At 53.8% G+C, this 115,343-nt stretch carries 89 protein-coding genes (2 of these 89 only partly in view); 61 read left to right on the forward strand and 28 right to left on the reverse strand.

Features of this window, described 5'->3' with window-relative positions:
- The 25 genes from ABD931_RS03730 to ABD931_RS03850 all read left to right on the forward strand — a co-directional run.
- Positions 1-2,059, forward strand: partial view of an amidohydrolase family protein gene (locus tag ABD931_RS03730; RefSeq protein ID WP_345264078.1) — the 3' portion only. 992 nt of this gene lie to the left of the window's left edge; only the last 2,059 of its 3,051 coding nucleotides appear in the window; its start codon lies off the left edge, out of view; it ends in the stop codon at positions 2,057-2,059.
- Positions 2,060-2,151: 92 nt separating this feature from the next.
- The gene (locus tag ABD931_RS03735; RefSeq protein WP_345264080.1) at positions 2,152-3,471 is read left to right on the forward strand and encodes an amidohydrolase family protein; all 1,320 of its coding nucleotides are present in this window, start codon (positions 2,152-2,154) and stop codon (positions 3,469-3,471) included.
- A gap of 216 nt (positions 3,472-3,687) precedes the next feature.
- A complete protein-coding gene (gene corA, locus ABD931_RS03740) occupies positions 3,688-4,638 on the forward strand; it encodes a magnesium/cobalt transporter CorA (RefSeq protein WP_345264083.1) in 951 nt (316 codons plus the stop codon).
- A gap of 269 nt (positions 4,639-4,907) precedes the next feature.
- The gene (locus ABD931_RS03745; RefSeq protein ID WP_345264085.1) at positions 4,908-7,202 is read left to right on the forward strand and encodes an ATP-binding protein; all 2,295 of its coding nucleotides are present in this window, start codon (positions 4,908-4,910) and stop codon (positions 7,200-7,202) included.
- Positions 7,203-7,321: 119 nt separating this feature from the next.
- Positions 7,322-8,032, forward strand: a complete 711-nt coding sequence (locus tag ABD931_RS03750; protein WP_345264087.1) for an NUDIX hydrolase — start codon at positions 7,322-7,324, stop codon at positions 8,030-8,032.
- Between the two features lie 57 nt (positions 8,033-8,089).
- On the forward strand, positions 8,090-9,757 hold the full coding sequence (locus ABD931_RS03755) for a ribulokinase (RefSeq protein ID WP_345264089.1): 1,668 nt from the start codon (positions 8,090-8,092) through the stop codon (positions 9,755-9,757).
- 52 nt (positions 9,758-9,809) lie between these two features.
- Positions 9,810-11,309 carry an L-arabinose isomerase gene (araA, locus tag ABD931_RS03760; RefSeq protein WP_345264091.1) on the forward strand — a complete coding sequence of 500 codons (1,500 nt, stop codon included), beginning with the start codon at positions 9,810-9,812 and terminating at the stop codon, positions 11,307-11,309.
- 122 nt (positions 11,310-11,431) lie between these two features.
- Positions 11,432-12,973, forward strand: a complete 1,542-nt coding sequence (locus ABD931_RS03765; protein ID WP_345264093.1) for an alpha-N-arabinofuranosidase — start codon at positions 11,432-11,434, stop codon at positions 12,971-12,973.
- 95 nt (positions 12,974-13,068) lie between these two features.
- Positions 13,069-13,767, forward strand: coding sequence for an L-ribulose-5-phosphate 4-epimerase (locus ABD931_RS03770; RefSeq protein WP_345264095.1), 699 nt, complete (start codon positions 13,069-13,071; stop codon positions 13,765-13,767).
- A gap of 66 nt (positions 13,768-13,833) precedes the next feature.
- Entirely contained in the window at positions 13,834-16,329 is a 2,496-nt protein-coding gene (locus ABD931_RS03775; RefSeq protein WP_345264097.1) for a glycoside hydrolase family 95 protein, read from the forward strand.
- Positions 16,330-16,359: 30 nt separating this feature from the next.
- Positions 16,360-18,039, forward strand: coding sequence for a glycoside hydrolase family 43 protein (locus tag ABD931_RS03780; protein WP_345264099.1), 1,680 nt, complete (start codon positions 16,360-16,362; stop codon positions 18,037-18,039).
- Positions 18,040-18,091: 52 nt separating this feature from the next.
- Positions 18,092-20,374 (forward strand): glycoside hydrolase family 127 protein, encoded by a 2,283-nt coding sequence (locus ABD931_RS03785; RefSeq protein ID WP_345264101.1) that lies wholly within the window; start codon positions 18,092-18,094, stop codon positions 20,372-20,374.
- Positions 20,375-20,385: 11 nt separating this feature from the next.
- A complete protein-coding gene (locus ABD931_RS03790) occupies positions 20,386-20,919 on the forward strand; it encodes a VOC family protein (RefSeq protein ID WP_345264103.1) in 534 nt (177 codons plus the stop codon).
- A 71-nt stretch (positions 20,920-20,990) separates the two neighbouring features.
- Positions 20,991-22,589: a glycoside hydrolase family 43 protein gene (locus tag ABD931_RS03795; protein WP_345264105.1), complete on the forward strand. Its 1,599-nt coding sequence runs from the start codon at positions 20,991-20,993 to the stop codon at positions 22,587-22,589.
- A 26-nt stretch (positions 22,590-22,615) separates the two neighbouring features.
- Complete coding sequence (locus ABD931_RS03800; protein WP_345264107.1) at positions 22,616-23,482, forward strand: sialate O-acetylesterase; 867 nt, start codon at positions 22,616-22,618, stop codon at positions 23,480-23,482.
- Between the two features lie 17 nt (positions 23,483-23,499).
- The gene (locus ABD931_RS03805) at positions 23,500-24,432 is read left to right on the forward strand and encodes an alpha/beta hydrolase (protein WP_345264110.1); all 933 of its coding nucleotides are present in this window, start codon (positions 23,500-23,502) and stop codon (positions 24,430-24,432) included.
- 21 nt (positions 24,433-24,453) lie between these two features.
- A complete protein-coding gene (locus tag ABD931_RS03810; protein ID WP_345264112.1) occupies positions 24,454-26,127 on the forward strand; it encodes a GH39 family glycosyl hydrolase in 1,674 nt (557 codons plus the stop codon).
- A gap of 19 nt (positions 26,128-26,146) precedes the next feature.
- Positions 26,147-27,274 carry an esterase gene (locus ABD931_RS03815; protein ID WP_345264114.1) on the forward strand — a complete coding sequence of 376 codons (1,128 nt, stop codon included), beginning with the start codon at positions 26,147-26,149 and terminating at the stop codon, positions 27,272-27,274.
- Between the two features lie 57 nt (positions 27,275-27,331).
- Positions 27,332-28,510, forward strand: coding sequence for an alpha/beta hydrolase-fold protein (locus ABD931_RS03820; RefSeq protein WP_345264116.1), 1,179 nt, complete (start codon positions 27,332-27,334; stop codon positions 28,508-28,510).
- Positions 28,507-29,586 carry an alpha/beta hydrolase gene (locus tag ABD931_RS03825; RefSeq protein ID WP_345264118.1) on the forward strand — a complete coding sequence of 360 codons (1,080 nt, stop codon included), beginning with the start codon at positions 28,507-28,509 and terminating at the stop codon, positions 29,584-29,586. The genes ABD931_RS03820 and ABD931_RS03825 overlap by 4 nt, the downstream gene beginning before the upstream one ends.
- Before the next feature lie 26 nt (positions 29,587-29,612).
- On the forward strand, positions 29,613-30,731 hold the full coding sequence (locus ABD931_RS03830; protein ID WP_345264120.1) for an alpha/beta hydrolase-fold protein: 1,119 nt from the start codon (positions 29,613-29,615) through the stop codon (positions 30,729-30,731).
- Between the two features lie 27 nt (positions 30,732-30,758).
- Positions 30,759-31,910, forward strand: coding sequence for an alpha/beta hydrolase-fold protein (locus tag ABD931_RS03835; RefSeq protein ID WP_345264122.1), 1,152 nt, complete (start codon positions 30,759-30,761; stop codon positions 31,908-31,910).
- A gap of 41 nt (positions 31,911-31,951) precedes the next feature.
- Positions 31,952-33,877, forward strand: coding sequence for an alpha/beta hydrolase-fold protein (locus ABD931_RS03840; protein ID WP_345264124.1), 1,926 nt, complete (start codon positions 31,952-31,954; stop codon positions 33,875-33,877).
- Between the two features lie 43 nt (positions 33,878-33,920).
- On the forward strand, positions 33,921-35,024 hold the full coding sequence (locus ABD931_RS03845; protein WP_345264126.1) for an endo-1,4-beta-xylanase: 1,104 nt from the start codon (positions 33,921-33,923) through the stop codon (positions 35,022-35,024).
- A gap of 177 nt (positions 35,025-35,201) precedes the next feature.
- On the forward strand, positions 35,202-36,086 hold the full coding sequence (locus ABD931_RS03850; RefSeq protein WP_345264128.1) for an NmrA/HSCARG family protein: 885 nt from the start codon (positions 35,202-35,204) through the stop codon (positions 36,084-36,086).
- A gap of 96 nt (positions 36,087-36,182) precedes the next feature.
- Here ABD931_RS03850 and ABD931_RS03855 read toward each other — a convergent pair whose 3' ends face one another.
- Entirely contained in the window at positions 36,183-36,704 is a 522-nt protein-coding gene (locus ABD931_RS03855) for an anthrone oxygenase family protein (protein WP_345264130.1), read from the reverse strand.
- A 15-nt stretch (positions 36,705-36,719) separates the two neighbouring features.
- Complete coding sequence (locus ABD931_RS03860; RefSeq protein ID WP_345264132.1) at positions 36,720-37,076, reverse strand: DUF6249 domain-containing protein; 357 nt, start codon at positions 37,074-37,076, stop codon at positions 36,720-36,722.
- A gap of 55 nt (positions 37,077-37,131) precedes the next feature.
- Here ABD931_RS03860 and ABD931_RS03865 point away from each other — a divergent pair, with 55 nt between their 5' ends.
- The 3 genes from ABD931_RS03865 (at position 37,132) to ABD931_RS03875 (ending at position 38,797) form a co-directional block, all read left to right on the forward strand.
- On the forward strand, positions 37,132-37,755 hold the full coding sequence (locus ABD931_RS03865) for an RNA polymerase sigma factor (protein WP_345264134.1): 624 nt from the start codon (positions 37,132-37,134) through the stop codon (positions 37,753-37,755).
- Positions 37,752-38,192 (forward strand): hypothetical protein, encoded by a 441-nt coding sequence (locus ABD931_RS03870; protein WP_345264136.1) that lies wholly within the window; start codon positions 37,752-37,754, stop codon positions 38,190-38,192. The genes ABD931_RS03865 and ABD931_RS03870 overlap by 4 nt, the downstream gene beginning before the upstream one ends.
- Positions 38,193-38,368: 176 nt before the next feature.
- Entirely contained in the window at positions 38,369-38,797 is a 429-nt protein-coding gene (locus ABD931_RS03875; RefSeq protein ID WP_345264138.1) for a hypothetical protein, read from the forward strand.
- Here the strand turns inward: ABD931_RS03875 and ABD931_RS03880 are convergent.
- The gene (locus ABD931_RS03880; protein ID WP_345264140.1) at positions 38,792-40,495 is read right to left on the reverse strand and encodes a GMC oxidoreductase; all 1,704 of its coding nucleotides are present in this window, start codon (positions 40,493-40,495) and stop codon (positions 38,792-38,794) included. The genes ABD931_RS03875 and ABD931_RS03880 overlap by 6 nt on opposite strands.
- A gap of 197 nt (positions 40,496-40,692) precedes the next feature.
- Here ABD931_RS03880 and ABD931_RS03885 point away from each other — a divergent pair, with 197 nt between their 5' ends.
- From ABD931_RS03885 to ABD931_RS03895, 3 genes are all read left to right on the forward strand, one after another.
- The gene (locus ABD931_RS03885; RefSeq protein ID WP_345264141.1) at positions 40,693-43,569 is read left to right on the forward strand and encodes a M14 family zinc carboxypeptidase; all 2,877 of its coding nucleotides are present in this window, start codon (positions 40,693-40,695) and stop codon (positions 43,567-43,569) included.
- Positions 43,570-43,602: 33 nt separating this feature from the next.
- Complete coding sequence (locus tag ABD931_RS03890) at positions 43,603-45,645, forward strand: toll/interleukin-1 receptor domain-containing protein (protein WP_345264142.1); 2,043 nt, start codon at positions 43,603-43,605, stop codon at positions 45,643-45,645.
- Between the two features lie 188 nt (positions 45,646-45,833).
- Positions 45,834-45,992 carry a hypothetical protein gene (locus ABD931_RS03895; protein WP_345264144.1) on the forward strand — a complete coding sequence of 53 codons (159 nt, stop codon included), beginning with the start codon at positions 45,834-45,836 and terminating at the stop codon, positions 45,990-45,992.
- Positions 45,993-46,181: 189 nt separating this feature from the next.
- Here the strand turns inward: ABD931_RS03895 and ABD931_RS03900 are convergent, their stop codons facing one another.
- Positions 46,182-49,307: a leucine-rich repeat protein gene (locus tag ABD931_RS03900; protein ID WP_345264146.1), complete on the reverse strand. Its 3,126-nt coding sequence runs from the start codon at positions 49,305-49,307 to the stop codon at positions 46,182-46,184.
- Positions 49,308-49,502: 195 nt separating this feature from the next.
- Here ABD931_RS03900 and ABD931_RS03905 point away from each other — a divergent pair, with 195 nt between their 5' ends.
- The 3 genes from ABD931_RS03905 to ABD931_RS03915 all read left to right on the forward strand — a co-directional run bounded on the left by ABD931_RS03905 (position 49,503) and on the right by ABD931_RS03915 (position 52,846).
- The gene (locus ABD931_RS03905; protein ID WP_345264148.1) at positions 49,503-50,654 is read left to right on the forward strand and encodes a glycoside hydrolase family 5 protein; all 1,152 of its coding nucleotides are present in this window, start codon (positions 49,503-49,505) and stop codon (positions 50,652-50,654) included.
- 11 nt (positions 50,655-50,665) lie between these two features.
- On the forward strand, positions 50,666-51,571 hold the full coding sequence (locus ABD931_RS03910; RefSeq protein ID WP_345264150.1) for a LysR family transcriptional regulator: 906 nt from the start codon (positions 50,666-50,668) through the stop codon (positions 51,569-51,571).
- 66 nt (positions 51,572-51,637) lie between these two features.
- On the forward strand, positions 51,638-52,846 hold the full coding sequence (locus ABD931_RS03915) for a threonine synthase (RefSeq protein ID WP_345264152.1): 1,209 nt from the start codon (positions 51,638-51,640) through the stop codon (positions 52,844-52,846).
- A gap of 6 nt (positions 52,847-52,852) precedes the next feature.
- Here the strand turns inward: ABD931_RS03915 and ABD931_RS03920 are convergent, their stop codons facing one another.
- Both ABD931_RS03920 and ABD931_RS03925 read right to left on the reverse strand, forming a co-directional pair.
- A complete protein-coding gene (locus ABD931_RS03920; protein WP_345264154.1) occupies positions 52,853-53,962 on the reverse strand; it encodes an acyltransferase family protein in 1,110 nt (369 codons plus the stop codon).
- 712 nt (positions 53,963-54,674) lie between these two features.
- Complete coding sequence (locus tag ABD931_RS03925; protein WP_345264156.1) at positions 54,675-56,231, reverse strand: S10 family peptidase; 1,557 nt, start codon at positions 56,229-56,231, stop codon at positions 54,675-54,677.
- A gap of 80 nt (positions 56,232-56,311) precedes the next feature.
- Here ABD931_RS03925 and ABD931_RS03930 point away from each other — a divergent pair, with 80 nt between their 5' ends.
- Both ABD931_RS03930 and ABD931_RS03935 read left to right on the forward strand, forming a co-directional pair.
- A complete protein-coding gene (locus tag ABD931_RS03930) occupies positions 56,312-57,619 on the forward strand; it encodes a DEAD/DEAH box helicase (protein ID WP_345264158.1) in 1,308 nt (435 codons plus the stop codon).
- Between the two features lie 92 nt (positions 57,620-57,711).
- Entirely contained in the window at positions 57,712-58,191 is a 480-nt protein-coding gene (locus ABD931_RS03935) for an ankyrin repeat domain-containing protein (RefSeq protein WP_345264160.1), read from the forward strand.
- A 60-nt stretch (positions 58,192-58,251) separates the two neighbouring features.
- Here the strand turns inward: ABD931_RS03935 and ABD931_RS03940 are convergent, their stop codons facing one another.
- Positions 58,252-58,980: an SDR family oxidoreductase gene (locus tag ABD931_RS03940; RefSeq protein WP_345264162.1), complete on the reverse strand. Its 729-nt coding sequence runs from the start codon at positions 58,978-58,980 to the stop codon at positions 58,252-58,254.
- A gap of 214 nt (positions 58,981-59,194) precedes the next feature.
- On the opposite strand from ABD931_RS03940, the gene ABD931_RS03945 reads away from it, so the two are divergent.
- Entirely contained in the window at positions 59,195-59,716 is a 522-nt protein-coding gene (locus ABD931_RS03945; protein ID WP_345264164.1) for a GNAT family N-acetyltransferase, read from the forward strand.
- Between the two features lie 46 nt (positions 59,717-59,762).
- Positions 59,763-60,527 carry a cupin domain-containing protein gene (locus ABD931_RS03950; protein ID WP_345264166.1) on the forward strand — a complete coding sequence of 255 codons (765 nt, stop codon included), beginning with the start codon at positions 59,763-59,765 and terminating at the stop codon, positions 60,525-60,527.
- A 7-nt stretch (positions 60,528-60,534) separates the two neighbouring features.
- On the opposite strand, the gene ABD931_RS03955 is transcribed toward ABD931_RS03950, so the two are convergent.
- Complete coding sequence (locus ABD931_RS03955; protein WP_345264168.1) at positions 60,535-61,623, reverse strand: alginate O-acetyltransferase AlgX-related protein; 1,089 nt, start codon at positions 61,621-61,623, stop codon at positions 60,535-60,537.
- A gap of 49 nt (positions 61,624-61,672) precedes the next feature.
- A complete protein-coding gene (locus ABD931_RS03960) occupies positions 61,673-64,447 on the reverse strand; it encodes a PAS domain S-box protein (RefSeq protein WP_345264170.1) in 2,775 nt (924 codons plus the stop codon).
- A 242-nt stretch (positions 64,448-64,689) separates the two neighbouring features.
- Between ABD931_RS03960 and ABD931_RS03965 the strand changes: the two genes are divergently transcribed.
- From ABD931_RS03965 to ABD931_RS03975, 3 genes are read left to right on the forward strand one after another with little or no spacing between them, the layout of a single operon-like run.
- The gene (locus ABD931_RS03965) at positions 64,690-65,697 is read left to right on the forward strand and encodes an FHA domain-containing protein (RefSeq protein WP_345264172.1); all 1,008 of its coding nucleotides are present in this window, start codon (positions 64,690-64,692) and stop codon (positions 65,695-65,697) included.
- A 14-nt stretch (positions 65,698-65,711) separates the two neighbouring features.
- Positions 65,712-66,545, forward strand: coding sequence for a PP2C family protein-serine/threonine phosphatase (locus ABD931_RS03970; RefSeq protein WP_345264174.1), 834 nt, complete (start codon positions 65,712-65,714; stop codon positions 66,543-66,545).
- Between the two features lie 28 nt (positions 66,546-66,573).
- Positions 66,574-68,232, forward strand: a complete 1,659-nt coding sequence (locus tag ABD931_RS03975) for a serine/threonine-protein kinase (protein WP_345264176.1) — start codon at positions 66,574-66,576, stop codon at positions 68,230-68,232.
- Positions 68,233-68,292: 60 nt separating this feature from the next.
- Here the strand turns inward: ABD931_RS03975 and ABD931_RS03980 are convergent, their stop codons facing one another.
- From ABD931_RS03980 to ABD931_RS03995, 4 genes are all read right to left on the reverse strand, one after another.
- Positions 68,293-69,672: a RagB/SusD family nutrient uptake outer membrane protein gene (locus ABD931_RS03980; protein ID WP_345264178.1), complete on the reverse strand. Its 1,380-nt coding sequence runs from the start codon at positions 69,670-69,672 to the stop codon at positions 68,293-68,295.
- An 18-nt stretch (positions 69,673-69,690) separates the two neighbouring features.
- A complete protein-coding gene (locus tag ABD931_RS03985) occupies positions 69,691-72,708 on the reverse strand; it encodes a SusC/RagA family TonB-linked outer membrane protein (RefSeq protein ID WP_345264180.1) in 3,018 nt (1,005 codons plus the stop codon).
- Positions 72,709-72,929: 221 nt separating this feature from the next.
- Positions 72,930-74,825 carry a YgiQ family radical SAM protein gene (locus ABD931_RS03990; RefSeq protein WP_345264182.1) on the reverse strand — a complete coding sequence of 632 codons (1,896 nt, stop codon included), beginning with the start codon at positions 74,823-74,825 and terminating at the stop codon, positions 72,930-72,932.
- A gap of 79 nt (positions 74,826-74,904) precedes the next feature.
- On the reverse strand, positions 74,905-77,061 hold the full coding sequence (locus tag ABD931_RS03995) for a glycoside hydrolase family 20 zincin-like fold domain-containing protein (RefSeq protein ID WP_345264184.1): 2,157 nt from the start codon (positions 77,059-77,061) through the stop codon (positions 74,905-74,907).
- A 97-nt stretch (positions 77,062-77,158) separates the two neighbouring features.
- Here ABD931_RS03995 and ABD931_RS04000 point away from each other — a divergent pair, with 97 nt between their 5' ends.
- Positions 77,159-77,482, forward strand: a complete 324-nt coding sequence (locus ABD931_RS04000) for a nucleotidyltransferase domain-containing protein (protein WP_345264186.1) — start codon at positions 77,159-77,161, stop codon at positions 77,480-77,482.
- 140 nt (positions 77,483-77,622) lie between these two features.
- Here ABD931_RS04000 and ABD931_RS04005 read toward each other — a convergent pair whose 3' ends face one another.
- Positions 77,623-78,507: an alpha/beta hydrolase gene (locus tag ABD931_RS04005; protein ID WP_345264188.1), complete on the reverse strand. Its 885-nt coding sequence runs from the start codon at positions 78,505-78,507 to the stop codon at positions 77,623-77,625.
- A gap of 161 nt (positions 78,508-78,668) precedes the next feature.
- Here ABD931_RS04005 and ABD931_RS04010 point away from each other — a divergent pair, with 161 nt between their 5' ends.
- The 6 genes from ABD931_RS04010 (at position 78,669) to ABD931_RS04035 (ending at position 86,113) form a co-directional block, all read left to right on the forward strand.
- Positions 78,669-79,187 (forward strand): GFO_1088 family ECF-type sigma factor, encoded by a 519-nt coding sequence (locus ABD931_RS04010; protein ID WP_345264190.1) that lies wholly within the window; start codon positions 78,669-78,671, stop codon positions 79,185-79,187.
- The gene (locus ABD931_RS04015; RefSeq protein ID WP_345264192.1) at positions 79,171-79,983 is read left to right on the forward strand and encodes a HEAT repeat domain-containing protein; all 813 of its coding nucleotides are present in this window, start codon (positions 79,171-79,173) and stop codon (positions 79,981-79,983) included. The genes ABD931_RS04010 and ABD931_RS04015 overlap by 17 nt, the downstream gene beginning before the upstream one ends.
- A 63-nt stretch (positions 79,984-80,046) precedes the next feature.
- Positions 80,047-80,826, forward strand: a complete 780-nt coding sequence (locus ABD931_RS04020) for a DUF4097 family beta strand repeat-containing protein (RefSeq protein ID WP_345264194.1) — start codon at positions 80,047-80,049, stop codon at positions 80,824-80,826.
- A gap of 21 nt (positions 80,827-80,847) precedes the next feature.
- On the forward strand, positions 80,848-81,546 hold the full coding sequence (locus ABD931_RS04025) for a DUF4097 family beta strand repeat-containing protein (RefSeq protein WP_345264196.1): 699 nt from the start codon (positions 80,848-80,850) through the stop codon (positions 81,544-81,546).
- 121 nt (positions 81,547-81,667) lie between these two features.
- Entirely contained in the window at positions 81,668-84,100 is a 2,433-nt protein-coding gene (locus tag ABD931_RS04030) for an outer membrane beta-barrel protein (RefSeq protein WP_345264198.1), read from the forward strand.
- Between the two features lie 57 nt (positions 84,101-84,157).
- Positions 84,158-86,113 carry a sensor histidine kinase gene (locus ABD931_RS04035; protein WP_345264200.1) on the forward strand — a complete coding sequence of 652 codons (1,956 nt, stop codon included), beginning with the start codon at positions 84,158-84,160 and terminating at the stop codon, positions 86,111-86,113.
- Here the strand turns inward: ABD931_RS04035 and ABD931_RS04040 are convergent.
- A complete protein-coding gene (locus tag ABD931_RS04040) occupies positions 86,082-86,642 on the reverse strand; it encodes a Uma2 family endonuclease (protein WP_345264202.1) in 561 nt (186 codons plus the stop codon). The two genes, ABD931_RS04035 and ABD931_RS04040, sit on opposite strands and share 32 nt — an antisense overlap.
- Before the next feature lie 159 nt (positions 86,643-86,801).
- Between ABD931_RS04040 and ABD931_RS04045 the strand changes: the two genes are divergently transcribed.
- On the forward strand, positions 86,802-87,863 hold the full coding sequence (locus tag ABD931_RS04045; protein ID WP_345264204.1) for a uroporphyrinogen decarboxylase family protein: 1,062 nt from the start codon (positions 86,802-86,804) through the stop codon (positions 87,861-87,863).
- 32 nt (positions 87,864-87,895) lie between these two features.
- Here ABD931_RS04045 and ABD931_RS04050 read toward each other — a convergent pair whose 3' ends face one another.
- Complete coding sequence (locus ABD931_RS04050; RefSeq protein ID WP_345264205.1) at positions 87,896-89,068, reverse strand: ATP-binding protein; 1,173 nt, start codon at positions 89,066-89,068, stop codon at positions 87,896-87,898.
- Between the two features lie 206 nt (positions 89,069-89,274).
- Between ABD931_RS04050 and ABD931_RS04055 the strand changes: the two genes are divergently transcribed.
- The 5 genes from ABD931_RS04055 to ABD931_RS04075 all read left to right on the forward strand — a co-directional run bounded on the left by ABD931_RS04055 (position 89,275) and on the right by ABD931_RS04075 (position 94,114).
- Complete coding sequence (locus tag ABD931_RS04055) at positions 89,275-89,694, forward strand: nuclear transport factor 2 family protein (RefSeq protein ID WP_345264207.1); 420 nt, start codon at positions 89,275-89,277, stop codon at positions 89,692-89,694.
- Positions 89,695-89,755: 61 nt separating this feature from the next.
- The gene (locus ABD931_RS04060) at positions 89,756-91,663 is read left to right on the forward strand and encodes a sensor histidine kinase (protein ID WP_345264209.1); all 1,908 of its coding nucleotides are present in this window, start codon (positions 89,756-89,758) and stop codon (positions 91,661-91,663) included.
- A complete protein-coding gene (locus ABD931_RS04065; protein ID WP_345264211.1) occupies positions 91,660-92,295 on the forward strand; it encodes a response regulator in 636 nt (211 codons plus the stop codon). The genes ABD931_RS04060 and ABD931_RS04065 overlap by 4 nt, the downstream gene beginning before the upstream one ends.
- Positions 92,296-92,307: 12 nt before the next feature.
- Complete coding sequence (locus ABD931_RS04070; protein WP_345264213.1) at positions 92,308-92,679, forward strand: DUF805 domain-containing protein; 372 nt, start codon at positions 92,308-92,310, stop codon at positions 92,677-92,679.
- 319 nt (positions 92,680-92,998) lie between these two features.
- A complete protein-coding gene (locus ABD931_RS04075) occupies positions 92,999-94,114 on the forward strand; it encodes a glycoside hydrolase family 18 protein (protein WP_345264215.1) in 1,116 nt (371 codons plus the stop codon).
- Between the two features lie 45 nt (positions 94,115-94,159).
- On the opposite strand, the gene ABD931_RS04080 is transcribed toward ABD931_RS04075, so the two are convergent.
- Positions 94,160-94,960: a DUF2490 domain-containing protein gene (locus tag ABD931_RS04080; RefSeq protein ID WP_345264217.1), complete on the reverse strand. Its 801-nt coding sequence runs from the start codon at positions 94,958-94,960 to the stop codon at positions 94,160-94,162.
- 212 nt (positions 94,961-95,172) lie between these two features.
- Here ABD931_RS04080 and ABD931_RS04085 point away from each other — a divergent pair, with 212 nt between their 5' ends.
- Positions 95,173-96,006, forward strand: a complete 834-nt coding sequence (locus ABD931_RS04085; protein ID WP_345264470.1) for an alpha/beta hydrolase — start codon at positions 95,173-95,175, stop codon at positions 96,004-96,006.
- 23 nt (positions 96,007-96,029) lie between these two features.
- Here the strand turns inward: ABD931_RS04085 and mntA are convergent, their stop codons facing one another.
- Positions 96,030-96,299, reverse strand: a complete 270-nt coding sequence (mntA, locus tag ABD931_RS04090) for a type VII toxin-antitoxin system MntA family adenylyltransferase antitoxin (protein WP_345264219.1) — start codon at positions 96,297-96,299, stop codon at positions 96,030-96,032.
- A 78-nt stretch (positions 96,300-96,377) separates the two neighbouring features.
- On the opposite strand from mntA, the gene ABD931_RS04095 reads away from it, so the two are divergent.
- Positions 96,378-97,514, forward strand: coding sequence for an acetamidase/formamidase family protein (locus tag ABD931_RS04095; protein WP_345264220.1), 1,137 nt, complete (start codon positions 96,378-96,380; stop codon positions 97,512-97,514).
- Here ABD931_RS04095 and ABD931_RS04100 read toward each other — a convergent pair.
- Positions 97,498-98,448, reverse strand: a complete 951-nt coding sequence (locus tag ABD931_RS04100) for an SGBP N-terminal domain-containing protein (protein ID WP_345264222.1) — start codon at positions 98,446-98,448, stop codon at positions 97,498-97,500. The genes ABD931_RS04095 and ABD931_RS04100 overlap by 17 nt on opposite strands.
- A 146-nt stretch (positions 98,449-98,594) precedes the next feature.
- On the opposite strand from ABD931_RS04100, the gene ABD931_RS04105 reads away from it, so the two are divergent.
- Positions 98,595-100,517 (forward strand): sensor histidine kinase, encoded by a 1,923-nt coding sequence (locus tag ABD931_RS04105; RefSeq protein ID WP_345264224.1) that lies wholly within the window; start codon positions 98,595-98,597, stop codon positions 100,515-100,517.
- Positions 100,480-101,121, forward strand: a complete 642-nt coding sequence (locus tag ABD931_RS04110; protein ID WP_345264226.1) for a response regulator — start codon at positions 100,480-100,482, stop codon at positions 101,119-101,121. Before ABD931_RS04105 ends, ABD931_RS04110 begins: the two co-directional genes overlap by 38 nt.
- 33 nt (positions 101,122-101,154) lie before the next feature.
- Here the strand turns inward: ABD931_RS04110 and ABD931_RS04115 are convergent, their stop codons facing one another.
- From ABD931_RS04115 to ABD931_RS04135, 5 genes are all read right to left on the reverse strand, one after another.
- Positions 101,155-101,511 carry a helix-turn-helix domain-containing protein gene (locus tag ABD931_RS04115; RefSeq protein ID WP_345264228.1) on the reverse strand — a complete coding sequence of 119 codons (357 nt, stop codon included), beginning with the start codon at positions 101,509-101,511 and terminating at the stop codon, positions 101,155-101,157.
- On the reverse strand, positions 101,508-101,750 hold the full coding sequence (locus ABD931_RS04120; RefSeq protein WP_345264230.1) for a type II toxin-antitoxin system HigB family toxin: 243 nt from the start codon (positions 101,748-101,750) through the stop codon (positions 101,508-101,510). Before ABD931_RS04120 ends, ABD931_RS04115 begins: the two co-directional genes overlap by 4 nt.
- A 106-nt stretch (positions 101,751-101,856) precedes the next feature.
- A complete protein-coding gene (locus tag ABD931_RS04125; RefSeq protein ID WP_345264231.1) occupies positions 101,857-102,648 on the reverse strand; it encodes a 3-keto-disaccharide hydrolase in 792 nt (263 codons plus the stop codon).
- Between the two features lie 42 nt (positions 102,649-102,690).
- On the reverse strand, positions 102,691-104,577 hold the full coding sequence (locus ABD931_RS04130) for a heparinase II/III domain-containing protein (RefSeq protein ID WP_345264233.1): 1,887 nt from the start codon (positions 104,575-104,577) through the stop codon (positions 102,691-102,693).
- A 124-nt stretch (positions 104,578-104,701) separates the two neighbouring features.
- Positions 104,702-105,691 carry a c-type cytochrome gene (locus ABD931_RS04135; RefSeq protein WP_345264235.1) on the reverse strand — a complete coding sequence of 330 codons (990 nt, stop codon included), beginning with the start codon at positions 105,689-105,691 and terminating at the stop codon, positions 104,702-104,704.
- Between the two features lie 213 nt (positions 105,692-105,904).
- Between ABD931_RS04135 and ABD931_RS04140 the strand changes: the two genes are divergently transcribed.
- On the forward strand, positions 105,905-106,444 hold the full coding sequence (locus ABD931_RS04140; RefSeq protein ID WP_345264237.1) for a hypothetical protein: 540 nt from the start codon (positions 105,905-105,907) through the stop codon (positions 106,442-106,444).
- A 33-nt stretch (positions 106,445-106,477) separates the two neighbouring features.
- Here the strand turns inward: ABD931_RS04140 and ABD931_RS04145 are convergent, their stop codons facing one another.
- The 3 genes from ABD931_RS04145 to ABD931_RS04155 all read right to left on the reverse strand — a co-directional run bounded on the left by ABD931_RS04145 (position 106,478) and on the right by ABD931_RS04155 (position 110,852).
- The gene (locus ABD931_RS04145) at positions 106,478-107,401 is read right to left on the reverse strand and encodes a phosphate/phosphite/phosphonate ABC transporter substrate-binding protein (protein WP_345264239.1); all 924 of its coding nucleotides are present in this window, start codon (positions 107,399-107,401) and stop codon (positions 106,478-106,480) included.
- Positions 107,402-107,489: 88 nt separating this feature from the next.
- Complete coding sequence (locus ABD931_RS04150) at positions 107,490-108,908, reverse strand: enolase C-terminal domain-like protein (RefSeq protein ID WP_345264241.1); 1,419 nt, start codon at positions 108,906-108,908, stop codon at positions 107,490-107,492.
- Between the two features lie 954 nt (positions 108,909-109,862).
- Entirely contained in the window at positions 109,863-110,852 is a 990-nt protein-coding gene (locus ABD931_RS04155) for an aldo/keto reductase (RefSeq protein ID WP_345264243.1), read from the reverse strand.
- 532 nt (positions 110,853-111,384) lie between these two features.
- On the opposite strand from ABD931_RS04155, the gene ABD931_RS04160 reads away from it, so the two are divergent.
- Together ABD931_RS04160 and ABD931_RS04165 are read left to right on the forward strand one after the other, a co-directional pair.
- Complete coding sequence (locus ABD931_RS04160; RefSeq protein ID WP_345264245.1) at positions 111,385-113,967, forward strand: YfhO family protein; 2,583 nt, start codon at positions 111,385-111,387, stop codon at positions 113,965-113,967.
- Positions 113,968-114,038: 71 nt separating this feature from the next.
- Positions 114,039-115,163 carry a T9SS type B sorting domain-containing protein gene (locus ABD931_RS04165; protein ID WP_345264247.1) on the forward strand — a complete coding sequence of 375 codons (1,125 nt, stop codon included), beginning with the start codon at positions 114,039-114,041 and terminating at the stop codon, positions 115,161-115,163.
- 4 nt (positions 115,164-115,167) lie between these two features.
- Here the strand turns inward: ABD931_RS04165 and ABD931_RS04170 are convergent, their stop codons facing one another.
- A protein-coding gene (locus ABD931_RS04170; RefSeq protein ID WP_345264249.1) for a tetratricopeptide repeat protein crosses the window boundary here: on the reverse strand, positions 115,168-115,343 show its 3' portion. It continues 1,747 nt past the right edge of the window; the window shows 176 of its 1,923 coding nt (coding positions 1,748-1,923); its start codon lies beyond the right edge, outside the window — the gene reads right to left on this strand; its stop codon occupies positions 115,168-115,170.

The raw sequence follows: 115,343 nt of genomic DNA on the forward strand, positions 1-115,343 counted from the left end.
CAACGCCGGTATGCTGGCTAAGGCTAATGTGCCGTTTGCGCTGACCTCGGCGGGCTTGCGCAACAAGGCGGAGTTCTGGACCAATCTCCGCAAAGCCATCGAGTACGGTTTGCCCGAAACCAAAGCGCTGGAGGCTCTGACCACCGCGCCGGCCCGGCTCATTAAAGCCGATGATCTGCTGGGAACGCTGCAGAAAGGTAAACTGGCCAACTTCATCATTACCTCGGGGAATCTGTTTAGCGCCGATAATATCATCTACGAAAACTGGATTCGTGGCAACCGACACATTGTTAACGACAAAAACGTGGCCGACCTCCGGGGCACCTATGGGCTGACCATCGGCGACCAGAAGAACCTGAAACTGCTGATTACCGGTAAATCTCCCGAGAAGCCGGAGTACCAGATTACGGTAAACGATACGATGAAGCTGACACCGAAAATAGCCGTCAGTAACGACCTGCTATCGATTCAGGTGCAGTTGGACAAAAAGCCTGGCACCGGCACCACCCGCCTGACCGGCTACCGCGAGACCGGTACCCTGCTGAAAGGCGACGGCACCCTGCCCGACGGCACGCCGGTGAAGTGGACCGCCACGCTATCGCAGCCCTACCAGCCCGCAGTTGCCAAAGCCGATACCAGCAAACCAGCGCAGCCCGAGATTGGAAAAATACTGTACCCGTTTGTGGGCATGGGAAATCCCGAAAAGCCAAAGGCCGAAACCCTCCTGATCCGGAACGCAACCGTCTGGACCAACGAAAAAGACGGTATCCTCGGCAGCACCGATGTGCTGGTGCAGAACGGCAAAATTGCGCAGGTGGGCAAGAACCTCACCGCTCCGGCCGGCGCTAAGGTCATCGACGGTACGGGCAAACACCTGACCAACGGCATCATCGACGAACACTCGCACATTGCCCTGTTCTCCGTGAACGAAGGCGGGCAGAGCAGTTCGGCCGAGGTGCGGATGGGCGATGTGGTGAACTCCGACGATATTAACATCTACCGCCAACTGGCGGGTGGCGTCACATCATCACAACTGCTGCACGGCTCAGCCAACTCTATTGGGGGGCAGTCGGCGCTGGTGAAGCTGAAGTGGGGTGAGTCGCCGGAGAACATGCTGATTAAGGGAGCCGACGGCTTTATTAAGTTTGCCCTGGGCGAAAACGTGAAGCAGTCGAACTGGGGTATTGCCAACCCGACCCGTTTTCCGCAGACCCGTATGGGTGTAGAGCAGGTATACTTCGACCATTTTGTGCGGGCGCGTGAGTACGACAACGCCTGGAAGAAATACAATGCCCTGCCGGCCAAAGAAAAGCTGAACGCCGTGCCGCCCCACCGCGACATTGAGCTGGATGCCCTGGCCGAAATCCTGAACAAAAAGCGGTTTATCACCTGCCACAGCTACGTGCAGTCGGAGATTAACATGTTGATGAAAGTGGCCGATTCGCTGGGCTTCAAAGTAAATACCTTTACCCATATTCTGGAAGGCTATAAAGTAGCCGACAAAATGGCTAAACACGGGGCCGGCGGCTCGTCCTTCTCCGACTGGTGGGCCTACAAAATGGAGGTGAAAGACGCCATTCCGTACAATGCCGCCCTCATGCAGCGCGAAGGCGTGACGGTATCCATCAACTCCGACGATGCCGAAATGGCCCGCCGGTTGAACCAGGAGGCCGCCAAAACCGTCGAGTACGGTGGCATTGCCGAAGAAGATGCCTGGAAAATGGTAACCCTGAACCCCGCCAAACTGCTGCACCTGGATAACCGGCTGGGCAGTATCCAGCCCGGTAAAGATGCCGACCTGGTGCTCTGGAACAATAACCCCCTGTCGATTTACGCCCGGCCGGAGAAAACCATCATAGACGGAGCCATTTATTTCGACCTACAGGCCGAAGATCAGAAGCGGGACGTCATGCAGAAAGAACGTGCTCGTCTGATCCAGAAAATGCTGACTGCCAAAGCTGGTGGTGCGCCCACTCAGCGGGCTAACTTCCGCCGGGCCCGCATGTTCCACTGCGAAGACGTAGAAGGCGTAATGGCCGAAGGAGAGACGGAGAAATAGGTTTAACGTTTAAGGTTTGAAGTTTAACGGTTGAGCGAGCCACCTGGTGGTTTGGAACGGAGGTACGCTCTTTCGCTCTTTATAACATTCCCATGAAAAAGATTTTCACAACCATACTGGTTCTGGCCTCGCTGCAGAGTTTTGCCCAGAACCCGGCTCCGGCCCGGCCGCAGATCCGGCCAATTGCCCTGACCGGCGGTACCATTCATGTTGGTAACGGGCAGGTGATTAACAACGGTACTATCGTGTTTGACAAGGGTGTGATCACCGCCGTCGGCGACGCTACTACGCCCTTCGACCGGAACAATACCGATGTGTACACCCTGGCCGGCAAACACCTGTATCCGGGACTTATCTCGCCGGCCTCTACGGTCGGTTTGAAGGAAGTGGCATCGGTAAAGGCAACCGTCGATGATAGCGAAATTGGGGTGCTGAACTCGAACGTACGGGCCTTGATTGCCTACAATACCGACTCGGAAGTTATCCCGACCATTCGGAACAACGGGGTGTTGATTACGCAGGCCATGCCGTCGGGCGGTACCATCTCCGGCAGTTCGTCTATCATGCATACCGACGGCTGGAACTGGGAAGATGCCGTACTGAAGGCCGATGACGGGCTGTGGCTGAACTGGCCCAGCTACCTCTCGCGGGAGTTCAACATGGAGGATTTCTCGGCCGGTCTGAAGAAGAACGATAAGCGCAACGAAGCTATCGCCGTGCTGAAAGCGACCTTCGCCGATGCCAAAGCCTATAGCGAATTCAGCAGCGCAGACCCGATGAACCTGAAGCTGGAAGCCATGCGTGGCCTGTTTACCGGTGCCCGAAACCTGTACATCCGGGCCGGCTACGGCAAAGACATCGTGGAGGCCATCAAGTTTGCCAGAGAAATGGGCGTGAAGAAGCCGGTAATCGTGGGCGGTGATGAAGCCTACCGCGTGGTCGACTTTCTGAAAGAAAACAACATACCCGTTATTCTGAGCGAAGGGCATCGCCTGCCCAGCCGGCAGGATGAAGATGTAGATATGCCCTATAAGCTGCCGGGTATTCTGCAAAAAGCCGGAATCCTGGTTAGCCTGAGCTACCCCGACGAATGGTGGCGGACGCGTAACCTGCCTTTTCTGGCCGGCACAGCCGCCGGCTTCGGCATCGTCGACCGGGAAGAAGCCTTAAAACTAATTACGGCCAACAGTGCCAAAATCATGGGTATCGACAACCTGGTGGGCACGCTGGAGAAAGGCAAACAGGCCACCCTGTTCGTCTCCAAAGGCGACGCCCTCGACATGCGCACCAACGTTGTGGAGATGGCCTTTATTCAGGGTCGCAACGTTAATCTGGACGACAAGCATAAGCGCCTGTACGAGAAGTACCAGGAAAAGTACGGCCACAAGCGGCCTTTGGCGGAGCGTAAGTAGGGTTCAGCCGAAACGTCGGACCGCTCCGGCCGGCTGAGCCGCGCCAGTGGCTAAAAATGCTGGCGCACTCAAGTTAGCCGGGGTCGCCTAGCCACTATCGCGGCTCAGCCGGCCGGGAGGCTGGCTGGTACAATCAAAAGCGAGCCGATGACGTATCGGCTCGCTTTTTTTTAGAACTTTGCGGGATTTTAATCACTTACCAGTAACCGCCAGCGCATGATTCGTATCTTCCAGTTGGACGAAACTGCCGTTCGCAAAGTAAAAGACCTGGATTCTTTTTCCGATACTGAGCATACCCTGTGGGTGGACCTCCAGAATCCGTCGGGCCAGGAAATCAAAAGCGTAGAGGAAAAGTTCGACGTCGATTTTCTCACCCAGCAGGAGCAGTCGGAGATTGAAAGCAGTTCCCGCTACATCGAGGAGGATGAGTACCTCATTGCCAATTCTAACTTCCTGATTCCGAATAAAGAGCACCGGTACATCAACGTACCCGTCAGCTTCATGCTGAAAGACGATGTACTGTTTACGTATCGCAACGCCGACCTGAAATCCTTTGCCGATACCGTCAAGAAAATTAAATCCCGGCGGGCCTCGTTCAGCGATGGTGCCCAGATCCTGATCAACATCTTTGAATCCCGCATCGACTACGACGCCGACCTGGTGGAGATGGTGGCGCAGGAAGTAAAGGCCATTAACAAACAACTGGACCTGGACGCGCAGCTGGACCGCGAGATGCTCTTAAAAATAAACGATTACCAGGAACTGACCATGTCGATCCGGGAGAATATTGTGGATAAGCAGCGGGTAATCTCATCTATGATCCGCAGCGACGGCTGGTTTAACGATGCCGAACAACTCCGGCTGCGAACGCTGATCAAAGACATAAACTCCCTGATCGATCATACCAATTTCATCTTTGAGCGGCTGGAGTTTCTGCAGGATACCTTTTTAGGTTTGGTTAATCTGGAACAGAACCGGATCATCAAAATATTTACCGTCGTTTCCATTGTTTTTTTACCGCCGACTTTAATTGCCAGCATTTATGGCATGAACTTCGATATAATGCCGGAACTCCATATGTCGTTCGGTTACGGTTTTGCGCTGGCGCTTATGTTTTTGTCTTCTCTGGTTACACTATACATTTTTAGAAAAAAGAAATGGTTATAATGTCTAGTGCTACCGAAAATGAAAAAGCAATGTATACTGTAAAATAGACTGGCTGTAAGTACGTTGCCGGTAAAAAACTTGTAGAATCTGGATCGAAAAAAAAGTAAAAGGCTACCGGCTCAGGCCGAACTCGGAGCTGCTTATCTTCAGCGAACAACCCTAAGCCCGGCACCACATACTCAGATTTGGACCAAAGCCGTTGGTCATTGGCGTTCTTTGCCGTATTTTGGGCAATTGCTAAAAGCCGCCGGTCGGCTTCCGAATTGCTTATGGCGTCCTTACCCGAGACGTATCTACCCATCGGTATTGTTGGTTTACTCAATCAGGCTCCCTTCGGAACGCTGATTTTTACCGGATCCGACCCCTCCGGAACCCTGGCTGCGTATAAACTGACTTTTGCCAATCAAACGGCGGCCTGGCTCCTGGGTAAGCCGGTTGATAGCCTGCCTGGCCTGTTGCTGCGTGATATTGTACCCTCTGCCATCGATCTGTCGCGCCATAACCTGCTCCGGTCCCAGTACGTTGGGCAGCCGGTGCATTTTGTGTGGCTGAACCAGGATGAAAGCAGCCTGAAAACCCGCTGGCTGGAAGCTTCTTTTTCGGAGATTGAGCAGGGGATTGCCATGTACCTGCGCGATGTTACCGACCAACACCCGGTCAGGAGCAGCAGCCGTACAGAAGTAGAACTGTTACGGGCGGTTATCAACAACTCGCTGAACGGCCTGATGCATTGTGAAGCTATTCGGAATGAAGCAGGGAGCATCGTTGATTTCCGGATCAACATCCATAACCAGTCGATGACCGGCCTGACCGGTGTGCCGGGCTCTACCGCCCGAGTAAACACCTTTACGGCCCTGGATCCCTACGTAATCTCCTCTGGCCTGCTGGCCGGATACAGCCGCGTAGCCGACACCGGCGAACCGCTGCGGGTATCTTACTATTATGAGCCGATTGACCGCTGGCTTGATGTATCGGCCGCCAAACTGGACGACGGTATTGTGGTGTCGCTGGTAGATATTACAATGGCCCGGCAGGCGGTGCGGGAAAAAAAGCAGAATGCCGAGTGGCTCGCCAAACTCTACAACAGTTCCATCAACGGCATTGTCATTCTGCGGGCGGTGCGCAACGAGCAGGGGCAGATTATTGATCTCGTGTACCAGCAGATAAACCGGGTGGCCGAACGTATTCTGGGTTATACAGCCGATTTTATAATTGGCCGGCAAATTCTGGAAATGTTTCCCGCCGTGAAAACCACGGGTGTTTTCGATCAGTACGTACACACGATCGAAACCGGCGAACACAAGCGCGTTGAACTTCATTACCCGTTCGATGGACTACAGGTGTGGTTCGACCTGTCGTTCCAGAAACTCGAAGACGGTATCGTGATCAGTTTTCTGGATATAACGCCCATCAAGCAGGCCTCTGTCCGGTTAGCACAACAGGCGCAGCTGCTGAACAGCATTCTGGATGGCTCCCTCAGCGCCATTCTGTGGCTGACCGCGATCCGTAACGAAGCCGGTGCGGTGGAAGACTTCCGGATCGAAACGGCCAATCAGGCAGCCAGTCAATTACTGAAAACCCCGCTGGACGGCCTTATTCAGCAACGTGTGCTGCCCTTATTTCCGGGTGTATTTTCGGCCGGTTTGTTTGATCGGTTCCGGCGTGTGCTGGAGATAAACCAGGCCGAACGCTTCGAACAGGCTTATCAGGCCGACGGACTCAATGGCTGGTATGATGCCTCGGTCACCAAACTCGATGATGGCGTGGTGCTCACCATTCAGGAAATTACCGATAAAAAGCTGGCTCAACTTCAGTTGGAGGAATCAGTGCAGCGCCTGAAACGATCGAACGAAAACCTGGAGCAGTTTGCCTACGTGGCATCTCATGACCTGAAGGAGCCGCTGCGCAAAATCTCCGCGTTCGGTGATGTGCTGCAAAATCAGTTTGGTCACGAACTCAGTTCACAGGGGCAGGACCTGATCCGGCGGATGCAGCAGGCCGCCGACCGGATGAATGCCCTCATCCGCGATCTGCTGTCTTACTCCCGGCTGGCGACCCAGCCTAAAAGCTTTGACCTGGTGAATCTGCAGGATGTGGTCCAGGATGTGCTGACAGACCTCGAACAGGTGATCCGGGAAAAAGAAGCCGACATCCACGTAGCCGATTTACCCACGGTAGTAGGCGACCGGTCGCAACTGGGGCAGCTTTTCCAGAACTTACTGAGCAACGCCCTGAAGTTTGTAGCTGCCGGTACCATTCCACGCATTCAGATCACCTGTGAAACGGCTGCTGGAGAGGGGCTTCCGACAGGGGCTGCTTTATCGACCGGTGAGCGGTATTGGAAAATTGCCGTAACCGATAACGGCATTGGCTTTGACCCCAAATATGCCGACCGGATTTTTGAGGTGTTCCAGCGACTGCACGGCCGCGGCCACTACGAAGGCACCGGCGTAGGCCTGGCCATCAGTCGGAAAGCAGCCGAAAACCACCAGGGCACCATTACGGTCGATAGTCGGCCCGGCCACGGAACTACCTTCTACGTGTACCTGCCGCAGGGCCAATAACTGGCCTGCTTCTAAAAATAAGAAATTTTTTTACCGTATTTGTAATATATCTCAAAAATTGTGTAAGTTTAACACATAAATAGTGTGGTTTAGACACAATTGTTCCTTAGCTAACGTTTATGACGGGTTATCAGCACAGCAGCCGGATTCTGGTAGCGCTTGATTGTATCATCTTCGGTTTTGACGGTGAAGCGCTTAAATTGCTGCTAATCAAGCGAAATTTTGAGCCTGAATCGGGTAAATGGTCGCTGATGGGCGGTTTCCTGAATGATGATGAAGACCTGCACGATGCTGCTACCCGCATCCTGTTTACGCTGACCGGTCTGCAGAACAACTACCTGGAGCAACTGCAAACGTTCGGCGCGGTCAACCGCGACCCGGTTGAGCGTACCCTATCAGTCGTGTACTACTCGCTGGTGAATATCAACGATCAGGACCCATTGGCGCTAAAGACTCATAACGCGTCCTGGATTGATCTGGATAGTAAGCCTGCGCTTATTTTCGACCATGACCAGATGGTGGATGCTGCCCTTCGGCAGTTGCGCTACAAAGCCGCCCTGTACCCGATTGGCTTTGAACTGCTGCCCGAGAAGTTTACCGTTCCTCAATTGCAGAAACTGTACGAGGCTATTTATAACGTAAAGCTCGACCGCCGGAATTTTAGCCGCAAGATCATGGCTACCGAACTGCTGTTGGGTACGGGAGAAAAAGACGCCAGCTCAGTTACCAAAAAGGCCCAATTGTTCAAGCTCAATCAGGAGAAATACCAGAACTACCTGAGTGGCTACCAGTCTTTTCTGCCTGAATTTACCGAGTTGTCTTTATCATAAAATGAGCTGATCGTTTATCCTCAGCTTCTCGCATAAGGTTGAAAAATGTACTTAGTCATGCAAAATCAATATGTTATTGGGGTTGACTTTGGCACCGATTCCGTACGGGCGCTGCTGGTCGATACCCAGACGGGGCAGGTGGCCGGCACGCACGTACACGAGTACAGCCGCTGGAAACAGGGTCTGTACTGCAATCCAGCTCAGTCGCAGTTCCGGCAGCACCCGCTCGACTACCTCGAAGGGCTCGAAGCCAGCATCAAAGGAGCGCTGGCCAATGCCCTTACCGACGTTCGGCCGCAGGTTGTCGGTATTTCAATCGACACGACCGGCTCAACGCCCGGCCCGGTCGACGAAACCGGTCTACCCCTGGCCCTGCGCCCTGACTTTGCCGAGAACCCGAACGGGATGTTCATTCTCTGGAAAGACCACACGGCCAATGCCGAAGCCGAAGAAATCAACCACCTGGCGCACCACTGGGATACGGATTACACCAAATATGTCGGTGGCATTTATTCCTCGGAGTGGTTCTGGGCCAAGATCCTGCGGACGTTGCGGGTGGATGAGGCTGTTCGGCAGCACGCTTTTTCGTGGATTGAACACTGCGACTGGATGTCGGCGGTACTGACCGGAAACACCAACCCGCTGACGCTCCGGCGGTCGCGCTGCGCAGCCGGCCACAAAGCGCTCTGGCACAGTGAATTCAACGGCCTGCCCTCCAACGAATTTCTGACCCGGCTCGATCCGCTGCTGGGTGGTCTCCGCGACCGGCTTTACACGGATTCCTACACCTCCGATCAGGCAATGGGCACCCTCTCGGCCGAATGGGCGGAGAAGCTGGGCCTCTCAACCGACGTGGTGATTGGTATTGGGGCCTTCGATGCGCACATGGGAGCCATAGGTGCCGAGATTGAACCGTATGCATTTGTGCGCATTATCGGCACGTCTACCTGCGATATTCTAATGGCCCCTAATGAAGAGATCGGTCACCAGCTCATCCGGGGAATCTGCGGGCAGGTGGATGGCTCCGTTGCACCCGGTATGCTGGGCCTGGAAGCGGGGCAATCGGCGTTTGGCGATGTATACGCCTGGTTTGCCCGGCTAATCACCGGACCTGTACGCGATCTGCTGGGCAATGAAGCGGCTGATACGTTGTCGCGCCAACTGATTCCGTACCTGTCGGAGCAGGCGGCTCAACTGCCCGTTACGGAAAAAGACCCCGTAGCGCTGGACTGGATCAACGGTCGCCGAACCCCCGACGCCAATCATACGCTTAAGGCGGCCATGGCAGGGCTGAATCTCGGCACCGATGCCGCTAAGGTATTTAAGGCGCTTGTGGAAGCCACTGCTTTCGGCTCGCGGAGTATTGTCGAGCGGTTTATCGAGGAAGGCGTTCCGATTAAAAAAGTAATTGCCATTGGTGGGGTGGCTAAAAAGTCGCCGTTTGTGATGCAAACCTTGGCCGATGTGCTCAACAAACCCATTCAGGTAGCGCAGGCAGATCAGGCCTGTGCGCTGGGGGCGGCCATGTGCGCGGCCGTTGCGGCCGGGGTGCATCCGTCGCTGGAAGCCGCTCAGCGGGCTATGGGTTCCGGCTTCGATGCCGAATATACGCCCCGTCCGGAGCAGGTAACCGTCTACGACACACTGTACCGAAAATACCGCCAATTGGGTCGCTTCGTTGAGGAGCAATTCACACATGCGCAGGCGTTAACGGAAGCTGTTTAAGCAACTGAAACACTGTTATCAACCAACCTTTTTATCATTCATTGTACACGGAATGCTCAAGCAATTTGAAATCTGGTTTGTCACGGGTAGTCAGCATTTGTACGGGGAGGAAACGCTCCGGCAGGTGGACGCTCACTCACAGGTTATCGCGGAATTTTTTGACAAAGCGGCTCCCATACCGGCGCGGGTGGTGTTTAAGCCGGTTGTGAAAACGCCGGACGAGATTTACGCCATGTGCCAGGAGGCCAACGTAGCGCCCAACTGCGTCGGTATTGTCACCTGGATGCATACATTCTCGCCCGCTAAAATGTGGATTCGCGGGCTGACGGTCCTGAATAAGCCGCTGCTGCATCTGCACACCCAGTTTAACCGCGACATTCCGTGGGGCAACATCGACATGGATTTTATGAACCTCAACCAGTCGGCGCACGGCGACCGCGAGTTTGGGTTTATGATGTCCCGGATGCGCCAATCCAGGCCGGGCCTGAACCGCAAAATTGTGGTTGGTTTCTGGCAGGAAGATGCCGTGGTGCAAAAGATTGCCGCCTGGGCGCGGGTGGCCGTGGGCGCACATGAACTTAAAACCCTAAAGGTTGCCCGTTTCGGCGACAACATGCGGCAGGTAGCCGTAACGGAAGGGGATAAAGTAGCTGCCGAAATGACCTTTGGGATGTCGGTGAATACGTACGGCATCGGCGACCTGGTGGCCGTCATTAACCAGATTGCCGACGCGGATGTGGATCGGTTGGTTGCCGAATATGCCGACAGCTACACCCTCATGGCCTCGCTGCAGAAAGGCGGAGCGCAGCACAATTCCCTCCGCGACGCGGCCCGGATTGAACTCGGTATGCGGGCGTTTTTGCAGGACGGTGGTTTCGGTGCGTTCAGTGATACCTTCGAGGATTTGCACGGCATGAAGCAGCTGCCCGGTATTGCCGCCCAGCGCCTGATGGCCGACGGTTACGGCTTTGCGGGGGAGGGCGACTGGAAAACGGCGGCTTTAGTGCGGATTGTGAAGGTGATGGCTACCGGTTTGCCGGGTGGCAACTCGTTTATGGAGGATTATACCTATCATTTTGATCCGGCCAACCCCCTCGTATTGGGGTCGCATATGCTCGAAATTTGCCCGAGCATTGCGGCTGGTAAGCCGAGCTGCGAGATTCACCCGCTGGGCATCGGCGGTAAAGAAGATCCCGTTCGGTTAGTCTTTAACGCGACGGCCGGTCCGGCCATCAACGTATCACTGGTCGATATGGGAAATCGCTTCCGGCTGATCGTCAACGAGGTAGAAGCGGTGGACGTCGCCGAAGCCCTGCCGAAACTGCCCGTTGCCCGTGCGCTCTGGAAACCCATGCCCGATTTGGCCACCGGCTGCGCAGCCTGGATACTGGCCGGTGGAGCCCATCACACGGCCTACAGCCAGAACCTGACAACGGAACATATCGAGGACTTCGCCGACATTTTCGGCGTTGAACTCGTCGTCATCGACCGCAATACGAATTTACGTCAACTGAAAAACGAATTGCGCTGGAGCGAAGCAGCCTTTAGATAAAGAGTGAAAGAGCGAAAGAGTGAAATCGGATCGCAGCCGAGGACGGTCGCCGAAGCGGATTGAAAAATTGCTGACACAAACTTTTCGCTCTTTCACTCATTCACTCTTTACCCCTTACCCACATGAAAAAACAACTCACCTCACTTTTCCTCGCCACACTCAGCCTGAGTGCGCTGGCGCAAAACCGGGTGACGGTTAATGCCGATCAGGGGAAGACCGTCATCAGCCGGCATATATACGGTCACTTTGCGGAACACCTGGGCCGGTGCATCTACGACGGGTTTTACGTCGGAGAAGGCAATACCAGGATTCCGAACAAAAACGGGGTCCGGCTGGACGTTGTAGAGGCCCTGAAAAAGATGAAAATTCCGAACCTCCGCTGGCCGGGTGGGTGCTTCGCTGATACCTACCACTGGAAAGACGGCATCGGTCCGAAAGCCAAACGGCCGAAGATCGTGAATACCTGGTGGGGGGGGGTAACGGAGGACAATAGCTTCGGCACGCACGATTTCCTGAACATGTGCGAACTGCTGGGAACCGAGCCGTACCTGGCCGGGAATGTCGGCAGCGGTACGGTGCAGGACCTCAGCGACTGGGTGCAGTACGTCAATTTTCCCAGCAACAGCCCGATGTCGAACCTCCGGCAGCAGAACGGCCGTCAGGCTCCCTGGAACGTCCGCTACTGGGGAGTGGGCAACGAAGCCTGGGGCTGCGGGGGGAATATGACCGCCGATTATTACGCCAATATCTACCGCCAGTACGCTACGTTTATGGAGCCGAAGGTTGGTGACGAAAAAATCTTCCGGATTGCGTCGGGGGCCAGTTCCAATGATTTCAACTGGACCGAGACCCTGATGAAAAACATTCCCGGCAAAATGGTGGAAGGGGTGGCCCTGCACCATTATTCCACGTTTGGCTGGGGACCCAACGAGAAAGGGTCTGCCACCGAGTTTACGGAAACTGACTATGCCCATACCATGAACGAAGCCCTGAAAATGGACGCGTTCGTGCAGAAGCATTCGGAAATCATGGACAAGTACGACCCGCAGAAGAAAATAGCCCTGGTGGTCGACGAATGGGGGGCGTGGTACGAAGTTGAGCCGGGTACCAATCCCGGTTTTCTGTACCAGCAGAACACCATGCGCGACGCTGTTCTGGCCGGGGCCACGCTCAATATCTTCCACAAATACGCCGAGCGGGTTCGGATGGCAAATCTGGCCCAGGCTATAAACGTGCTCCAGGCGGTAATTCTGACCAAAGGCGAGAAGCTGCTGCTCACCCCCACGTACCACGTGCTGGAAATGTACAATGTACACCAGGATGCGACGATGCTGCCGGTCGATGTAAAGTCGGAAGACTACACAGTGGGTAATTATAAGCTCCCGGCCGTGTCAGTATCGGCCTCACGGGATAAAGCGGGCAAAACGCATATCTCAGTGGTAAACATCGACGCCGGTAAGCCACAGGAAATCACGGTAAACCTGAAGGGCATGAAAGCATCCGGCGTGACGGGACGCATCCTTACCTCCGCCAAAGTGCAGGACCACAACACATTCGACAACCCAGCCAAAGTGAAGCCTGTCGCCTTTACTGGTGCCCGGCTCAACGGCGATAACCTAACCGTTACCCTGCCGCCGGTTTCGGTGGTGGTGCTAGAATTATAAAGAGTGAAAGAGCGAATGGCTGACGCAAGCTTTTTGCTCCGCATTGCCAAGCCGATTTTTCTCTTTCGCTCTTTCACTCATTCACTCTTTAAACAATGTACAAGACCCTACAAGACGAATGCTACGAGGCCAATATGCAGCTACCGAAGCTGGGGTTGGTTCTGTTTACGTTTGGCAATGTGAGCGCTGTGGATCGTGACCGGGCAGTGTTTGCCATCAAGCCGAGTGGTGTGCCCTACGAGGCTTTACGGCCCGAGGATATTGTAATTTGTGATTACGACGCGCGGGTTGTGACGGGTACCATGCGCCCGTCGTCGGATACAAAAACGCACGCGCTGCTCTACAAAACCTGGGACGACATCGGCGGTATTACGCACACGCACAGTACCTACGCTGTTGCCTGGGCGCAGGCGGGCCTGGACATCCCAATTTTTGGAACCACCCACGCCGATCATACCCACCAGGATATTCCCTGTGCGCCCGTCCTGACCGACGAGATGATTCAGGGGGATTATGAATACGAAACCGGCAATCAGATCTTCGGGATCTTTGAACAGAAAGGGCTGTCGCACCAGGAGATGGAGATGGTGCTGCTGCAAAATCACGGGCCGTTTACCTGGGGCAAAACCGCCGAAAAGTCGGTGTACAATGCGGCAGTACTGGAGGAAGTGGCCCGTATGGCTTATCTGACGCTACAGATCAACCCCGAAACGCCCCGGATCAAAGACACGCTTCGGATGAAACATTACGAGCGCAAGCACGGCAAAAACGCGTATTATGGACAAGGCTGCTAAACAACCCTCTTGCGCAACCTGTACTGTCGCAAGGGGTACTGGTAATTACTAACCTGCCTGCATCGCATGAAATTCGCCCTAACCCTTATTTTACTGACTCTCTCCCTAACCGGCAGCTTTTCGCAAGACCGGCCGGCTTTGAAATTATGGTATAATAAACCCGCCGGCCAGGTGTGGGAAAATGCATTGCCCATCGGTAACGGCCGGCTGGGTGGTATGGTGTATGGTAATGTCGGGAAAGAAACCATTCAACTCAATGAGCATACCGTTTGGAGCGGCAGCCCCAACCGCAACGATAACCCCGACGCACTGGCAGCCTTGCCCCAGATCCGGCAGTTGATCTTCGATGGTAAGCAGAAAGAAGCCGAACAGCTCGCCAACAAAGCCGTGATCTCGAAGAAGTCGCACGGGCAGATGTTCCAGCCCGTGGGCAATCTCCACCTGACCTTCGAGGAGCATACAAATTACACCAATTACTACCGGGAGCTGGACATTGAACAGGCCGTAGCCAAAACGACCTATACCGTCGGCGATGTGACCTACACGCGGGAGGTGCTGGCGTCGCTGCCCGACCGGGTGATTGTGGTGCAGCTGACAGCCAGCAAGCCGGGCCGTATCGCGTTTACGGCTTCGTACTCCACCCAACAGAAAGCCGTCATCCAGACAAGTCCGGACAAGGAATTAACCATAACCGGTACTACCTCGGACCACGAAGGCGTGAAGGGTATGGTCAACTTCAAAGGTATCAGCCGCATCAAAACAGACGGTGGTTCGGTGTTGGCCAACGATTCTGCGCTCACGGTGAAAGGGGCCAATGCCGCGACCATTTATATCTCCATTGCCACCAATTTTACCAACTATAACGACCTCAGCGGTGACGAAAATAAGCGGGCTGCTACGTACCTGAACAAGGCGTATGCTAAACCGTACCTGGCCATCCGAAAGGCCCATATTGCCGCTTACCAGCACTACTTCAACCGGGTCAATGTAGACCTCGGCACTTCGTCGGCCGAAAGGCCCACTATGCCTACCGACGAACAGTTGAAAAACTTCCGGACCACCAACGACCCGCAGTTTGTTACGCTCTATTACCAATATGGTCGCTATTTGCTGATCTCGTCCTCGCAGCCGGCCCGCGACGGCCGGTACGTCGATGCGGAAGCGGGGCAACCGGCTAACTTACAGGGTATCTGGAACAACCGGATGCGGCCACCCTGGGACAGTAAATACACCATCAATATCAATGCCCAGATGAACTACTGGCCCGCCGAAAAAACCAACCTGGCCGAGCTGCACGAGCCGTTTTTACGGATGGTCCGGGAAATGGCGCAGACCGGGCAGGAAACGGCGCGGGTGATGTACGGTGCCAGGGGCTGGATGGCGCACCACAATACCGACATCTGGCGGGCTACCGGCGCTGTCGACGGAGCACTCTGGGGCATGTGGGTCGCCGGGGGCGGGTGGACCAGCCAGCATCTGTGGGAGCATTACCTGTACAATGGCGACAAAGCGTACCTGGCCTCCATTTACCCAATCCTGAAAGGAGCGGCCCTGTTTTATGTCGATTACCTGGTCGAGCATCCCAGGTACCATTGGCTGGTGGTCACGCCGGGAACGTCGCCGGAAAACGCGCCGAAAGCCCACGGCGGCTCTTCGCTGGATGCCGGAACGACGATGGACAACCAGATTGTGTTCGATGTCTTCAGCACGGCCATACGAGCCGCCGAAACGCTGAAAACCGATCCCGCTTTTGTTGATACCCTGAAGCAGATGCGCAGCAAACTACCGCCTATGCACATTGGGCAGCACGGCCAGCTGCAGGAGTGGCTGGAAGATATTGACGACCCGAAAGATAACCACCGTCACGTTTCGCATCTGTACGGGCTATTTCCGGCCAACCAGATTTCGGCCTATCGTACTCCGCAGTTGTTCAGTGCCGCCCAAACGACACTCAGGCACCGGGGCGATGTATCGACCGGCTGGAGCATGGGCTGGAAAGTAAACTGGTGGGCCAGATTACAGGACGGCAATCATGCCTATTCCCTGATTCAGAATCAATTAACCCCGCTGGGTGTTACCAAAGACGGCGGTGGCACGTACAACAACCTCTTCGACGCGCACCCGCCGTTTCAGATCGACGGCAATTTCGGCTGTACGTCCGGCATTACCGAAATGCTTCTGCAAAGCGCCGATGAGGCCGTGCATCTGCTGCCTGCGCTGCCCGATGTATGGCCGGCCGGCAGCATCACCGGCCTCCGGGCACGCGGTGGTTTTGAGGTAGTAAACATGCAGTGGAAAGGCGGCAAACTGACGAAGGTAGCGATTCGGTCAACGCTGGGCGGCAACCTCCGCCTGCGGGTTCCGAACGCCCTGAAAGTTGCTAAGGGCGGGGCGCTGAAAACAGCGACGGGGCCGAACCCAAACCGCTTTTACCAAACCGACCCAGCGCCCACCCCGATTGTATCGGATCGGGCAACAATAGCCGCGCCAAGCCTGAAAGAAACCCGGCTGTACGACCTGCCCACGCAAGCGGGTAAGGTATACACGCTGGTAGCCCAATAACCGTGATACTTGATTTTACCGCTTATGACAATGAGTAAGAAAATTCTTTTTTTTGTTTCCGGCATACTCAGCCTGGTTTTAGCCCATACCCTGTCCGCGCAAACGACGCTGGTCAATCCGATCTTAACCGGCTTCTATCCTGACCCCAGCATCGTTAAGGTCGGCGCGGATTATTACCTGGTCAATTCCACGTTCTCCTACTTTCCCGGCATTCCGGTATTCCACAGTAAGGACCTGAAAAACTGGAAGCAGATCGGTAACGTCATCGACCGGCCCGAACAGATGGATTTCATGGGCGAGCGCCTGACGCGGGGTCTCTTTGCGCCCGCTATCAGCTATTACAAAGGCACGTACTATGTGACCTGTACCGACATCGACCACGACGGCAACTTTGTCGTGACGGCCAAAAATCCCGCTGGGCCGTGGAGCAATCCGGTTAAGATTCCGCAGGTACGCGGGATTGACCCATCTATTTACTTCGATGAAGAAACCGACAAGGCCTATATCCTTTACAACAGCGACGCCCCCGACCGCAAACCCCTGTACTCGGGCCACCGTACCATTCGGATGTACGAGTTCGACTATACCAATCTGAAAGTTGTCGGCGAGGAAAAGCAACTGGTAAACGGGGGCGTCGACCTGTCCAAAAAACCGGTCTGGATTGAAGCCCCGCACATTCTGAAACGGAACGGCTGGTATTATCTATATGCGGCTGAGGGCGGTACATCGGTCAACCACTCGGAAGTTGTCCTGCGCAGCAAAGATGTCTGGGGGCCATACGTGCCGTTTGAAGGGAATCCGATTCTGACCCAGCGGGAGTTGCCCGCCGACCGCAAATACCCCATTACCTCGGCCGGTCACGCGCAGTTTGTGGAAGGACCTGACGGAAAATGGTACTCGATTTTTCTGGCTGTGCGCCCTTACGAAGGCGACTTCTACAACACTGGTCGCGAGACATTCATTGCGCCCCTCACGTGGGTAAACGACTGGCCGATGATTGAGCATGGCGAGAAAGCGATTGCGTACCGTTATCCAGTTAGCTACAAAGAAAGTAAACCCAAAGGAGCGCTGCCGCAGTCGGGAAACTTCACCTACACGCTAACCTTTGATAAGGAACTGGACCCTTCGCTACTGTTCATGCGCACCCTCGACAAAAGCTGGTATTCGCTTTCAAAGAAGCAGGGCTTAACCCTGAAGCTGAAACCCGAAACCATTATGGAGTTGGGCAATCCGGCGTTTATTGGTAAGCGGCAGCAGCACCTCAACAGCACCGCTGAAACTGAGCTGGATTTTACCCCAAAATCGGAAAAAGAGAAAGCGGGACTTGTCATCTTCCAGGACGAAGGGCATTTTTACTTCTTAGCTAAATCATTGTCGCAGGGAAAAGCCGTGCTTCAGCTCTATAAAAGCAAACCCCGCGAAAAAGACATGGAACTGCTGACCGACATGCCGCTGCCCAACCCCTCGGCTAAAACGGGCCTTCGCATTACCTCGAAAGGCGACACCTACAGTTTTCACGTCTCGACGGACGGGAAAACCTGGACCCTGCTGAAAGACAATGTAGACGGGAAATTTCTGAGCACCAAAGTAGCAGGTGGGTTTATTGGCTGCCTGTACGGAATGTATGCCACCTCATCGGGCGAGCCAACGACCAACTCGGCTTCGTTCGGATATCTGAAATATGCAGGCGACGATCCGATGTATAAGTAGTAAAAGACTTGTTGGTGCTCCGAGACACGACAAAAAACAAACAACGTTACTCTTGAAATTAACCCTATTCCATATCGCCCTTTTTACGCTGCTGAGCCTGTCTGCCATGGCGCAGATGCAGCCGTTTGCTCTGCAGGACGTGAAGCTGAGGGGTGGGCCGTTTAAAAATGCACAGGACGTTGACCTCCGGTATATTCTGGCGCTGAACCCCGATAAACTGCTGGCTCCGTACCTGATTGACGCCGGTTTGCCGTTGAAAGCACCCCGCTACGGCAACTGGGAAAGTGTAGGGCTTGATGGGCATATCGGTGGCCATTACCTCTCGGCTTTAGCTATGATGTATGCGTCAACTGGTGAGCCTGAGATGAAAAGACGGCTCGACTACATAATAGGCGAACTAGCCCGGTGTCAGGCCCAAAATGGTAATGGGTACGTGGGCGGTATACCACAGGGGAAGGTGTTCTGGCAGCGAATTCACAAAGGCGATATTGATGGTAGCAGCTTCGGACTGAACAATACCTGGGTGCCGCTGTACAACATTCATAAGCTATTTGCGGGTTTGCGAGATGCTTATGTATACGCTGGTAACCAGCAGGCCAAGCAGGTGCTGGTTGGCCTGGGCGATTGGTTCGTTGCGCTGATGAAACCCCTGTCCGACGAGCAGATTCAGCAGGTATTACGGACTGAGCACGGCGGCATCAACGAAACCTTTGCTGATCTGTACATCCTGACCAACGACAAGAAATACCTTGAAATAGCGCAACGGCTGTCGCATCGCGCCTTGCTGAACCCGCTGCTTGACCAACAGGACAAACTAACTGGGCTGCACGCCAACACGCAGATTCCGAAGGTGATTGGTTTTGAGAAAATCGCAATGTTGACCGGTAAAGCTGATTGGTCGGAGGCCGCTACGTATTTCTGGCGAAACGTGTCGCAGACCCGTAGCGTGGCCTTTGGTGGGAACAGTGTTCGCGAGCACTTCAACCCGACAGCCGATTTCAGTCAAGTATTGCGGTCGAATCAGGGGCCGGAAACCTGTAATTCGTTTAACATGCTCCGGCTGAGCAAAGCCCTGTTTTTGGATAAGAACGACGCAAGCTATCTCGACTTCTACGAGCGAACGCTGTACAATCACATCCTATCGAGTCAGCATCCAGAAAAAGGCGGGTTCGTGTACTTTACGCCCATCCGGCCCAATCATTACCGGGTGTATTCGCAGCCCGAAACCAGCATGTGGTGCTGCGTGGGGTCGGGGCTGGAGAACCACGCCAAATATGGTGAACTGATTTACAGTCATTCGGTAAATGACCTGTTCGTTAACCTGTTCATCCCGTCGACATTGACCTGGAAAGAAAAGGGAATTCGGCTAACTCAGCGCACTAATTTTCCGTACGAAAACCAAACGGAACTAGTTGTTGAGCAGATTAAACCACAGGTATTTTCGGTAGAAATTCGCTATCCTAAATGGGCCGAAAATATGGAAGTGCTGGTCAACGGGAAAGCGCAGGTCGTTGACGGTAAACCGTCGGGTTACGTTGCCATTTCGCGACGGTGGAAAGCCGGCGATAGGGTGACGGTTCGTTTCAAAACGGCTACCCGGCTGGAGCAGTTGCCGGATGGCTCTAACTGGGCGGCCTTTGTGCATGGGCCTATTGTGCTGGCCGCTAAAACGTCAACGGCAGACCTAACCGGCCTGTTTGCTGACGATAGCCGGATGGGCCATGAGACAAAAGGCAGCCTGTACCCGCTAACCAGTGCTTATGCGCTGGTGGGCGACCCGGCAACGTACCTCTCGCGGTTAAAGCCCGTCTCTACCCTGCGTTTCCAACTGGATACGCTGACGCTGCAACCCTTCTACGAAGTCCACGATGCTCGCTACCAAATGTACTTCCCGACATTTACGCGAGCCGCCTTCGACGAGCAGCAGACCCGTTTGAAACAGCAGGAAGCCGAGGTTCTGGCGCTGGAAGCAATTACGGTCGATAAGGTGAATTGTGGCGAACAGCAGCCCGAAGTTGATCACGCGTATAAGGGTGAGAAAAGCGAATCGGGCTTCGACGATGAGCGGTTCTGGCGACGGACCCGGTCGTTCATTTACTACCAGTTGCAAAATAAAGGGCTGGTAGGTAAATCCATTTCTATCACGGCTTTAGATGATATAAAACCGGAAAATGTAGACTTTCTTATTGATGACGTCCCAACCCAGATTATAGCCACTGGAGGAAAAACAATTCAATTGCAAGCGAATAACAAAGAGGTGGTCACGTTGAAGATCGTAGCCCGAAACGGAAAACCAACCCCTCGCATCAACCAGATCAGACTCTTAACCCGTTAATGACTTTTAAAATGCTGAGGAAAACTCACTTTATCCCTAAATGTGTCATTTTTACACTATTTGTTTTTAGTAGTGTTTTAACGGCTCAGGCCCAATCCAATTTTACCAGCAAAACTATTGGCATTGGCGTCGTGGTCGCCGATCTCAACCGCTCCCTGGACTTTTATGTCAACGGAATCGGCATGGTAAAAACCGGAAGCTTCACCATCAATGAAGAATTCTCGAAACGCTCGGGTCTGGCAAACGGTGTTGCGACGAACGTAACCATTCTGAAGCTCGAAAACAGCCCGGAAGCTACCGATTGGAAGCTGATGAGTTTCAATACGAAAGCGTCGCATCCGAAGCCCAGGTTCATTCAGGACGATACGGGGATGCAATACATTACCATTAACGTGAAAGCGCTGAAGCCAATAATTGACCGGTTGACGCAGATGAAGGTGCCTTTTCTGGGCAGTACGCCCACACCCCTGAATGGGAAATCGCACTTTGTGTTGGTGCAGGACCCTGACGGAACATTTATTGAACTGATTGGCCCACTGGAATAGGCATAAGAGCGAATGAGCGAATGAGTGAATGGGTAAGGGTTGGCTTCGCAACATGTGATTACTACTTTTTTATGAACGTAAAGCATTTATCGATTTGGTTAGGGGTAGTTCTGATCCTGTTGGTGCAGGTTTCAGCCATTGCCCAGAATGCCCGTAACCCGATCATCTTCGCCGATGTGCCGGATATGGCTATGATTCGGGTAGGCGATACGTACTACATGAGCAGCACCACCATGCACATGAGTCCGGGCTTACCCATCATGAAATCGAAAGACCTGGTGAACTGGCAACTGGTTGGCTATGCGTATGATACGCTGGCGAGTGTTGATGCCCTGAACCTGACCAATGGTAAGAGCACCTACGGCCGGGGTTCGTGGGCCAGCAGCCTACGCTACCACAACGGCACCTACTACGTCACCACCTTTGCCCAGACCACCGGCAAAACCTATATCTTTACCACGAAGAATATCGAGAAAGGTCCCTGGAAAGAGGTGTCTTTCAAGCCTTCGTACCACGACCATTCGCTGTTTTTTGACGATGATGGTCGGACGTACCTGATCTACGGCGCGGGTAAGCTAAAGCTGGTCGAACTCACCGCCGATGCGTCGGGTGTGAAGCCCGGCACCACCGAACAGGTTTTGATTGAGAATGCCAGTACACCCTCAGGCACCGGTGGGGGCCTGCCCGCCGAAGGGTCACAGCTTTTCAAGGTGAACGGTAAGTACTACCTGTTTAACATCACCTGGCCAAAAGGTGGTATGCGGACGGTGGTGATTCACCGCGCCGACAAACTCACCGGCCCCTGGGAAGGTCGGGTAGCGTTGCAGGATTTGGGTGTGGCGCAGGGCGGACTGATCGACACGCCAGACGGCAAGTGGTATGCGTACCTGTTCCGCGACTTCGGCGGGGTGGGCCGCATCCCGTATCTGGTGCCGGTACGTTGGGAGGATGGCTGGCCGGTGCTGGGCGAACATGGAAAAGTACCCGAAACGCTTGACCTCCCGGCCAGCAAAGGTCTGATTCCCGGAATCGTTGCTTCGGATGAGTTTACCCGCAAAAAAGGTGACCCCGCGTTGCCCCTGGCCTGGCAGTGGAACCACAATCCCGACAACGCCCTCTGGTCGGTGACGGAGCGGAAAGGTTACCTGCGGCTGAAAACCGGCCGTACCGACACCTCGTTTGTGATGGCCCGCAACACGCTCACGCAGCGAACCATCGGCCCGGAATCGGTAGGGTCTACCGCGCTGGATGCATCGAACCTGAAAGACGGCGATTTTGCCGGGCTTTGCCTGTTGCAGAAAAACTACGGGCTGGTGGGCGTGAAGGCCGAAAACGGCAGCCAGTTTATTGTCATGGTCAGCGCAACTACAGGTAAGCCGGTCGAGGTGCAGCGCATTCCGCTGCACCAGAAAACGGTCTATCTGAAAGTCGAATGCCATTTCCGGGACCGCAAAGATATCGCCTATTTCTTTTACAGCCTCAACGGGAAAACCTGGACAGCCATTGGCGAACCGCTGAAAATGCCGTACACCATCCCGCATTTCATGGGCTACCGCTTTGGTCTGTTTACGTACGCCACCGTTAAGGCGGTCCAACCGCAAACGGGTGGTTTCGCCGACTTTGACTATTTCCGGATTGCCGGCACGCTATCCGGTTCAGGAAACGAGTAACCCTTTTATGCCTATACCCCTGTCAAATGAAAAAAATAGCCGCAATACTGCCGTTGTACTTCCTGCTGATGAACCTCAGCGCTTCGGCACAGGACAAGAACTTTTACATTTTCCTCTGTTTCGGACAGTCGAACATGGAAGGCAACGCCAAAATTGAACCGCAGGATACGGTCAATGTAAATCCGCGTTTTCAGGTAATGGAAGCCGTCGACTGCCCCAGCCTAAACCGGCAAAAAGGACAGTGGTATACCGCCGTGCCGCCCTTGTGCCGCTGCAAAACCGGCCTGACCCCCGCCGATTACTTTGGCCGGGAGCTGGTTGCGAACCTGCCGGAGAAGGTCAGAGTGGGCGTCATCAATGTAGCCGTGGGCGGCTCTAAAATCGAGCTGTTCGACAAAGACCATTACGAAGCCTACACCGCCAATGTGCCGGGCTGGATGAAGAATTTCATCAGTCAATATGACGGTAATCCCTACGCGCGACTGGTCGAGATGGCCCGCCTGGCGCAGAAAGATGGCGTCATTAAGGGCATTTTGCTGCACCAGGGGGAGTCGAATACCAATGACACGCTGTGGACGAAAAAGGTGAAGGTGGTGTACGATAACCTGATCCACGACCTGGATCTGAAGCCCAAAAAAGTGCCGTTGCTGGCAGGTGAAACGGTCAGCGCCGATCAGGGTGGCATTTGTGCGAGCATGAACAAGATCATTGCCACGCTTCCGCAAACGATCAAAAACGCGCACGTAATTTCTTCGGCGGGTTGCACCGACGCGGCCGATAATCTGCATTTCAATGCGGCCGGTTACCGGGAGCTTGGCAAACGTTACGCTACCACAATGCTGTCTTTGCTGGGCTATAAACCGGCTCCGTTAGCTTCAGCAAACGGCAACTAAAGCGAACCCCCAATACCATGACACACGTTCATTCAATCAGACTAGGCAGAAAAGTAACCACCGTAGCTGCGTTGGCTGCTTGGTTATGGGCTTCGTCTATCGGTGCCAGTGCCCAGGAAATCATACCCTTGTACACGGCTGAGGTTCCCAACTCGAAGGCGTCGGATATAAAAGAGTCGGGGGCGGGAACCGGTTTGTTGAAAGGCATCACCAAACCCACGCTGGAGTATTTCAGACCCGCGCCCGACAAGGCATCCGGGGCGGCCGTTATCATCATTCCCGGTGGCGGTTACGGCGTGGTTGTGTACAACGGCGAAGGCGTTAATACGGCGAAAGCGCTGGCCGAAAAAGGCGTTGCAGCTTTCGTGCTCAAGTACCGCCTGCCCAGCGACGCCATCATGCCTGATAAGAAAATTGGCCCTTTGCAGGATGCCCAGCAAGCCATTAAACTGGTTCGTGAGCAGGCGGCTCAATGGGGGATCGACACCGGTAAAATTGGCATTCTGGGCTTCTCGGCCGGTGGGCACCTGGCTTCGACGGCGGCCACTCATTTCGAGAAGTCGTATGTCGAGAACGCCAGCAATACCAGCCTGCGACCTGATTTTCAAATTCTCATTTACCCGGTCATCAGTATGCAGGACAGCCTGACGCATGGTGGTTCGCGGGATAACCTGATCGGCAAAAATCCGTCACGGCAAGACGTCGAGCTTTTTTCCAATGAACTGCAAGTGCGCATGAACACGCCACCCGCATACCTGACCCACGCGGCCGACGACAAACTGGTCGACGTAGACAACAGCATCGCCTATTTCGAGAAACTCAGGCGTCTGAAAGTTCCCGTCGAAATGCACATCTACCCCAAAGGCGACCACGGCTTTATTTTCCGTCATCCCGGCTGGATGGAGCCGCTGTTCGCCTGGATGAAACAGAATAACTGGCTTAAGAACTAAGCGTACACCTTTTCCTGAACCATGAAACCTAACGTATTATTCAGTCTTTTCCTGCTCAGCTTCCGGCTTGCCTCTGCCCAGCCGATGCCGGTCTCGATGCAGGTCGATGCCGCAAAACCCATTGGTGAGATGAAGCCGTTCTGGGCGTTCTTCGGGTATGACGAACCCAATTACACCACCCGGAAGGATGGCCAGAAACTGCTGACCGAACTACAGCAGTTAAGCCCTGTGCCGGTATATGTGCGGGCGCACAACCTGCTGACCTCCAAAGGAAACAGCCCCGGGCCTGACCTGAAATGGGGGTATACGGATGCCTACCGGGAAGACGCCAGCGGTAAGCCCATTTACAAGTGGACGGTGGTCGACAGTATCATCGATACCTACGTGAAGCGGGGTATGAAGCCGCTGATGGAAATTGGCTTTATGCCCAAAGACCTGTCGGCCAAACCCGAACCCTACGAACACACCTGGAGCAAAGGCGGCAATATCTGGACGGGCTGGACCTACCCACCCAAGGATTACGACAAATGGCGGGAACTGGTGTATCAGTGGGTCAACCACAGCATCGACCGTTACGGAAAAAAGGAAGTAACGAGCTGGCTCTGGGAGGTCTGGAATGAACCGGACATCGGCTACTGGTCAGGTACGTTCGACGAGTACTGCAAGATGTACGACTATGCCGCCGACGGCCTGAAACGCGCCTGCCCCGAATGCACCATCGGTGGTCCGCACACCACCAGCCCCCGCAGCGACAAAGCGTATAGTTACCTGACCCGGTTCATTGAGCACTGCCTTCGGGGAAAGAATTACGCCACCGGCAAAACCGGAACGCCCCTGCAATACATTGGTTTTCATGCCAAAGGCAACCCGGAGTTTGTCGATGGGCATATCCGCATGAACATGGACGTGCAGTTGAAAGACATTCAGCGGGCATTTGAAGCGGTGAACTCGTTCCAGGAGTTAAAAAATATTCCGATCATCATCGGCGAGTGCGATCCCGAGGGCTGTGCCGCCTGCTCGGCCACGCGTGACCCGAAGTACGGTTACCGGAACGGCACGATGTATTCGAGCTACACGGCCGCGTCGTTTGCCCGTATTTACGAGCTGATGGACCAGTACAAGGTGAACCTGCGCGGGGCCGTGAGCTGGTCGTTCGAGTTTGAAGATCAGCCGTGGTTTGCCGGTTTCCGTGACCTGGCTACGCATGGCGTCGATAAGCCCGTGCTGAACGTGTTCCGCATGTTCGGGAAGATGGGCGGCCAACGGCTATCGGTCAGGACCGACAAAGGATTAAATGCAGGCGACATCATTGCCAGGGGCGTGCGGGCCGAAAACGACGTGCATGCCATTGCCAGCAAAAACGGAAATACAATTGGCGTTATGGTCTGGAATTACCACGATGACGATGTGACAGGCCCGGCCACTCCGGTTCAGCTAACCATCAGTGGTCTCGACAAAAACAAGGTGCAGGTACGCCATTACCGCGTAGATGACAAGCACAGCAACTCGTTCGAGGCCTGGAAAGCGATGGGAAGCCCGCAGCAGGTGTCGGCCAACCAGTACAAGAGATTGGAAGAAGCGGGGCAGCTTCAGGAGTTGACCCCACCAGCAATGAAAACGGTTACCAACGGCAAAACAACGCTCACTTTCGACCTGCCCCGGCAGGGTGTGTCTTTCCTGCAACTGACCTTATAATTCCTAAACAACAATGACTATGTCTAATCCCTTACCCCTTCGCTTCTGGCTTGTTAGCCTGCTGCTTTGTTTGAGCAGGCTAGCCCTGGCTCAACCGCCCGGCGGGCCAACGGTGGTATCGCCCCAAGTGCATCCTGACAATACAGTTACGTTTCGGTACCTTGCCCCCAATGCCAAAGACGTAAAGCTGAACGCCCAGTTTGAGAAATCACCCCTTCCCATGACCAAAGATGCGCAGGGTGTCTGGAGCGTAACGACGGGGCCGGTAAAGCCGGATATGTACCCGTATAGCTTCCAGGTTGACGGGATTTCGGTAGCTGACCCGAGAAACCCGGCCATCTTCCCAAACGAAGGTTTCCAAAATAGCCTGGTCGACATAACGGGTACTACACCCTTGGTGCATACCATCCGGAACGTTCCACACGGCACTGTGTCGTACCGGTACTACACCTCACCCGAACTGGGTCAACGGCCCGTGGTTGTCTACACCCCACCCGGCTACGAAACCGACACGAAAACAGCATACCCGGTGCTGTATCTGCTGCACGGCACTACGGATCTCGAAGAAACCTGGACCAAAGTGGGGCGGGCCAATATTATTCTTGACAACCTGATTGCGGAGGGAAAGGCTAAACCTATGATCATCGTCATGCCCTACGGACGGGCGTATCCGGTCATCAGCAAATCGTCCGGGAGTCTCCGCAACTGGGACAATCTACAGGCGTTCAAGAAGGATTTTCTGGGAAATCTGATGCCGTTTGTGGAGCAGAATTACCGCGTAAAGAAAGACAAAGACAGCCGCGCCATTGCCGGGTTTTCGGGTGGCGGTGGCGAAACGCTCTATCTGGGGCTGAACAATCCCGATTTGTTTAGCTGGGTTTGTGGCTTTGCACCGGGTATGCTCAAAGAGGAATTCGACCGGAACAACGCCACCGCGTTTGCCAACCCCGCCCAGACCAACCAGCGACTGAAGCTGTTCTGGATCGGTGTCGGCAAAGAGGATATGCTGTATCCGGTCATCAATGACTACCTGAAAGTGCTCGATGAGAAAAAGATCAAACACGAAACCCTGATTTCGGATGGTGGCCATACCTGGATGAACTGCAAGCTCTACCTGTCGACCATTGCCCAGAAGCTGTTTCAATAAACCATTGCCTATTCCTAAACCCGACACTTTCCTCAGTGTCCTTATCCGTTCAATACTATGAAGCTAAAACCACGTACACAACTATTGTTCGTCTGGGCAATGCTACTCGTGTTCGGGCAGGCCTTTGCCCAGCCGCCCCGGGGGCCGCTGGTGGTATCGCCCCAGGTGAACGCCGACAAGACCGTTACGTTCCGCTACCTGGCTCCGCAGGCCAAAGCGGTAGACCTGAGTGCGCAGTTTGAAAAAGGTCCCGTGCCCATGACCAAAGATGCGCAGGGCGTCTGGAGTGTGACGGTCGGCCCCGTCAAGCCTGATATTTACCCGTACAGCTTTCGGGTAGATGGTGTAACGGTGATGGACCCGGCCAACGTGGCGTTCTTCCCGAACGAGCGCTTTAAAGCCAGTTTGGTTGACGTACCCGGCGATTCGCCCCTGATCCACGCCATGCGCGATGTGCCCCACGGTACCATCAGCTACGAATACTACCCGTCGATGGAAGGTACAACCGGCTCGCTGGTGGTGTATACGCCACCGGGTTACGACCAGAATCCGTCGAAGAAATACCCCGTGTTTTACCTCATCAGCGGCACGACGGATACCGAAGAAACCTTTTACAAAGTTGGCAAAACGAACCTGATTCTGGATAACCTGATTGCAGAAGGCAAAGCCAAACCGATGATTATTGTAATGCCCTACGGCAATATCGCGGCTCGGGTAGCCGAGCAAACCGGCAAACCCAAACCCGGCGACCCAACCGTTCGGGATGGGGCCGATGCCGTAAAACGCGCCAATGACTTCGCGACGGATCTGGTGAAAAACGTCATTCCGTACACCGAGAAGAATTACCGGGCCATTGCCAACCGCGACAACCGGGCCATTGGCGGTTTCTCGCGCGGGGGCGGGCAAACGCTGCGGACGGCTTTTAGTAACATGGACAAATTTGCCTGGGTGTGCGCGTACAGTTCATACCTGTCGCCCCAGGAAATGGACGGTAATTTTAGTCAGATTGTGAATAAGCCCGACCAAACCAACAAGCAGCTAAAGCTCCTGTGGGTGAGCGTCGGCAGCGATGATTTTCTGTACAAGGGCACGGTGGAGTTTATGGATTACCTAAAAGCGAAGAACGTAAATTTCAAAAGCCTGATCACCGACGGGGGACACACCTGGATGAACGTGAAAACGTACCTTGCCGCTACTACTCCGCTTCTGTTTCAAGACCAAACCCCACGACCATGAACCGAATCGTCTATCTCCTGTCCATGCTGACCGTAGCGTCGTTATCGGCTTATGCGCAGCAGCGTCCGCCCGCCATTAGCTCGCCTGACGTACACCCCGACCATAGCATCACGTTCCGGTATTTTTCCCGAAACGCGAAAAAGGTAAGCCTGTCGGGCGAGTTTCTGAAAGCGCCCGTGGCTATGACCAAAGACACATCGGGTATCTGGAGCGTGACGGTGCCGCCCGTCAAACCCGACATCTACCCGTACAGCTTCACGGTCGATAGTGTGCAGATTGCCGACCCCAGCAATACCTACATCTTCGCCAACGAACGCTTCAAACGCAGCATCGTCGACGTACCCGGCGATACGCCCCTCGTGCATTCGCTCCGGAACGTACCGCACGGTAAAATCAGCTACCGGTACTACAAGTCGGGGACGCTGGGCACCACACGGCAGTTGCTCGTATACACCCCACCGGGCTTCAACCCGAACGGTAAAACCAGATACCCGGTGCTGTACCTGATTCACGGCGGCTCCGATACCGAAGAAACCTGGACCAAAGTAGGCCGCGCCAACCTGATCGCCGACAATCTGATTGCGCAGGGTAAGGCCAAACCCATGCTGATCGTGATGCCGTACGGCAATGTGCGTCCCGCGCCCATGCCCGATTTCACCAAAGACATGGTCAACGACATTGTGCCGTTTATTGAAACCAATTATCCGGTAATCAAAGAAAGTAAAGGCCGGGCAGTAGCCGGTTTCTCAGTGGGTGGCGGGCAGACGCTGAACATCGGTCTGACCAACCCCGACATGTTCGCCTACGTGTGCTCGTACGCGCCTTTCACGGCAACCGACGAGTTCAAAAAGAACTTCACCGACTGGTCGCCCGATGCCAATAAGCTCAACAGCCAATTGAAGCTTTTCACCATCAGCGTCGGCACGGAGGATTTTCTGTACGAGCCGGTGAAGCAGAACATCGCCATGTTTAACGACAAGAAAATCAAGGTAGAGCCGTTCATCGTGCCGGGCGGACATACCTGGATGAACTGTAAGCTGTACCTGGCCACTACCTTACCGCAGCTTTTCAAATAACTCAAACTCTCTGAACCCATACACAAATGACTACTAGTAAGACTATCGCGACCCTGTTCGCCATCGTTCTCACCAGCACTGCCTGTTTTTCGCAGGCCAGTCGTCCCGCCATCGCGGAGGACTTTAAATCCTCTACTCTGAATCAGCCGGGGCAGGAGTACCCGCAGGTAAACTCGCAGGGCTATGCCCGATTCCGGATCAACGCTCCTAAAGCCGACAGTGTGAAGGTAAGCCTTGGACTGGGTGGCCGGGGCGGCACCAAACTCACCAAAGGAGAAGACGGCTTCTGGACCGGCACCACCGAAGGCCCACTGGATGAAGGTTTTCACTACTACAACATCACCATCGACGGCGGCAAATTCAACGACCCCGGTGCCAAGAATTACTACGGCTCTGTTCGGTGGGAAAGCGGCATTGAGATACCCGCTCATGACCAGGATTTCTATGCCCTTAAAGACGTACCCCACGGCCATGTACAGCAGGTGCTTTTCCCATCAAAAAGTACGGGCACACCCCGCCGGGCGTTTGTGTACACCCCGCCGGGCTACGGAAAAAATAACACAAAATACCCGGTGCTGTACCTGCAACACGGCTGGGGCGAAGACGAAACGGCCTGGAGCAATCAGGGACACGCCAATCTGATCATGGACAACCTGATTGCGGAAGGTAAAATTAAGCCGTTTATCATTGTGATGACTTACGGCATGACCAACGAAGTGAAATTTGGTAAAATCCGGGAGTTCAAGATTGATCCATTCCAGACTGTGCTGGTCGACGAGCTAATTCCGTACGTGGATGCCAATTTCCGCACCCTCGCCAACCGCGACAATCGGGCGATGGCGGGACTATCGATGGGGGGCATGGAAACCAAGATGATTACCCTCAACAAACCGGAAACGTTTGGGTACTACGGCCTGCTAAGTGGCGGTGTTTACGCCCCGGAGGACCTCAACGGCAAGGCCAAACCAAAGCTGGTTTTCATTAGCTGCGGCAGCAAAGAACGACCCGATGGCGTCAGGAAAGCGGCCGCCGACCTGAAAGCCGCCGGCTACAATGCCGTGTCATATGTCTCCGAGAATACCGCGCACGAATTCCTGACCTGGCGTCGGAGCCTGCATGAGCTGGCACCGCTGCTGTTTAAGTAAGCCTGATTCATTCCCAAAACCTTAACCATGAAAAAGTTTTTCGCATTGCTGGTCGGCGTGTTAGCGCTGGGTCTGACAGTTCAGGCTCAGGATGCGGGCGTACCGGCATCCACCAATATTCCGGGTCAGAAATACCCGCAGATCCTGCCCGACAACCGCGTTGTGTTTCGCGTGAAAGCCCCGGACGCCCAAAAAGTGCAGATGGACCTGGGCCGGAAATACGACATGGTAAAAGACACGAGCGGTTTCTGGACCGTCACGACCGACCCCATCGTGGAAGGGTTTCATTATTACTCCCTGATTATCGACGGCGTTCCGCTTTGTGATCCGTCGAGTCAGACGTTTTACGGCATGGGCCGGATGGCGAGTGGCATTGACATTCCAGACAAAGACATGGACTACTACCAGGCTAAGAAGGTGCCGCATGGTCAGGTTCGCTCAGTCAGCTACTACTCCGATATGACCAAAGCCTGGCGACGGGCGAATGTCTATACCCCGCCCGGTTACGACGAAAACCCAAAAAAGCGTTACCCGGTGCTGTACCTGCAACACGGTTCGGGCGAAGACGAAACCGGTTGGCCTACGCAGGGTAAGATGAATTTCATTCTCGATAACCTGATCGCTGAAGGAAAAGCAACACCCATGATTGTAGTAATGGAGCGGGGCTACGCTACGGACCCGACTAAACCCGTCAGCACAACGGCCAGCGGGCCAGCCAGCATGAACAGCAATGTTTTCCCCGACGTACTAGTAAAAGAGGTAATTCCGATGATCGACAAGTCGTTCCGAACGCTCGCCGACCGCGATAACCGGGCGATGGCCGGTCTGTCAATGGGTGGGTTCCAGACCTTCCAGACCACGATGACCAACCTCGACAAGTTTGCTTACATCGGCGGTTTCAGCGGAGCGGGACGGTTGCAGCCGGGCGCTGACATCAAGCAGCTTTACGATGGTGCATGGGCCGATGCCGATGCTTTCAACAAGAAAGTGAAAGTAGTCTACGTCAGCATCGGTACCAAAGAGCCGGAGCGCATGTATGCTGGTGTGAAAGGTTTCCACGAAGCGCTTGATAAAGCGGGCATAAAACACGTGTATTACGAGTCGCCGGGTACGTCGCACGAGTGGCAAACCTGGCGTCGGTCGTTGCGGCAATATGCCGGCCTGATATTTAAAAAATAAAATCGTTGACGGCCCAATGGGCTGTCATTCACCCTTAAACTATGAAACGACTCTTTCTACTAGCCGCCATCATCGGCGTTTGCTGCTGTAGCAGCTTCGCCCAGCCCACCGACAAAGAAGCGCCTAAAGGCTTCGATCAGGTCCGGTCGGGTATTGCCATGGGTAAACTTGATTCGATCAGTTATCCATCCAAAACGGTCGGCACAGTTCGCAAAGCCTTAGTGTATACGCCCCCCGGCTTTTCCAAAAAGAAAAAGTACCCGGTGCTGTACCTGCTGCACGGCATTGGTGGCGATGAAAAGGAATGGCTCAACGGTGGCAAGCCGCAGGTCATTCTCGATAATCTCTACGCCGACAAAAAGCTGGAGCCGATGATTGTGGTCATGCCCAACGGCCGGGCCATGAAAGACGACCGGGCTATAGGCAACGTCTTTGACCGGGAAAAAGTAGAAGCGTTTGCTACCTTTGAAAAAGACCTGCTGACCGATCTGATTCCGTTTATCGAGAAAAAGTACCCGGCCCTGACCGACCGCGAACACCGGGCCATTGCCGGTTTGTCGATGGGAGGGGGGCAGTCGCTGAACTTTGGCCTGGGAAACCTGGATAAGTTTGCCTGGGTGGGTGGGTTTTCGTCGGCCCCCAATACGAAAAAACCCGAAGAACTGGTGCCAAATTCCGAAGCCGCCAAAAAGCAACTGAAACTACTCTGGATTTCGTGCGGGGATGCCGATGGGCTGATTTCGTTCAGCAAACGCACGCATGATTACCTGTACCAGCACGATGTGCCGCATATTTATTACGTTGAGCCGGGTGGACATGATTTCAAGGTCTGGAAAAACGGCTTGTACATGTTTTCGCAGTTTCTGTTCAAGCCGGTCGACAACGCATCGCTGACGAAATACACCGTTCTGGGCACTCCGGCCAGCAGCAACATCCGGAACGCCAGATACCCGCAGATTCTGCCGGATAACCGCGTTGTGTTTCGCGTAAAAGCGCCCGACGCGCAAAAAGTGCAGATCGACCTGGGCAAGAAGTACGATATGGTCAAAGACACGGCGGGCTTCTGGACTGTCACCACCGACTCCATCAGTCGTGGGTTTCATTATTACTCGTTGTTGATCGATGGCGTAGCCACCGCCGACCCGGCCAGTGAAACGTTCTACGGCATGGGGCGCATGGCCAGCGGTATCGAAATTCCGGATAAAGACGGCGGCTTTTACGCTCTCAAAGACGTACCCCACGGCGACATCCGCGTCAAGCGCTATCTCTCCAAAGCCACTAATACCTGGCGCGAAATGTACGTCTACACCCCACCGGGTTACGACAAATCGACGGAGAAGTACCCCGTGTTGTACCTGCTGCATGGTGGGGGCGAAGACCAGCGGGGTTGGGCAACACAGGGCAAAACAGACCTGATTCTGGATAACCTGATCGCCGAGGGCAAGGCCAAACCGATGCTTATCGTGATGCTCGACGGCAACATGAACATGCCCGGTGGTCTGGCCGGCTTCAACGAAAACGTGCTGCGGGCCTTCGAGAACGAACTGAAGCAGGGAGCTATCCCTTTTGTGGAAAGTAATTTCCGGGTGGAAACCGATGCGAAAGGGCGGGCGCTCGCAGGCTTGTCAATGGGTGGTTTACAGACGCTTTATGCCGGTATCAAGAACACCAATATGTTCTCTTCGCTCGGGGTATTTAGTTCGGGCTGGTTCGCCAATAACCCCAAGCTGTCGGACCCGCAGTATGCCTTCATGAAGGAGAACGCCGGCACCATCAATGGCAATCTGAAAAACTTCTGGATTTCAATGGGCGGTAAGGAAGATATTGCCTATCAGAATTGCCAGGTCATGATGAAGAAATTCGACGACATGGGCATCAGATACACCTACAGCGAATATGCCGGGGGGCATACCTGGCCCGTTTGGCGGCACGATTTGTTTCAGTTTTCGCAGGTCCTGTTCAGGTAGAGACGTAACGTAATGCGTCTCTACCCTTTCACAAATCCAAATTATGAGAAGCTATATAATCGCTATCGGTGCAGCAACGTTGTTTGGTATAAACGTGTTGCCCAACACCACTCTCGCCCAAACCATTCCTTCGCTGAAAGATACCTTCAAAAAGGACTTCGGCATCGGAACGGCGCTGAACAACGCCCAAATCGAAGAACGTGACCCGCAGGTGACCGCCTTTATTGTTCGTCAGTTCAACATGGCCACGCCCGAGAACATCATGAAATCGGCGCTGCTTCACCCGAAATGGGATACCTTCGATTTTACAATGGCCGACAAACTGGTGGAATTCGGGAAGAAGCACAACATCAAAATAAACGGTCATACGCTGATCTGGCACAGTCAGTTGCCGATGTTTATTCGCGGCATCAAGAGCTCCGATTCTATCCGGACATTTTTCACGGAACACATCAAAACGGTGGCCGGTCGGTATAACAGAAAAGTATTCTCGTGGGATGTCGTCAACGAAGCCCTCAATGAAGATGGCACTCTGCGGAAAACCGTATTTCTGCAACACCTCGGCGACGATTACGTGACGGAAGCCTTCCGGCTGGCGCAGCAGGCCGCTCCCCAGACCGAACTGTATTACAACGATTACAACAACGAACAACCGGCCAAGCGGGCGGGCTGCATCGCGCTGATCAAAAAGATCCAGGCCGCCGGCGTTCGCATTGATGGCGTAGGCATTCAGGGCCACTGGCATGTGGGCCGGGTGCCCCTGAAAGACATTGAAGAAAGCATCCTTCAGTATGCCGCTCTGGGCCTGAAAGTCATGTTTACGGAGCTGGATATTGAGGTGCTGCCTCGCAACTTCCAGGGAGCCGAAGTCAGTCAGCGGATGACCGCCAATGCCCAGTCGAACCCCTACCCGGATGCCTTGCCTGATAGCGTGCAGCAGCAGCTGGCCGCTGATTACGAAGCCCTGTTCAGGCTGTTCCTCAAGCATAAAGACAAGGTCACCCGCGTCACGTTTTGGGGCGTAAATGACGCCCAAAGCTGGCTGAACAACTGGCCTATCCGGGGCAGGACCAGCTACCCCCTGCTGTTCGACCGGACCAACCAGCCCAAGCCTGCTTTTTACAAGGTCGTTGCGCTGAAGAACTAGCGCGAACAACCATCCCGACCGAAGTAAGTTCGGCCACAATTGCCCTGGAGCCCGGTATGTGAAACCTGACCGTTTACACATGCCGGGCTTCTCAGTTCGTAATCGGTAAAGCGCTTTCCATTGATGCTGACGTACTTTGCGGTACACAATAATCTATCCACAAACAGCAAATACAGCATGAAAACTGAACATGTAATCCTGGTAACCGGCGCTACCGGCCGGCAGGGTGGGGCCGTTGTCCGGCATTTATTACCAACTAATTTCGCCGTCCGGGCGCTCACCCGGAACATAAACAGCGAAGCCGCCCGTAGGCTTCAGGCGCAGGGCGTGGAGGTGGTGCAGGGCGATCAGGAAGATAAGGCCAGTCTGGAACAGGCGTTACAGGGCGTTTACGGCGTTTTCTCGGTCCAGAACTACTGGGAAAAAGGGGTAGGCTATGCCGGAGAAATCAGGCAGGCCCGGAATCTGATCGATGCATCAGTGCAGGCCGGCGTAAAACATTTTGTGCAGGCATCCATTGCCGATACTGATAAGGCCAAAGGCGTGATGCACTGGGAAAGCAAGGCCGAGATTGAGAACTATATAGACCAGGTTGGGCTGCCCCGCACCTTTTTGCGGGCGGTGTTCTTCATGGAGAATTTCTTCGATCCCAAAGCCGGCCCCATGCTGTTTCCCCTGTTGGCGGGGGTTCTTACTCCTCAGACGCGTTTCCACATGGTTGCCGTAGACGATATTGGGGCAATGGCCGCGTTTATTTTCCAGCATCCGGAGGTATATATTGGGCAGATGCAGGATGTGGCCGGCGATCAGTTGACGCTGGCTCAGATGAAAGAGGTTTACCAGCGGGTTACCGGGAAAACGCCACCATCCTACAAAATTCCAAAATGGATCGCCCGGCTGATGATCAGCGATATGGTGAAGCAACTGGAGTGGAACAACAGCCCCGGCTGGTCGGTGGATGTGAACACCCTGCGTGCCATCTTCCCGAACCTGACCAGCTTTGCAGAATTCCTGAATCAGCATATTGGTTCGGCTGTGAAGGCAAAACAAACGTTTTCGTAGTCCCTGAAAAGCTGGTTTCTAATCGATTACGATGCGAGCCTCCATTACCAGATGGAGGCTTTTTTACGTGGGGAGAAGGGGAAGCCGGTTGCTTTTTCAACTGATTCGTGTTTGTAGGGCAGTATAGGTCAGCGCTCGCAGACCGGCTAACCAGGCCAGCATGTACACGAGCAACCGAATCTGGTTCAGCCTCATCCAGGTAGTCACCTGGCTTATAACCTCCTCATCACGGAGACCCAACTGGCGGCTATTCGCCAATTGATTCAGCGTTGGTACAAAATACAGGTAGGTGACCAGAAAGAGCAGAATCACTAAGAGCGAAGAAGAAAGCAACCATTTCCGCTGGTTACCTCTCGCGCGTACTCCCAGAATAAGCACCGACACCGCTAAGAGTCCGAGAGGCTGAGAGGTAAACTTCCAGAATCGCCTGCCAGCCTGGATGGCCTGTTCGGGATGCGTCTTTTGCATGTTAAAAAACTGAATGACTGACTCTGGCGGATTATACGTGACAATGGGGGTGATGACCTGAATCTCATAAAGCCCACCACCCAGCTCGATGCCCATATTAATGACAAATAGCCAGAGAATGACCGTCAGGAAGCGTGATTGGAATGGCATACCAGTACCAGGTTTTCAGGTGGAGGATTTTGTGTTGTTCCTTACGATCAGGTAATACACCAGGAAGCCGATGGCCGTGAATACAGAAATTACCCCGTATGGTAAGCTGGAGTTGAACGAATACGGTAGAAACTCAACCACAATCAATCCGATCCCGGTAAAAAGGAGGATTAGCCCCCATTTCAGATTTTCGATGAGTGAGTTTCGTTCTTCGGTTAACGACCGGTTGGCCTGATCGTTCCACTGGCCTAATTCGATCAGCCGACGGCGCAGCAGGTATGTGGTAAATGGCTTCATAAGCAGGTAAATACCGAAGGCAATCGCTAAAATGACGAAAGTGCCCTGCAGGCCATACTGTTCTTGTAAGGACATAGTGATTAGTGATTTGCTGCATTAGACAGCCGCCATTCGCCGGATGTTGCAGGGAATGCTTAATTTTCTGAGTACTGCAACATCTGCGGGTAGTATGTTGTCAAATGGGCCAATGAACGATGAGCAGACACTGGTTCGCCAGATCTTACAGGGAGACCTTAGGGCCTACCAGATGCTGGTGGAACGTTATCAGCGTTTGGTACTTCATATGGTCAGCCGCATAGTTCGTCAGCCGGCAGATGTCGAAGATGTTTGTCAGGAGGTGTTTATTAAAGTGTATAAACACCTGCGGGAGTACCAGTTTGAAGCCAAACTATCCACATGGATTGCCAGTATTGCGTACCGAACGGCTATAAATTATGCTAAAAAGATGAACCGTTTGCCGGCGCATGGGGACTTGAACCAGGTTTCAGAAACCAGAGAACCCTCAGGAAACAGCAGTCCTGAAGATATACTTGTAAACAAGGATTGGAAATCGTTTCTGTACGCGCAGATTGAGCAGCTTCCCGTTCATTATCGCACCATTCTGACCTTATACCACCTGGAGGAATTATCGTACGAAGAGATCGGACAGATTACATCGCTGCCGGCGGGCACGGTGAAAAACTATTTATTTCGGGCCCGTAAGCTCTTGAAAGAAGCATTGCAACGACACCAGAAAAGAGAACATTGGCTATGAATGAACTGAACGACGATATGATACAACAATGGCTGGATGACCAACGCCGGGGAATCCAACGAAGTCTATTACCTGAAGAGGATGCAGAATCGGCTCGCCTGTACCAGCAACTGTTTGACCAATTATCCAGTGAGCCTTCTGATGACCTGAGCCTGGGTTTCTCGGCCGGCGTTGTGTGGCAGATCAAACAACACGAGTGGCGTGTATCTGAACGTAAGGCGTATATCCTGCTGGGGCTTGGTATTTTGCTGATTCCAACCAGTGCCTTTATCGTTATGATGATGTTCAATCCAAATGCCTTATCGCGTCTGCTCGATGCGCTGGCATACCGGATCGGCCCTGTTTTATTTGGCATACTGCTGTTCGTCGGCGTGCAATGGGCCGACCATGTTCTGGTTAAAGCTGATTTGAAAAGAGATAAGGCGTTGGATGTATGAGCCGAACTACGAATTTGCCGGCCGGTCTTTTGCGGTGGACGCTTCGTTTCTGGGTTTCTCATGTTGGCATGATCGGGTTGCTCATGAGTGTTGCTGCAGTTGCAAGGGCGATCCAGATGCGAGCGGCCGGACCCATTTCTGAAAAATGGTACTGGAGCCTGGAAACAATAGTGGGAGTGGCCCGGATACTAACGTTGCTGGCCATTATAGGCCACGGCAACATCCGTCGGGGTAGCGATCAGGTGAAAAGACTCTTTGGGCTTCGAGGTCAGGAGTGGACAACGGTAGGGCGGTCTGTTCGTCAGACACTGGTTCGTCAGTGGCCTGGCTTGCTGATAGACCTGGTTTTGTTTAGTCTGCTGGCCTGGGTGCTGAACCACAGTATTGCTGGGGTGGCGAATTATCCGGTTGTCATTCTAACAGCACAGAAAATGGGTGTGCTGCATCCTGAGGCTACCGGTACTCCCATTGTCTTCTTCCTGAAAAATCTAACGGTTATTCCGCTCACGATGGTCTTTGATTATGGGTTGGTCTGGTGGCTGAGCGGAAAAATGCCGGTGAGGCAAACCAAAGGCCAAGCCCTGAGGTCTGTCCGGCATTTATAAATTCCCTTTTTTCAGCTCTTTTACTGCATAGTCTGCCGCCCGTGCCGACAGCGCCATGTAGGTGAGCGACGGATTCTGGCAGGGCGAGGAAGTCATGCAGGCCCCATCGGTGCAGAATACGTTTTTGACGGCATGGTGTTGGTTGAACCGGTTAAAGACCGACGTTTTCGGATCGTTACCCATCCGGGCGGTGCCCATTTCGTGAATGCTCAGGCCGGGATGAGCCTGGCTGTCGAAGCCCTCGATGTTTTTAAATCCGGCTTTTTCCAGCATCAGCACGGCCTGCTCGCGGGCGTCTTTCCGCATCAGGGTTTCGTTGTCGCGGTAATGCACGTCCATTTTCAGCACCGGTTGGCCCCATTTGTCTTTGACGTCATCCGTCAGGTACACCTGGTTGTCATAATAGGGCATACACTCGCCGAAGGCATCCAGGGTTATTTGCCAGATGCCGAACCGGGTGGCTTTATCTTTGAAATCGGCCCCGAATCCGTCCAGCCCAAACGCCTGATCCCAGTTCTGCCGATTGGTGTACACCTCAAAACCATACCCGCGCTTAAACGCCTGTTTGTCCGGCCCCACGTTCCGGAAGCGGGGAATGTATAAGCCGGCCGGGTGGCGTCCGTAATAAACTTTATCCAGGTCGTTTTCATAATCGGCGGTGGCGCCCACGTGGAAGTGGTGATCCATCAGATTATGGCCTAACTGACCACTGTCGTCCATGCCGTTGGGAAACCGGTTCGATTTGGAGTTGAGCAGGATAAAGGTGGAACCCAGCGCTGAGGCATTCAGGAAAATGAGTTTGGCGCTGAATTCAAGCCACTCATTCGTCTGCTCGTCGATGACCCGTACCCCGGTTGCCCGGCCTTTTTTCTCATCGTAAATTATTGAGTTGACGATGGAATGCGGCCGTACGGTCAGGTTTCCCGTCTGCCGGGCGGCCGGCAGCGTGGCCGACTGTGTGCTGAAATACGCGCCGTAGGGGCAGCCGCGCATACACATATTGCGGTACTGGCATTTGGCCCGGCCCAGCGCCATCTGCTCCTTTGTGGGGGCGGTCAGGTGAGCCGCCCGTGCCGAAATTACTTTTCGGTCCGGAAACTGGCTGTTTACGGCATGCCGGAAGTGCTGCTCCACACAGTTGTCGGGCATGGCCGGCTGAAACTGACCGTCGGGCAGGTGGGGAATGCCGTCGCGGTCCCCGGCAATACCGGCAAACCGCTCCACATACTCATACCAGGGGGCAATGTCTTTGTAGCGGATAGGCCAGTCGGTGGCGATCCCCTCCCTGGCGTTGGCCTCAAAATCCAGGTCCGAAAAGCGAAACGAATAGCGCCCCCACATCAGCGACCGTCCGCCCACGTGGTAGCCCCGTATCCAGTCGAAGGGTTTTTCTTCAACATATGGATTATCCAGGTCGTTGACGAAATGGTGGTGGGTGGCTTCGGTAATGGCAAAGCCGGTGCGGTTCTGGACCGGGTACTGCTTCAGCAGGTCAAGGGGCATTTGCTGGTTCCGGTGCAGAAATTCCCAGGGCGCTTTGGTAGCCGTGTGGTAGTCTTTGACGTGCTCGATCATTCGCCCCCGTTCCAGCAGGAGGACTTTCAGGCCTTTTTCGCAGAGTTCTTTGGCCGACCAGCCCCCACTAATGCCGGAGCCGACCACAATGGCATCGTAGGTAGTGACTTTACTGTTTTGCATGGGCTTACCGCTAAGCCACCAATTTAAGCAAATTTCCAATGCCCCCGGTTACGGTGGGACCTGGGGGCCGATCAGGCTTTTAGCGTAGCGTATTTGTTTTGCGGCAGACTTTTCATAATATCAGCCAATCAAAGGCAAAATTTTCTCAAAGGTCCTTGAGAATAGCCCCAACGTATTTCTTAACCTCAAATTCTTCTATGCGATTAAACAGTTTACCTCCTGCGCTGCTGCTGACTTGTGCGCTGCTGGCTGGTCCGCTCCGGGCGCAGCAGATTGACGAGACCTACAACCAGAAAATAAAGGAATACACCACCGACCCCCGGTTCTTGCCGGCCTCGGTGCTGAACCTGCCCGACGACCCAACCGTGCCCTCGCCCCGTAAGCACTTTGGTCAGATTGTGGGTACCCCCGGCATTATTCACCGGACGCCGGAGATCTACGGCTATTACCAGAAACTGGCGCAGACCTCACCCAACCTCAGCATGCAGCAGGTGGGTACCACCGAAGAAGGCCGGCCCATTAACCTGGTCGTGATCGCCAACGCGGAGTCGCAGAAACGGCTCGAGCACTACAAAAAGCAACTAGCTCTGCTGGCCGATCCGCGCAAAGCAGGCAGTCAGGATGTGGAGCAGATCCTGGGCGATACCAAACTGGTGTATTACCTCAACGGCGGCCTGCACTCGCCGGAAATGGGCTCGCCCGAGATGCTCATGGAACTGGCTTACCGGCTGGTGACCAGCCAGACGCCGGAGATCAAAACCATCCGCGACAACATTATTGTCCTGATTAACCCGATCTCTGAGCCCGACGGCTGGGATAAGCAGGTCGACTGGTATTACCGCTACACCAAAGCCCGGAAAGAGTACGATGATGGTTTCCCCAGAACACCGCCGTTTTGGGGTAAATACGTCTACCACGACAACAACCGCGATGGTCTTCAGATATCGCAGGCCCTGACCAAAGCGATTTACAGGATCTTCTACGACTGGCACCCGACCGCCAGTCTCGACCTGCACGAGTCGGTGCCCCTGCTATACATTTCCACCGGTACCGGGCCTTACAACGAAACCATCGACCCGATTACCATTGCCGAATGGCAGACGATGGCGAACCACGACATGACGGCGCTGGCCGCTCAGGGCATTCCCGGTGTATTTACCTGGGCGTTCTACGATGGCTGGTATCCCGGCTACGCCCTCTGGATTTCCAACAACCACAATGCCGCCGGCCGCTTTTACGAAACCTTCGGCAATGCAGGGGCCAACACCTACCTGCGCGACCTGGCCGATCAGAAATACGCCGGTGATCTGGTTACCTCCAAGGAATGGTACCGCCCCGATCCGGCCACCGAAAAAGTCTACTGGTCGTACCGCAACAACATCAACTACATGCAGGCTGGGGTACTGGCCTCGCTGTCGTACGGGGCCACCAACAGCCGGATGCTGCTGAAAAACTTTTATCAGAAAGGCCTCAACAACATCCGGAAGGGAACGGAGGGTAAACCCCGCGCCTTTGTGATTCCGAAGAACCAGCGCGACCCGGCCATGGCAGCTTATCTGGTGAATCAACTGCGGGCGCAGGCCATTGAGGTACACAAAGCCGAGACGGGCAAGAACCAGGGCGATTATGTGGTGCTGCTCAATCAGCCCTACCGCAACCTGGCCGTATCGCTGCTGACCAAACAGAACTACCCCAGGGAAGCCAAATTTCCGCCCTACGACGACATTGCCTGGACGCTTGGCTACCTGTACGGCGTGGAGGTGAAAGCCCAGGACTCCCTGACTTATGCCCCCGCCGAGCTGAAGCTGCTTAGCGATGATGTAAAATATGCCGGGGTGTTAGACGGTGCGGGCGCTCAGTACATCCTGAACTATAAAGCCCAGAACACGGTACTGCCGGCCCTGTTCTGGCTGAAGGCACAAAGCAAAACTGCCCAGGCGGTAGTGCTGGACACCAAATCCAAAACGGCCGGACTGACCGATACCCTGGCTGCCGGTGCGGTGGTATTCAAAGGCCTGTCGGCCGACCAGGCGAAAAAGATGGCCAACCAGTTTGGCCTGGATCTGAAGGCCACCAACGCCAATCCGAAAGGCGTAGGGGCACCTTTACGGCAACATGAAGTCAGTCTGCCCCGCGTGGCCATTTACCACTCGTGGTACTACACCCAGGATGAGGGCTGGGCGCGGTACACCTTCGAGCAGCGCGGCATTCCGTACACCTCCATCCACAAAGACCACCTGAAAGCCGGCGACCTGCGTAAGAAGTTTGATGTCATTTTGATTCCCCGGCTGGTGGGTTCAGCCGCCAATTTCATCCACGAGATCGACCGAAAGTATGGCCCGCTCCCGTACACCAAAACTGCTGAGTTTCCGGCCCACGGCTTCCCGGATGCTACCAGTGATATGACCGGCGGACCGGGTTTTGAGGGCCTGCAGCAACTGAAGCAGTTTGTGGAGGCCGGTGGGGTGTTGGTGACGCTGGATAATTCCTCCGCCATCATCGCCGAGACTGGCATTGCGCGGGCGCTCGAGCCATACAACGCTACGGCAGCGGGCCTGTTCCATCCGGGATCGGTGGTGCAGGTAAAAGCCCGTATGCCGGACAATCCGGTGTTGTACGGCTACCCGGAAACGTTCTCTATTTTCCGGGGCAACGGCCCGCTGCTGCAAACCCGCAAGTACAACCGCGACATGATGCTGCTTCAGTACGGCACCAAACCGCTGAAAGACGAGGAGGAATATAAAGGCGAAATCATGGGTATGCCCGACAAAAAGCCGGTAAAAGCCCCTGAAACGAAAACACCACCCAAGGAGCCGCCGTACGTACTCTCCGGCATGGTGCGCAACGAGCAGACCATTATCGGCCACGGCGGCATCTTCAACGTACCGGTAGGAGCCGGGCGCGTCATCGCCTTCACCTTCGATCCGCTGCACCGCTACCTGAACCACCACGATGCCCCACTGCTCTGGAACGTCCTCATCAACTGGAACCACCTGGACACCCCCGCCGGCCCGGCCGCGGTGACGGAATTGGGCAATGGGGCAGAGAAAGCAAAGTCGGGCGGAGGGCAGTAACCCTAAGCCTGTCGACGGGTACGGGCAAGAAATATGAAAGATTTTTTTATCAGCTATAACCAGCACGACCGTACATGGGCCGAATGGATTGCCTGGCAACTGGAGGAGGCAGGTTATTCCGTGGTGATTCAGGCCTGGGATTTTACCGGGAACTGGATTATAGACATGAACAAAGCCATGGTGGACACCGCACGCACCGTGGCGGTTTTGTCTCCGCAATACCTTAGCGCTTCGTATACGCATACCGAATGGGCCAATGCCTTTCGCCTGGATCCAACGGGAGAGAAGGGCCTGCTGATTCCGGTCCGGGTGGCTGATTTTGCGCCCGTTGGTATTTTGGCGCAGTTGGTGTATATCGATTTCGTGGGGCAATCCGAAGAAACCGCTAAAGAACGGTTGCTTCAGCGGGTACGGGGTGAGCGCGGAAAACCGGGCAGGCCACCTGTTTTTCCCGGCGGTCAGGTACCTGCCCACCGCCTGATTACCCAAAAACCACCTTTCCCGGCCAGGGAAGCCGATGAAGCCCAACGGCGGAAAGTTCGGGACATTGTCCTTCATTGGCGCGGCCTGTATGCCACCCGCGTCGGTGCGCTGCGCCGGGCGGCCGAGCAATGCCGGGACTGGATGGAACAGCCCCCTGTACCGTTTGCCGACGAACTGATAGCGGTGCTTGCGCTGGCGGATAGCGTAGCCCTTGACTTTCGGCAACTGGACCTGACCGAACTGGAATATGCCCGAGCCTATGGCCTTCGAATCCATCAGACGGTGTTTTGGGGACAGGCTACCACCGAAGCCTTAAGCTGGGGTGATTTGATCGACCCCGAAAAACGAGCCCGGTGGATAGCTGACAGCGACATTAGAAGGGAATTCGACATTGATGACCAGCCCGGCCGCTATGGCTTTGAACTGCTGGCCCGCCTGCTCGAAGCCGCGCTGGCCCTGGCCCAGTTCGATATCAGTTCACTCCCCGGCGGCTACCTGACCGGCCCGGACTTGTTGCTCCCCGATACGTTGAGCCGCTATGACCAACTGATTATTGCCTCCTGGGATGATAAACCGGGTCTGCATGTGCTGGCGGCCAAAGACGAACTAAGTCCGCTGGGGTCGCTGTTTGCCCGCAATTTGTTCCTTGAGGTTTTGGATGCCCGGCGGAATACGGAGGGGTCGCTGGATGTCCTGGCCAAAGACGAGCAGCATCTGTATTACTGGAGCCGGTCGGGGCAGCAGCCGGTTATGCAATTTGCCAATGAGCCGCCGGTTCTGTGCGGAGCTTTTCTCTCGAACGCACCGGAAGCGGATGCCGTCGTCATCAATACGCAGGGTGACGTACTGCTCCTGTCGATCGATGGACGCACGGTGTCTAAACCGGGTTTGCTGGTTGGTACACCCTCGGATGCCCACTGCTGGATCGATCCGCTTACTCCGGAAAACTGGTATGCACTGGCGTTGACCTGGGAGCATCCCTTCACTGCCGGCATGCAGGTAGTTTCCGGCTTACACGGATTTGCCAAACCTGTTTTTTCGGCCCCGGACTTATGGAACCAGGCAAGTCTGTATCCGTCGGGTATGGATACCGGCGGCAAAGACCCGTCTTCGTTATGGAATAGCCTCTGTTCGCTAACCCTGACTACGCTGGATGGTTTACCCTGCGCCGTGGTGGGGCGTCAGGATCCCTGGGGAACGGGCCTGTGTTTTCTCGAGCCCAGGACGTTAACGCAGGTACGACGGCCGTTGCGGATTCCCGCGCCGATCAGCGGGGTGGTTATCGCGGCTGGGCGATGGTTAGTAGTGACGCTGACGCAACGGGGTTCGGAGGTCAGAGACCGGATCATGGTGTGGGATTTACGCGCCGGCCACGACGAACCTGTGGGTAGTTGGCTGGCCGAAAAAGGCGATGTTGATGCTCCGATTATCGGGAATGAAGACCTCAACTCATTTGACACCTGGCAGGTACTGCGGCAGTTCGATCCGGGCTCCGATGCTAATTTTCAGCTCTGCCGCTTCAGGTGGCCATCCGGAACGGTGGACCACCTGAAGCGGTTCCGGCGACTGTATATATGGCCTGTGGCCGGTTAGTTGGTTTATCATCCCATAAATGGTAATTCACGTATTCAATTTACAGCAGCTTGCCTTCACTAAATCCTATACCGTTGTGATCGGTCATTACGTTTCTTTCCGATCATTTGGCGGCAATCAGCCGCCCCTGGTATTCAGCGTTATACCATCCTGAACGGTTGAAACCCCCACCCTAAACCTTTCCCCGTATGGACTCGCTTAAAATCCCCATCCCCGGCAAAGTAGTTGCCAATCTGGCCGATGATGAAGCTTTTTCTGCCCGCCCGGATAGTAGTTTTAAGATCGAAACCACGTATGAGATCAGCGTCGCTACCCAGGGCGAAGCCTCGCCCTCGGCAACCTCCTGAACCAGGCTTAGGTTCGGGCCTACGATCCGGGAGACAGCCAGCAGCCGATGGATGCCATTGATAAAGCCATAATGCGGGTAGCCATCGGGAGCGGCCGTATTCTTGAGCTTCAGACGTTGCTCTACGCCGGCCTGAACAGGCAAAAACAAAACGCCTTAACGAGTTGGTCGTGTCGCCCAAGTCACTTTCTCACAAGAGCTTCATCTTCTCCTCCAGCTCATTGATCACCAGATTCCAGCCTGCATCATTGTCGGGGCGACCGATGCTGATTACATTTTTCCGGATCTCTCCCGAATCGTCGGTTTGCTGAAATTGTGCCAGATCGGTGCGCTGCCAGCCGCAGGGCTGGAGTTCGATGAAAAAAAATTTGGACCTGCTCTCCTCCATCTGTCTTATGGCCAGCGGAATTTCGGTTTTCATGATATATTCGGTAGCCAGAAAGTCGGGGCTGAGCAGGAAGATGATCACGTCGGCGTTTTTCATTTCGTACCGGATGGTGTCATCCCATTTGGAGCCGGATTCGATCATGCGGTCGTACCAGGGATCGATAATGCCGTTTGATTTCAGGATCTCCAGGTGCGTAACAAACCGCCGGATGAAATCGGCGTTCCTGGACGAGTAGGAGATAAACAGCTTTTTGGGCAGTTTCTCAAAGTCCATAAGGTGTTTAAAGTCGTTTACGCTGAAGGTTCTGCCGTTTTTGGTAAACGAAAACCGCTTGTTTTTAACTTCGTCGCGGAGGTACGCTACATCAAAAAACTCGCTGCTGTTGACAGAGATTTCCTTGCTGACAGTCCAGCCTTTGTTAAGTTCATCCAGTGTGACTTCGATCTCGCGCTCCAGTCCGGATTTACGGAAGGGGGTCATGGTCCAGATATTGACAATGCCCATTGTTGTATCCTTTCGTAGTTCAACAAACACCATCTCTTTAGCCATACCGTCTCCCCGGCTGACGATGATGCCGTTGCGCCAGAACGGGAAGTTACGGACCCCGGCCGAGGTATCGATACTGGCTCCTTTCAGGTACTTGGCGAACAGATTCAGCAGCAGCGTTTTGTGGAAGTAAGCCCGGTACAGATAGCGCATCGGGTTATGGGTAAAGGCATTCAGAAAAAACGCCACCGACGGATCGGGCTTTACCGGCAGAAACTGCGGAGCCAGAAATTCGGTATCGTTGATTTTCAGAATCGAGTTGTTTCGGAGCAACAGTGCCAGCACGTCTTCATGGTTTTCAATACCTTCGACCTGGTTCTTCTGGAAAAAACCTTTGTCGTTGCCCCGTTTGGCTACGTCCATAATGGCTTTTATCAGGTCGTTCAGCCGGTTAATCTGCGTAAACACCACGCCATCCTCTTCGGCGCGTTTGTCGTAGAAAACGATGCCGATGGAATTCATGATCTGGGCGATGATCTGCGCGTTCTCCAGGGTGAACTCCACTGCCGGATCGTCGATGATGGTCTGGCATTCGGCCCGAAAATCAATCAGCGAAATGGCCCGGAAGGGTTGCGGCTGATTCAGGTAATACTCAATGATGCGGTACTCGAACTCAATCAATTGCCGGCCGGTGAGGTTCAGGGCGTTCAGATAGTCGGTCAGCACCTCAAACAGAATGCCGGTGCGTTTTTGCTGCGTCAGCGACATGTTAAAAAAGCCGACTATGTTGGGGTACCGTTCCGCCAGGGTTTTCTGATCCAGCCGGCCTTCTTCCAGGTCGATCTTGTTTTGCAGGACCAGTACAGGTGCTGAGTTGCCCGATCTGGGTGTTGCCTGACCCGATGCCTGATAGGAGGGCCGGAACTTATCAATCAGGTTGTAGTTGATCGACTCCAGCCAGTAGTCGAGCGGGAAGTTTTCGTAAATCAGGGCATCCAGCTGGTTAGGAACTGTTTCGGGTTCTTCGGAATAGCGGTTGGTGGCGGTATCCCACAGCAGCATATAGGCGGTATCATGCGAATAATACATGCGGTGCGAGTCGTGGTAATAGTCCTGACCGCCGAAGTCGAAAATATTCACCCGCATCTGCTCATCGAATTTGGCGGGTAGAAACGGGGCATCCCAGCGCTGAATATCCAGCAGATGTGTGGAGTTATGGGTAGGCGTCAGGGAACGCCCCCGCAGAAATTCACTGAAATTGGTTTTTCCTACTTTGCTGTTGCCGACCAGAATGAACTTGACAATTTCGAGCTTGCGGGTGCCGTAGGTTTTCGCATCTTTAAAGTACTTGAGCACCGCCGTCCGGCCTTTTTCGATTACCTCAATAGACGGTTCTGCCAGCGTTGAATTGTCTTTTATGAAAATACCCTCCTCGGTATCGTCGTAGCTGTAGTGCAACGCTACTTTCAGACCCCGGTTGATATGCCCCAGCAGCGGCTTTATTGATACAATCTGGTTGTTGGTCAGCGTAATGCGCTTCAGGTTGGGGAGTTGGCTAAGTTCATCAATGCGTTTCAGCCGGTTATGGCCGATATAGAGCGTATGGAGGTTCTGGAGCGGGGTGATACCAGCGAGGCTGTCGATCTGGTTCGACGATAAGCCCAGGGTTTTCAGGGCGCTGTTCTGGTCCAGATTTTCGATCCGGCTAATTTTGTTGTACTCCAGATCCAGTACCTCCAGGCTGGTCAGAGCCTCCAGATTTTCGATTCGCTCCAGTTCATTGGATGTGATGCTGAGTACCCGGAGCTTCGTCAGCCTGTCCAGGTTCTCAATTTTCCGGATGGCGTTGCGGTCAAGATACAGTTCCGTTAAATCGGGCATATCGAGCAGATCGCGCGGAATCGCCGTCAGGTTACACTCCATGAGTTTCAGCGTGCCGGTCGGGGTTTCTTTTTCTCGCCGGATGAGGGTCAGGGCCTTACTGTTCTGCTTAAGCTGCGCAATGGCGGCCAGAGCGTCGGCTATTTCGGTATAGGCATCTTCCGGGTTCGGGTATTCGCCGACGGGTTTTCCAAACCGGGGCAGCGCCTGAAAATCGGCAATGGGTGTTTGGTCCCAGGCGCAGCGTTCCAGGATAATCGGAATTACTTTAATGGTTGGATCGTTCCGGCCCCGTATCAGGATTTCCTGCAACTCCGGATCTTTCCGGGTCGACTGCAGGTAGTTCTCCGATACCAGCAGCAGGTATACATCGGCCTGCTGCCGGATTTCGTGTAGTTTCTGCACCCACACATCACCCGGTTGCAGGTTTTCATCCGAAGTAAAGCGGATGTTGTGCTCCGTGTTACCTACGTGTCGTTCCAGTTCCTGCTTATACGTGGCGTCGCGGTGCGAGTAAGAGATAAAGACCTGGAAGGGCGGAGTTTGGTCAGCCAGTTTCATAGCGCAGATTGGGTAAGGCTTAGGATGGGAAAAATTTAGTAAATATTCTGCAGCATGCGCCTAACCGACAGAAAAAATGCGGCACGAGGGGATTTTACGTCCAGCGCCCGGAACCTACTATCTCTTGTCCAGCGCAAACAGACATGAGTAGTGCAGGCGGGGAATGGCCTTTGTTTCCATGAAATATCTACCTTCATGCAACGAAGAACCTTTGTTAAAAATACCGGTATGCTGGCGGCCGCCGTGACGGCCGTCGGCGCCAATGCGTTGGCCGTATCTCCATCGGCGCAACCACTCGCCAAAAACAAACTGCCCAAATGGAAGGGCTTTAACCTGCTGGACTTCTTTTCGCCGAACCCGGCCGGGCAGCGCATCAAAACCACCGACGAGCATCTGAAATGGATACGCGACTGGGGCTTCGATTTTGTCCGGATGCCGATGGCCTACCCCTCATACCTGAAATTTGACCGCAGCCGCAACATTACGCCCGAGGAGGTGTATCAGATTGATGAACAGGCCGTAGACCGGATTGACAACCTGGTGCAGATGGCGCATAAACACGGGCTGCACGTGAGCCTGAACCTGCACCGGGCACCGGGGTACTGCATCAACGCCGGTTTTCACGAACCCTACAATCTCTGGACCGATAAGGCCGCGCTGGATGCCTTCTGCTTCCACTGGAACATGTGGGCGAAGCGGTACAAAAATGTATCGCCCAAAAAGCTGAGTTTCGACCTGCTGAACGAGCCCAACATGCGGGAGGATATGAACGACCAGCACTCCAAAAGTAGCCCGGTGCCGGGCGAGGTCTACCGCAAAGTAGCCATTGCCGCATCAAATGCCATCCGGAAAGAGCACAAAAAAGCGCTGATTATTGCCGACGGCAACCGGGGCGGCTCCAGCGTGGTGCCCGAACTGGCTGACCTGAACATTGCCCAAAGCTGCCGAGGCTACAATCCGGGCATTATTTCGCACTACAAAGCACCCTGGGCCAACAAAGACCCCGAAAACCTGCCGGAGCCCCACTGGCCGATGCAGATGGGTGACCGGTATCTGGACCGCCAGATGCTGGAAGCCTTTTACCAGCCCTGGATTGAGCTGGTGAACAGTGGGGTAGGGGTACACTGTGGCGAGTGCGGAGCCTGGAACAAAACCCCGCACGATGTATTTCTGGCCTGGTTCGGCGATGTGCTGGATATTCTGTCGACCAACGGCATCGGCTTTGCCCTCTGGGAGTTTATCGGTTCCTTCGGCATCCTTGATTCCGGCCGCACCGATGTCGCCTACGAAGACTGGTACGGCCATAAACTGGACCGCAAGCTGCTGACGTTGCTGCAACAGGCGTAGAAATTCTCCTAATGATATCGTTGCGACATCAGATTTTTATGGAAGTGGCCCGGCAGTTAAGCTTTACCAGGGCCAGTCAAACCCTGTATATCAGCCAGTCTGCGCTCAGCAAACAGGTGAAAGCGCTGGAGCACTTCTATAAAACGGCCCTCTTCGAGCGGCATGGCTCCTCTATCAGTTTAACCCCCGCCGGGCAACTGCTCTTCCAGAAACTGCACGAAGCCAGTTTGCTGGAGCAGGACCTCCAGTGGCAACTTCAATCGCTGAATGAGTCTTTCCAGCCGAACCTGAAACTGGCCATTGGTGCCAGCACCACCATCACGCTGTATGTGTTGCCCCCGATCCTGTCGGCTTACCTGCGTCAGTTTCCGGGCCGGCAGGTACATGTGCTAAACCGGAACTCCAACAATATTCAGAAGGCCTTGCTGGAGCACGAAATCGATGTCGGTATCGTCGAAGAACTCCCACGGGTGAATACCATTGTCTATACGCCCTTTATCGAGGATCATGTGCTGGCGGTCTGCTCCAAACAGAGCCCGTTGAAAGACCAGCGCTTAACCATCGCCGATTTGCCTGCCATTCCCCTGGCTTTGCGGGAATTTGGCTCAGGTACGTTAGCGGCCGTCGATAAGGAATTAGACCGGCATGGCCTGGGGCAGGATCGGCTACAGGTCATTATCCGGCTGGGAGGGACGGAAGCCCTCAAGAATTTTGTGCTGGCCGATACCTGCCTGGCGTTCTTACCCAGACGGGCCATCCTGCGGGAACTGGCTTCTGGCGATCTGGTTGAATTGCCCATCGAAAACGTAATCCTGAAACGCCGGTTCCATTTTATTCAGCGACAGGGCACGGAAAACAACCCGCTAATCCGTGAATTTATCCGGTTTACGCAACGGCAGTATTCCCAAAAGGAATAATTCATCTCCAAACGATGGTTGACAGGCCCGGCGTTTTTGCAGAATTTGCACCAAACTCAACGCAGCATGAACGCTATTTCCACGGCCTCCCGTCTGATTGATCTGCAATGCAGCCAGTGTGGACGTCCACATCCGGCTTCCATCCTCCAAACCGTATCGACCTGCTGCCAGATGCCCCTGCTGAGCCGGTATGCGCTGTCGGGCACCTGGTCGAAAGACGAACTGCACCACCGCCCCAAATCGCTTTGGCGGTATGAAGAGGTTTTGCCGGTGCTGCAGCCGGAGAATCAGGTCACCTTGGGCGAAGGCTTTACTCCGATTCTGGCGTTACCCAGGCTGAGTAACCAGTTGGGTATGGCCCGGTTAAGCCTCAAAGATGAGGGTCTGAATCCAACAGGTTCGTTTAAAGCGCGGGGGATGAGCGTCGCCATTTCAAAAGCCAAAGAGTTGGGGCAGGAAGCCTGCATTGTGCCCACAGCCGGAAACGCCGGGGTGGCTATGGCCGCGTATTGCGCCCGCGCCGGTTTGCAGGCCGTGGTGGTGATGCCACGGCATACGCCGGCTGCCTTTCAAGAAGCTTGTGTGGGGTATGGCGCAGAGCTATTGCTGGTAGACGGCCTGATCAACGATTGTGCGGCACAGGTGAAAACGTTGAACCAGACCGGCCGGTATTTCGACGTATCGACCCTGAAGGAGCCCTACCGACTGGAAGGCAAAAAGACAATGGGTTATGAACTGGCCGAACAGCTCGACTGGCAGCTACCCGATGTAATTATGTATCCAACGGGGGGCGGTACGGGCCTGATCGGCATTTGGAAGGCATTTATGGAGATGCGGCAGGTAGGCTGGCTCCATCCAAAGCAGCCGCTGCCGAAACTGGTGGCGGTGCAATCGCAGAACTGCTGCCCCGTGGTAGATACGTTCCGGGGCCGGCAGGCCAACAGCAAGCAGTATGTTGGTACGCCAACGATTGCCAACGGCCTGGCCGTGCCGCGACCCATCGGCGAACCGTTGATGCTGCAGGTTTTAGCCGAATCGGGCGGAACCGCTATCGCCGTTTCGGAAGAAGACATCAGACAGGGAACTCAGCAACTATGGCGGGAAGAAGGCATTTGGGGAGCCCCCGAGGGCGGAGCCTTACTCACGGCAACGCAACAGCTCCTGGAGCAGGGTTGGTTACAGCCGCATCAGCATGTGTTGCTGCTGAATACCGGCGCTGCGTACCTGTATCAATCTGCGTTGACAGGCGGGTCGGATACGCTCGTCAGCAGATAAGGCTGATTAAATACGACTTGGATAATATTTGTTTCTGATTTGTAAGAAATATTTTTCGACCCTATACGTCATCAGAATGCCAGCCAGAATGCTAAGGGAGGCCGCTGTAACGAAGAATAGATAAGCGCTAAAATTGGCTTCATACAACTGAAAATTAATAAAAACCTTTGTAGAAAGGTATATAGCAAATGTATGAATAATATATATTGAATAAGAACAATAACCAATCAGGCTTACCATGTTGACAATTTTTTGGGTAAATATCTTGTCTAATAACGTATTGATATTTTTCTCCATCAGAAAGAAAGTTAATATACTTCCGAACGACATATAGAGTAAGGTAAATCCAATAGTTTTAGCGAAAAATGAAGGTAAGGGCTCAATGAAAGGTGTCCAGAGTAATCCGAAAAAAGCAAATGCCAGTAATTGGCGTCTATAGGCCTCGAACTTTTTCTCAAAGCACTCGAATCGGAAGAAATACAGGTAGGCAATCAGGACTCCCATTAAAAGAGAATCTATTCTGTAATGAGTAATGGTAAATAACTTTGTGGGTTCTTCAGGGAGATAGATATTAAAAGCAAGTCTTAAAACGAAACAAATAATTAATATGGTAATTATAATATGCTGAAAAGAGAATAGGGTATTTTGTGTTTGTTCGTTAATGGCAAGCTTAAGCCACTTTTTTTTCTGACTAAGCCAAAGAAGAAAAATAAAGCTTAGGTAAAAATGTTCTTCTACGGCCAGTGACCATAATGCAGCTTGAGCATAGCCCCAGCCCCATACATAATTTTGGGTAAACGTAATGTCTGCTAAAAAACCTAAGAGGTTAAATCGGCCTTCGAATAAAATAATAAACAGATACGGCAGATAAAATAAATAGTAAATGGGGTAAATTTTGAAACCTCTCCGAATTAGAAATAATTTTGCTGAAATATTTCCGTGTTTTATATACTCCTTAAAAAGTATTCCTGATATTAAAAATCCGCTCAATACAAAAAATAAGTCAACGCCAATCCATCCTAAATTTTTTGTAAATGTAAATAATGGAATATGTCTGAAAAGAACTAAAAGGATGGCAGTGCCTCTCAAAAAGTCAAGTTCTCTTAGTCGATTCATCCCTTATAGTTATAGTCATTTTGGTAATAACGAACAGATAGCTGGTAAAATTAGTTAGGGAGTTTGGCGAAAACGACCTTCCTGTACTACCTGTAACCCCTGGCCGAATCTTACTGGCGTCGGTGGTTACAAAAAGATACCAAAAGGTTTACCTACTTGTCTGGCCGATAGCTTCAGGCTGCAAAATAGCAGCTACTCCCCGAAAATTAGTAATAATTTGTGTCATTATTCCTACTTTACCCAATTGTGTACCCCTATACCTCCTGTACGCTTGTCCATTAGCGTTGTGGGTAGCGGTCATTGTCTTGCAATACGTTGCGCATTACCTTGATTAGGGGAGCCGGCCTACCTGGTACGTTGGCCCGCAACCGGAGCCTGCTGACTGGTGAACAAATCGGTAAACATACCCTTGAGAATGGAGGTGTTTGGGGGAACTCGCGAGCAGTGAATTTATGGCGTTGTTGGGGGGAGCGCATGGGTATCGACCTGTCATTGCCCGGCCAATCGTGAATAAGGGTTGAATATATACGTGGTGCCGGTTTACTCATCGTTAGAAAATATAGCCTGGATGCTCTCATAATCGGGAGCTATTGGGCTTTTGAGATGGCTTTGTTGCATGGCTCATTTGGTAAAGCCGCTACGTGACAAATACGGTTTAACGACTCCAGGGTACCTCATTAACGGGAGCCTTGCAACAAAGCCGATTTTTATTTTATTTTCCCTCTGTATATTTCGCCGGTGTGCTGTTCTTCGGAATGGTTTTCTGGATGAATTTGCGCAGGTTTTCGTTGCTGGAGGCCAGGTCTTCTTTGCGCAGGTACATCATGTGGCCGCTGCGGTAGCCTTCCCAATCCATACGGTCTTTCAGCTTGCCGCCGGCGTCCATCTGCCAGAGGTTGTATTTGGCATTGAAGTAATCACAGGCCCCGTCGTAGTAGCCCGATTGCACCAGTACGTGCAGGTAGGGGTTCTGGGCCATCGCCTGCCGCAGGTTTTCGCCGGTGCGGTTGTTGCTGTTGTCCCAGGGCGAAACCGGGCCAAACATGTAGTATTTCAGGTCGGTCTTGTAGTTGAGTTCTTCCCGCATAAACAGGTTGATGGCGGGCGTAAAGGAGTGTAGCCAGGAGGTTAGCTCAGCGTTGTAGTCGGGTGCCAGGCCGGCATCTTTACTGTCCATACCCAGGTAGCGCGAGTCGAGCCGGCCTACGGTTTGGCCCCGGTCGCGGAGGAGTTCTTTCCAGAAGAACTGGGTGGGCACATCCAGGTTCTGCTGCAGCACGGCCTTCTCCGACAGTCCTGAGTAGCGGGCTATTTTGGCGGCTATTTCTTTCCGCTTCTGGTCGTTCAGCGCACCACCCATTGCCAGCGCGGGCAGGTATTCGCCAATGGTAAAGTTTTCGACTTCGGGCAGCACTTCAGTCAGGTCTTTCTTCTGCAAATCGGGCGGCAGCATTTTGTGAAACCAGGCCGTGGCGGTAAAGTAGGGGAGTTTCAGGGCTCCCCGTGCCGGACCGGCGCGGTCGATGCCCAGGTCGGTGGGAGACACCAGCACCACGCCGTTCAGGTACATCCAGTGGCTGTTCTGGAGTTCCAGCGCCAGCCCCGACACCCGCGTGGTGCCATAGCTTTCGCCGATCAGGTATTTGGGCGAAGCCCAGCGATTGTAGCGGCTCACAAAGGTGTTTATCCAGTCGGCCAGGTATTTGATATCCTGGTTCACCCCAAAAAACAGTTTGGCCGCCGGTACGTCTTTATTGGCGGGACGCGAGAAACCGGTATTTACCGGGTCGACGTACACAATATCGGCCACGTCAAGAATCGAGTGCGGATTGTCTTTGATGCCGTAGGGTTGAATGGGATAGCCCTCGTCATCAACTTTCAGGATGCGCGGACCGGTGTAGCCGATCATCATCCAGACCGAGGCCGTACCGGGGCCGCCATTAAACGAAATCACCAATGGGCGGGCCGAGCGGTCGGTTACGTCGGAGCGTTCGAAATAAGTAAAAAACACCCCGGCTACCGGTTTGCCTTCATCGTCCCAGACCGGAATGGTGCCGGCGGTGGCTTTGTAGGGCACCCGCTGACCTTTGATGGTGACCTGGCCGTTGGTGACCACCTGTGCGTCGAGGTTCAACATGCGGCTTTTGGCGGGTGTTAGCGCAGTTTCGTCTTTGGCAGCCGGTTTATCGTTGCCGGCGGCTGGTTTTTGGGCGTAGGTGCCGGAAAAGCTCAGGCAGCCGGCCAGAGCGAGGAGGATTAGGTTGTTCATCGATACAGTAGTACGTTTGCCAAAACGGCTCACGAAATTTAGGTGGGTACTTTTCGGGTGAAGATAAATAAATTTGCGGAATGCAAACCAGCCAGATATTAGCCAATTTAGGTATTGCGGCCCTGAACCCGATGCAGGAGGCTGCCCAACAGGCCATTTTACAGGATACCGACACGTTCCTGATTGCCCCCACCGGCTCCGGTAAGACCCTGGGCTTTCTGCTGCCCATTCTCCAGCTTATCGAACCAAATCAAGCTGGTGTGCAGTGCCTGGTGCTGGCCCCCTCGCGGGAACTGGCGCTCCAGATTGAACAGGTCTGGCGCAGGATGGCAACGGGCTATAAAGTCAATGTCTGCTACGGCGGGCACCCGATCGCGGTCGAAGTCCAGAGCCTTAGCCAGCCGCCGACGCTGCTGATCGGCACGCCCGGTCGCATTGCCGACCATCTGGATCGGGGTACGGTCGATCTGTCGGCGGTGCATACGCTGGTGCTGGATGAGTTCGACAAATCGCTGGAATTTGGTTTTCATGATCAGATGGCGTTTATCGTGGAGGGCCTGAGCCGTCTGCGCAAGCGGGTGCTGGTCTCGGCTACGGCCGGGGTACGGATTCCGCCTTTCGTCGGCTTACACTCACCTACTAAACTGACGTTTACCCGTGAGGAAGAAACTGGCGGCTTAACTATGAAACGGGTGCTGTCGGAGGAAGCCGATAAGCTGACGACGCTGTTTCACCTGCTTTGTTCGCTCAACGGCGAAGCGGCCCTGATTTTCTGCAACCTGCGGGAAACAACCGAGGAGATCAGCCAAACATTGAAACAGAAAGGGCTTTATATCACGTTTTACCACGGCGGCATGGAGCAGCCGGACCGCGAACGCGCCCTGATCCAGTTCCGCAACGGCAGCACGCCCTATCTGGTCACCACCGACCTGGCGGCCCGCGGACTGGACATTCCTGAAATGAAGCACGTCATCCATTACCAGTTGCCGCTGCACGAGCACGAATTTGTGCACCGCAACGGCCGCACCGCCCGTATGCATGCCTCCGGTACCAGTTATGTGCTGCTGCTGCGCGATGAGCCACAACCGCCGTACCTACCCGAAGCCATAGACGAGTTACCAGTACCCACCCAAAATGCCTTACCGGAGCCGCCGGCGTTTGTAACGGTGTACATCAGTGGCGGCAAAAAGAACAAGCTCAACAAGGTGGATATTGTCGGTTTTTTCTCTCAGAAAGGTGGGCTGGAAAAAGAAGACCTGGGCCTGATTGAGGTTAAGGATTTTATCTCCTTTGCAGCCGTTAAACGAAGTAAAGTAAGCGACCTGCTGGTCCGCATCAAAGGCGAAAAGATGAAGGGGCAGAAGTATAAAATTGAATTGGCGAGGTAGTTTATTGGTTGACTGGTCAACTGGTTAATTAGTTGACTGGAAAACCAGCGAACTAATTAACCAGTTAACCAATGAACTAATCAACCAAAGACATGTCATTTTACTCCATTGATCCTGCCATTCTCCTGTTCGATGCGGCCCGCAAAGGCGATACCGAGTACCTCAAACAACAAATTGAGGCCGGTACGGATATAAACATCCAGGACGCCAAAGGCTTCACGCTCTTAATTATTGCCGCTTACGACGGCCATCTGGAAACTACCCGCCTGCTGCTCGACGCCAACGCCGACGTAAATGCCCAGGACGCCAGCGGCAATACCGCCCTGATGGGTGTCAGTTTCAAAGGCTACGCGGAGATTGCGCAACTCCTGCTGGAGCGCGGGGCCGACGTGAACCGGCAGAACGGCAATGGCGGCACCGCCCTGATGTTTGCCACCATGTTTGGCCGCAACCAGCTCGTCAGACTCCTGCTCGAACACGGTGCCGACCGCTACATCCGCGACCTGCGCGGGCAGACCGCCCACGACATTGCCATGATGCAGGGAAATGAGGAAGCATTGACGATTCTGTAGTTGAGTAGTTAAATGGTTCATTGGTTACCTGGACACCCTGCGAACCAGTGAACCATTTAACTACTTCCCCGGCCTTGACGGGCGCACTTCAATCTTGCTCGGGAGCGTGCGGGGGTGCATCCGGAGAATGTCCACTACCAGACGGCCGATGTCTTCGGGCTGGATCTTCCAGGCGTCTTTCTCACTGGGTTCGTGGTTGTTAAAGTGTGTAGCAACTGAGCCGGGCATTATTGTGCTCACCTTAATACCCGAACTGCGCAGGTCGAGCATAACAGCCTGTGTAAAGCCCACCAGACCGAACTTGCTGGCGTTGTAAGCGGAGCCGTTTTCGAAGAAGTTGGTGCCGGCCAGGCTGGCAATGGTAATGAAGTAGCCCTCCGTTTCTTTCAGGGCGGCAATAGTAGCTTTGGCGCTGTAAAACACGCCTGTCAGGTTAATGTCTATGGTTTCGTGCCACTGCTCCGGTGTCAGCTCCTGGATGGGGGCGAAGTGGCCCACCCCGGCATTGGCGATGACATAATCCAGCCGGCCCCACTGCTCTAGAATGGTATCGACTGCCCGTTGCTGCGATTCCAGGTCCCGAACGTCGGCTTCGATACCGAGGGCGGTGGCCCGGTCGGCCTGGGCCAGATGGATGTTGTTGAGTTTACTGGCCGCTTCGTCCGCAGCCTGCTGGGAGCGGCTGGTAATGGCGACGTTTACCCCTTCTTTGATCAGTACTTCGGCTACGCCGTAGCCAATGCCTTTGGTGCCGCCTGTGATGAGGGCTGTTCGTCTGATGTCTGCCATGAGTTGGTTAACTGGTTAATTGGTTGACTGGTTAAAATGGCCACACTCGCGCATGGTAGGCGCAGGTGACCCTTAGGATAACGGTTGAGGTGGATGAAGGTTTACCGGTCGGATACAATCCGGGGACTGCCTGGCGGTCTCCGGTTGGAAAGCAGACCGAAAATGAATAGACTTGCAGGACGCTCGATTCTAGTTACATTTGTTTGTTTGCCGCATGATTACCTACCGCCAGGCCTTACCTACCGATATTGAGCTCATTGCTCAACTCCACGCCAGAAGCTGGCAGCATGCCTACCAGGGCATCCTGACGGATGCTTTCCTCGGCGGTGCAATCCTGGACGATCGCCGTGCCGTGTGGCAGGAGCGCCTGGCCACTCCTGCCGACAACCAATATATCCTGACGGCCGTGGAGGATGACAAACTTATAGGTTTTGTCTGCGTATTCTGCGATCACGACGAGCAATGGGGTTCGCTGGTGGATAATCTGCACGTCAGCCGCGAACTGAAAGGGCGCGGTATCGGCACCGAACTGTTACGGGGAGCAGCGCGCTGGGTAAGACAAACCAGTGTACACCCGAGCCTGCACCTGTGGGTGTTTGAACAGAACCTGGCTGCCCGGCGCTTTTACGCTTACTTAGGTGGCGAACCGGTGGAACAGACCGTTAAAAACAATCCGGGCGGAGGAAATGCCGTGTCGCTCCGCTATGTCTGGCGAGACACAGCCGTGTTGGTTTAAACATACAGGCAATTGATAAATTCAAACAAAGTTACCCGTTACTCAAATGATAAAAGCTGTTCTGGCCCTTCTGTTCGTAAGCTTGCTGCCATTGCCCTTGTTGCCGTCCATCCAGTCCAACGTGTATGTCTGGCGGGAAATCCCGGTCATCCGGAAGCCAACATCCGACCAGCGGCTGATTCTGGAGGGAGAAACCCGGGACTTCCGGCACATGGAGGTTCATGCCACCACGTTGCCGGCCCGTCAGGCTCCGCACCCGGCCCACAAACACGATGACGAAGAACTTATCATTGTTAAAGAAGGCGAGCTGACGGTTACCATCGAAGGCAAGGCCAAAACGCTCGGTCCCGGCAGCGTGGCCCTGATGCTGCCCGGCGATGAACACGGTTTTGAAAACAAAGGCAACACCCCGGTCACCTACTACGTCATGCGCTACGCATCCAGAGAGCCGGTAGATCTGGAGCGCGGCCATAAAGCGGGGGGGTCGTTCTGGATCGATTGGAAGGATGTTGCGTTTACTCCTCACGACAAAGGTGGTATCCGGCGGATGTTCGACCGGGCCACGGCCATGACCAAACGCTTTGAGATGCACGTCACCACCCTCAATCAGGGCTTGTGGAGTCATCCGCCCCACACCCACCGGGCCGCCGAAATTCTGCTGATGGTGGTCAATCACTCGCAGGAGAGCATCGACGGTAAACTGTATCCGGCCACTACCGGCGACCTGATCTTCCTGGAATCCAACGTGCCCCACGCCCTGCAAAATACCAGCCAGGGCACCTGCACATATTTTGCCTTTCAGTTTGAATAGGCTATGATCACTCCGGCGAGTGCTCTATATCCTGCGCAATCAGATTGCGATTTGGAATGATCTTGACCAGGGAGTCGGCCAGTATCTGCGCGGCAAATTCGTTACCGGCTATGTTCCAGTGAGAATCAGACGGTTTATACAACTGCTGATCGGGAATGGCATTCTTAAAGGCTTCATAAAAGTCGATGTACGAAATTTGGTTCTCGCCAAGCCGCTGCGTGAGCATGCGGGTCGGGGTTAGCACATTATAAGGGAGCCTGCTGGTTTTGGGAAAGTATTCGGCAATTATGTCCTGTTGCAGTCGCTCGTCTACCTGAAGTTCGTCGGGGATGATGGTCACGATAAATTTTGCTCCATGCGCTTTGCAGTAATCGCGGGTGCTCAGCAGTATACCGACCGTACCTTCAAAGAGTCCATTGTTTCCGCCCGGAAACTCACCGTTTTCAGGAACATGATACTGCCACGAGTCCAGCCGCTCTTTTTCAATACGCAGATACTCTTTACGCACAAAGGTGTCGCAACTGTCACAGTATGGCTGATGACCGGCAAAATCCTTTACTTTCCAGGCTACCTTATAGATATAATTTAGGGCCGTCAGCATATAGGAATGGCGGAACCACGGTTTTCGGGGAACGTCGAAGTCATTGCCAATAAAAAAGGACAGCAACACCAGGTCGGGTTTCAGATCCGCTCCTTCTCTGGTTAAGATCGTGTAGTAATCTGATGGATTGGTTTGTGATATTCCCATGTTAAACACCTTTACCTTGCCAAGCCGCTGCTTTAGTTTGCTCTCCAGTTTGGTCAGAAACGTGTGATTTTGTGGTACAATTCCAAACGTAAATGAATCCCCCAGGCCTATAATGCGGTAATCGTCGGGCTCGGCAATGAACTCAGTATCATTGAAGCCCCCCGAATTGAGGGTATACCCATAGAGAACAACGTGCGGCTTACCACGATAGCGGTTGTAGGAGCCATCGTAAAAAATATGTGAATCGGCGAAATAGTTAAAAACCCGAAGTACAACTTCCCCCAGTATAAAGGTAACAGCGATCAATATAACGCCAATCGTTATCCCGAATCTTAATTGCCTGACCATAAGGATACGTTTTAGTGAACGATGTAGTATACACGTTTTTTTGATTATCTCAAATAGTATCGCCTTTTTTATATGAATATTCCCCAAAAAAAGTATATTTTTTCGTGGGCAGAAGGATGTGAAATGTGGCACCCTGACCTTCGCGGGATTCGGCCCAGATTTTGCCTTCATGGTTGGCCACAATGCGCTGGCAGAGGGCTAAGCCGATGCCGGTGCCCTCATACTGCTGCCGGTGGTGCAGTCGCTGGAAAAGGCCGAAAATCCTGTCGGCAAAAGCCGGGTCGAAGCCGATACCGTTGTCCGACACGATGATTTCACAATAAGGAAGCCGGGGGTTCAGGGTGTCGTGCTGCCTTACCTCCTGTGGGGGCAGTGGTCGGCAGGAAATGGTAATAACCGGCGAAACTCCTTCGCGCGTAAATTTGAGCGAGTTGCCGATCAGGTTGTAAAAAAGCTGATTTAGCTGCAGCGGCACTGCTTCAATCACGCACAAATCCCCGTAGTTGACCCTGGCGTTTTTCTGATGGAGCAGCAGTTCAAAGTCTTTCAAGACGGCGGTAACGGTCGCGGTCAGGTCAACGTTTTTGTCAAAATGCGAGCCGTGGTTAATGCGCGAGAAATCCAGAATATTCTTGATCAGCACCGACATCCGGTTGGCCGACTCTTCAATCTTTTGCAGGTAACGGCGGCTTTCGGGGCTGATGGTCTGCGGTAAGCGTTCGGAGAGCAAACCCGAATAGATCTGGATCTTGCGCAGAGGTTCCTGCAAATCATGCGAGGCCACATAGGCGTACCGTTCCAGTTCCTGATTGGATTGCTGCAACTGACTATTGGATTTTCTGAGCTCTTCGGTCCGCAACTGCACCTGCTTTTCCAGATCCTGCTCCGTCATGCGCTGGGCGGTAATATCCTGCGAGGTGCCGCGAATCAGGTACGGTACCCCGTCATCGGTAAACAGCACCCGCGCCTGGGTATGCACAAAGCGTTCTGCGCCGGTCTGCTGGTTTATGATGCGATACTCCAGATCCATTCGCCCACCTGAAGCCGGGTTCAGGGCGACCTGCAACCGGCGGTCAACTTCGGCAATATCCTCGGGATGCATACAGCGGACAATCACCTCCGGCGTAATGGTTTCGGTGACACCCAGCCAGTCTCTGGTCCGGTCGGAATAGGTCATCTGGCCCGTTACCAGGTTATTGGTCCAGGTAGCCAGTTCCGCCAGCTCCACGGCTTCCCGCAGCCCTTCTTCAGTTTCTTTTAATTGCTGGTTGGCTACAACCTGGTGGGTTACATCGACGGCCATGTTCAGGATCGCATACACATTCCCCTCGGCGTTGCGCAGGGGTTTGTAGGTAAAGTTGAAATAAAAGGTCTGTAGTTGGCCATCCACCACCAGATCGGCCCGGTCTTCGGTGGCCTGGTAGGCCACACCGGTGGTATATACCTCGTTGAGTAATTGGTAAAAAGGCTGCCCCTCCAGTTCCGGCAACGCATCGCGCAGAGGTTTGCCGATAACGGAAGCATCTTTTCCCCAAAGGTTGAGCATAGCTTCATTGGCCGATTCAACCACCAGTGTTTCGCCACGCAGCAACCCCATGGCCATGGGAGCCTGCATAATCATGCTGCGGAATCGCGCTTCGCTCTCGACCAGGGCCTGCTGCGACGCCAGTTCGGGCCGCATATCGCGCATGACGGCACCAACGCTTACGGGCTTACCTGTATCCGGATCATCGATGCGGATGGTGTTGTTGAATACCGGAAAGATCTGGCCGGTTTTCAGGTGACGCACCAGCATCACCCCCGACCAGCGCCCCGTGTTCATTACTGAGGGGAGTACTTCCTGCTCAACCTGGGCAAAATGCTCAGGTGCATGGAGGCTGGAGATGGGGGTTTCCTGTACCTGCTGTTCCGTCTCGAAGCCAAGCATATCCATACCAGCTTTGTTGATGTAGGAGTTTTTGCCGTCCAGTTCCAGGATCGACATCAGCTCGATGCTATTGTCTACCAGCGTCAGCAGTTTTCGTTGGGCCTCCTGAGCAGTCAGTTCGGGCCGCAAATCGCGCATGGTAAAGCCGCGGCCGATGGGTTTGCCGGTATGCGGGTCGTCAATGCGGATACCGCTGGCCTGGCAGGGGATCTGCTCACCGGTTTTGAAATGCCGCAGATATACCCGGCCCGACCAGTAACCCTGGCTTAGCAGCGTTGGTACGGCTACATCACGAATGAGGCTGAATTGCTCCGGCGTATAAAACTCCGAAACAGAACGCCCGGTCGTATGGCTTTCGTCCAGGCCGACCAGTTCGCGCCCGGCCCGGTTAATGTACACCACCTGTCCGTCAAGCGTGGCAATAGCCATAAAGCTAAGGCTATGTTCCACCATCGCCAGTAATCGCTGCTGATCATTGCGTAGGGCTACGTCCTGGGTAATGTCCTGGACAATAGAGAACAGGCTTTCGGGGCGTCCAGCTTCATCGCGATTGACGGAAATGTGAAGGCTGATCCAGATTACCCGTTTGTCGTTGCGAATGCAGCGTTGGCGGGTCAACAGCGAGTCGGCCTCACCCCGGACCAGCTCAAGCAGTTGTTGCTGAAAATGAAGCAGATCTTCCGGATGCGTGATGAGGGAGAACGTACTTCGCTGGAGTTCCTCCGGGCTGTAGCCTGTCATTTGGGCAAACGCCTTGTTGGTCTGCCTGAACTGGCCGTTGGTATCGGAGAGTACCATGCCAACGGCCGCCTGCTGAAAAGCAGTCCGATATCGCTGCTCGTCATTCCGAAGCTGTTGTCCGTTATTGGTGTCAAGGGGGGTATAGTCGTCGGTCATCTCTGTCGCGAGTTGCCTGATAAATGAAAGGACGAAACCACGGGTTTGTTCAGGTGTCCTTAAGCGTAAACTTAACTTTTCTGGAAGCTGAAGTACGCAGATAGGGCTGTGCAGCCGGCAAAAACTTATTCTGTTGCCCGGTAAACACGATTTTATCAGCCTATCTTTATCAACAACGGCCGGAAATTAGCGTTTTTAGCGTATACGATGTAATTAGCAACATACTATTCATACTTGATGGAATGGAAAAGGACCCCAATAGTCTGTTTCAGCAGTTGAGCAACCTGCTTGTTCCCAAAGTGCCACAGCCGGCCGGCAGTGTGGCCAATGTGGTTACCAACGAACGCATTTTAGCCGAATTGGCAGACTGTTTTAACACGTCCCTTTTAGCCGAGAGTGTGGGCCATAGTCTGTTGTTCAATACCAGTTATTTTGTTATTCTGCACCCGAAAACCTACGAAGAGCGATTGCCGGCCCTGCCCGTTATCGTCGACGAAGCTGTCCGCCGGTTTTACGACCTGCTGCGGGCGCGGAAGGGTCCCGACGACAAAATTATGCCGGTATCATCGCACTGGTACTTTAAATTTGGTCCGGGGACGGAGTTTAACGGCCGGCTGATCGGCCGCGACGATGTGGAGGTAATTGGCTCCCTGGCCGGGGTTTCCCTGGCGGAGCCGGCCCAGCCGGAAGCCTTCGTAGCGGCTAATGTAAAAGCTACTGTCCGCGTTAAAAACACCAATATGTTTGATAAACTGGATATTAACCAGCAGGCGTTTGAGCATATCGACTTCCGGGAGTCCGGTACGTTTGCCATAAAACTAAACCCGGCGCTGGCCGGTGATGAAACCCCCCTGATGATGCCCCCGGTGCCGGCCATGCCGGTCCCGCAGGCGGTGCGACCGTCGGCGCTGGCGCGGATCGATTGCTACCTGGCCGACAGTAATACCGAAAAAACCTTCTGGATGGAGGATCGGGAGATGGTGGTGGCCCGCAAGGAGCCCGACAATGAGGCCTTCCCGAATTACCTGCGGCTGGAGTCGCCCTATGTCTCGAACCCGCACGCCCGCATCCGCTACAATGAAGCCGAAAACCGGTTTCAGATTGTTTCGTACAGCCGCAACGAAACCCGCGTGAATGAGCAGGTGATTGAACGGAGCGAACCGGCGAATCCGCAATGGACTGACCTGCCCGATAAGGCCCAGGTGTTGCTGAACGGTGTAGTTACCCTTTCGTTTTCCATAAACGCCTAACGCCGGCCTGATTGATGAGCGCACTCTTACTATCAGGACAGACCGATACGGGACAGCAACGGCAGGATAACCAGGACACCTTTATCAGTAACCACCTCTGGACGGCGCACTCCGCGCTGCTGGTGGTTATCGATGGTGTAGGAGGGTATGCCGGCGGTGACCGGGCGGCTGCTATTGCCCGCGATTGCATCAGCCGGTATATGGCGGTTCCTAACGGTGACCTGCTGACCATGCTTCGCGAAGCCGTGGTTTTCGCCAATAATCAGATAGTAGCCTACCGGGAGCAGAATCCTACGCTGGCGCAGATGTGCTGCGTGCTGACGGCCGCCGTGGCTGATACCCAAACCGGTGTGCTGGTTTTTGTACACGTTGGCGACACCCGCCTGTACCGGTTCCGGCGGCAGTCGGTCGATAAACTGACGCGCGACCACTCGCTGGTGGGGCTGCGGGAAGATGCCAAGCAGCTTACCGAAGCCGAAGCCATGAACCATCCCCGCCGGAACGAAGTATTGCGCACGGTGGGATCGGAAGTACACCGGGTCGACGATCCGGATTTTCTGGAATGGGGCGAGACGGACTTCCGGCCCGGCGATCAACTGCTGTTATGCAGCGACGGACTGACGGATATGGTAACGCTGGCGCAGATAAAAGCCGTGCTGGACCAGGCGATGCCGCTCGACCAGCAGACGGCCGAGCTGATCCGGCAGGCTAACGAGCGGGGTGGACAGGATAATATCACGGTGGTGCTGGCTTGTTACCCGGTTGAAAGCGTGTCGGCGCCAGCCCCGGCAGAGAGCCCTTCCAAAAATCGTACGCAGGTATTCAACGCCTGGCAGCATCAAAAATAAACTGACTGAGCCCAGCGGGTCCAAACAAATGCCAACTGTTAGTTTCAATACGCAATTTCCAGGTTATACCATTCTGGGTGAATTAGGCCGGGGCAACGCCAGGGTCCTGAAAGCCCGTCATGTCGACTCCGGTACGCTGGTTGCCATCAAGCATTTTGCCTTCAATACCGACGCCGATACGCTCCGACGCTTCCAGCAGGAATCGGAGATCATGACCCTCATTACCCACCCAAACATTGTCGGCGTGCGCGAGATCCGGCTCGATGCGCCCCTGCCGTACCTGGTTATGGAACTGATTGAAGGCGGGAGCGTACGCAAACTGCTGGATGAGCAGAAAACCCTGCCCGTGGCTACGGTGGTCCGGCTGGGGCTGCAACTTATTGAGGCCCTCAGGGCTATTCACGCCCAGGGAATCATCCACCGGGATATAAAACCCGAAAATATTTTGTACCGCCTGCTGCCGACGGGCGAGCTGCACTTTCTGCTCACCGACTTCGGTATTGCCCGCCTGCGCGAGCAACCGAAGACTGTAACGGGGCAATCGCTGATGACCTACGAGTATGCCTCGCCGGAGCAGTTCGAAGACCCCGGAAGCCTGGGATCCGCCACAGATTACTATTCGCTGGGGGTAGTGCTGTTTGAGTGCCTGAGCGGTAGGGTGCCGTTCCCGTTGGAAAAAAATATCGGCATTGTGTCGTTCATGACCACGTTGCTGAACGATCCGCCACCGCCGGTTTCATCGCTGATTGACAAACCCATTGCCGGCTCGCTCGAAGATGTATTGCAGGCTTTGATGGCCAAAAAAGCATCTGAGCGGCTAAGCCAACCGGATGCTGTAATTGTGGAGCTGAAAAAAGCCGAAGTGGAACAGTTACTCATTGAGCAGCAGGACAGGCAGGGAGAGCCTAACCCGGCACGTGGGGAGGCTCAGGGAGTCGGCACTCCGGTGGCCGGCACTCCGGTGGCCGGCACTCCGGTGGCCGGCCCGATTAAAAAGGCTGAAACCCGGCAGGCACCCCCTGAGTTTCTGGTGCGAAAAGCCGCTGAGGAACGGGCCGCCCGGCCCCGCAGCAGAACGGGACTGTGGGTAGGGCTGCTGGTAGCAGGGTTGATGGGGGCCGGGATGGGCACCTACTACGTGTTGAGTAAACAAGCCCTAACAAATGCGGGTGTGGAGCAGTCGGACGAGGGTACGTCATCGGCTTCGGCGGAGCAACCTCCTGTGACTACACCGGTTCAATCGCAAACCTCAGCAGCCGAGCAGGCACGGCTGCTGGAAGCCAGGCGAAAGGAAGAAGAATACCGGAAACTGGAGCAGCGCCGGCAGGATGCACTGAGTGCCGCCAAGAAGCTGGCGGTTAAAAAAGTACCGGGGTATAAAGTTGGTTTACTGGGTGGAATAAAGAACTTACAGATTCAGGTAAGCAACCCCACCAACCTGCGTTTTTCGGAGGTGCGGGTGCGGGTAAGCTATATTCTGGAAAGCGGAAAGATCTTCAAAGCCGAACAACTGACCGTTACCGATGTTGATCCGCAATCTTCCAAAACAATAAACGCGCCGGATAGCCCGCGGGGTACCAAAGTCTGGCCGCGTATCCTGGATTACAAATCGCCGGATATTCCGCCTAAACCGGTTAAACCGATAGCTACCTCTGCCGTTGGTAGTTTAACCGTACAGCAGCCCTAAAAAGCAAAGACCGGTCTGGAATCAATCAGACCGGTCTTTGCTTTTTAGGGCGGGCAGAGCTTACCGGGTTTTGATGTACTCATCCCAGTTGATTTCGGCCTGGGGTCGCGCTAACTGCCGGAAAATGGTACCCCGGTCGAGGGTTACGTCTACGTTCTCCGCATTGAGCCGGTTGTAGCGCCGAAGGTCGATCCAGCGGTGACCCCAGGGTTCGGCCCAGAGTGAGTATCGGCGCTGGAACAGAATTTCGTTGATTAAGGCGTCGCGGGTGGTCGCGCCAGTGTATGGTCCGATATTGGCGGCTGTTCTTACCCGGTTTATGGCGGCCACGGCGGCTTGGGTATTCCCCAACTGAGCCTGGGCTTCGGCCAGAATCAGCACCAGTTCTTCGTTCCGGATAAACTTCAACTCGCTGGTGTTGAGTGGGAAACGACGGTCCTGGTACTGGCCCGACAGCGGTGTGCCGTCGGAGGTTACCGACACGGGTGTAGTGCGCCGGAAGAACTTGTTGCGAACGCGCAGGTCACCGGCAATGGTATCGCGCAGGACCGAGGGGTGAACTACCATCATGGTCGTTACGTTGGCATTTTGCACAAAGAACAGCGGGTTAAATGCATCAGGTGGGGCACCGTAGGTATGGGCCGGACCGGCATCCAGACTGCCCGTGGCGCTGTAGAACGAGTTGTTGACGGCATCTACGGCTCCCTGCCAGTCCTGCCGGTATACCGCCAGCCGGGCTGCAATGGCGCGGTTCATCTGGCGCAGGGTAGTAATGGTGTTGAAGCCATTGGCCGTAAATCCGCTCGTCAGGCGGAGCGGGAAGGCACCCGTACCGGCGTTGCCAAGTTCGGTATTGCCTTCGTCCAGAATGCGATTGATCTGGGTCAGGGCTTCATTGAGCGGCAGCACGGGGCCTGGGTTTTGTGGATCACTGATGTCGATCCGCATCCCGTTTTCGTACTGCCCCATCGCCACAAGCAGGTATTGGTACCCCATAATGGTTTTGGCAAAACCCGATACTGCATTTTTCTCCTGCTCGGTAAACGCACCGGTATTCCGAACAGATTCAATCACCGTCAGTGCCTGCCGGACCGCAAAATAGGGGTTCTGGTAGGTAGGCAGGTATTGAAACATATTGACCGTGGCGGTGCGGCCGTTCATGCCCAGCCAGTCGGTCTGCCAGCGCGGATCGGAAGCATTCAGATACCAAAGTTCGCGGCCCATCGAACCAAAGAGCATCGTCACGTTGAACACATACTCGCGGTGGCGAGCCTCCAGGCCGGTTACCAGGTTCTGCACCTGGGTGCGGGAGGCATTCTGCGATACGCTGCCCAGCGAGGGGTTGTTGGGGTCGTTTGGGGCTTCCAGTTCAAAAAAGCGGCAAGCATTGGTCAGCAGCAGCCCCGTCAGCAGCGGGATATATACAAGGATTTTTTTCATGTTCTAGTAAATCTTTGCTTAAAACTCAACAACCAGGTGACCAAAGAAACGACGTTGCGTCGGGTACGGGGCAATATCAACCCCGGAGGCTACCGCCTGAATCCCAAACGTAGATGTTTCGGGATCGTAACTAAAATATTTGGTAAACGTCAGCGGGTTTTGGCTGGAGGCTCCGATCCGGATGCGCGATACCCGGTTGCTGAACCAGCTACCCAGCTTTGTTACTGGTAAATTGTAATACACGCCGATTTCGCGTAACCGGACATACGAGGCATCCTGCACCCAGCGGTCGGCACCGTTGTGCGGAGGAATACCCCGCTGGCGGCCGTTGGGTGTACCGTCATTGTTATCATCTTTTGACCAGTCGGGGGTGGTTCCGCCCGAATCCATCAGAAACTGCGTCAGGTTGATGTTATCGCCCCCCTGCTTCCAGTGCCAGAGCATATTAATGTCTACATTCTTGAACAAGGTAAACTCGTTGAACCAGGACATCTGAAAATCGGGCTGGTTGTTACCCAGAATATAGGCGCCGGTCCGCACCCCCTGCGCCAGCGGTGTATCGGTGGCATCGGAGGCCGGGCGTGTACCGACAATGGTGGTGGGGGCGAAGCCTTCCTGGTAGAGGAATGTGCCCAGGGTCACGCCAAAGGCGCCTGCGTTATAGGGCGGAATTCCCAGACGGGTCAGCAGCAGGTTGTTACGCCACCACATCAGGCGGGTGTTCCAGCGCAGATTATCAGCCTGTACGGGTACAACGTTCAGCGAAAGTTCTATCCCCCGGTTCTGAAGCCGTGCCAGGTTGGTCGGAATGGTGCTGATGCCCACCGACGGTGCCAGTTGCAGGTTCTGAATGTTGTTGCGCGTCTGCTTATCGTAATAGGTAGCTTCGAGCAGGATGCGGTTATTGTAGAGACCGAGGTCCAGACCGAATTCGAGTTCACCGGCGCGCTCGGGTTCAATGCTGCTGTTCCCGGAGGCCGTTGTTACGACCGAACCCAGCAGCCCGCCGATATTAGCGGAGTTTAGCGGGGTAAACGTGGTGCCAAAGTTTGGCAGACCGGCCGTTTCGCCGTAGGCAACCCGCGGTTTAATCTGAGAGAAAACCGAAGACAGGCCCGATGAGCGGATGAACTCAAAGTTGGCTACGTTTACCGCCAGAGAAGCCTTGGGAAACGCCCAGAACCGGTTGGCATCGCCAATAAGCGTCGATTTATCCCACCGGATACCCACAGTGGCAATGATCTTGTCGTCCCAGTTGGCTTCCTGCTGGGCAAACACCCCTACGTCGGTCACGCGCTGAAACCGCTGATCGAAGATTTCCTGCACCGTTCCCTGCCGCAGATTGTTCTGCCCGCCGGCCAGACCCCGCGCGCGGTTCAGCAGCCGGTCTTCGCGGAAGTTCAGGCGAACGGTACCTACCTGCGAGGTCAGATTGATGCGGTTGACGTTCCAGTTCAGCACCAGGGCCGCCTGTAAGTTGGTGTTCACGTTTTCAGACTTACCCCAGACCACATCGCCCGGATTGCCCTGGCCACGCTGGAACTGTAAATCTTCGGGCAGGTACACCTGCGTAGTATTCTGCGTAAAATCCAGACCTCCCTGGCCAATTAGTTTCAGCAGCGCCCGCTCCGACTTATACAGGTTGGCCGTTAGGTTGAACGACTGGATAAACCGGTTTACGTTGGAGTTGTTGGTGCCCCGGTCGGTCACGGCTACCGGATTTTCGGAAAAGTATGGGTTATCGGGGTAGCGGCCGCTGGCATCCGGGAACAGGTTGAAATAATTGGGTACGTAGGCAATGTTGTAGCCGATACTGGCCCCGGAGTTGTTCTGGTTGCCGGTAAAGCCCCGGTCGGTATTGGTATTGATGTAATTAGAGCCTACTGCCAGCGTAATATCGGGCGTAATCTTGTGGTCGATATTCGCCCGGACCGAATACCGCTTAAAGCCGGTGCGCCGGATAATGCCCTTCTCGTCGGTAAACGCTCCGGAGATAAAGAACCGGGTTTTGTCATTACCGCCCGACAGGCCTAATCGGGTATTCGACAGGGGCGCGGTGTTGCCGTAGAAATACTTTTCATAGTCGTAGGTCTGCCCGTTGGCCGCCCGGAAGCGGTCCAGCTCCGTTTGTCGGCGGGCAGCCGCAAAGAAGGTGTTGATCTTTTCTTCCGTCCAGTTCTCAACGCCCAGCAGTCGCTGCGGCCGGGCAAAGCCGTAATCCTGCGCAAACGTCAGGCGAGTTTTGCCGGCGGTGCCCCGCTTGGTGGTGATGATGATGACGCCGGCATTGGCCCGCGTTCCGTAAATGGCCGCAGCCGAAGGGCCTTTCAGTACCTCAATGGATTCAATATCGTTCGGGTTAAGGTCAGAAATACGGTTGGCTGCGTCGTCCTGGGTTTCTACGGCCGATGCGCCCGTAACCGTACCCCGACCTGTGCGGTTGACGGCGTTGTTGGCATATACCCCATCAATGATATACAAGGGCTGCGAAGCACCCACCAGCGACGAAATTCCCCGTAACTGAATGGAAACGCCCCCGCCGGGTGCGCCCCCGTTGGTGTTCATGTTTACGCCGGTTAGCTTGCCATACAGGGCATTGTCTACCGTTTGTATCTGCGTGGTACCCACGAGTTCCCGCGCCGATACGGTCGATATGGCATTGGCCAGGTTGGACCGTTTAATGCTGGTAGCCAGACCGGTCACCACCACTTCTTCCAGATAGGCCACATCTTCGGTGAGGGTGACATCAATGGTGTTGCTGGTACCTACCGCTATTTCCCTGGACTGGTAGCCAATCGACGAAAATACCAGGGTGGCATTCTGGCGGGGAAGCGCGATCCGGTAGGTGCCGTCGGCTGCGGTGGCCGTACCGGTAGACGTTCCTTTCACGACCACATTGGCACCCGGAATGGGCGTACCATTTTCGGCCCTGACTGTACCGCTAATGGTATTCTGGGCAAATGTCGCTGCACTGAGCAGCCACATTCCCGCCCATACCATCAGCCTGACCAGTAGGGGACAGGTAGTAGTTTGCATAAAGTGTATTTGTTTAGGTAATGCGAAGAATTAAACGAGCAAAACTATTAAAATCCAATTAAAGCACCGGAATGCAATAAATTAGAAGTTGATTAGAATTGACTGGTTTCTATCGGAAACAGAAAGGCCACACCCTCAACAGGAGGATGCGGCCGTTTACACAATTCTATGTTGGCTTATCAGGTCTACAGTTGATGCCCGATCTCTGGTACTAAAGGCAATTATCGTTTCTTGTGCTTAGGGGCAAAGGTTTTTTTGTAAGGCTTTTTCCCCTCCGCTTTAGTTGGTTTCCCCAGCAGCTTTTCGATCAGATCGGGGCGGTTCATCTTTGTCAGTCGGTTCCGAATCCATTGTTTGTACTCCGGTTTGTACCAGAAGAAGAACGCGTTCTGGTTCTGCTTTTCCTCACGGGTCTTGGCTGTTCTGACGGGCTTGAGCGTGTACGGATGTACGCCGGTGTAATAAATCACCTCGGCCACGGTCATGGGTGTCGGCGTAAAATCCTGCACCTGCTCCAGTTGAAAGCCCATGTCTTTGGTTTCGGCTGCCAGGTTGGCCATATCCTCCTCCTCACAGCCGGGGTGCGAGGAAATGAAATACGGAATCAGCGGCTGCTTCAGGTTATGCCTGTCTGAAATCTGGTCGTATTTCTCCTTGAACTTGTGGAAGTACTTGAACGACGGCTTGCGCATCACCCGCAGCGTAGCGTCGGACGTATGCTCCGGGGCTACCTTGAGCCGGCCGGAGACGTGGCGCGTGATGAGTTGCTCCATGTACTCGTCGTGGTTACCGTCCTGGTTGTTCTTGTTGAAATCATCCACCAGCAGGTCGTAACGCACACCTGAGCCGACAAAGGCTTTCTTAATGTTGGGATTCGCATCTACCTTCCGGTACAGTTCGGTCAACGGCTTGTGCGAAGTATCCAGGTTGGAACAGATAACCGGGTGGATACAGCTCGGACTTTGGCATTTGGCGCAGATCGACTCGTCTTTGCCTTTCATTTTGTACATATTGGCCGACGGACCGCCGAGGTCGGAGAGATAGCCTTTGAACTCCGGATGCCTGGTGATTTCGTCGACCTCCTTCAGAATGGATTTTTCGCTGCGGGAGGCAATGAACTTCCCCTGGTGCGCCGAGATGGTGCAGAAGCTACAGCCGCCGAAACAGCCCCGGTGCATGTTCACTGAGAATTTGATCATTTCGTAGGCCGGAATGGTACCGCGCTTCTTGTACTTGGGGTGCGGCAGCCGGGTGTAGGGCAGGTCATACGACTTATCCATCTCCGTCTCATCCATCGTCTTAAACGGCGGGTTGATCACCAGTGTCTGGTTCCCCACCTGCTGAATGATCCGGTTGGCCTGCCACTTATTCGACTCGACCTCCACAATTTTGAAGTTAGCCGCGTATTTGATCTTATCTTCCAGGCACGTTTCATGGCTGGCCAGCTCCACGGTGTTCCAGTTGTTATAATCCCGCAGTTTGGTGCCGTTTTCGTGCAGGTACGCCACCTGGTTGATGTTGCGCATCGACGACAAAGGCACACCTTTCCGGGCCAGTTTCAAAATCTCGCGAAGAGGCTGTTCGCCCATGCCGTACACCAGCAGGTCGGCACCCGAGTCGTACAGAATCGTCGGCATCAGCTTATCCTGCCAGTAGTCGTAATGGGTCACGCGTCGGAGAGAAGCCTCAATGCCCCCGATTAGCACCGGCACATCGGGGTATAGGGTCTTCAGAATTCTGGTATAGACCGTGGTGGCGTAATCGGGCCGGAAACCGGCTGCTCCACCGGGCGTGTAAGAATCGTTTGAGCGCAGGCGTTTGTTGGCCGTGTAGTGATTCACCATCGAATCCATACAGCCGGCCGTGACGCCGAAGAAGTATTTGGGCCGGCCAAACTTTTTAAAGTCCCGCAGGTCATCTTTCCAGTTTGGCTGGGCAATAATGGCTACCCGAAATCCCTCGCTTTCCATGATGCGACCGATCACCGCCGTACCAAAGGCCGGGTGGTCGACATACGCGTCACCCGACACCAATACTACGTCCACTTCATCCCAGCCTCGTTTTTCGACTTCTTTCATCGTCAGAGGCAACCAGTCTGTTATGGGTCTTTCAATCATAGATACGAGGTACTTGAAGACGTGCAAATTTACCCACCTATAAGGCTGGAAGGGTGGAAATAGTTCCTGACCTTGTTGGCTACTTCACCGCCTGCACAGCCGCCTGCCGGGCTATGTCTATATCCTTTGCTACTTCCGGCCGGAGGATGGACCAGTGAAAGCGGAGTTTGTCGTTCTGCTCCCGCGTGTTGCCCAACTGCTCACTGAAATGCACCAGCGGCATGTCTTTGTAAATGGGCCGGGTTATGGCAACCACCTCATCCCAGTGGCGCAGAGCATTTTCCAGATGAGCCACCGCCTTTTGCTTGTTTGCCTCGCCCCCGGCGGTCCGGTAGGTTTGCAGGGCTACGGCTCCCCGCAGCTTTTCCGCAAAATACAGGCCCAGATTGGCCCAGACTTTTACGTCGGCAACCTCGTACATCAGTGAAGCGTTGCCGCTGGTGTTGATCGGAGCAACCAGATTCAGCGCTTTGCGGCAGTCCTGCTCCAGCCGGTCGGCCAGCACCAGCGGAGTAATTTTGCCGGCAGCCACGGTACCTCCGGCATTCACCGTTTTTACGTAATCAATCACAGATACAAAGTCCGGGTCCAGTGGCGGCTGACTGATTTGCCGGTCAATGGCAATGTATTTAACGTTTTTGTCCTGCAACGCCATGAACCCTTCGCTGTAGAGCGAGAAATCCCAGGTAAAGTCGTAGGAGGAGGCTAACCGCAACGGCGTTTTGCCGGCCAGAGCAGAGGCTTCAAATAAGTTGGCGGCTGCCGGACCATACCGGCGGGTAAACTCCGCTTTAAAGAGCGCATCGGGTGTGTCGGGGTTATAAAGCAGTCTTCCCCATAGTTTGTAAAACAACCATTGTCGTTCAAATGCATATTTCCAGTCGACGGGCTGGTTGGTTTTGGTGAAGTAATCTTTGGCCGGAATGTACGTTTCGGAGCCGATGATGTAGCCGCCCAGGTAGGGCTGTGTGTTGGTGGCGATATGCTCGCGAACGAAATCAGGAACGCCCCAGCGCAGGCAGAAGAAGTCTTCGTTGCGGGCGGTCCACACGATTTTATACCTGGTCGGCGTTGGTGTAAAATACGTGTCGTACAGTTTGCCACCATGTACTTTGACTAGTTTGGGCGTCGAGTGGGCGTGGGACCAGTTGTACTTCAGATCGGCCCAGACCGGGCCTTCCAGAAAAGGCAGGTTGCCTTCGGCTTCGATGGATTTGCGGGTCAGCTTTTCGGTTTCTACGCTGGTGACGCCGAGCGAGCCGGTGGTGCTGGAGAACGGAATGCGGTGAATGAGCTTGGTTTTCCGACCTGCCTGTCGCATGCCTTCGATGATAGCCGCCTTCATCCAGTCTTCGCGTTGCTGGGGCGTCATGCCGCCCATACCTTCGCCCAGGGTCAGCCCGAAGCCGGTGAGCTCCGGGTATTCCTGCAAAACCTGCGTGACGCATTCGCGGGTGTAGCGCCGGACAATTTCCGACGTATCGCCATCTACAAAATGGTGGTGCTCCAGGTTGTTCATGGCCACGTTATGCGCTTTGGCGAACTCCGGACTCACAAAGATGTTAAAAGGTACCAGGTACGTATCGATACCGCGTTCCTTTGCCATCCGGAAAATAGCCCGGTGCAGGTTTTGCCATTCCTTCATTTCTTGTTCGTTAAACGGGGTAGCCTCCGGAAAATTCTTCGGTCGGATCATGAAGGTGTACGGGTGCAGGTTCCACAGCGACAGCACATTGAAGCGGTTCTCGACCATCATATCCAGAAAACGCTCCCAATAGGCCACATCCCGACAGGTTTCGATATGCTGATCGAGCGCGTAGCTATGCCGGTATGTATCCCAGGGCAAATCATATTTAATGGCCCGGAAGGGCAGCGTTGGGCTCTCGCTTTTTGCCCTAATCTGTGGTAATGAAACTCCGTTGCGCAGATCTTCAGCTACGGCAAGGCAGCCATAAATTAAGCCGGCCGGATCACCGCCGGTGATTCGAATCGTTTTGCCGGCCGGCGCAATGGCATAGGCTTCCTGCACTAATTTACCGGTATTGAGCGACAGGCGGATGGTGTAGTCGGCCGGGGTAGCCAGAGTATACCGTCGTTCAGTCAGGGCTTTCTTTAGCCGATTGACTGCGTAAGTAGCTTGGGGCGAGGGGTCGGAAGAGACAACAGTTACCCGCTGGGCAAAGATTGTAGAAACAAACCCGAAGATTGTGGTTATCAGTATTAGAACCTGTTTCATTGAGTGGCGGCTGTTGGCATAAAAGTCTATGAATTGGTGTGGCTACTCTAACAAAATGCCGTTAGCTGAATATATTCATACCAAATTTGCTTAACGAATGCAAGTCAAAACCCAAACGCTCGTTGCCGAATTTAAACAAGCCATGCAGACGCTTTATGGCGACCGGCTCGACCGTATTGTATTATTTGGCTGCTATGCGCGTGGTGATAATCACGATGATTCAGATATTGATTTTATGGTGGTCGTAAGAGACGAAAGTTTATCCCGGTTAGAAGAAATAAATCGGTTTGTTGAGACACAGTCGGAGCTTAGTCTCAAGCATAATATTACGATATCTGTATTACCAGTCAGTTTAAAAAAATACACTCAATCGGTCCTGCCGGTTTACCATTTTGCCCGTCAGGAAGGCATTATACTATGAAGAATATTAGCCGTTTTCTATGCTATCGCCAGATTACTTTTCGGGAGAGATTTTCTAAATACAAAGAGCCATTCAGGCGCACACGCCAAGTTCCGGGAGTTGTATATCAAAACCGGCTTGCTTCCTAAAGAGGTAAGTATTTAGCTGGAAAAGACCACAAACCTTAGTAAATCCCGGTAAATAACATTGTCTTTCCAGAACAACTGCAGCACCATGCCTATGTGCGATTTGCCCGGCAACATGGTAAACTGATGCCGAATGCCAAGCTGCTGAAGCCGCCGGCGAAACTTAGCCGTGCTGTTCAGGATACTCGGATAGGTGCGTTCTCCCACGTACACCAGCATAGGTGGTGTATCTGGCTGAAGGTGGTATAAAGCCGAAACGGTCCGCCATACGGTTGAGTCCTTGCCGAACGGGACCAGATACTGCTCATCATTAGGGTACTCCATTTTCTGCAGGTAATCGAACATATCCAGCCCGGCCGGATCGTCGAGGATTGCCCCTTTGACCGGATTCTGCGCAATACCTTTACTCGTAAACAGATCGTCTTTGGTCGCCAGGAGTGCGGCTAAGCCGCCCCCGGCCGAGTGGCCCAGGACGTAAATGCGGTTAGGGTCTCCGCCATAGTCGGCGATGTGCTGTTGGGTCCAGGCAACGGCGCGGGCGCAGTCGTCGGCCATCGCCGGCACCTCCACGGCAGGAGCCAGGCGGTAGTTGATGATGACGCCCACAACGCCCAGTTTGGCCAGCCGCCGGCCGATGAACGTGTATGTATTCTTGCTGCCGCTGTTCCAGCTACCGCCGTGGATAAACACAACGACCGGATGGCCTTTGCCGTCGCGCGGACTGTACACGTCAAGCGTATGCCGTTCGGGGCTGAAGTCAGATTCGGCAGCCGCTACGTAGGGAATATCTTTGGTGCGCCGGCTGGCGCGGGCGGTGGCGTATTCACTAATCAGCAGGATCAGCGGAATTATAAAAATTAAAGAAAGTGGAACCTGCCAGAGCAAACGGAGAAGTGTCATACGGTACAATCAGAAGAGCCTCGTCGGCCATATGTACTTAAAATCAAACGGCCTGGATTTACGGAAAATCAGATGATTTTCAGAAGTCAGGCCACAAACCTAAAAAAAATTGTGTCTTTCGGCTGTAATGTTTTCCGGCATAAATCGTCTTTGTCACTGAAATGGATCTGCACACCTTCAAACAACGCATATTGCCCGTACAGGGCCGGCTCTTTAGGGTCGCTCAACTGTTTCTCCGCAACCGCGAAGAAGCCGAAGATGCCATGCAGGATGTGTTGCTGAGGCTGTGGACCAACCGGCAGCAACTGGAAACGTACCAGAGCCTTGAAGCCCTGGCGGTAAAAATGACTAAAAACCTGTGTCTGGACCGGCTCAAGACGCATCGGCACCAGAAAATAGCCGATGGCAATGACTGGCTCGATGTAGCGGCTACCGACGTATCGCCGTACCGGCAGGTGGAACTGGCCGACAGTGCCGGGCTCATGCACCGGCTTATGGACGCGCTGCCCGATCCTCAGAAACTGGTGCTCCATCTGCGCGATGTGGAGGAGTACTCCTTTGAGGAGATCGAGGAGGTAACAGGGTACAGTGTAAATAACATTCGGGTGATGTTGTCGCGGGCTCGTCAGCGGTTACGCGATGACTACGTAAAAGCAAACAACTATGAAGCAGGACATTGACAAGCTGCTGGAGAAATATTACAACGGGGAGACCTCGCTGGAAGAAGAAAAGCAGCTTCGCCAGTATTTTCAGCGGGAGCCAATACCGGAGCATCTGCAATCCCATGCCGGTCCGTTCCGGTACTTTGCCGAAGAGCGTAATCAGCAGCCGTCGGAAACCATGAACACGCGACTGGCCGCTAAACTCGACGAGCAGGTACCGGCCGGTCGGGTGGTGAAGTTCCCCGCCTGGACGATGCAACTAGCGGCCAGTGTTGCTTTGCTGATTGTGGGTTTTGCCGGAGGGTTATTCTACAGCGAATCGCAGTCCCGGCAAACGAATACACAAACAATGACTGCTACAGGTAATCCATCGAATGGCGTTGATTCACCGGCCGGCGGCCATGAAATTAAGCAGGTGCTGGCGTTTGAACACGCGGAGAAAACGTCGGCCAGCGAACGCATTCAGGCTGTTAACCAGTGTACCGATCTGGATCAGGCCGATCAGGAAATCACGCAGTTGTTGATTAATACGCTGAATTTTGATGCCAACGTCAATGTCCGGCTGGCGGCCTGTCAGGCCCTGCTGCGCTTTGAAAGCGAACCCGGCGTGCGGGAAGCGCTGATTCAGTCGCTCCAGATTCAAACCGACCCGAATATTCAGATTACGCTGATTGAAGCGCTGGTGGCGATGAAAGAAAAGCGGGCGGTAAATCAGATGCAGCAATTGCTGCGTAACCGCGATGTGCTGGAGATCGTCCGCGTAAAAGCAGAAGAGGGGCTGAACGTGCTGAGTAATCAGAACTCAACTTCCTGAGCCGGCTTATTCCACGAGTTCAATTAACCCTATTTTTTACAATTTCTTAGATCAATTCAATCCATGAAAAAACACCTGTTGTTTACCATCACCTTACTGGGGTGGGCCTGCTGCGCCTATGCCCAGGAGTACAAAGCGAAGCTGACAAACGCTAAAGACAATAAAGTCACGATTGAAGGCGACGCCAGTGATTTCCAGATCGAAGGCTACAACGGCGATGAAGTCATCATCCGGGCTTCGTCGGGCTACGAGGCTCCGCCCGAACGGGCCAAAGGGCTGAAACCGCTGTATTATTCGGCCGTCGATAATTCCGGCATCGGTCTGGCGGTAACGCTGGAGGGCAAAGGAATCCGAATTGAGAAGGCTACCCGCAAGCACATTAAGTACACCGTGCGGCTGCCGCGCAAGGTATCGGTGCTGTACCAGCAGAGCAACTGGATGGGTTCCAATGTGGCTATCTCCAACATGGAAGGCGATCTGGAGATCCGTACCAACAACGCCAATATCGACCTGATGAATGTTACCGGACCGGTTGTGGTAAATACCACCAACGGCGAGGTAAAGGTGGTGTACTCCAGCCTGAGCCAGGACAAACCCACCGCCATTTCCACCGTTAGCGGGCCCATCGATATTACCCTGCCCGGCAACGCTAAAGCAAACATGAAACTGCGATCGGTAACGGGTGAGATGTACACCGACTTCGACCTGGGCCTCAAGAACAACAAAGACGGTTTAGCCAGGGTAGGCGGAGGGCACAGCATCGAAGGTACCGCCAACGGCGGAGGGGTTGAGATGCAGCTTAACACCGTGAGTAGTAACATTTATATCCGGAAACAGAAATAATTCATCATACCTCACTACACCATGAAAAAGAGTTTAATCCTCCTGCTGATCGGCCTGTTCATACACCCGGTTTTTGGCCAGAAGATCATTGACAAGAAACTGCCGTTCTCGGCTAACCAGCTTGTCAACCTCGATTTTAAGTTTGCCGATAGCATCCAGATCAATTACTGGGATAAGCCGGAAGTGTCTGTGCGTATAGCAGTCACCGTCAACGGCGGCCGGCTCAACGATGCGCTGATCGTTGAAACTGGCTCCACCGCCCAGGAGATCACGGTGAAAACCGATTTCGACAAAGAGATGATTAAACAAGGCAAACCCGAAGATTGTCCGGGGGAGAGATCAACCTGGAGCACCGAAAAGAACGGCACCCGCTACACTATGTGCAGCGACATCAACTATCAGGTGTATCTGCCCCGGCAGGCCAAACTGAAGCTCGAAACCATCAACGGCAACATCGATATTCGCGGAGCAACCGAGGCCGTATCGGCTAAATCCATCAGCGGGTTTGTGGACATGAGCTGGCCCAAAGGCAAAGGCGCTGATCTGGCCATGAAAACCATTACGGGCGAAGTGTACTCCGATCTGGATATTGATTTTAAAGGAAAAAAACAGCGAAATCCGATGGTTGGGTATCAGCTCGAAGGCACCTTTAACGGCGGAGGGCCCAGAATTCAACTGGAGTCGATCAGCAACAACGTGTATCTCCGGAAGAAAGATTAAGAATTTCTTTTTGAGTATGCCGTTTGGCAGGATACGGGGTAGGTTTACAGTACTACCATAATTGGGGATGGTGCGATTGTAGGGTGTTGCTCAACTTTGGGTGTCATAAAACGAACGTGTTATGCCATCCGTTACCTTACTTTTCGGCCTCCTCTTTTTAGCCGCCACGGCTTACGCCCAGCAAACGGTTACCGGCTCAGTGCGCTCCGCCGACGGCCGGCCACTGGCTTATGCCAATGTTCTTCTACTCCACGCCAAAGATTCTTCCCTTGCAAAAGGAGCCGTTGTCAATGATAACGGCTCCTACGCGTTTGAGCAATTAACGCCCGGTAGTTATCTGATTGCCATCCGGATGATGGGGTATCATACTAGCTACTCCAACCCGTTTGTGCTGAGCGCCACAGCAGGTACGCGCCAGTTGGAACCGCTGGTGGCAGCCGCAGCGGAAAAGCAGCTCAATGAGGTAACCGTTACCGCCCGCAAACCCATATTCGAGCAGCAGATTGATAAACTGGTCATCAATCCATCAGCTATGATCTCGGCGGCTGGAGGCACTGTACTGGATGTGCTGGAGCGGTCGCCGGGGGTGCGGGTCGACCGCCAAAACGCCGGTATTACCCTTAGCGGCCGACAAGGCGTAATGGTGATGATCAACGGCAAACTATCCCGGCTGCCGCTGGAAACGCTGGTGCAGATGCTCGGCGGCATGAACGCCGACAATGTCGAGAAAATAGAACTGATTACCAGCCCACCCGCCAAATACGATGCCGAAGGCAATGCCGGACTCATCAACATTGTGCTGAAGCGCCGGCAGGACGAAGGCACCAACGGCGGCTTTTCGCTAATGGGCGGGTGGGGCAAATACGAAAAAGCCGCCGGCAGCCTCAACGTCAATCACAACCAGGGACGGGTCAATCTATTTACCAATGCCTCCTATAATTACGACAACCGCTGGTTTGACTTTTTAGCAAGGCGTACTCAGCCGGTAGAAGGCGCGTTGTGGTACAATGAGCAATATTCAGACCGGTATATTAAAAACTATAACGGTGATGTTCGGATTGGAGCTGATGTGGCGCTCAGTAAACAAACCACACTATCGGCGCAGGTGCAGGGATTAATCAACGACCGCAGAGGTACTTCGTATAATAGCTCGTTTACGCGGCTTCTCCCGGTGGTTAAACCGTTTACCGGGTCAGCCTCCATTTGGGTGGAAGATAATCGCTGGCGCAACCTGGGCGGAAGCCTGGGGCTTACCCACCAGTTTGCCGGCCAGCAGACGCTCAGTGTCGATGCGGATTATCAGTATTATTCCAACAACGGTCCTTTCACGCTGGACTTTACCCAATTTTACACGACCAATCCGCAAATTACGCCGGTGCAGGCGGTCAATACCTCGAAGGAGACGACCATTGACTTCTGGGTACTTAAAGCGGATTATGCCCGACCTCTCGGTAAAACCTGGAAGCTGGAAACGGGGGTGAAGTTCAACCGCTCGGATATCCACAATGCGTTGGGTGTAGAAAAGCGCCTGGATGGCCGCTTCATACTGGATTCCGCCATGACCAGTACAGACACATTTTACGAGAATATCGGCGCTCTGTACGGAAATCTGTCGGGTAAGTTCGGCGCTAAAACAGATGTTCAGGCAGGGCTGCGAGCCGAGGCAACGCACACCAACATTCGGAACGTAAACGGTCAGTTACTGGTCGATCGCCGGTACCTGAACCTGTTTCCGAGCGCGTCGCTATCGCATAAACTTAGCCCTGAGCAGATACTAAATCTGGCGTATAGCCGCCGGATTACCCGCCCCGCCTATACCGAACTGGCACCTTCCTTCTTTTTAACTGATCCCAACACCTACTACGTAGGTAACATTAACCTGAAACCCGCTTATACCAGCAGTGTCCGGGCCGGATACCAGTACAAAAGCCGGTATTTCATCTGGCTCGGCTACAGTAGGGAGCGCAACACCATTTTCCGGCACCAGCCGGTCGTTCGCCCAGGTCGTCCCGAACTCATCCACATGGTGCAGAACTTCGACCAAGTTGAGGTGCTATCGATGGAGTTGACGCTACCGCTGACGGTTACCCATTGGTGGACAGCGCAGAACAACTTTGCCGGATTTATCCGCACGGCCCAAACCCAATTTGATGTAGCTCCTTTTTACCAGCAGAACTGGATTTGGCATATCAATTCTGTGCATTCCCTGCGGTTAGGCAACCAGTGGACTGGTGAGGTAAGCATTTTGTACCGGTCGTTACTACCGGCGGGCGTAATGAATCTGCGCAGCATGACCAATGTAGTGCTGGGTATTCAGAAAGTGTTGCCCAACAACCGGGGGCGGCTAAGCCTTACGGTAAATGATGTGTTCTGGACCAATCAGTTGAAGTGGTTTGCGTCCTTCCCGCAACAGCAGGTCGACTTTACCGCCACGCTGCGCGATGCCCCCCGAATTATAAAGGTTACGTACACCCGTTCTTTGGGAAGCCAGACTATCAAAGCCGCCCGCCAGCGACGCGCTGCCGACGACGAAAAGAAGCGGGTATCGTTTTGATTCACAGTGCTCTTTCTCTACCTTTCTCTATCTGAACCTCTTTTTCCTGTTAACCTCATGCGCTCCATCTTCATCATACTACTTTGGAGTATCGGGCTTCCGGCCATAAGCCAGCCGGTGCTAACGATCACTGACGCACAGAGAGTCATTCCAGTGGCTCCCTATGCCTATCACCTGGAAGACGTTACGCATAAGTTGACCTATGAGAAAGTAGCTCGTTTTCCTCTCGATTCGTTTCGACCCATTAATCGCGCAAAGGCTATCCAATTAGGTGTCAGGCATGGGACCGTCTGGCTGAAGCTTAGGGTAGATAACCAGATTAATTCCGAACTCTTCCTGTATTCATCGGTGTGGAAATACAGCCGAATGGATGTATTTGTTGTTGACCGTGATGGTCAGGTTTTCCAAGCGAAGGGAGAATCCAAAATACCTTTTCAACGTCGGTTAGCTCCTATAGCCCAAACGTTTGTGTCGATCGGGAATAGACCCCAAATGGTGTACCTCGCTCTCGCGTTCAATGGCCATGAATTCATGAACGACTATTTACAGGTTACGACTATGGGCGGGGCTATGGGCTACCTAAAAGTAACAACGTTCTGGCAAGGTGGTCTGGAAGCGGTGTATTTACTGACGTTCCTGTTTGCCCTGGTCTTTTTTATACGACTCCGCGACCCTCTCATTGGCTGGTACGCGCTGTTCGTGTATGTGAATGCCCACTGGTTTCTGGATCGAAGTGGCTATCTGTTTGAAATATTCGGGCAAAATTCCTGGTATACGCATTTTCGGGCCTACTACCCGCTTCATCTTATTTTTTCTGTTTTATGGTGCACCTTTCTGCTTAAGCTGACTCGGTTATGGACGTATTCCCGAGTACTCTATTACCTCATCATTGGTATGGTATGCATTGATACCGCTGATTATCTGTTTACCGTTTTTAACGGAATTACCGGTGGTCAATACTATGGTCAGTTTTATACTCCCCTGCGTAGGTTACTCCATTGGTTGGGTATTGAGTATATCGGTTTTCTGGCTATTCTTCATTGCCTAAACCTGTTTAGCGTAATCTATGTGACAAAACGGGATTTTAGGAGAGTGCGCTGGTATGCGCTGGCTTTTGGTATCGGACTGGTTTCCATGATAATTGGTATGTTGGCCCTTTACGAAATTCCGTGGCTTCCTTATATTCCGTTCAACAATACCTATTTTGTTGGTTCTGTGGTTGAAATCATCATTCTGGGCTATATGCTGGCCGAACGCGTCAACGAACAGCGCCGGCAGCAGCACCAGACCCAACAAGCACTTATCGCTCAACTTCAGGAGAACCTCCGCCAGCGTGACAAACTGCTGCGCATCCGCGACGAGATTGCCCGCGACCTGCACGATGAAGTAGGCGCTACGCTCACCAGCATCGCCATCTCCACTAAACTCGTTCAGAAGAAAGTAAACGGCCGGCAGCCCGAGATCCAGCCTATCCTTGACCAGATCAAGGCAGATTCGGAAGATACCATCCACAGCATTCGCGATACAGTATGGGCGCTGAACCCGGATAACGATGCCCCTGAGAGGTTTCTGGAACGGCTGCGGTCGGTAGCGCTTCAGCTATTGACGAATCAGGGCATTGCCTTGGCCTTTGATTGTGTCATTAAGCCGGCTGACTTGCCTCCGTTCTCCATGGAACAGCGCCGAAACCTGTACCTGGTTTTCAAAGAGGCCATTCACAACATTGTCAAACATGCTCAGGCCAACTGTGTGAGTATACAGATTCACCGTCAGGCCAGTCAGTTGCAGATTATCATTACGGACGATGGCCGGGGCTTCGATTTGACAGCTCAGTCGGAGGGGAACGGCTTAGTAAACTTCCGGAAGCGGGCGGCAGCTGGAGGGTTTTCGGTGGAGGTAGAGTCCGGAGCAGGGACGGTGGTGAGTATTCTGGTACCGGTATCAAACATAGCGGAACAGATTGGTATAACGTTGTTTCGTGCTATGCCGTTGGCTGCGCAAACAGTTCGTTGACGCTTATAGCGAAATCGGGAAGCACCGGCGCGGCCGAACAAATATCATCCTCCAGACAGATTGTCACATGTTTGCGGGAGGTATAGACGTAGACAACCTGCTGTTCGGGATCGGGAATGATATTCCAGACCACTTTCACCCCAGCCTTGAAGTACTCCGTCAATTTTTCTTCAATCCGATACGCTAAATCGCTTTCCGAAAGAATCTCGATCACAAACTCCGGAATGACATCGTCACCATGACGGCCCTGATTGATTTGAGCTTTCGTGAAATACGCAATATCCGGTCGGCGCATCTGAATGACGGTAAGCATGACATCTGGTTCGGCAATGAACGTACCGGTCCGATGGTATCCCTTTTCGATAAAAAGGTTATTCAGAACATCGTAGATGTAGTATTGCTTTTTTTTCATACCAGAAAACCGGATGATCTCTCCATCGTTCCACTCATATTTATAGCCATCCATGGGCTCCCAGTTCAGGAACTCCTCGAAGGTTTGCGGATGTGTTGAAGCCGAAGATTGTACCATGACGCTTACCGTTTGTGCGAATATAACCAAAACATGGAAAACAAGGTACCGGTTCGCCCTGGCCGGGGCAGTGTGAACAGGACTGGCTATTGCAGCATGAAAATGGCTGAAAATTTTATATTTGTACTAATTCGTATAACCTCACTACCCTTACCCAATATGCAAGAATCCGGACCTAATCCAATAAACCGGCGTCAGTTTATTGGCGCTTCGGCGCTGGCTGCTGTCTCAGCCGGCACCTTGCCAACAGCCTTTGCCAAATCCGCCCCCCTTGCTAAATCCAAACGAGATCTGGTGATGCAGGTGCTCGATAAATCCAGCAAGCCCAACTACATACCGGCAGCGTTCTTTCTACACTTCCCGGCCGGGCAGCATACCGGCGATGCCGCCATTAAAGCCCACCTCGATTATTTCCGGGCTACCGGTATGGACTTGGTGAAGGTGCAGTTTGAACAGCGGTACCCCAAAACGGTGGAGGTAAAAACGCCGGCCGACTGGGCCAAAATACCAGTGCTCAACGAGGAGTGGTTTGAGCCGACACTGTACGTTATCCGGGGGCTGGTCAAAGCCGCAAGACGTGAGGCCCTGATTATCCCGACCATGTACTCGCACTACCAGATGGCCAATATGGTGGTCCCCAAAGAAACGCTGCTGAAGCACGTAAAGGAAGACCCCGAAGCCGTTAGCCGGGGTATGGAGAACATCGCCCTGTCGATCATGAATTACGTGCGGGCGGCTACTAAAGCCGGAGCCGATGGGTTCTACACCTGCTCGCAGGGTGGGGAGTCCAATGCCGTGGCCGACCGGGCGTTGTTCAACCGGGTTATCAAGAACTTCGATATGCTGGTGCAGAAAGAAGTAGCCCAGCTAACTCCGGTCAACATCCTGCATGTGTGCGATTACGAAGGGGCCTACGGAGAATTCAACACGAGGTTCGCCGATTATCCCGGGCAGGTTGTAAGTGTGCCCCTGGCGGCTGAGGGTAAACCGCTATCCCTCAGTCAGGCCGCCACGCTGTTCAACCGGCCGGTGATGGGCGGGCTCGACCGGCACGGTGTCTTGTCGACCGGTACGCCGGCGGAGGTAAAAAAAGCAGTTGAACAGGTGTTGAAAGACGCTCCGGCGCAGGTCATTCTGGGGGCCAACTGCACCGTTCGTACTGATATTCCTATTCAGAACCTACAGGTGGCTATTAAGACCGCCCACGAGTTCAGGACGTAATCATTCTTTAGCAAGAAAAGCCTTAAAGCCGACTACAGCATCACGCCCAGGTTGCGCAGTTCGTCCCAGACGGAGTGAATGCTGCAGACCCGTACGTCTTTTCGGAGCCAGTAGCCTTCTGCTTCGGGCGTTACCACCAGGTTCTGCTCCGTTTGTAGATCCGCTATAGCCTGGGTATTACCCCGTTTTAGCGCAGGGGCATTGGAGTACCGGATTTCAATAGAGACCACCGGCTTTCCTCCTTTAACCAGGAGCAAATCCAGTTCGGCCCCATTTTGCGTTCGGTAATAATACGGGGTTACCCCCAACGGCAACCGGGCGATTAGCTGCTGCACTACGTATCCCTCCCAGGATGCACCCAACAGGATATTACCCGTCAGGGCGTTGTAGTCGGTGATATCCGCCAGGGCGTGAACGAGCCCGCTATCCCGGATATAGAGTTTGGGTGCTTTGACCAGCCGCTTACCAATGTTCAAGAAGTAAGGAGAAAGCCTACGAATCAGGAAAGCGTTCTCCAGAAAATCAACGTAATACTGGATGGTCGCTACCGATAAGTCAAGGGAGCGGGCCAGTTCGCTATAATTCAACTGTCCACCGTGTATGCCCACCAGCATGGTTAGTAACCGCCGAATGGTAGCCGGACCGGCTGTCAGACCCAGGTCGGGCAAGTCCCGCTGCACATACGTTTGCAGGAAGCTTTCCATCCAAAAATGCCAGCGTGTCTGATCCGCAGCCTGTAACGCATCCGGAAAACCACCCCGGAGCCAATGCTGCTGGTAGGTATAGGTGGGCATTATCTCCAGCAGATGCAGCGGAGAAAGTTCCAGGTAAATAATGCGCCCAGCCAGCGTTTCAGACGAGTTTTTCAGCAAATCAGGCGAAGCGGAGCCTAACAGCATAAACCGGCCCGGTACCCGGTGTTGGTCAATCATGACCCGGAGCAGGGGAAACAACTCGGGCATACGCTGAATTTCGTCCAGGACGATTAGTTTGTCCTGATTCGCCTGAAAAAACAAGTCGGGCTGTACCAACCGGCGCTGATCGGCAATGTACTCCAGGTCCAGGTACACGACCTCCTTCGCAAAATCGCCCAACAGTGTTTTGACCAGTGTTGTTTTGCCCACCTGCCTTGGTCCCAGCACCGCCACAGCCGGAAATTGGGTTAGACAGGTACGTATGGTATGGATCAGACTCCGTTCGAACATTAATCAAGTAAATTTTCAATCGAAGTTAAAATTTACCTGATTAATTAGCTATTAGGTACGGGCAAAAATAACGGCAAGGAGAAGTTTGACATGTGCATACTACCAATCGGGTATCTAATAGCGGCATAATAACTCACCAATATTGGGGATGGCGTAAGGTTCTGCCGATCAGTAGATTTGGGTGTACATCAGCATAATCAACTCAGATGAAAAAGACCCTGACAACCCTGTTTCTGCTGCTGAGCGTAGCGGCCGTAGCCCAAACCAACTTAGCCGATGAGTTTCCGGCCATGATGAAGGCGCGTAACCTGGATAATAAAGCCTGGCTTCAGGCACACACCACGCCCGACATGGCCTTTATTGGTGGCCACGATGGGTTGGTGCATGACAAAGACTGGATGCTGGGACACTTCAAAAATCAAAAAAGCCACACCGCCGACCTGACTAATGTTAAAATTCAGCAGGTCGGGGATCTGGCCGTAGCGACGGGGATCAGTACCCTTTCTATTGAGACTCTGGAGGGGAAAAAGCAGTCTTATAAAGACGCGTTTACCTATACGTTACGCTGGATCGGCGGAAAATGGATGATTACCAACCTGCACCATACCAAAATCGATTACCAATAAAGAGGCCATACATCATGACCTGAAAATCAGTAGCTTTACTACAAGCCTGAACCTTACCTGTATGCGTTCGCTGATTACCTGGATTTTGCTGCTGCTATCATCTTCTACATTCAGCCAGCCGGTGCTGACCATTACCGACGCCCGGAAAGCCAATCCGGTAGCCGCCCATGCGTATTACCTGGAGGACCTTACCCACAAATTAACAGTTGAGCAGGTGTCGCGCTATCCGCTCGATTCATTTAAGCGGCTCAACCATCCGGAGGTGGTGCAGTTAGGCTTTAGGCAGGGTACCATCTGGCTGAGATTTACCGTTGAGAATCAAACGCAGGCAGACCTATACCTAATCTCTTCTTACCGACGGTATGAGCAACTGGATGTATTTCTGGTAGATAAAGGTAAAGTAGTTAACCGGTTTCAGGCTGGACACGCTGAGCCTTTCCGGAACAAGCTGATACCTTCGGCAACTCCGATTGTCCGGCTCGGACCCAATCCTAAAACCGTATACCTCCGCATTTTTGTCGGGCCGAATGCCTACGGCGATTATTTGCATCTGGGCGATATTGGTCAGGCCTATCTCTACAACCGGGACTTTATTCGCTGGCAGAACCTGGCGCTGGGAGCATACCTGGTGGTATTTCTGTTTGGCCTCGTTCTGTACCTGCGCCTGCGAGATTCGCTACTTGGCTGGTACACCCTGCTGATGGCCAGCATCCTGCTGTTTTATGTCGATTTCTACGGGTACATTGTCGAATTTGTCGAATATGCCTACTGGCAGAAAACGATTCCCACGGTTGCTATTTATCAGCTTTGCTGGTCTGTTTTTCACCTCAAGTTTCTTAATCTAAAAGCCTATTCCCGGTTTCTATACTGGTCAGTCCTGGGCCTGAACATGCTGTTCTGGGTCGGCTACCCGCTTACGTTTATCAATGAACTGATAAATGGGGAACCCTTCAATTTACTGGGCTATCTACTTCATTGGGCGAGGCTTGACTGGGGCCACTGGATTCTGGTAGTGCTGTTAACCCTCTTTATCAGTCTAATTTATGTAAGCATTCAGAACTTCAACGGTATCCGGGGCTATGCCCTGGCGTTCATAATAAGTCTGGGTAGTATGATTATCAGTATGTTTGCGCTGTATGAGTTGCCCTGGCTGCCGCATGTCCCCTACAACAATGCCTTTGTCCCCGGTACGCTTATCGAAATTCTGATTCTCGGCTACATTCTGGCCGAACGTGCCAGTAGAGAGCGCCGGCAACAGGCCATTACCCAACAGCAACTCATTGCCCAGCTACAGGAAAACATCCGCCAGCGCGACAAACTGCTGCGCATCCGCGATGAAATTGCCCGTGACCTGCACGACGAAGTGGGCGCTACGCTCACCAGCATTGCCATTTCCACCAAACTCGTCCAGAAGAAAGTAAACGGCCAACAGCCCGACATCCAGCCTATCCTCGACCAGATCAAAGCCGATTCGGAAGATACCATTCATAGTATTCGCGATACAGTCTGGACGTTAAATCCTGACAATGATGCGCCGGCCAGGTTCCTGGAGCGGCTGCGGACGGTGGCCGTGCAGATGCTGAACAACGCAGGAATTCTGCTGGACTTTGCTTGTGATGTGGCTGCTGATACGTTGCCGCCATTCCCGATGGAGCAGCGCCGGAACCTGTACCTGGTGTACAAAGAAGCGCTGCACAACATTGTCAAACACGCGCAGGCCAGTCAGGTACGTATTCAGATTTCCCGGGAGTCGGGGCAGTTGCGGATTTTAGTTGCCGATAATGGCCGGGGTTTCGATAGAACCGTTCAGTCAGACGGCAATGGGTTAGCCAATTTTCGGAAACGGGCCGCTGAGGGAGGCTTTTCGGTACAGGTGCGTTCACTGGAAGGCGCAGGCACAGCCGTGGAAATGAGGGTTCCCGTCCGGGAGGCTGATGCAGTGATTATAAATCAGCAAACGGCCTTATGATCACCGTCCTCCTGTTTGAAGACAACAAAAGCCTGCGGCAAAGCCTAACCCGGTACTTCGAGAGTACCGACGAGGTAACGGTAACGGGTGCCTACGAAAATGCCAACGAAGCGGTGGCTAAAGTGCGCAAACACAAGCCCGATGTGGTGCTGATGGATATTCAGATGCCGGGCTTATCGGGTATCGAAGCCCTGCAACACATTAAGGCAGCTTACCCGCAGACGAAAGTTCTGATCCATACAGTATTTGAAGATGAGCACCGCATCTTCTCGGCCATCTGCGCGGGGGCTTCGGGGTACGTGCTGAAAAGTCCGGACCCGGATGAGGTCTTGCAGGCCATTCAAGATGTATACCGTGGAGGGGCGCATATGTCGCCGGGCATTGCCGCCAAGGTGCTGCACATGTTTCAGCATCAGTTTGTCCAGGCTCAGCCCGCTTATGTAGATCTTACAACCCGCGAACGGGAGGTGCTGACCTGCATGGTCAAGGGCATGAGCTACAAAATGATTGCCGATGCCTGCTCGATCAGCTTCAACACCGTCCACCACCACATCAAGAACATTTACGAAAAGCTGCATGTCAACTCCGCGCCCGAGGCTGTTGCCAAAGCTATTGCCCAGAAGCTCGTCTGAGTTTCAGCTGCAATGGAAAACGACCATCAGCATGCTCGCCCATGGGGTAGTGTTGCTGTCAACTATTACCTTACCGTACTGAAGAAAAACGCCGACTTCAACGGCTGTGCCTGCCGGAGCCAGTACTGGTACTTTGTACTGGTAAATTTTGGCGTATCGTTTACGCTGGGCTTTATTGAAGGCTTGCTGTTTGATAGCGCCGGGATCCTGAGCCTGTTGTATACGCTGGCTATTCTGGTGCCCTATGTGGCCGTATGTATTCGCCGGATGCACGATGTGGGTAAGAGCGGCTGGTACGCGCTGATTCCCCTCTACAACCTCATTCTGGCCGTTACAGAAGGTGCCAAAGGAACGAACGAATACGGCGCTGATCTTAAAAAATAAGGCACTGGTACACGACCAGTTATAATGACCCGTTAAGCTGCGTTGTCTCTGAAATTCACGGGACAGTGCATCGTAACGGGTTCTGTTTGTTGACGCACGGAGAGATTTAAGCGTACCCGGAAGCATTTTTCGGCTTTGTGCATTAATTTGCACTTCAGTAATAGACATTTGACACTAGACATTGGACATTAGACGTCTCTACCATGATTTTTTTAGTCTAATGTCTAACATCTGAAATCCAATGTCCACTACTAAGAATTTGCACGCCATAGCAGCGGTTCTATCCGGACTGGCTGCCCGTTCCTTAACCGCTTTGAACATGCTCCGATTCCTGCACCTGACTTGCCTGATTGCCTGCTTTGCGTTGCTGACTGCCGGTTTTGCGCCCCAACCCCGACATATTGTACTGGGTTACGTAGGTGGCTACCGGGGGTTAGTCAATACCGACCAGATTGCCGCCGAAAAACTGACGCATATCAATTACGCCTTCGTCGACATCAAAGACAACCGGGCGTGGCTGCATAACCTCCGCACCGATACCACCAATTTCCGGAACCTGAACAAACTGAAACTCCGCAATCCCGATCTGAAGATTCTGATCTCCATCGGCGGCTGGACCTGGAGCGAAAACTTCTCCGACGCCGTGCTGACCGATACCTCCCGCGCAGCCTTTGCCGCTTCGGCGGTGGATATTGTCCGGCAGTATGACCTGGATGGTATCGACATCGACTGGGAGTACCCCGGCATGAAAGGCGAAGACAATGTGTTCCGGCCCGAAGACAAAGAGAATTTCACGCTGCTGTTTAAAGCCCTGCGGGAACAACTCACCGAGCTCGGCAAACAGACCGGCAAGGCCTACCTGGTCACTACGGCGCTGCCCGGCTTTGAAGGTATCTTTACGCATACCAACATGGCCGAGGCCCAGCAGTACCTGGATTACATCAACGTGATGTCGTACGATTTCTTTACCGGAGGCCCAAACGCTGGACACCATACGAATCTGTATCCATCGGGCAAGGTCAATACCGAAAGCTCCGGCGATCGGGCCGTGCAGTTGTATCTACAGAATGGTGTTCCCGCCGACAAACTGGTGCTGGGCATTGCGTTTTACGGCCGGGCGTGGCAGTTGCAAAACGACAGCCCCAAGGTGCAGCCGCGCACGATTACCAAAGTAGACCGGGGCGGTGGCTATACCTTCATCAAAGACAGTCTGCTGACGAACCCTGCCTATAAACGATACTGGGACCGACGCGCCCAAGCCCCGTACCTGTACAATGCCGATCTGAAACGCTTTGTTTCCTACGATGATGAGAAATCGGTGAAAGCCAAATGCCGGTACGTGAAAAAGAATGGTCTGGCCGGTGTGATGTTCTGGGAGTACTTCAGCGACCCGAAGACCTATTTGCTGAGCGAGATTGATCGCCGGATCCGGTAACGCCACTCGATGAATTTCGCGGGTTTCGTTGGGACATCGGTCTTTTTAGCCCTGCTGCGAAGGCAGCTTTTCGGGGGGAGAGCCTTGCCGGCGGGCAATTCGAAAAGTTACCTGGATTACGACATTGTTCTTGCCGGATGACGACTGCGGGGTAAAGATCCCCTGTTCAAAAGAGGCTGGGTTGTAGTTGGTCTGGTTGACCCAGCCAAGCTGCAGCACCAAAGCATTACTTACCTGATAACCCATTCCGGCATACAGTCGGTTTCGCTCAAAGACGGGCCCCGTCGGATTTAGAAAAATCTCGTCAAAAGCCGACAGAAAAAAGGTTTTACGGGTAAGCGTGCGTTTGTTCACAGGCAAAAACATATTAAGACGATACCGGATGCGGTTACGAAACGAATGTGAATCATTCCTGAACGTAAACCAGCGTTGTTCCACGCGATACCGGTGTTCAAACCGCAGCCGGTCCAGAAAGTGGTTAATGACCAGTTGTTGCCAGAACCGTTTTTCGGTATTGAGCGGTCCGTCGTTCAGCGCCCTGTAATCGTAGGTTGCATAGCGCCCTCCCGCCAGGGAAAAGGTGAAACTAGGGCTCAGGTCGTAGCTGATACCACCTTTCAGTTCATTGTAGAAATACTCCCGGAACAGCGAATTACTCCGGGCCTGTACTTCGGCAAAACCGCCCCATTTTTTAGGGCCGGCCGGTAACACCAGCGTGCCAATGAACCACGAGCCTGCCGGTTCGCTGGGAATGGGTGCGGTTTGTGCATCTGCATTACCACACGTAGAAAAGGTAAATAAGAGCCCCAGGAGTAATCTGGTCAGCGCAGCGTAATTCGTGAGCACGAGCGGCCTGTTTAAATCGTATAAAAGTTAAGCGGTTGCGGCAAGATAATTCTTAGCTATCAATTTTCATGCAACTCTCCGTCTGGAATTGCTGCGGAGGTCCCTTTCTGTTGGTTGCTACTTACTTTGCAGGCGCACCTTTATTTGGTGCTGGTTATTTTACAATCTGGTACACATCCGCTTACTTTACCTGCGTGAAAAAACGTGAACGAATGACCCCTACCCGCACTTTTCTCCTACTGGGTTTCCTGTTGTTTTTCGGCCGTGTTCAGGCGGCTAAAGTAGATACGGTCGACACCTATAGTGCGTCGATGCAGAAGACCATCCGGGCGGTGGTGATTACGCCCGATGCGTATACCAATACCAATGGCGGTGAGTTTCCGGTGGTGTATCTGCTGCACGGTTACAGCGGCAACTATGCCGACTGGATCAAAAAATCACCGGCGCTTAGTCAGGCTGTAGATGCCAATGGTATGATTGTTGTCTGCCCCGACGGCAACATCGGCAGTTGGTACTTCGACAGCCCTGTCGATCCGGCCTATCGCTACGAAACGTACGTAGCCAGTGAGCTGGTATCGTGGGTAGACAGCCACTACAAAACCATAAAGAACCGGCAGGGTCGCGCCATTACGGGCCTGAGCATGGGCGGGCACGGAGCCCTGTACCTGGCGTTCCGGCACCAGGATGTGTTCGGGGCCGCCGGCAGCATGAGTGGTGGAGTCGACATCCGGCCGTTTCCCAACAACTGGGACATTGCCAAACGCTTAGGCACCTATGCCCAGCAGCCCGAACGCTGGGAGCAAAATACCGTCATTAACCTGCTGCACCTGCTGACACCGGGCGCATTGTCCCTGATCATCGACTGCGGCACCGAGGACTTCTTCTTCCGCGTCAACAACAACCTGCACGACAAACTGCTGGAGCGCAACATCGCCCACGACTACATCACCCGCCCCGGCGGCCACAACTGGCCCTACTGGAACAACGCCGTAAATTACCAACTGCTCTTTATGCGGCAGTTTTTTGAGAAGGGAAGACGGGGGTGATTGGGACAGGCAAATTGAAGCGGTCAAGCTGCCTTCTCATAGATGAGCTGCTTTTCCTGTTCAATGTAGGATTGAATGACAGGCGAGAGACCATTGGTACTTACCAGATCGACTGGCTTGTTGAGGAGTACAGATAACGGCTCCTGCATAGCCAGGAACTGATAAAAGTCGGCTCTCTGCTCATAATCCAGTTCAGCCAGAATGTCCACGTCGCTATTTGTTGGTTGCTTTCCCCGAGCTGCCGAGCCAAATAGGTAGGCGCGCTTCACCGGCTGATTTTGGGAAAAGGACACGCGTTCAGGAAATATGACGGTGTTGCTTCTTTTGCTATATTCGGCAGGTTATCAGATATTCTACGACTATACAACCTGATGAAAACCTCCAGACGTACCTTCTTACAAAAGACTACCCAGAGCAGCCTGACCGCGCTCTCGTTGGGTAGCCTGCCGGCCGGCGCTGCCGACGCGCTTATCAATCAGCCCGACGCATTGGCTGCGGCTCCGCGTATTAAACCCGATCACGTGGTCCGGTCGCTGCCGGAGAATATGGTGTGGGGCTATTTCGGGGCTGATGTGCCGCCGGTGTACCGGGTCAGGGATGGCGATGTGGTGGAGATTCAGACAGTGAATCCGTCGGGGGTGAGCCGGACCAATCCGGAGGAGTTTTATCAGAAGAACAACCTGCCCATGGATGCCCACGCGCAGGAGGTGATTGCCATTCTGAAAACTGTGAAGCCGGAGCCGTCCGGTATTCGGGGCCATATGCTCACCGGCCCCGTTTTTATTGAGGGTGCCCAACCCGGCGATACGCTGGAGATTCGGATTCTGGACCTGACCTTTCCCGCCGGCTTTGGCGTCAACAGCGTGTGGCCGGGTGGGGGCGGAATTCCGGATGCGGTGACGGCGCGGGAGACATTTGTATACCGCTATGATGCCAGGCGCAAAGTTGCCCTGCTAAAAGAAGGTGTAGAAATTCCTCTTAGGCCGTTTATGGGCGTGATGGCCTTGTCCCCACCGCCGGAGACCGGCCGGGTCAGCTCCATTCCGCCGGCGTTTTTCGGCGGTAACCTGGACATCAGGCACCTGACCAAAGGCACAACGCTGTATTTGCCGGTCTCGGTGCCGGGCGGGCTGTTCTCCACCGGCGATGGTCATGGCGCACAGGGCAACGGCGAGGTCAGCGGGGTAGCCATCGAAACGGCGCTAAACCTGACCGCCAAATTCATCGTCCACAAAGGCAAGACGCTGACCATGCCCCGCGCCGAAACACCTACGCATTTTATCGCCGTCGGGCTGGACAAAGACCTGAACAAAGCCATGAAAAACGCGCTGACGGAAGCCGTGACCTTTATTAAGGACACTTTGGGCTACACGTTCAACGAAGCGCTGTCGATTGCCAGCACGGGCGTTGACTTTGAGGTGAGTCAGGTGGTGGATCAGACGCTGGGCATTCACGCCATGATTCCCAAAGCCATCTTCACGAAACAGAAATTCAGCTACTGGGCGTAAGCATCAGAGAGCCTGCACGGTTCTGTAATATAGTGATCCAACATGGAAACTTTATCTGATTTTTTGCTCCCAAACTTAAATATGCTTCACTTGGATTATAGACGGCTGCTGCATTTTGCTTATTAATATCATCTACCCAGGTTACCGTATTAATAAACTGTTGAAACACCCAATCGGGCACTTGTTTCATCATCCGCTTGATTCGTTGATTGATGAAAAGAAAGTTAGCCTGATTCGTCGATTTGTCAACGTCCCGGTTTCTGGCTCTAACGGTGATTCCGTTTAATTTTACATCGTAGAACGACGCGACTGGGCCATTTTCAAAGATAATAAGCGAATCTACTTTACTTGACGTACCAGATGTATTGCTTGCCGAATAGTCAATAACATACAGCCCCGCAGACGTCAGGGTAGCGGTTAACTTTTGGGTCGCTGAGGTACTGACTTGCCCTTTATCGACCAGATTTATTTTTATACTTACATTGTCTCCGGTATTATCCCCGTCGATGGTCAGTGTGGCAGGTGAGTTATACCTATTTACCGTAAAAGTGAATTTTGCGGTGGGAATGGGTGGTGCCGGTACGTTGACCTTAACGGTATAGGGTTGGGTACTGCCATCTTCTGCTGTAACCGTGTAAACCACCGGGTTGGTAAAGTTTTGGGTGCTGCCCGATGCCGGTATGGCCGTAGCCCCGGTGGGCAGCGTAAATGTAAGTTTAAGCGCCATAACGTTTGTGCCGGCCGGCACGGTCAGGGTGTAGGTGGAGGTGGCCGCGTCGAATGTAGTTGCCACACCCGTTAGTCCGTCCAGCACCGGATCGGTCAGCGTTTTGGCAGAACTTTTGGGCGTTACCGGCGTATCAGGAGTTTTGCTGCACTGGAGAAAGCAAAGAAACAGAAATAGCAGGGACGTACCTTTCAGGGCGGTTTTCATGGTTGCTCATGTTATGTTGTGGCTTAACCGGTTAGCAAAATCCTGCGACAAAAGTGGTCGGAAATACCGGCTGGGAGCAATACCACAAAAGGGGTATTTTCAACTACGAACTCCGGAAATATCTTTGGCTCAGTAAATCAATCTCCATGACAAAGGTCCTGATCGCTGCCTGTTTGAGCCTAACTACGCTGCTGGGTCGGTCGCAGTCGTTTGAACCCATACGTATCGGTCAGGAGTCGGATTGGTCGTTGCGGCATCATCTCGTACTGTTTACGACCCCTTCTAGACTTACCACGGCGCAGGCTTTTGGGGCCGCCCAAACGGCCGCCCGTACCCTGCTTACGGAACGCCACCTGAACCTTGGCCTCGAATCCGACTATGTGTGGCTCTACTTCCGACTACAGAACACAGCAGGTCCCCAGACCGTCGTTTTTGTACTGGATCGCATCGATATTCACCGGGTTCAGTGTTTCCGCCGGCGAAACGGGCTAATCGATACCTTAGCCCTTACGGGCGACGCTCTACCGTTTCAGCAGCGGCCCATAAAAATCAATTATTTTGCCATTCCAATCCCGCTCTATGCCGCCGAGCAGTCCGAAATCATAATTCTCCTGGATAAACGGCATGAGTTTATTTCCGGAAACCTAAGCTTATACTCATCCGACAAGTTTTTACAGGTCGTTCGGCTTGACTCGGCACTTATCGCTTTTTTTCTGGGCATGGCCGGGTTTATTTTTCTGTTTAATTTTCTGTTGTGGTTGTCCCTCAGAGACGCGGTTCACCTGTTCTTTATAGCGCACCTGACCTCAACCACGCTCTACGTTCTGAGTAGTCTCGGCTACGGCTTTGAGTTTATCTGGTCGGAATTACTTTTCAGCAATTCGCTCATGATGACCATGTTATCTGCCCTTTGGGCCAGTACCAATTTGTTCCTGATGAAGCGGTTCCTGGGTCTTACGCCCTCAACCAGCCTGTATGCACGGGCTACTACGGGCTTAGCCTGGTACATCCTGCTCGTTTCGTTTGTGGGGTGTACGATTGCCCTTTTTCAGGAACAGGACCTGCCGGTTTATATCCTGCAGCTTGGGGAGTTTTTGCTGGTCACCTGGATAATTGCCAATGCCGTGCTGCTGGTGGCTGTTTTTGCCGAACAACTTCGCCGGAAAAACGAGGCCGCTTATGTTTACGTAACGGCTTTAAGTTTCACCATTCTGGGCACCGTCATCTATACGTTGACCCTACTGAATGTAATAAATGCCGGACATTTTACCACCAATTGGCTGATGCCGGGGTTTCTGCTGGAGCAAATTACCCTGGCCTTTGGGCTGACTTTGCGCTACAACCGCTTCCGGCAGCAGAATCTCAACCTTCAGCTAACGCTGGCTCAGGAACGCAACCAGACGACCATGCAGGTGATCAACGCCCAGGAAGTTGAACGCCGGCGGCTGGCGGCAGACTTGCACGACGACCTCGGTGGCACCCTGGCTACGCTTCGGCGAAGGCTACGGGACTTCCGCCGGCGGCTGCATGACCCGCCGGCAATTGAGGCTTTCGATCAGCTTGAACCCCTGGTTCAGAAAAGTACGCAGGATCTCCGGCGTATTGCGCATAACCTGATGCCGCCGGAATTTGACCGGCTCGGACTGCGGCACGCGCTTGATCAACTGGTGCAAAGCCAGCCGGCCCAGCCTACCCACTTTTCGTATGTGGTTGCCGGCCAGGAACGGCGCTTGCCGCTGGACACCGAACTGAATATTTACCGAATTGTGTCGGAAATGGTGCAGAACATCCATAAACATGCCGAGGCCCGGCGGGCGGCTGTGCAACTGTTGTATTACGAGGATCACCTGTCGGTGATGGTTGACGATGATGGCCTCGGTAACCAGTTACGAAAAAACAGCGGGGTAAGTGTAGGACTAGGATTGAAAAATAGTAGTTTACGGGCCGAATACATCGGCGCACAGCTACGGAGGGACGTAACAGGTGCCGGGACGCTGGTCGTGCTCGATGTGCCTTACGCAACACCATCTTATGGCGACTTATCCTTCCGTCCGCATACTCCTCATTGACGACCATCGGCTGTTTAATGACGCTCTGAAAACACTGCTTACTACCCAGCCTGACCTGACCGTTTGCGGGCAGGTGTTCACGGCCAATGATGCCCTGCCCGCAATTCATCGCCTGACTCCTCAGCTGGTGCTGTTAGACGTTAATCTTCAAGGCGTCAACGGCATTGATCTGGGCCGTCAGCTGCTCCTGCATTTTCCAGGGCTGCGGGTGATGCTGTTAACAATGTATAACCAGCCCAAGCTGCTGGAAGAGGCCCGGCAAGCCGGCCTGCACGGCTACCTGCTCAAAGATGCCACCACCGACCAGTTGCTGACGGGCATTCGTACAGTGGTGACCGGGGGCACTTATTTTTCGCTGAACGAGTTCGGAACCAGCCTGCCTGACGATCATTTTGGCGACGACTTTGCCCGGCGACTGAACCTGACCTTTCGGGAGGTGGAAGTTGTTCAGCTTATCTGTCAGGGGCTGAGCAGTGAGCAGATTGCCGCGCAACTGAACCTGAGTGTGGATACGGTCAAAACCCATCGGAAGAATATTTACTTTAAGCTGGGTATCAACAAAGTGGCCGATCTGATTCAGTTTGCCGTTAAGCAGGGTATATAATTTGGTGAGGGGGTGAGACAAACTTTCGCCTACTTAAGCCAATAATATACTGGCAGGTATGCCCAATTCCTTATGAAAGAACTTTGCCATTTCGAGCGTTAAAGGTTTTCGACGATTCAAAACGGCTGAGATATAGCTTTTACTGCCCAATTTCCCAACAAAGTCTCTATTTCTTACTCCTTTTTCTTCCATTTTTAGTCGTATTGCTTCAATTGGGTCGGGAGCCGGAATGGCGTAGTGTTCATCTTCGTAAGCTTTAATTAGCAGGAGGGCTACCTGCACATCTTCGCCTTTCGGGCTGTCGGGTTTTACCTGTTTATCAAATTGCTCGTCAACCCACTCAAGCATTCCTTCGTAATCCTGCACCGATTTGATTGGCTTTAGTTTCATGGCTTTTGGTATTTTACCGTTTTTACATCAATCTTGTCGTATTCTGCATGTGTACCAAACCACTTAATCTGAATGGCTCTATAATCAAATACCACTCTTACCACAAGCCGGTATTTATTTCCCATAATGTTAAATACCACTCGGTCATCGCCCACAAGGCTTGCATTATTGTAAACAGCTTTTAACTCGTTGAAGTTGGTAAACTCCTGCTCTTGTACTTCAGCATACCACTGCCTCAACGCATTTGCCGCTTGTAGATACAGTTCGCAATAGTCCAGCAGCGTTGAACATTTAATTCAGAGCGAAAGTTTACCTATAGTGAACGGAGGAAGTTAAAATATCCGCTCAGAAATCTGTATTCGGCTCTTTGATATTCATTTCTTTGATCCAGATGTTGCGGTACAGCACGTCGTGGCCTTCGGCCTGGAGTTTCAGGCCGCCGGGTGCATCGGTGATGCCTTTGCCGCCGTTGTTGCCGCCATCCATGCCGGAGTTAGGGCCACCCCAGACCTGATTAATCTTCTGGTTGGTGTGCACCTTTTTGCCGTTGAAATACATAGTCACCATCGCGGGCTCCACGCGCTGCCCGTTCTCAAAGCGGGCGGCCCGGAACATGATGTCGTAGGCGTTCCATTTGCCCACGCCATTGTAAGCGTAGTAAGGAGACGGTGATTCGTTGATGACCGCGCCCATGCCGTGCGAGGTGGTATCGCCGTCGAGCACCTGAATTTCGTAGCGGTTTTGGAGGTACACGCCACTGTTACCACCGGGTTTGCTGATGTAGAACTCGACATGGGCGCGGAAGTCGCGGTACGGCTTCTTGGTCACAATGTCGGCGGCTCCGTATTTACCACCCGCACCGGCGGGGTCGTTGCTGCTCACGGCCGTTCCTGGTCCGGCGGGGTCTTTCACGATTTCCCACTTGATGGGCAGGCTGGCTGCCAGCCGGGGACCTTGCCAATACGTCCATTTTTCGTCCAGCACTTTGCGGGAGCCGTCAAACAGCACGTCGGCTCCTTTGGGTGGTTTGGTGCCGACACCAACTTGTTCTTTGAGGATCGTGGTGGCCGTCAGGCCAACCGTAATGGCCAGCACAGTAGCGGTCAGGGCACTGCTGAAAAGGGTGGAGGAGTTCATTGCTGTTCAGTTGTTAGGGTTATTAATTTGCTAAGGTAGTATTTACTTGGGCCACTGCGCCAGGGATTGTACTTTTTTAGTGACTTTGCCGGCGGCTTTTTCGGGGAGGAGCAACACGGTGATGGCTCCTTTTGCACGGGCCGGCATCGCGACATCAAACGTCAGCAACGTGGTGCCGGGGTTTGGCGCATCGTAATCGTGCGGAGGGTCGGTAGACGAGGTTTTCAGGCTTATACCGGCCGGCTCCTGCACTTGGAGGATCAGCTTTTTGCCGTCTTTGGTCAGTTCGGCCCGGTTAGGAGCGGTAATTTTTACGTCGGCCGGCGTGAGCATCGTCCACTGCACTGTGGTGGCTTTGGGCAGCGTTTCCAACTCATCCCGTACCACCACATACGCCTGGTCGACAATGGCAACACCCCGGTAGGCTTTGGCCAGCGTTCCTTTGTAGGCAGCCGTCATATCGGTCGTCGCATTCATCAGGGCTGGTGAGCCGGAATGGCTGCTGATGGGCGCGTGGCTCTCCACGACCTGCAACTGATTATCCGCCGTAAGGGTATTATGCACAAAGTTGTTGTACCGGTACACCTGCCAGCGTTGGGAGTTCTGCTCCTTGCCCCAGAGCTGTACGCCTTTTGACTCCAGCGAATTGTAATCCTGCATTCCGAAATCCATGGCCCACCGCACCCCGTCGGCGTCCATCACAAACGAACCGATATCCATGTGCGCATGATTTACCGCGGGGGAACCCGCTTTCAGGCCCACGAAAATACCGGCCGGGTCGGTCCACGACGAGCGCATCAGGGCAACCGGGCTTTTGCCGCCACCTACCCAAATCCGGGATTTAGGTTCCGGCACGTTAGTCAGGCTTAAGCTGTTGCCCCAGATGATCGTTGCCGGGAGCAGGCGGTTATTCCCCACTTTACCGAGTTCTGCCTGTTGCAACCGGCTGCGCTCTACCCATAGCAGGGAGGGGTCGTTCAGTTTGCGGGCAAACCAGAACATGGCGGGTTGCAGCCCTCCGCCCGTGCCGGCATCGGAATAGTTGAAGGAATTACCCGAGGTGCCGGTCATATTGGCCAGGTATCCGGCCGTTTTCAGAAAACCGGGTTGCTGCGACAGACCAAAATCCTTGCCGAAAACTTTCTCCAGCGCACTGATAAACATTACGTTGAAACTGGTGCCGTATCCCCAGTAGCCATATCCTTCCGGGTAAGCCCCATCCGGGGCATAATCATCCATCGATAACACTATGGTTTTCAACCCCCGATTAATAACCTGACGGGCCAACTCCGGCTGGTCTTCGTAAACAGCCAGGGCACCGTACAGCATTCCTGCATTGCAGACCTGATTCCAGTTGTGGGTGGCGTTTAGCCAGCTGTTGTATTTGGCATCCAGTGACGGCTCTAAACCTTTTTTGAGAATTGCTTCTTTGATGGCTATGCGCGATGCGGGCGATAAGTCGGCATATAGCCAGTCGTAGCCGATGGCGGCCGCCATCGTCATTTCGGCGACATCCAGAAAGTGCGAGGGGTTCCAGTCGCTGAATGCCGAGATTGCCAGCAACTCTTTTTCGGCCCGTTGCCGGTACTGAGGCTGGCCGGTCATCCGGTAGGCGTAGGAGAGCAGAAAGATACGGCGAAGGGCTTCGCGGGATACAGCCAGCAGCCGGCGACCGGTCTGAATCCGCTCCAGGGTTGCCTCACTGGTCAGCTTATCGCTTTCGGCCAGAATAGCCTGGTGAAGATTTTTCCAGGTCTTATCGGCAACAATGCTGCGCTTAATCGGCTGTTCTTCACCGGCAAGCAGTAGTATCCGGGGGTGATCAGGTATGCTGACAGTGGGGCCTACGGGCTCGGTTTGCGCCCGGACCGACGAATACATCAGGCTGAGCAGCACGGCTGTTTTAAGGACTGCAGGTATATGCTTCACGGGTTGTCAGGGTTTTCTTACGAAAGCAGTCCGACGGATGTTTATACCGCAACCCGATGCCTGGGAAATCCCTCAAATGAAAAAAGGCCAGTTGCCCGGCCCTTTTCTGATGTGAACGATGGTTTTATTTCGACGCCAGTTGCTTTTCCTGCACCTTCGCGTATTTCTGCGCAATATCGTTGTGGATCTTCGGTACCGTCTTCAGGTATTCGTAAATGGCACCAAGCTCAGAATCGCTCATGCTCGGCCGGGGCTCCATGGGGTAACGCAGGATGGTACCATCGGGGCGTACGCCCAGTTTTACGACCCGAATAAATTGCTCTTTGGTATATTTGTTAGCAATACCGGTTTGGTCATCAAACGTCAGATTGGCCGTAAAAACGGGCTTGCCATCTTTCCCCGGCATTTCAATGCCTCCTCCGTAAAAGCCTTTGGAACGCTCCGGATTCAGCTTGTCCTGCTGAATCAAATCGGCCGAGTGGCAGGCGTAGCAGTCCGCTACCGCGTTTGCGGTGTACTTGCCAAAGGCAACCTGATCGGCTGTGTCGGGCATCAGAATCGGTTGGGTCGGATAGGCAACCGGCTTGATCATGGTGTGGGCTAACAGTTTTGAGACGAAGCTGTACTCCACCTCAGGTGCTTCTTCGGTAGACGGCTGAACAGGGAACCGGTCGGAGCGCAGCCAGGCTACCACCGATTTTATGTCTTCGTCGGCCATCAGGGCGTATTTTGGCATAATGGCGGCAAACGTACCGTCGGGCCTGACACCGGTCCGCAGGAAATAAATAATGTCGCCGTCCGACCATTTCCCGATGCCTTTTTCGGGGTCCTGCGTAATATTCTTCGAATAAATCTTGCCGAACATGGCGGGAATGTCATCCATGTATTTACCCGTAAGCCGGTTTTCGTTGTTGGCATGGCAGGCCATACACTGCAAATGCGCAATGGCTTCGCCCCGGTCAACACGGGCCGGGGTAATCTCAACGGTAATCGTAGGGGTAGCTGGTGGGTCATACGTTGGTATACCAACTATCAAAACATATCCGCAGAAGGCGGCTACTAATAAGACCAGGCTTCCCAGCCCAATGCCGATAACTTTAAAGGCTTTTTTCATGATGATGGTGTGGTTAGAACGTTTGTCTGAACGATTCGCCGGTAAAGTTGGGCGCTTATTCGGCGGTGGCAAGTCTGGTTTTACCTGAAACGGAAAAATCCTGAATTGAAATAGCCCAAAGCGGGCTTTAGGTGCTGCTGCGTGGCGCACGGTATTCTCCCAAGAGTATGTATCTTAGTATTCCACTACACTCGTTAACCCCATCTTTACGCTATGCCTACATCACGACTACTTATTGCGCTTCTGATCGTCAGTCTGTCGTGCCAGACAAAAACCGCCAACCAGAAATCAGCCACGGCATCGGCCGCCGTGCCGGAAGATAGTACCCTTGTCCTGAACAGCCGCCCCGGACCCGATGCCCCCCGCACGGCCGCCGACCGGCTGGTAAGGGCCTTATACTTTGAGCATAATAAAAAAGAAAACCCGTTCCGTGAGAAAAACCGAACGCTGATTGACCAGTATTTTGCCCCGCCAACCGCCGACCTGATCTGGAAGAATACGCACGGGACCGGCGGCAAGCTGACCCCCAAAACGACGAACCCGCTCTTTAACGCCCCCGACAACGCCATTACCAAAACCTGGGTAAATCCGGGAGCGGTAGCGGGCTCAAAGGCTGTGGTGTACGTAACGTTTGAGAACCAGGCCAAACCTGAAGAGATCAGGATAGAGATGCAGCAGATTGCTGCCGGCCGCTGGCGCATCACCGATATGCTGTATCCGAACGGCAAGCGGCTTACTGAGATGCTGCAGTAGCAGGCAGAGCCATTAGCCGCACTACCCTGTTCTTTATCGGATCAGACTGGCGAAATGCTGAATCAATTCTGCAGGGGCACCTATGTTTTGCTGATAGGTTTGGTAAAAGGCCTTGTCGATGGGTCTGAATTGCTCGGCCTGTCTGGCTTCAGACCAGCCACTGCGCAGGGCGTGCAGCGCGTCTGGATAGTGGTTGTGGAGGGATAAAAACAGTTGCGTAATCTGCTGCCGGGAAACGGTTGATAGTGACTTTTTGAGCAGCACAGGTCCCAGCGGAATTTCCTCCGATAGCCAAACTAATTTGAGTTGCTGCTTTGCCAGCGAATCCCGGCTGATTACCTTACGATATTCTTCGCTACCGAGAGCGGCCAGATCCGTTTCGTTGTTGAGTAACTGAGCAATGCCGGCCGCATGCGTTTTACTATATGATACCTGTTTGAACTGCTGTTCCGGCTGCGTAATACCTGCTGCATACAGAAACGCTCTTGGAATCAGATTGCCGGAGGTAGACGTTTCGCTCACAAATGTCATTCGGTAACTGGCCGACTGCCCGTTGAGCTGCGCCACGGTATTGATGGGTAGGGAAGTTCGGGCGACGATAGCCGTTTTATAGTTATCGCTGGCAGACGTCGGCGTCTGAAGGGCGGCTACGGGCGTGTAGTGCTGATCGTTTCGGGTTGTCAGGAGCAGATAACCAAACGTGCTGATAAGCGCAATATCAACCTCGCCGGCCTCTAACCCCTGAATAAACGCCGATACAGAAGGGTAGCTTTTAATGTCAACGGGTAAACCCAATTCACTGCTTAATGTGGTAGCCAGCGGCTGAATATTCTGGAGCCGGTTATTGTTGGCGTAGGTATAAGTTGCCAGGGTTAACCGTTGCGATTGCGCGAAGGTCAGTACCGGCACCAGTTGTAAGAAAAGAAAGAGCAAACGTTTGGCTGAAAAAGAAAGCATGTGGTATGGATTTGATAATGAACCACAAAGCTACCGCGCCAACGCTTACGGAAGGATAGCTGGTTAGTAATCGGTACCTGAGGCCGGCTCAGCTTCCTGAAAACAGTGCCTGATAATGCGGAGACGGCGCAAAGATACCGCCACTCTTCTGGTAATAGTCGGAATTCAGCTCGAATACGCCCTTGCGGATTTGGGTCCAGGACGCACCCGCGTACGGATGGTACTGCGTCAGCCGGTCCCAGTTTTTGAAATACTGGTGCCCGTTGGTTTCCTGCAGGCCGATGCTCATGCCGGGGAAAGGCGACAGCCGGGCCGCTACGTTCTTGTTCCAGTCGACCAGAATCGGGTTTACCGTCAGGTCGGCGCAGAAGCAGGGCACCTGCTTTTCAGAGGCCAGTTGCGCAATCTTCATGGTCATGCTCAGCGTCTTGGCAATGGCTTTAACGGCAATTGCCGAATAGCCAAGTTCAATGCGTCGGGCGGCATCCTCTACGGTATGGGCGCTTTCGTCGGCGGCCACCCGAACGCCCAGATCGCCAACAAACGCTTCAACATGCTCCGGAAAGGGTTCTTCAATGACGGCAATCTGGTCGAAGGCACCAATTTTGCGGGCGTGGTCCAGAAACCGCAGCAGCGTCTCTTTTTTCTCGTACCGGCCGTTGGCGTCGAAGTAGTAGGGTATCTTGCCGCTTTTAGTGTAGGGGGTTTCGTAGTGGCCGATGGCCTTGTGCAGGGCTGTCAGAAAGGCGATGTCTTTCTCGATCATCTCTGGCTGTGTACCGGCCGAGCCCGTTTTGAGCTTCATGATGAAATAGCCCTGGTCGGCGGCAGCTTTGATGGCGTCGGGGGCCGTGCCCACGGCAAAGGCCGGAATACTGGCTACTTTGGTATGGTGGTGCGATAGCCCCGGTTTGTACCGGGCCGGAATCATATCGTCGAACGTCTTTATGCCGTTCTCCTGCGCGTAGAGCAGCCAGGCGGCATTATCTACGCTGACCAGCGCATTGAGGGCGAAGGTTTTCCGCAGGTCAGGATTGCTCGTCACTTTTTTGGCGTAGGCATACACCTCCGGCAGAATAGTGTCCAGCAGGTCGACAGGATTGGTAAACGACACGCCCCTGATTAGTTGCAGCGCCCGGTCGGTGACAGCGTACATCAGGGCGTTCCCGGCTCGTTCGGAGTGGGCGGCAAATACGCTGGAGTCTGACCACAAAACGCCCTGGGTACAAAGACCTATCGTTCGAATACCTGATTCACTTTCCAGCAGAGCTGCCGTCTGCCAGCTTTCTGTAATGGCGCTGCCTTTGAAGCGGTACGGGATTAGCGGCTCCCGCTCAAAACTGGAGTCTACCTGCCTGATACGGATTTTGGTGGCCGGTGGCGAGGTTGCCGGGTTATGAACCGGAGCGGCCGGGCCGGCAGCAAGGCCAAGCGAAGCCATGGCTCCTGAATACTGGATAAAATCCCGACGGGTAAGGCGGTTGGTAGGATTGCGGAGGGGATTCATAACCGGGACAGGTAATGGTTATCAGACAAACTGGCCCTGTAATCATCAGGATCGGTTAGCTATATTCCATGAAGCGAATTCTGTACGGAATTTACCTATTGCCGATGCTGCCGACAAGCCGGTTGGATGGTATTCGCAGGGTTGCTCCACTCGATAAAACAGCATACGTGTTGCGCCACTGAGTAGGGAGGAGTGAGCCTAAAAAGAAGAATAAAAGGTGGGTATCGATCCTGTTGGCTGCTTCATCTCCCCTGGTCAGGAATCTGGAAGCGTTGGAAACACCGGGTTCAAGTTAAGTCTACAGAACGTTTTAGAGAATCGCTGATCTTAAATCGTATACCGTTTAAAACCGTTTTTTGAATGGCTAGCTAAGGATTTACTAGTTTGTAGCGCAGTTTTTGGTGAAAAAGTGATTTCCCGGATCGATACCCTGTTTGGTTTGGAGCATGCAATTACTTACTTTTTATTTAACCGAAAAGTTAACAGATAGGAGAATACAAAGTTTAACTGTTCGACTAGCTGTTGTGCAGCGGATCAAGCTAAGGTCTAATTAATAGGCTGAACCTCAGGCAATTTTTACGTAAAAACCAGCGTGGATCCGATAGTTTTTACGTATTTTTCCTTATGAATTACGTAGTTTTACGTAGTAACATTAGGCTTACATATCAGGGTTTATACGTGCGAGAAAAGCACTTGTATGGCTACAATCTTATCTGGTAATCAGCGTAACCTTATCAAGACTGTTGTACTGATTATCGCTATCAGCGCGCCCACTGGCTTTTTTACCCCGATTGGGATTGTGCCTTCTATCGCGTGCCCCATTTCAATGTTGGGGTTACCTTTTGTTCTAAAGCGCTGGGTTTCTCCCCTGGTTGCTGAAGAACTAGCCGCTTAGTAAGCCAGTCAAACCTTCTGGTAGTAATCGGAAAGGCTCAACTGGCAGTTAGAACCCAGTTAATACCGGCCCCGAATCTGTTCCTTTATGTCGGCGTCGTAGAGTTCGCGCAATGCCCTATGCGTTTCCGGTGGGAGGGAGGGCAACCCAGCCGCTTCACCATTACTGGTAACCTGACTGACTTTGGTCGCGCCCGGAATTACCGTGGTGACGGCGGGGTGGTCGAGTATCCAGCGGATTGCCCATTGCGCCAGCCGGTCGTCGGGCAGATGCCGGGCAATCTTGTGGGTGAGGTCGATGCCGGTCTGAAAGTCGATGCCGGAGAAGGTCTCCCCGACGTTGAAGGCCTCGCCGTTGGCGTTGTAGTGCCGGTGGTCGGATTGGGCAAACTGGGTCTGGGGCGAAAATTTGCCGGTTAATAAGCCGCTGGCCAGCGGAACACGAACAATAAGCGCTACGCCTTTTTCCTCCGCAAGCCGGAACACATCGTCGGCAATATGCTGCCGGAACAAATTGAAAATAATTTGTAATGATGCCAGTCCTTCCTGTTTCAGACACAAGAGCGCTTCGTCGGCGGTTTCGACGCTGACGCCCCAGTAGCGGATAAGTTTCTCGTCCTGTAACCGCCGGAGGTGGTCAAAGACTGCGCCTTTCTGTAGCTCGTCGGTAGGGATGCAGTGCAACTGTTCCAGAAACAACTGGTCGGTTTTTAAACGTTGCAGGGAGGCTTCTACCTGCCGGCACATGGCATCGTAGGTGAAATTCTGCGGCCAGCCGAAGCCGTTATCCGACCGGCGGCCCAGTTTGGTGGCAACATACACCTCAGCCGGATGTGCGTCCAGAAACCGTCCGATGGTTTGTTCGCTGATACCGGAGCCGTACACATCGGCCGTATCAATAAAATTCCCGCCCTGATCGAGGTATGCCTGCAAAATGGCAAAAGCGGATTCTTCGCTGATAGTGCCCCAGTCGGTGCCGCCCAGTTGCCAGGTGCCCAGGCCAATTTCAGAAATAGCTACAGATTGAAAACGTCGTTTGGGTAAAGTCATAGAGGGAATCATGGCTAATAGTCTACCCGTAAAAGGCCGGCAACCGTTGTTTTACTGCATTCGCCGGCCATTTTAGTAGCGACATACTCTGGGCAGAATATCAAATGTAGGCTAATAAACGGTAACCGGATTAAGAAGGATTATCGGTCTGGAGTCCAAAGCGGAGAAAAGATACCTGAATACTCCAGCACCCTCAGTTTACCGGCAGGCCGGCGGGCGCTGAGGCTGAGCGGATCAGGAGTAAATTAATCGCCCTGAATTTATTTACCTGGGTGGGTAAACCCTGCCAAGTTTTGGGGGGTGAAGATACGAAAGTTACCGGTCTCTGCCCGAACATTCCATTGGCTATTGACCAACCGGTAAAACGGCGCGGTCAACGCGCAAAAAAGCGGCTTTAATCGGAATAAACGCCTTCGTCCCTTACCGGATTTCCGGCGGCTTTGTCCTGTTTCCCCAACGGATTTGTCCTATCTTTGTGGGTATATCCGTCTGTTGCAGGGCACCACCAGCCTTCGGCAGCGCCTGACTTTCTATGAAACAAACAACCCTTCTTCAGCGTCTCGGCCCGCACCTGCTGTTTGTGCTGGCTTTATTTATCTTGGCTTCCATCTATTTTTTACCGGCCTGGCAGGGCAAAGTCATCAATATGCCGGATACGCAGCAGAGCTGGGCGTCTGCCCGCGAAATTCGCGAGGTGAAAGAGCAGACCGGCCAGGCCCCGCTCTGGACCAACGCGCTTTTCAGCGGCATGCCCGCCTACATGGTTAGTTTTCCAAATCCGACGGCCTTTGTGGGCATGGCGATCTGGGGGTTCAAAGCCTTGTTTCCCGCGCCGGTTATGCTGCTGTTTGCCCAGATGCTGGGTATGTATATCCTGCTGGTGGTTTTGGGAGCCGGTGGCTGGCTGGGGGTGCTGGGTGCGGTTACCTTTGCCTTCGGGACCTATAACATGGTGAGCATTGAGGCCGGCCATGTATCCAAAGTGTACGCACTCGCCTACGGACCGGGTATACTGGCCGGGGTCATTCAGGCCTTACGGGGCCGGTATGTGGGTGGCATGGTGCTGACCGCTTTGTTTTTGTGCCTGGAGTTTGGGTCCAACCACCTCCAGATTACCTACTACCTGTTTCTGATCCTGGGTATTTACGTGGTTTTCCGGGCGGTTGAACTGCTGCGCGAAGGTAAGCTGCGGCAATTGGCGCTGGGCCTGGCGGCTCTGCTGGTGGCCGGGGCCATTGGTGCCGGTAGCTGGAGCACCCGCCTGCTGACCGTAAACCAGTACTCCAAAGAAACGATTCGCGGACGCTCGGAACTGACGGCGACCACCACCAGCCAGGGGCAGGATAAAGATGCCGGCAAACCTGCCTCCGACGGACTGACGGAGGACTACGCCTTCGCCTATAGCTACGGCAAACTGGAAACGTTTACCTTGTTGGTTCCGGGATTTCTCGGCGGTGGTTCGGGTGGAGGGCTTTCAACCAGCTCCGACCTGTACCAGGCTATGACCAGTAAGGGCGTTGACCCCTCGGCTGCCAGACAGTTTGTGGAGCAGGGCGCTCCCGTTTACTGGGGAGACCAGCCGATTGTGGGCGGACCGGCGTATGCCGGGGCTATTATGCTGTTTTTGTTTGTGCTGGGAATGCTTATCAGCCAGAACCGCCTGAAATGGTTTGTCCTGGGAGTAACGATTCTGCTGATTATGATTGCCTGGGGCAAAAACTTTATGCTCCTCAACGGTTTTCTGTTCGACTATTTTCCGTATTTCAATAAGTTTCGGGCCATGACCATGACCCTGGCCATTGTCCAGCTCTTCATCGGCATCGGGGCGGTGCTGGGGCTGCAGGAAATTGCCCGTCGGAACCTGACGTTTGCCGAGTTGAAGCAGCCTTTCCTGATTAGCCTGGCCGCTACCGGCGGTTTGGCGCTGCTGTTTGCCTTATTAGGCGGTACGCTGTTTGATTTTAGGGCTCCCAATGATGCCCAGTTGTTTACGCAGATTTTTGGGGATGCCGGCGTGGGCAATGAAATGCTGCGGGCGCTGGTCAGCGACCGGCAGAGTTTGCTCCGGGGAGATTCGTTCCGTTCCTTTATCTTTATTATGCTGGCGGCCGGTTTACTGTGGCTGTACCTCAACAAACGGTTGAAGCCCGCTTTGTTTTACCCGCTGCTGGTAGGTCTGGTTATTATCGACCTGATTATGGTGGATAAGCGCTGGGTAAACAACAGCGACTTTGTATCCAAATCGGTGGTGCAGAATCAGTATGAGCCAAGTCTGGCGGACCAGCAGATTCTGCAGGATACGTCGAGCAGCTACCGGGTGCTCGACAACACCACCAATTTCATGAGCAGCAATAATGCGTCCTTTTTCCACAAATCCATCGGCGGTTATAACCCCGCCCGCCTGCGCCGGTACGACGAACTGATGACGTATGGCTTTCCGAAAAATCCGGCAGGCGTTCTGAATATGCTCAACGCCCGGTACATCATCCGGCCGGATCAGAACGGTCCCGCTGTTCAGCATAATGCCGAAGCCCTGGGGAATGCCTGGTTTGTGAAAGTTGTGCGGCTGGTGGATAATGCCGATCAGGAAATGGCGGCTGTGCAGACGCTGAACCCCAAAGATACGGTGGTGGTAGACCGGCGCTTTGCCGATCAGGTAAAGGGGCTGAACTTTCCGCTGGAAACGGCGGGTAATACCATCCGTCTGACGGCCTATCATCCGGAGCGGCTAACCTATACCAGTCAGGCCAGTACCGATCAGGTAGCTGTGTTTTCGGAAGTATACTACCGGGGTGATTCAGACTGGAACGCGTATATCGACGGGCAGAAAGTGCCGCATTTCCGCGCCAATTATGTCTTGCGGGCCATGCGGGTGCCGGCGGGTAAGCACCAGATCGAGTTCAAATTTGAGCCGCCCATCATCGCTGTTGGTAATACCATTGATCTGGTTGCCAACAGCCTGCTGCTTGGGTTGATGCTGTTGGGACTCGTCTGGGCCTGGCGCTCAAAGGGCAACCCAGAGGAGGATAACCTGTCTGGCCCGGAAACGCAGGCTGCTGCCGGCAGCACGCCGGCACCGGCGAAACCGAAAACACGGGGGGCGGCTAAATCGTAATCGGTAAACAGGGGTTAACCCGCTACAGTACGTTGCTCAGAACAGAGGTTATCGCTGGAATTGTTGGGCTGATGGCTCTTATCCTCAGCAGCGCACCGGCATGTTCTCAGTGTGCCACCTCCGGTTCGTTTACGGGCTCTCTGCGCATCCGGAACGCTATTGGCTGTGTACCGCTTACGGTACGAACGTCGAGTGATCTGGTGGGTGTACGGAATGTCCGGTATGTGTACGAGTACGACGGCCGCAACGAATCCCGAACCAGCCTTGATACCACCTACACCTACAAGCGGCCGGGCCTGTATCAGATTCTTCAGCTCTCGGAGAAAGATGGTTTGCCGCTGCGGGCCTGCGGCACGGTGATGGTGTACGATACGGTTCCCCCGGTGTTTACCCTGGCAACCTGCCGCAACGAGGTCCGGCTGACAATCCCGAACGCGGGGACCTACCCCTACGATTTTTTTCTGGTGACCTGGGGCGATGGTACGGTCGATACGCTGAGGGTTACGGAACCGTCGAGGGGCCACACCTACCCGGATAATGCGACCCGGCGGATTGTGGTGCAGGGATCGTTCCGCTACGCCAGTTGCGGGGGCCGAACGGGGCAAACCTTTACCCCAGCCTCGGCTGCTGCCATGCCGTTCATCCGGGAGGTGGTACGCACGGGTCCGCAAACGCTGCAACTGACTTTAAGCAACCCCGCCAACACGCGGGTGCGGGTTCAGCAGCGGGGAGCCGATGGGCGCTATACGGAACCTGGTCCCGTGGCAGACGGTTCGGCCGTACGGGTTCGGGTAGCCAACGACAGCACCGCAATCAGCTGTTTCCGGCTGGTGCTGGCCGATTCCTGCGTAACGGCCAATCCATCGGCCGAGGTATGCTACGAACCGCCGGTCACACCCACTCCGTCCGTGTCGGCATCCAGCCAATGGTTTTTGCCGGATGCGTTTACGCCCAACGGCGATGGCATAAATGATACCTTCGGCCTGGTAGGAACGGTGCCGGCGGGTGCGTTCCGGCTTACCGTTTTTGACCGGTGGGGCCGGGTTTTGTTTGACACCAGCGACTCGGCCCGGTTCTGGGATGGCACCCAGGCGGGCCAGGCGGTTTCCGGTGGAATGTACGGGTATCGGCTTGAGGTAACGGCAAATGGTCAGTCCCGCCACCAGCGGACCGGCAGGGTGCTACTGATGCGCTGAGGGCTCAGTTCAGCCGTTCCAGCGCACTCAGGTTTTGCCGGGCCTCGCTGTACGCCGGGTTTAGCGTAAGCGCCTGCCGGATGTCGGCGAGCGCTCCCGCCCGGTCGCCGAGGTTGAACCGGCAGACACCCCGGTTGTGCCAGGCGACGGCGTTGCCGGGCTGCCTGGTCAGCACCCGGT

This window comes from Nibrella viscosa, assembly GCF_039541875.1.
Lineage (GTDB): Bacteria > Bacteroidota > Bacteroidia > Cytophagales > Spirosomataceae > Nibrella > Nibrella viscosa.

Coding starts and splice junctions, on each gene's coding strand:
- ABD931_RS03775 (WP_345264097.1), top strand. CDS start 13,834: ATGAAATTCGCCCTAACCCTTATTTTACTGACTCTCTCCCTAACCGGC.
- ABD931_RS03850 (WP_345264128.1), top strand. CDS start 35,202: ATGAAAACTGAACATGTAATCCTGGTAACCGGCGCTACCGGCCGGCAG.
- ABD931_RS03825 (WP_345264118.1), top strand. CDS start 28,507: ATGAACCGAATCGTCTATCTCCTGTCCATGCTGACCGTAGCGTCGTTA.
- ABD931_RS03840 (WP_345264124.1), top strand. CDS start 31,952: ATGAAACGACTCTTTCTACTAGCCGCCATCATCGGCGTTTGCTGCTGT.
- ABD931_RS04075 (WP_345264215.1), top strand. CDS start 92,999: ATGCTCCGATTCCTGCACCTGACTTGCCTGATTGCCTGCTTTGCGTTG.
- ABD931_RS04115 (WP_345264228.1), bottom strand. CDS start 101,511: ATGAAACTAAAGCCAATCAAATCGGTGCAGGATTACGAAGGAATGCTT.
- ABD931_RS03890 (WP_345264142.1), top strand. CDS start 43,603: ATGAAAGATTTTTTTATCAGCTATAACCAGCACGACCGTACATGGGCC.
- ABD931_RS04095 (WP_345264220.1), top strand. CDS start 96,378: ATGAAAACCTCCAGACGTACCTTCTTACAAAAGACTACCCAGAGCAGC.
- ABD931_RS03915 (WP_345264152.1), top strand. CDS start 51,638: ATGAACGCTATTTCCACGGCCTCCCGTCTGATTGATCTGCAATGCAGC.
- ABD931_RS03910 (WP_345264150.1), top strand. CDS start 50,666: ATGATATCGTTGCGACATCAGATTTTTATGGAAGTGGCCCGGCAGTTA.
- ABD931_RS03950 (WP_345264166.1), top strand. CDS start 59,763: ATGATAAAAGCTGTTCTGGCCCTTCTGTTCGTAAGCTTGCTGCCATTG.
- ABD931_RS03925 (WP_345264156.1), bottom strand. CDS start 56,231: ATGAACAACCTAATCCTCCTCGCTCTGGCCGGCTGCCTGAGCTTTTCC.
- ABD931_RS04050 (WP_345264205.1), bottom strand. CDS start 89,068: ATGTTCGAACGGAGTCTGATCCATACCATACGTACCTGTCTAACCCAA.
- ABD931_RS03755 (WP_345264089.1), top strand. CDS start 8,090: ATGCAAAATCAATATGTTATTGGGGTTGACTTTGGCACCGATTCCGTA.
- ABD931_RS04015 (WP_345264192.1), top strand. CDS start 79,171: ATGAAGCAGGACATTGACAAGCTGCTGGAGAAATATTACAACGGGGAG.
- ABD931_RS03860 (WP_345264132.1), bottom strand. CDS start 37,076: ATGTCCTTACAAGAACAGTATGGCCTGCAGGGCACTTTCGTCATTTTA.
- ABD931_RS03930 (WP_345264158.1), top strand. CDS start 56,312: ATGCAAACCAGCCAGATATTAGCCAATTTAGGTATTGCGGCCCTGAAC.
- ABD931_RS04150 (WP_345264241.1), bottom strand. CDS start 108,908: ATGAATCCCCTCCGCAATCCTACCAACCGCCTTACCCGTCGGGATTTT.
- ABD931_RS04035 (WP_345264200.1), top strand. CDS start 84,158: ATGCGCTCCATCTTCATCATACTACTTTGGAGTATCGGGCTTCCGGCC.
- ABD931_RS03885 (WP_345264141.1), top strand. CDS start 40,693: ATGCGATTAAACAGTTTACCTCCTGCGCTGCTGCTGACTTGTGCGCTG.
- ABD931_RS03830 (WP_345264120.1), top strand. CDS start 29,613: ATGACTACTAGTAAGACTATCGCGACCCTGTTCGCCATCGTTCTCACC.
- ABD931_RS03800 (WP_345264107.1), top strand. CDS start 22,616: ATGAAAAAAATAGCCGCAATACTGCCGTTGTACTTCCTGCTGATGAAC.
- corA (WP_345264083.1), top strand. CDS start 3,688: ATGATTCGTATCTTCCAGTTGGACGAAACTGCCGTTCGCAAAGTAAAA.
- ABD931_RS04010 (WP_345264190.1), top strand. CDS start 78,669: ATGGATCTGCACACCTTCAAACAACGCATATTGCCCGTACAGGGCCGG.
- ABD931_RS03905 (WP_345264148.1), top strand. CDS start 49,503: ATGCAACGAAGAACCTTTGTTAAAAATACCGGTATGCTGGCGGCCGCC.
- ABD931_RS04100 (WP_345264222.1), bottom strand. CDS start 98,448: ATGAAAACCGCCCTGAAAGGTACGTCCCTGCTATTTCTGTTTCTTTGC.
- ABD931_RS03895 (WP_345264144.1), top strand. CDS start 45,834: ATGGACTCGCTTAAAATCCCCATCCCCGGCAAAGTAGTTGCCAATCTG.
- ABD931_RS04055 (WP_345264207.1), top strand. CDS start 89,275: ATGAAAAAGACCCTGACAACCCTGTTTCTGCTGCTGAGCGTAGCGGCC.
- ABD931_RS04145 (WP_345264239.1), bottom strand. CDS start 107,401: ATGCTTTCTTTTTCAGCCAAACGTTTGCTCTTTCTTTTCTTACAACTG.
- ABD931_RS03960 (WP_345264170.1), bottom strand. CDS start 64,447: ATGACCGACGACTATACCCCCCTTGACACCAATAACGGACAACAGCTT.
- ABD931_RS04110 (WP_345264226.1), top strand. CDS start 100,480: ATGGCGACTTATCCTTCCGTCCGCATACTCCTCATTGACGACCATCGG.
- ABD931_RS04040 (WP_345264202.1), bottom strand. CDS start 86,642: ATGGTACAATCTTCGGCTTCAACACATCCGCAAACCTTCGAGGAGTTC.
- ABD931_RS03845 (WP_345264126.1), top strand. CDS start 33,921: ATGAGAAGCTATATAATCGCTATCGGTGCAGCAACGTTGTTTGGTATA.
- ABD931_RS03855 (WP_345264130.1), bottom strand. CDS start 36,704: ATGCCATTCCAATCACGCTTCCTGACGGTCATTCTCTGGCTATTTGTC.
- ABD931_RS03935 (WP_345264160.1), top strand. CDS start 57,712: ATGTCATTTTACTCCATTGATCCTGCCATTCTCCTGTTCGATGCGGCC.
- ABD931_RS04140 (WP_345264237.1), top strand. CDS start 105,905: ATGCCTACATCACGACTACTTATTGCGCTTCTGATCGTCAGTCTGTCG.
- ABD931_RS04105 (WP_345264224.1), top strand. CDS start 98,595: ATGACAAAGGTCCTGATCGCTGCCTGTTTGAGCCTAACTACGCTGCTG.
- ABD931_RS04030 (WP_345264198.1), top strand. CDS start 81,668: ATGCCATCCGTTACCTTACTTTTCGGCCTCCTCTTTTTAGCCGCCACG.
- ABD931_RS03985 (WP_345264180.1), bottom strand. CDS start 72,708: ATGCAAACTACTACCTGTCCCCTACTGGTCAGGCTGATGGTATGGGCG.
- ABD931_RS04160 (WP_345264245.1), top strand. CDS start 111,385: ATGAAACAAACAACCCTTCTTCAGCGTCTCGGCCCGCACCTGCTGTTT.
- ABD931_RS03975 (WP_345264176.1), top strand. CDS start 66,574: ATGCCAACTGTTAGTTTCAATACGCAATTTCCAGGTTATACCATTCTG.
- ABD931_RS03900 (WP_345264146.1), bottom strand. CDS start 49,307: ATGAAACTGGCTGACCAAACTCCGCCCTTCCAGGTCTTTATCTCTTAC.
- ABD931_RS03945 (WP_345264164.1), top strand. CDS start 59,195: ATGATTACCTACCGCCAGGCCTTACCTACCGATATTGAGCTCATTGCT.
- ABD931_RS03820 (WP_345264116.1), top strand. CDS start 27,332: ATGAAGCTAAAACCACGTACACAACTATTGTTCGTCTGGGCAATGCTA.
- ABD931_RS04020 (WP_345264194.1), top strand. CDS start 80,047: ATGAAAAAACACCTGTTGTTTACCATCACCTTACTGGGGTGGGCCTGC.
- ABD931_RS04005 (WP_345264188.1), bottom strand. CDS start 78,507: ATGACACTTCTCCGTTTGCTCTGGCAGGTTCCACTTTCTTTAATTTTT.
- ABD931_RS03765 (WP_345264093.1), top strand. CDS start 11,432: ATGAAAAAACAACTCACCTCACTTTTCCTCGCCACACTCAGCCTGAGT.
- ABD931_RS03805 (WP_345264110.1), top strand. CDS start 23,500: ATGACACACGTTCATTCAATCAGACTAGGCAGAAAAGTAACCACCGTA.
- ABD931_RS03815 (WP_345264114.1), top strand. CDS start 26,147: ATGTCTAATCCCTTACCCCTTCGCTTCTGGCTTGTTAGCCTGCTGCTT.
- ABD931_RS03795 (WP_345264105.1), top strand. CDS start 20,991: ATGAACGTAAAGCATTTATCGATTTGGTTAGGGGTAGTTCTGATCCTG.
- ABD931_RS03990 (WP_345264182.1), bottom strand. CDS start 74,825: ATGATTGAAAGACCCATAACAGACTGGTTGCCTCTGACGATGAAAGAA.
- ABD931_RS04125 (WP_345264231.1), bottom strand. CDS start 102,648: ATGAACTCCTCCACCCTTTTCAGCAGTGCCCTGACCGCTACTGTGCTG.
- ABD931_RS03770 (WP_345264095.1), top strand. CDS start 13,069: ATGTACAAGACCCTACAAGACGAATGCTACGAGGCCAATATGCAGCTA.
- ABD931_RS03970 (WP_345264174.1), top strand. CDS start 65,712: ATGAGCGCACTCTTACTATCAGGACAGACCGATACGGGACAGCAACGG.
- ABD931_RS03870 (WP_345264136.1), top strand. CDS start 37,752: ATGAATGAACTGAACGACGATATGATACAACAATGGCTGGATGACCAA.
- ABD931_RS03965 (WP_345264172.1), top strand. CDS start 64,690: ATGGAAAAGGACCCCAATAGTCTGTTTCAGCAGTTGAGCAACCTGCTT.
- ABD931_RS03780 (WP_345264099.1), top strand. CDS start 16,360: ATGAGTAAGAAAATTCTTTTTTTTGTTTCCGGCATACTCAGCCTGGTT.
- ABD931_RS03835 (WP_345264122.1), top strand. CDS start 30,759: ATGAAAAAGTTTTTCGCATTGCTGGTCGGCGTGTTAGCGCTGGGTCTG.
- ABD931_RS04070 (WP_345264213.1), top strand. CDS start 92,308: ATGGAAAACGACCATCAGCATGCTCGCCCATGGGGTAGTGTTGCTGTC.
- ABD931_RS03980 (WP_345264178.1), bottom strand. CDS start 69,672: ATGAAAAAAATCCTTGTATATATCCCGCTGCTGACGGGGCTGCTGCTG.
- ABD931_RS03745 (WP_345264085.1), top strand. CDS start 4,908: ATGGCGTCCTTACCCGAGACGTATCTACCCATCGGTATTGTTGGTTTA.
- ABD931_RS03940 (WP_345264162.1), bottom strand. CDS start 58,980: ATGGCAGACATCAGACGAACAGCCCTCATCACAGGCGGCACCAAAGGC.
- ABD931_RS03880 (WP_345264140.1), bottom strand. CDS start 40,495: ATGCAAAACAGTAAAGTCACTACCTACGATGCCATTGTGGTCGGCTCC.
- ABD931_RS04025 (WP_345264196.1), top strand. CDS start 80,848: ATGAAAAAGAGTTTAATCCTCCTGCTGATCGGCCTGTTCATACACCCG.
- ABD931_RS03735 (WP_345264080.1), top strand. CDS start 2,152: ATGAAAAAGATTTTCACAACCATACTGGTTCTGGCCTCGCTGCAGAGT.
- ABD931_RS04085 (WP_345264470.1), top strand. CDS start 95,173: ATGACCCCTACCCGCACTTTTCTCCTACTGGGTTTCCTGTTGTTTTTC.
- ABD931_RS04065 (WP_345264211.1), top strand. CDS start 91,660: ATGATCACCGTCCTCCTGTTTGAAGACAACAAAAGCCTGCGGCAAAGC.
- ABD931_RS04060 (WP_345264209.1), top strand. CDS start 89,756: ATGCGTTCGCTGATTACCTGGATTTTGCTGCTGCTATCATCTTCTACA.
- ABD931_RS04155 (WP_345264243.1), bottom strand. CDS start 110,852: ATGACTTTACCCAAACGACGTTTTCAATCTGTAGCTATTTCTGAAATT.
- ABD931_RS03810 (WP_345264112.1), top strand. CDS start 24,454: ATGAAACCTAACGTATTATTCAGTCTTTTCCTGCTCAGCTTCCGGCTT.
- araA (WP_345264091.1), top strand. CDS start 9,810: ATGCTCAAGCAATTTGAAATCTGGTTTGTCACGGGTAGTCAGCATTTG.
- ABD931_RS03995 (WP_345264184.1), bottom strand. CDS start 77,061: ATGAAACAGGTTCTAATACTGATAACCACAATCTTCGGGTTTGTTTCT.
- ABD931_RS04165 (WP_345264247.1), top strand. CDS start 114,039: ATGGCTCTTATCCTCAGCAGCGCACCGGCATGTTCTCAGTGTGCCACC.
- ABD931_RS04135 (WP_345264235.1), bottom strand. CDS start 105,691: ATGAAAAAAGCCTTTAAAGTTATCGGCATTGGGCTGGGAAGCCTGGTC.
- ABD931_RS03955 (WP_345264168.1), bottom strand. CDS start 61,623: ATGGTCAGGCAATTAAGATTCGGGATAACGATTGGCGTTATATTGATC.
- ABD931_RS03920 (WP_345264154.1), bottom strand. CDS start 53,962: ATGAATCGACTAAGAGAACTTGACTTTTTGAGAGGCACTGCCATCCTT.
- ABD931_RS04000 (WP_345264186.1), top strand. CDS start 77,159: ATGCAAGTCAAAACCCAAACGCTCGTTGCCGAATTTAAACAAGCCATG.
- ABD931_RS03790 (WP_345264103.1), top strand. CDS start 20,386: ATGCTGAGGAAAACTCACTTTATCCCTAAATGTGTCATTTTTACACTA.
- ABD931_RS04045 (WP_345264204.1), top strand. CDS start 86,802: ATGCAAGAATCCGGACCTAATCCAATAAACCGGCGTCAGTTTATTGGC.
- ABD931_RS03865 (WP_345264134.1), top strand. CDS start 37,132: ATGCTTAATTTTCTGAGTACTGCAACATCTGCGGGTAGTATGTTGTCA.
- ABD931_RS03750 (WP_345264087.1), top strand. CDS start 7,322: ATGACGGGTTATCAGCACAGCAGCCGGATTCTGGTAGCGCTTGATTGT.